This is a genomic window from Halobaculum litoreum, assembly GCF_030127125.1.
In the GTDB taxonomy this organism is placed as follows: domain Archaea; phylum Halobacteriota; class Halobacteria; order Halobacteriales; family Haloferacaceae; genus Halobaculum; species Halobaculum litoreum.
The window spans coordinates 2,042,439-2,152,091 of sequence record NZ_CP126156.1 but is presented as its reverse complement, the minus strand read 5'-3'; the positions used below and the strand labels follow the sequence as shown (position 1 = coordinate 2,152,091).

Genomic DNA, 109,653 nt, shown 5'->3' with positions numbered 1-109,653 from the left:
AGGCGCTCGATCTGGCCAGCGAGGTCGGCGAGATCGCCGGCGACGCCGCGAAGTCGACGACCTACGGCGAGCACCCCGAGCAGTTGGCCGTGAAGACGGACGAACTCGGCGACGCGCTGTTCTCGCTGCTGTCGCTGTGCAACTCGCTGGACGTCGACGCCGACGAGGCGCTCGCCGAGGCCATCGCGAAGTACGAGGCGCGGATCGCCGAGCGCGGCGACCCCGGCTCGGAGCCGTAGCCCGGCGGGGTCGCCCTACAGCGCCTCCTTGTACGCCTCCAGCGTCTCCTCGACGTCCGCGTCGGTGTGGGCGTAGGAGACGAACTGCGACTCGAACTGGTTCGCGGTGAGCCAGATCCCGCGCTCTTTCATCTCCTGCCAGAACACCCGCTCCCAGCGCTCGGTCGCCGCCTTCGCCGTGTCGGCGCCGGTCTTCGGGCAGCTGTCGAAGCGGGGGCACGACTCCCGCTGTGAACAGCCGCCCTCGCAGTGGCCCTCGAACGTCTCGGGGGCCTCGCGCGTGAACACCGTCTTGAACATCGAGTCGGTGCCGACGACGGTGTACTCGGGCGCTTGGTCCTCACAGATGTCCCGGATGCCCGAGCGCAGCGCGTCGCCGAGGGCGTTCACGTGGTCGTACACGTCGTTCTCCGCGGCGAACTTCAGGTACTCGTGGCCGGCGGCCATCGTCACCGGGTGGCCCGAGAACGTGCCCGACTGGAACACGTCGCCGGCGGGCGTGTAGTGCTCGACGATCTCCGCTTTGCCGCCGATGGCGCCGACGGGGAAGCCGCCGCCGATGATCTTCCCGAAGGTGGTGAGGTCGGGGGTGATCCCGAACTTCCCCTGCGCGCACTGGAGGCCGCCGACGCGGAAGCCGGTGATCACCTCGTCGAAGATCAGCAGCGAGCCGTGCGCGTCGCACAGATCCCGGAGCGTCTCGTGGTAGCCGTCGACCGGCTGGACGATGCCGTAGTTGGCGAGGATCGGTTCGGTCATCACCGCCGCGATCTCGTCGCCGTGCTCCTCGAACACCGCCTCGACGGCGGCCGCGTCGTTGAACGGGACGGCGATCGTGTGCTCGGCGAAGGAGTCGGGGATGCCCGGCGAGGACGGGTGGGTGTGGTACGGGTCGTCGCCCGCCTCGACGAGGGTGGACTCCTGGGCGCCGTGGTAGCCGCCCTGCATGATCACGATCTTGTCGCGCCCGGTGTACGCCCGGGCGAGCCGCACCGCCGAGACCGTCGCCTCGGTGCCGGAGTTGACGAAGCGGAGCATCTCCACCGAGGGGACGTGCCGCGCGACGAACTCGGCGTGTTCGACCTCGATCTCGGTGGGGCCGCCGTACATCGGCCCCTGACTGGTGTGGCGCTGGACGGCCGACTGGACGGCGTCGGGCGCGTCGTGGCCGTACAGGAGCGGGCCGTACCCCATCACGTAGTCGAGGTAGCGGTTCCCGTCGGCGTCGATCACGTGGGCGCCGTCGCCGCGCTCGATCACGAACGGGTACGGGCGCGTCGCGCGCACCGAGGAGTTGACCCCGCCGGCCAGCACCGAGAGGGCGCGGTCGTACAGCTCCCGGGAACGGTCGTGGTTCATGCGCTGGCCTTCGAGGGTGACCCGCAAAGGCGTTACTGGGTCGCGGTCGCCGCGGCGGCTTCGCCGGTCCCGTCGGTGCCGTCGGTGTCGGGAGCGAGGAACAGGCCGAGGACGTCGTTGATGGCGTGGACCGCGATCAGCACAGGGAGCGAGCGCCAGTAGAGGTACAACCCGGTGACGAGGAGCGCCGGCTGTGCGATCCGGAGCACGGCCGAGAGACCCCACTGTTCTCCCCAGTGGCCCAGCACGAACGCCGTCGCCGTGACCGCGCCGGCCAGCGGCGGGTTCCCGGTGAGCACCGCGAGTCGTTCGAGCGCGTACCCGTTGAACGCCACCTCCTCGGTCGTCCCTGCGGTGACGCCGACGAACACCTTCCCCGCGGGGCTCGTGTCCGCCAACTCGGCCATCCCCGCCTCCAGCGCCTCGTTCTCGTCGCCGAGCCGTTCGAACAGCGGCGCTGTAAGCACACTCGCGCCCACCAGCACGACGGTCCCGGCGGCGACCCGGCCGAGGAAGCGGAGGGGGGAGCCGACGGTCCACCCGAGGTCCGCGGGGACGAGCCCCTGTGCGGCGGCGACTACGAGCAACGTCCCGGGGACGAGCCACTTGCTCGCGTGCGACCACAGTCCGTCGAGGTCGACGCCGAGCGCGTCGAACACGACGCTCCGAAGTCGGAATCCGGCGAGTGCGACGACGAGTCCGACGCCGAGTAGCGGGTCGACTGCCACGGTGCCGGTCTTTTCGGGCGGTTGTCAAGAAGGTTCCGTCCGATGCCGTCGCTGTCGACGAAGCTGTCGAGGGCAGAAGACGGGCGACGAGTCGCGACGGGCTGTGGGCCGTCGCGGTGTGGCCGGACGCGTCACCCGGTAAGGCGGCTACGGCGGCCGCGGGGGCGGTGACACGGAACGTGGCACGGTGGCGGTCGCGCGGAGGGGTGCACCAGTACCAGTGGGGCCTCCTGCGCGTGCCCCCGACGGCCGCGTCCGCGCCGGCTACGGGGCGGACGTCCGGCGGTCGGCAGTCGGTTCGATCCGATCCGATCGGATCCGAGGCGGCGAGTCGGCGCGCCCTCAGACGGCCGGGCGGCCGGTCTCGCCGGTACGGATCTGGTACGCCTGCTCGACGGGCATGACGAACACCTTGCCGTCGCCCTTCTCGCCGGTGTGGGCGGCGTCGCGGATCGCCTCCGCGACGTCGCCGGCGGGGATCTCGGCGACGACGCACTCGAGCTTCACCTTCTGGTGGAGGTCGACCGTGTACTCCTCGCCGCGCCACTGGCCCTTCTTGGCGGGCTGGCTGCCGCGACCGGAGACGTTCGTCACGGTCAGCGACGGGGCGCCGACCTCCGCGAGGCCCTCCTTCACGGCCGAGAGCTTGTCGGGGCGGATGAACGCCGTCACCATCTTGATGCCGCCGTCGTTGGCCTCGCCGCCGTCGGGGCGGACGATGCCGTTCTCCTCGACGAAGCCGCCGTCGGCGGCGGTGTCGGGACGACCGAACTCTGGGTAGGTGTCGACGCCGTGCTCGGAGGCGTCGAGGCCCGCGAGCTCGTGGTCACGGGTGACGCGGATCTCGCCCATCGCCTTGATGACGCCGAAGACGACGGCGGTCGCGCCGACGGTCCACGCCGCGATGACGGCGACGCCGACGACCTGCGCGACCAGCGAGCCGACCGTGAAGCCGCTCGTCGCGAAGAACGGCAGCAGCACCGCGCCCAGCACACCCGCCGAACCGTGGACGGGGAACACCGCACACACGTCGTCGATCTTGAGGCGCTTCTCGACGAACTCGAAGACGATCGGGAGCTGGGCGCCGGCCAGCAGGCCGATGACCAGGGCGCCGGGCCAGATGATCGCGTCCGTGTTCGAGGTGATGCCGACCAGGCCGGCCAGCAGGCCGTTGGCGACGTACAGCGTGTCGACCTTGCCGGTCTTGTACATCGAGACGGCGGCCGCGCCGATGGCGCCGGCGGCCATCCCGAGGGTGGTGGTCAAGGCGACGCGCCCCACGTAGGAGAACGCGCCGAGGGTGAGTTCGCCGTTCTCGACGGCGAACACCGAGGCGGCGGTGCCGACGTTGAAGCCGTACCAGCCGAACGCGAGCACGAGCGTCCCCAGCACCGCGAACGGCAGCGAGTGGCCGGGGATGACGTTGACCGAGCCGTCGTCGTTGTAGCGGCCGATGCGCGGACCGACGACGTACGCCGCCGTCAGGCCGGCGATACCGCCCATGCCGTGGACGATCATGCCGCCCGCGAAGTCCGCGAAGCCGAGGTTCGCGAGGAAGCCGCCGGCCCACGTCAGGCCGGTGACCACCGGGTAGATGACCGCCGCCAGCAGGATGGTGTAGCTCACGTACGCGCGGAGCTTCATGCGGCCGGCGACCGCCCCGGAGACGATGGTCGCCGCGGTCATGGCGAACACCGCGCCGAACAGCCAGCCGACCCAGTCGGCGGAGTTCTCGGTGGTCAGGACCCCGAAGGAGCCCGCGATGGAGTACCCCCCGCCGCCGGTCAAGCCGCCGACCAGCGTGGAGACCCCGGCGCCGACGAGGAAGAACATCACCACGCCGACCGACCACGTCAGGAGGTTCTTCGTCAGCTGGTTCGCCACGTTCTTCGAGCGCACCTGCCCGGCCTCCAGCATCGCGAAGCCGGCGTGCATGAAGAAGATGAGGAAGGTGACCACGAGCACCCACAGCATGTTGACACCTTCCGCCAGTACGGCGGGGTCGACCTGGAGGAGACTCACGCCCCCACCTCACTCGTCCCGCGTTCGTTCATCGTTACCGCGTATTCCGTGTCGTTCTCGCACATCTGCACGCGAGTCAGCCTGATTCGAAAGCACATAAACCCTTGAGTTGACATTGTCGGATTCTAATGTGCATATTCGGATGACCGTCGAATCTTCAGGTGAATATAGGCCATATAAGGTTGTAACATCGCGACACGCGTGGCAAATGTTGCACGGGATCCCGACGCCCGTAGTGTAGCTCGAGTGGTATATTAACACGCGATCCGGCCGGATCGCGTGGAAATCGCTCGCACGCGCTCGTCGATCGGCCGGGATCGTTGCGGAAGGATCGTGAACGTCGGGCCCGGGACGGCTCCGCGGCGATCAGGCGTCCAACTCGGCGACGACCGCCTCCGCGAGCGTCCGGAACGACGCCTCGCTGGGCACGACGTCGACGGCGACGCCGCGGTCCTCGGCGGTCTCGCGGGTCGGGTGGCCGATACAGCCGACGACGGCGTCGTTCAGGCCGGCGACCGCGTCGTCGCGGACGCCGCGCTCGACGGCCGCGTCGAGGAAGTGGTCGACCGTGAGCGAGGAGGTGAAACACGCGCCAGCGAGGTCGCCGCGGGCGGCCGCCTCGGCCGAGTCGCCGCTCCCCGCCGGCCGCACCAACTCGTAGAGGACGGTCTCGTGCACGCGGGCGCCGGCGTCGCGCAGGCCCTCCAGTAGGACGGGGCTGCCGTGGTCCGAGCGGGCCACCTCGATCCGGGCGCCGTCGACGCCGACCGCGCGGAACGCCGCGACGAGCCCGGTCGAGGAGTACTCGTCGGGGATCAGGTCGACCGTCCAGCCGGCGGCGTCGGCGGCGTCGGCCGTCGCGGGCCCGATGCACGCCAGCGCCGGGCGGGAGCCGGCGTCGCCGGGCCGCGCGTCCGCGGGCGACCAGCCCGCCTCGGCTGCCAACTCGACGCCGGTCTTGGAGGTGAACACGATCCAGTCGGCCGGCTCGGGAACCGCGCCGGTGGGGTCGACCGCCAGCATCGGGTCGGCGACCGCCTCGACGCCCAACTCGTCGAGCGTCGCGACCGCCTCGGTCAGGCGCTCGTCGTCCGGGCGGAACACCGCCACGCGCGGCCGGTCGGCGTCCCGGCTCATTCGTCGGCCCCCGGGCGTCGGCGTCGGCTCCCTCGGGCGCTCCGTCGCCGCCGGCGGTCGCGTCCGCCCCGCCGCGGCCGCGGAGGAACTCGACCACGCGCTCGCGTCCCGCCGCCACCTCGCCGATCACGGTGATGGCTGGCGGCTCGATCCCGGCCTCGTCGCGCACGTCGACGATGTCGGCGAGCGTCCCCGTGGCGACGCGCATCCCGGGCCACGTGCCGCGCTCGACGAGCGCGACGGGCGTCGAGGGGTCCATCCCGGCGTCGAGCAACTCGGCGGTGTACAGCGGGAGCTTCCCGACGCCCATCAGGACGACGACGGTGCCGCCGGTGGCGGCGAGGGCGCCCCAGTCGACGGCGGACTCGTCTTTCGTCGGGTCCTCGTGGCCCGTGACGAACGAGACGGAGGAGGCGTGGTCGCGGTGGGTGACGGGGATGCCCGCGACGCCCGGCGCGGCGATGGGCGAGGTGACGCCCGGGACGACCTCGAACGGGACGCCGTGGGCCGCGAGGTGGTCGGCCTCCTCGCCGCCGCGCCCGAACACGAACGGGTCGCCCCCCTTCAGGCGGACGACGTGGTTGCCCTCGCGCGCGAGTTCGACGAGCCGGTCGTTCGTGTACTCCTGGCTGGTGCGCTCGCCGCCGGCGCGCTTGCCGACGTCCTCGCGCTTCGACTCGGGGATAGAGCCGAGGATCTCCGGGCCCGGGAGCTTGTCGTGGAGCACCACGTCCGCCTCCTCCAGCAGGCGCGCGGCCTTCACCGTGAGCAGGTCGGGGTCGCCGGGGCCGGAGCCGACCAGCGAGACGAAGCCCCCCTCGGGGGTGTCGCGGTCGTCGGTCATCTACTCCCCCCTGTCCGTGGAGCCGACCTCGGGCCAGCCGTCGTCGGCCGCGTCGTCGGCGTCGTCGGTGGTGCCGGCGCCCGCTTCATCCACGTCGTCGGCGTCGTCGTCGGTGGTGCCGGCGCCCGCCTCGTCGGCCGCGTCGTCGGCGCCGTCGGTGGTGCCGGCGCCCGCCTCGTCGGCCGCGTCGTCGGCGTCGTCGGTGGTGCCGGCGCCCGCCTCGTCCGCGTCGTCGGCCGCGGGTCCGCCGTCCGCGGGTTCGTCGTCGCGGGCGGCGTCGCCGTCGCCGGCGGCGCGCTTGGCCGCGGCGATGAGTTCGGCCGCGCCCTGCTCGCGCAGGGAGGCGGCGAACTCGGCGGCGGCCTCGCGGTACGTACGCAGCGGGAGGTCGCGGGTCGCCGACACCTCGGTGTCGCCGTCGGCCGACAGCACCCGGACGCGGGTCTTGACGTGTTCGCCCTGCACGAGCGCGTTGACGCCGATGGGGGCGATACAGCCGCCGCCCAACTCCGCGAGCACGGTGCGCTCGACGCTGGTGGCGACGCGGGTCGGCTCGTGGTCGAGCGCCTTGCGGACGGCCTCGATCACGTCGGGGTCGCTGGCGGTGACGGCGACGGCGCCCTGCCCGGGCGCGGGGACGTGGCTCGCGCGGTCGAGGCGCTCGACCTCGTACTCGTCGCGGTAGAACAGGTCCGAGCGCCGGAGGCCGGCCTCCGCGAGCACGATGGCGTCGTACTCGTGGTCGAGGTCGTGCTCCAGCGCGCGGCGCTGGAACTCCGAGAGGTCGTCGAACCACTCCTCGACGCTGCGCCCCTCCTCGTCGTCGTCGTTGTCCCGGAAACTCGCCTGGCTCTCGTCGCCCTCGGCCTCCTCGAGTTCGAGCCGGCGCTCGTGTTCGGCCTGGAGGGCGGGCGCGATCAGCTTCTGGAGCCGCGTGTCGACGTTCCCCCGCAGCGGCCGCACCTCGAGGTCGGGCCGCTCGGCGAGCACCTGCGCCTTCCGGCGCAGCGACGAGGTGCCGACGACCGCCCCGCGCGGGAGGGCCGAGAGGTCGCCCCCGTCGCGCGTGACGAGCACGTCGCCGGCGGGCGCGCGCTCGCCGACGGCCGCGACGACGAGGTCGTCGGGCGCCTCGGTGGGCATGTCCTTCAGCGAGTGGACCGCGGCGTCGACGTCGCCCGCGAGCACGCGCTCGTCGAGCGCGCGGACGAACGCGCCGGTCCGTCCCAGTCTCGTGATCAGCTCCTCGTCGAGCCGGTCGCCGCGCGTCTCCACCTCGACCAGCTCCACGTCGCGCCGGCGCGAGGAGAGCCGCTCCTGCACGCCGGCCGCCTGTCGGAGCGCGAGGTCGGAGCCGCGGGTGGCGAGCCGCAGCGTCCCGGATGTCATGTCCCGAACTCCGGCACGACCGGGGAAAACGGGTTCGCTTCGCCGACCCGCCGGTGTGTGACGACACGCCACGCGCGCGCAAACGTCGCCGAACCGGTACGGTTTATGTGGATCCGGCCGAACCGTTCGACCGTGACAGCAGACGCCGTCGCTCACGTCCGCTCCTCCGCCGAGCGACGCGTCCGAGGTGCCGCGGCCCGGAGCCGAGTCTCCGCGCCGCGACGACCGGGCCGATAGGCCCACACCACTCCTCTCCCCTCGTCCCGACTCGATCGCTCTTCCTCCGGGTAGCGTGCAGTCCGCGATTAAATTCCATGCCACGAAAACGCCGAATTTATTGGTGTCGACGTTCGAGTGGTGGGTATGACAAAGCGTGTTGCCCTCGCGTTCAGCGGCGGACTCGACACCACGGTGTGCGTCCCGCTCCTCGAGGAGGAGTACGGCTACGACGAAGTCGTCGGCGTCACGGTCGACGTCGGCCAGCCGGCAGAGGAGTTCGCCGAGGCCGAGGAGACCGCCGAGGCGCTCGACCTCGAACACTACGTCGTCGACGCGAAAGCGGAGTTCGCGGAGCTGTGTTTCGACTCCGTGCGCGCCAACGCCACGTACCAGGGGTACCCGCTCGGGACGGCGCTGGCGCGTCCGGTGATCGCGGAGGCCATCCTCGGCGTCGCCGAGGAGCACGACTGCGACGCCCTCGCCCACGGCTGCACGGGGAAGGGGAACGACCAACTCCGCTTCGAGACGGTGTGGCGCGCCTCCGACAAGGAGGTCATCGCGCCCGTGCGCGAACTCGGCCTCACCCGCGAGTGGGAGATCGAGTACGCCGACGAGAAGGACCTGCCCGTCGAGGGCGGCAACGAGGGCGCGTGGTCGATCGACACGAACCTCTGGTCGCGCTCGGTCGAGGGCGACGACCTCGAGGACCCGACGTACGTGCCGCCGGAGGACATCTACGACTGGACGACCACGCCCGGCGCGGTCGACGGCGAGGAGCTGGTCGAGATCGGCTTCGAGATGGGCTACCCCGTCACGCTGAACGGGGAGGCGCTGGACCCCGTCGCGCTCATCGAGGAGCTGAACGAGCTCGCGGGCGCGTACGGCGTCGGCCGCACGGACATGATGGAGGACCGCATGCTCGGGCTGAAGGTGCGCGAGAACTACGAGCACCCCGCGGCGACCGTCCTGCTGACGGCCCACGAGGCGCTCGAACAGCTCGTGTTCACCAAGTCCGAGCGCGACTTCAAACAGCAGGTCGACGACCAGTGGGCCCAGCAGGGGTACAAGGGCCTCGTGAGCTCCCCGCTCGTGGACTCGCTGGAGGGGTACCTCGACGCCGGACAGGAGAAGGTGACCGGGACGGTGACGGTGAAACTGCAGGGCGGCCAGTGCCGCCCCGTCGCGCGCGACTCCGAGTACGGCGTCTACTCCGAGTCGGCCGCCTCGTTCAACACCGAGACCGTCGACGGCATCGAGCAGGCCGACGCGACGGGCGTCGCGAAGTACCACGGCTTCCAGGAGCGCCTCGCCAACCAAGTGCTCGCCGGCGTGAAGGAGCGCCAGGAGACGGACGAGGAGGACGACGAGGGGGAGAAGCTGAAAGCCGACGGCGGCCACGAGACGGAGGAGTAAGCGATGACTGCCGGCGAGGACGCGGCCGACGCGGACGCGGACGCCGACGGCGACGCCGAGACCGTGGTCCGCCGCGACCGCTTCGCCGGCGGCCCGGCCCGCGGGTTCATGTCGAGCCTCGCGGCCGACGAGCGCATCTTCGCCGCCGACCTCGCGGTCGACCGCGCGCACACGGTGATGCTCGCGGAACGGGGCATCGTCGGCGACGACGAGGCCGCCGCGATCCTCGCGGGCCTCGACGAGGTGGAGTCGGCCGGCCACGGCGCGCTCCCCGACGGCGAGGACGTCCACGAGGCCATCGAGTCGGCGGTCGTCGCCGAGGTCGGTCCGGTCGGCGGGAAGATGCACACCGCCCGCTCGCGCAACGACGAGGTGGCGGCGTGCATCCGCTACCGCTACCGCGCGGACCTGCTCGACGCGGCCGAGACGACGCTCGCGCTGCGCGAGGCGCTGCTCGACGCCGCGGCCGCCCACGCCGACACCGTGTTGCCGGGGTTCACCCACCGCCAGTACGCCCAGCCCGTGACGGTCGGGCACTTCCTGTCGTCGTACGCGGGCGCCGTCGAGCGCGACACCGCGCGCCTGCTGGCGGCGTTCGACACGACGAACGTGTCGCCGCTGGGCGGCGCGGCGTTCGGCGGTACCACGTTCGACGTGGACCGCGAGCGCACCGCCGCCCTGCTCGGCTTCGACGGCGTCGTCGAGAACGCGACCGACGCCGCCTCCGCGCGCGACTTCCTCGTCGAGGGGACGGCCGCGCTCGCGAACCTGACGGCGACGCTGTCGGGGCTCGCGACGGACCTCATCGAGCACGCGAAGGACGGCTACTTCGACCCCTCCGACGACTACGCGTCGACGTCGTCGATCATGCCCCAGAAGGTGAACCCGGACACGCTCGAACTCGCCCGCGCGGTCGCGGGCGACGTGTCGGGCGACCTCACGGGGCTGCTCACGACGCTGAAGGGGCTGCCGCGGGCGTACAACCGCGACCTCCAGCGCGCGACGCCGCACGCGTGGGACGCCGTCGACGACGCGACCGAGGCGACCGAGGTCGTCGCCGGCGCGGTCGCGACGGGCGAGTGGGACGCCGACGCGTGTGCCGCCGACGCGGGCGCGGGCTTCTCGACGGCGACCGGCGTCGCGGACGCGCTGGCGGCGGCGGGGATCCCGTTCCGCACCGCCCACGAGGTGGTCGCCGAGGCCGCCGCGGCCGCCCCGGACGACGCGGACGCGGGGACGCTCGCCGCAAATCTTGACTCGGCCGCACAAGAGGTACTTGGGGAGTCCCTGTACGAGTACGTGAGCGAGGAGACCCTCGACACGGCGCTGGACCCGGCGGGGAGCGTCGCCGCGCGCGACTCGCGCGGCGGCCCCGCGCCCGCCGCCGTCGTCGACTCCCTCGCCCGAATGACCGACACGTACGGCGACCACGAGGCCGCCCTCGCCGCCCGCCGCGACGCGCTCGCGACCGCCGAGGCGGGCCTCGCCGACGCGGTCGCCGACTACGTCTGACCGCCCCACACCGACCATGACCGGACACGTCCCTCGACGACGACCGCTCGCCCGGCCGCGAGCGACGGCGCCGCCGCGGGGGCGACGCCCGCGACGACGACCGCGACCGTCGCCGCGTCCGGTCGAGGCCACCGCCCCGCGCCCACGCCCGCCGGCGGCGGTGGCCCCGCCGGCCCCCCCTCGGGGCCCACACTACTCAGATTTCGAACATCGGATTCGAGATCCGCGCCGACCCGTCCGCTGCCGCCCGGTAGCGACGTCTCCGTCTTTATTTTTCGCTGACAATATCGACGGATTAAAGTCTCCCAACGGGGTACTGTGAGGTACATCATGACCGAAGCCGAATGCGTCGAGTGCGGGGGCACGGTGGCCCTGCACGACGACCTGGAGGTCGGAGAGATCGTCGACTGTGAGACGTGCGGTGCCGAGCTGGAAGTCGTCGACGTCTCCCCGCCGGTCCTCGATCGGGCACCCGAGCTCGAAGAGGACTGGGGGGAGTGAGATGAAGCTCGGCCTGCTCTACTCCCGGATCCGGAAAGACGAGAAGCTCCTCCTCTCGGAGCTGCGCGAGCGCGGCCACGAGGTCGTCAAGGTCGACGTGCGCAAGCAGCGGTTCGGCCTGTCGGAGACGACCGCGGACGTGCTCGACTGCGATCTGGTGCTCGACCGCTGTCTCGCCACCTCGCGCTCGCTGTACGCGACGCGGTTCCTCGCGGCGTACGGCGTCCCGACGATCAACGCGCCGGAGACGGCCGCCGTCTGCGCGGACAAGGTGAAGAACAGCCTCGCGCTGGAGGCGGCCGGGGTGCCCACCCCGGCGACGGAGGTCGCGTTCACGAAGGAGGCCGCGATGGACGCCATCGAGGCGTTCGGCTACCCGTGCGTGATCAAGCCCGTCGTGGGCTCGTGGGGCAGGCTGATGGCCAAGATCGACTCCGAGACGGCCGCCGAGGCCATCCTCGAACACAAGGCGACCCTCGGGCACTACGAGCACAAGGTGTTCTACGTGCAGGAGTACGTCGACAAGCCCGGCCGCGACATCCGCGTGCTGGCGTGCGACGGCGAGCCGGTCGCCGCGATGACGCGCTCCTCGGACCACTGGCTCACCAACGCCGCGAAGGGCGGCGAGACGGCCGACTTCGAGTTGGACGAGGAGGCGAGGGACCTCGTCGCGACCGCCAGCGACGCGGTCGGCGGCGGCCTCCTCGGCGTCGACCTGATGGAGACGGCCGACGGGGAGTACACGGTCCACGAGGTGAACCACACGGTCGAGTTCAAGGCGCTGAACGAGGCGAGCGCGGTCGACGTGCCCGCGGCGGTCGTCGACTGGCTCGAACTGAAAGCCGAGGTGGCGGACGAAGCCGTGATGACCGCATGACGGGCGAGGACGAGCGCGGCGAGTCCTCGACGCGAACGGGGAGCGAAGCGACCCGTGAGCACGGCGCAACCCTCACCGCGTCGGTCGTCGGCGCCTCCGGCTTCGCGGGCGGCGAGCTGTGCCGTCTGCTCACCGGCCACCCCGACTTCGACCTCGTGCAGGCGACGAGCCGCGAGTACGAGAACAAGACGCTCGGCTACGTCCACCCGAACCTGCGCGGGGTCGACCTGCGCTTCTCCTCGCCGGAGGAGCTCGACTCCGTGGACGTGCTGTTCGCCTCCACCCCGCACGGCGTCTCGATGGAGCACATCGACACGTTCCGCGACGCCGCGGGCACGGTGGTCGACCTCTCGGCGGACTTCCGCCTGAACGAGGAAGCCGCCTACGACGAGTGGTACGACGGGCACACCGCGCCCGAGCACATCGCCGACGCCGCCTACGCCCTCCCGGAACTGGGGCGCGAGAAGCTCGAAGGCGCGGATCTGATCGCCTCCGGCGGCTGCAACGCGACGGCGACGATGCTGGCGCTCAAGCCGCTCGTCGACTCGGGCGTGATCACGCCCGACGACCGCGTCGTCGCGGACCTCAAGGTCGGCTCCTCGGAGGGCGGCGCGGGCGGCGGGGCGGCGTCGAGCCACCCCGAGCGCTCCGGCGTCGTCCGTCCGTACGCGCCGACGGGGCACCGCCACGAGGCGGAGATCCAGCAGGAGCTGGGCCTGTCGCTCGCGTTCACCGTCCACGCCGTGGACATGACCCGCGGCGCGGCGGCGACGTGTCACGCCTTCCCGGCGGAGCGCGTCACCACGGGCGACCTGTGGGGCGCGTACCGCGAGGCGTACGACGACGAGCCGTTCGTCCGCCTCGTCGCGGGCGGCGGCGGCGTGTACCGCTACCCCGAGCCGAAGGCCGTGGCCGGGACGAACTACGCCGAGGTCGGCTTCGAACTCGACCCGAGCAACGGCCGCGTCGTCGCGTTCTCGGCCATCGACAACGTGATGAAGGGCGCGGCGGGGCAGGCGGTCCACGCCGCCAACGTCGCGCTCGGACTCGACGAGACGGCCGGACTCGAATTCCAGGGGCTCCACCCCGTGGGGGCGCCGTGAGCTGGCCCGGCGCCGCCGCGGTGGCGAACGGCGAGATCCGCTCCGACGGCGGCGACGGCCCGCCCGTCGTCGTGAAGCTCGGCGGCGCCCGCGCCGTCGACCCCGCGGGCGCGGTCGGCGACGTGGCCCACCTCGTCGCCAACGGCCGCGACGTGGTCGTCGTCCACGGCGGCTCCACGGCCGTCGACGACCTGCTCGCCGACCTCGGGAAGGACGCGGAGTACGTCGAGACGCCCTCGGGCGTCACCGGCCGCTTCACCGACGCCGAGACGATGGAGGCGTTCACGATGGCGCTGGCGGGGCAGGTGAACACCGACCTCGTCGCCGCCCTCAAGAACGCCGGCGTCGACGCCGTGGGGCTGTCGGGCGTCGACGGCGGCCTCCTCACCGGCCCGCGCAAGTCGGCGGTCCGCGTCGTCGAGGACGGCAAGAAGAAGATCAAGCGCGGCGACCACTCGGGCACACCGAAGCAGGTGAACGACGGGCTCCTGTCGACCCTGCTCGCGGACGGCTACACCCCGGTCGTGTCGCCGCCGATGTTCGGGATGGAGTCCGACAGCGAGGGCACCCCCGTCAACACGGACGCCGACCGCGCGGCCGCGGCCGTCGCCGGCGCGCTCGGCGCCGAACTGGTGATCCTGACGGACGTCTCCGGCGTGTACGCGGACCCGGACGACCCCGACACGCTCATCGAGTCGGTCGCCACGGGCGCCGAGTACGACGCGCTCGCCGACGCCGCCGAGGGGTTCATGACCCGGAAGGTGATGGCCGCGACCGAGGCGCTCGAATCGGGCGCCACCGCGGTCACCGTCGCCGACGCGAACGTCCGCGACCCCATCGTCGCGGCGCTCGACGGCACCGGCACGCGCATCGAGCGCTCGGCCGTCGTCGAGGAGTCGGCCGCGGACGCCGCCGCCGCGGACGCGGAGGTGGACGGATGAGCGTCTTCGAGGACCTGTCGGACGCGGGCGAGGGGTTCGTCTTCGGCGAGAAACCCATCCCCATCGAGTCGGGCGAGGGCGTCCACCTCACCGCCGAGGACGGCACCGAGTACCTCGACTTCGGCGCGAGCTACGCCTGCACGCCGCTGGGGCACTGCCCGCCCGCCGTCGTCGACGCGGTGCAGGAACAGGCCGCCGAGTTGCTGTACGTGCAGGCGTCGTACCCGAACGCCGCCCGCACGGAACTGTACGAGCGCCTCGGCGCGGTCGCGCCGGGCGACATCTCGAAGGTGTGGCTGTGCAACTCCGGGACCGAGGCGAACGAGGCGGCGATGAAGTTCGCCCGCTCGGCCACGGGCCGCGAGAAGATCGTCGCCACCAAGCGCGGCTTCCACGGTCGCACGCTGGGCGCGCTCGCGATGACGTGGAAGAAGAAGTACCGCGCCCCGTTCGAACCGGTCGCCGGCGGCGTCGAGTTCGTCGACTACGGCGACACCGAGGCGCTCGCGGAGGCCGTCGACGACGAGACGGCCGCGGTGTTCCTCGAACCCGTTCAGGGCGAGGGCGGGATCAACCCCGCAGACCCCGACTACCTGCAGTCGGCGCGCGACCTCACCGAGGACGCGGGCGCGGCGCTGGTGTTCGACGAGATCCAGACCGGGTTGGGCCGCACGGGCGACATCTGGGCGTGCGAGGGCGTCGGCGTCACGCCGGACGTCCTCACCACGGCGAAGGGCGTCGCCTCCGGCCTCCCGCTGGGCGCGACGCTGTGTGCCGACTGGATCGCCGACGGCGCCGCCAGCCACGGCTCGACGTTCTCGGGCAACCCGGTCGTCGCCGCCGCGGCGAACGCGACGCTGGAGGAGCTGGTCGCCAACGACGTGCCCGCCAACGCGGCGAGCGTCGGGAACTACCTCGCCACCGAGTTGGAACAGGCGGTCGCCGACCACGACCTCCCCGTGCGCGAGGTGCGCGGCGAGGGACTGATGATCGGCGTCGAGGTGAAGCGCGGCGCGAACCGCTACCTGCGCGATCTGGCGATCGACCACCAGGTGCTCGCGCTGCCCGCGGGTCGCTCCGTCGTCCGCCTGCTCCCGCCGCTCGTGGTGAACGAGGGCCACGCCCGCGAGGTGGTCGACGCGCTGACGGAGGTGCTGTGATGATGGTCGTCCCGAACCCGATGGAGGCGACCGACGCGCTCGACACGGAGGGCCGGCAACTGCTGTACGACCTCGTGTCGACGCCCTCGGTGTCGGGCGAGGAGGCGGCGGCGGCCGACGTGCTCGTCGAGTTCTTCGAGGCCCACGGCCGCGAGGCGTACACCGACGAGGTGGGGAACGTCCGCGCGCCCGCCGACGACGCCGTCCTGCTCACCTCCCACGTCGACACCGTCCCGGGCGACGTGCCCGTCGACGTCGCCGACGGCGACGAGGACCTCGACGCCGACGGCCCCGTGCTGTGGGGGCGCGGCAGCGTCGACGCGACCGGCCCGCTCGCGGCGATGGCGGTCGCGGCCGTCGAGACGGGCGTGTCGTTCGCCGGCGTCGTCCGCGAGGAGACCGACTCCGGGGGCGCGCGCCACCTCGTCGAGACGCGCGACGCCCCCGGCGCGGTGATCAACGGCGAGCCGTCCGGCTGGGACGCCGTCACCCTCGGGTACCGCGGACTGATCTCCGGCACCTACGTGGCGACGAGCGAGTCGGGCCACACCTCGCGCCCCGACCCCAACGCCGTCGAACACGCGATGCACTGGTGGCGCCGCGTCGAGGACGCGTTCGACTACTACGACTACGGCGCCGTGTTCGAGCAGGTGACGACCAAGCCGGTCGACATCGAGGGCGGCCTCTCCGACGACGGCCTGTCGATGGAGGCGACGATGGACGTGCAGTTCCGCGTCCCGCCGTCGCTCGACCCCGAGGACGTCCGCGAACGCGCCGACGCCGAGTTGGAGGCCGGCACCGTCCACTGGGACGAGCCCATCCCGCCCGTGATGGGGAACCCGCGCGACCCCGTCGCCACCGCGATCCGCGGCGGCATCCGCCGGGCGGGCGGCGAGCCCCGCCTGCTCCGCAAGACCGGCACCGCCGACGTGAACATCTTCGCCGGCGCGTGGGACGTGCCGATGGCGACGTACGGCCCCGGCGACTCCTCGCTGGACCACGCGCCCGACGAACGCCTCCCCCTCGCGGAGTTCGACCGCGCGGTCGAGGTGTTGACCGACGCCGCGGGCCGCCTGCGGGACCGAGCCGACGACTGACCCACGGCGGCCCCGGCGTCCCACGTCGCCCGCTCCGTTCTGCCGCGCCCGCACGACGAGTCCCACACCGACACCCCACACACCACCGACCCGCGACCCAGCATGAGCACGAACACGACACCCACGATGACCGACGACGACACCGACGCGTTCCCGAGCGACTTCCTCGACATCGACGACCTGACCGGCGACCAACTCGCGACGGTCCTCGCGCGCGCCTCCGACCTGAAGGCCGGCAAGGACCTCACCCAGCTCCCGCGGACGACGCTCGCGATGCTGTTCGAGAAGCCCTCGACCCGGACGCGCGCCAGCTTCGAGACGGGCATGACCCAACTCGGCGGCCACGCGATGTTCCTCGGCCCCGACGCGATCCAGTTGGGCCACGGCGAGCCGCTGAAGGACACCGCCCGCGCGCTCGGCGGCTACGCCGACGCGATCATGGTGCGGACGTTCGCCCACGAGAACGCCGAGATCCTCGCGGAGTACGCGGACGTCCCCGTGATCAACGGCCTCACCGACGACGCCCACCCGTGCCAGACGCTCGCGGACCTGCTCACCATCCACGAGGAGGTCGGCGACCTGAGCGACGTGCAGGCGGCGTGGGTCGGCGACGGCAACAACGTCGGACGCTCGTTCGCCGTCGGCGCCGCCCTCGCCGGCCTCGACCTCACGGTCGCCACGCCCGACGGCTACGGACTCGGGGACGACGTGTACGAGCGCTGTGCGGAACTCGGCACCGAGCCGACGGTCGCCGACACGCCCGAGGAGGCCGTCGCCGACGCGGACGTCGTGTACACCGACGTGTGGGTGAGCATGGGCGAGGAGGGTCGCCGCGAGGTGAAGCTCCCCGACTTCGAGGGGTACCAGGTGAACGAGGAGCTGCTGGCGGGCACCGACGCGGCGTTCATGCACTGCCTGCCCGCCCACCGCGGCGAGGAGGTCACCGACGCCGTGCTGGAGTCGGAGCGCTCGCTCGTGTGGGAGCAAGCCGAGAACCGGATGCACGCGCAGAAGGGGCTGCTCGTGGAGTTGCTGACGTAGTCGCCGCGAACGAGCCGGGCGGCTCCGTCGCCGACTGGGCTCGACGGGGCTGACGGCGGCACTCCCCGCCGGACGGGTCCGGACACGCCGTCGGGTTTTTCGGCTCGACCGCTCACGTGTGGACGTGGCTCGATCCCCACCGGACACGACGAGCCGGGGCGGCGTCCCGCGGTGGCTGCGCCGGTGCCGACGGCTGTCGGGCGCGGCGACGGTCGCCGCCGCCGGCTGCCTCGTGGCCCTCACGCTCGGGGCGTCCCCGGACACGCCGTGGTCGTCTCCGTCGCCGCTCGACGCGGCGCTGCTCGCGGCGTTCCTCGCCCCGGCCGCGTTCGCCGCCCTGCACGCGGCCGCCGGCGGACGGCCGCCCGTCCCCTCGCCGCGGGAGCGCTTCCGGCGCTCGCGTGGGGCGCCGCCGTCGCCGTCGCGGCCGTCGTCCCCGCGCTCGGTCCGCCTCCCGGGTCGGCCGACCTCGGACTCGTCGCGGCGTTCGTCGGCCTCGGTGTCGCGACGGCCGCGTTCGGCTTCGCCGCCGGGCGCACGGCGACGACCCTCGGCCGGCGTGTCGCCGTGTGGCTTCGCCGCCGCTGATCCGACGGGACGCCGGTCGGACCACACGTTTTTGATCGCCGGTGTGGAACACGCGACCGATGTCCGTCGCCCCCGCCGACGTCCGCCGCGCCCTCCTCCCGCTGTCGGACCGCCCGCGCTACTGGCGCCCGCTCCTCGCCGGCTACGCCGCGCTCACCGCCGGCTTCGTCCTCGTGACGGTGGCGGTCGCCGCGCTCGGGTTCGCCCCGCTGTCCGGGCGCCTGTACGATCTGGCGCTCCCCGCCGTGCTGTTCCTGCTCCCGCCCGTCGTCGGCGCGGCGGCCGCCCTGCTGGGCGGCGGACTGCTCCCGGCGGCGGCGCTGGGGGCGACGCCGTCGCTCGCGTGGGCCGCGACGGCGCTCGTCGTCGGCTGGGTCCGGCTGCTCGCCGGCGCCGACCTCCCGCCGGCGGACTCCCCGCTGTGGGCGATCACGCTGGCGTTTCTGGTCATCGGGGTGTGTGGCGCGCTCGCCGGGTTCGCGGTCGGTCGGGTCGCGCTCCTCGGGTGGCGCAGGCGCCCCGCACGCGGGGACCGATGACCCCTCCGTCCGCTCCGCGTGCGGGGACTGCGAGCGTCGACGCCGAGCGCGCGTCGCTCGCGGTCGCGGCGGCGGTCGTCACTACGCTCGTCGGCCTCACGCTCGCGTCGGTGCCGTTCGGCGACTCCGGGTGGCTCCGCCCCGCCTACTACGCCGCGATCCCGGCGGCGCTGGTCTCGCCGGCGCTCCCGGCGGCGGCGCGTGGTGCGTGCGGTCGCGGCCCGTTCGTCGCGGTCGCCCTCGGCGTCGGGCCGGGTGTCGCGTGGACGCTCGCCGTCGTCGTCGCCCGCGGCGTCTCGCGGCTGCTCGGGCGGTCGCCGACGCCCGGCGACGCGCCGTTGTGGGCCATCGCGACGTACTTCGGACTCGCCGGCGTCGTCGTCGCCGTCGGCGGCTACCTCCTCGGACGCGCGGGGCGGTCCGCGTCGACGCGACTCGGCGAGTGAGCCGACGGGGCGTCGACACCGACGCCGAGTTGGGTTTTTTCACCGACGCTCGTGTCGGGGGAGCCGTGACCCGAACCGAGCCGGCGATCCCGCTTCGCGGCCGCCCTCGTCGGTTCCGGTGGTTCGTCCTCGCCGACGTGGTCGCGGTGCTCGTGTTGGTCGGACTGACCGTGTCGGTCGTGGCGGGCGACCCGAGGCCGTCGGCCGCGCCGTACGAGGCGGTCCTCGTGGCGGTCGTGTTCGCCGGCCCGCCGGTCGTCGGCGGCTGCTGCGCCCTCTCGGAGGGCGGCCTGCTCCCGGCGGTCGGACTCGGCGTCGTCCCGGCCGCGGGCTGGACGGTCGCGGTTGCCGTCGGCGAGGCGGTCGCGACACTCCGTTCGGCTCCGACGACACCCGCCGACTCCCCGGTGTGGGTGTTCGTTCTCGCGTTCCTCGTGGTCGGGGTCGGCGGCTCGGTCGGCGGGTTCCTGTCGGCGCGCGGCGGGGTGCTCGCGTGGCGCCGCGTCCGGCGGTGACCGCCGGACGGGCCCGACTCCGCGCTCCGACTACGGCTCCGGCGGTGGCCCGTCGTAGGCGTCGTGGTCGGTGTAGAAGTTCAGCATCGCGAACTTCAGCTTCTCCGGGCCGATGTCGATCAACTCTCCGCGTTCCTCGGGCGGGAACGCGTCGCGCACGGAGTACTTCCCCATGTCCGCGGAGGTGTAGCGCTTGTCCAGCAGCGCGCGCACGCCGAAGTCGTCGGGCGCGCGGATCACCCGCCCGAGCGCCTGCCGGGTCTTCCTGATGGTGGGGATCTCGACGGCGTACTCCCAGCCGGCGTCCCGGGAGCGGTCGGCGAACGCGCGGTCGTACGCGTCCTGCACCGCCTCCATGCGCTCGGAGAGGTGCGGGTACGGCACCCCGACCACGGCCACGGTGCGGGCGTCGTCGCCGTCGAAGCTCACCCCCCTCCGCGAGCGTCCCCCACAGCGAGGTGAACAGCGCCGCGTCGTCGCTGTTCACCAGCCGCCTCCGGAGAGCTGCTCGGTGTCGGGCTCGGAGCCGTCGAGCAGCAGCGGCCCGAGGTTCGGGTCGCCGGCGAGGAGTTCGTGGTAGCGCTCGGCCTCCGCGTACGACGGGAAGAAGAGGAGGCTGTTGCCGGGGGTGAACCGGACGACGTCCGACAGCGTCGCCGCGATGGTCTCCTGTGTCGCGGGGTCGTCGCGCTCGGAGGCGAACAGCGCGGGCGTCGCCACCGAGTAGGTGCGCCGGTTCGCCTCGGGGTACTCCATCCCGTACGCGAGCGTCGCGGGGTCCGAGAGCCCGAGCACGTCCTGTGTCACCTCGAACGGCCGGAGGGTCGCGGACATGAGGACGCTCGCGTACACCTCCTCGAACAGCTCCTCGGTCACCTCGCGGGGGATGCAGGTGTACAGCTCCGCGCGGCCGTACACCTCGTCGGTGCCGGCGTCGCGGCGCACGGAGACGACCGGGTGCTGGCCGAGTTCGCCGCCGCCGTCCATCCACGCCGAGACGAACGCCGCGGCCTGGAGGGTCTGACACTCGCGGCGCGTGGTAGTCTCGCCGTCGCGGTACGCCTCCTCGTACTCCTCGTCGAGGCGCTTGCCGAGCTGGAGCGCGAGTTCGCACTCCGCGCGGATGCCGCGCCCCTCGTAGCGGTCGAGGAACGCGAGGGTCAGGTCGTCGCGGCGGTCCTCGTTGGCGACGGACACGTCGTCCCAGTTCTCGCCGACGGACTCGCGCGCGCCGAAGCCGAGCTTCCCGTCGTACGTGTCGCGCAGCGCCTCGGTGAACGCGCCGAGGACGTTCTCGGCGGGCTCGGCGCGGGAGTCGTCGGTCTCCTCCAACTCGTTGAGCGCGGCCTCGAGCGTGTTCTCCGTGAGCGTCTTCGAGGCGTGGTCGCGGGCGGCGTCCTCGATGTTGTGCGCCTCGTCGAACACGGTGATGACGTCCTGCGGGTCGCGGTCGAGCCACCGGAAGAACTGCTCGCGGATCATCGGGTCGAGCAGGTGGTGGTAGTTGCAGACGACCAACTCCACGTCCTCCATCCCCTCCTTCAGCAGCTCGTAGCCGCAGAAGCCGCGGCTGCCGGCGTACTCGTACACCTCTTCGGGCGTGCGGACGTCGGCGAACAGCCACGAGAAGAACTCCCCGGTGTCGCCGGTGAGGTTCTCGTAGTAGTGGTCGCAGGTGTTGGCCGACTCCTCGTCGAGGTCCTCGTCGATGCGCTCCAACTCCTCTTGGACGGCCTGTCTGGCTTCGGCGGCGCTCCCGGCGTCGCCGCCCTCGCCCCCGTCGCGCATCTCGTCGGTGAGGTCGTCGAGCCGGTCCTCCAACTGCTCGCGGTCGGACTCGTCGTCGACGAGCGAGCGCGTGGTGTCGCGCAGCGTCTGACACTCCTGGTAGTCGACGTCGATGTGGCACATCGACGCCTTCCCCTTGAACACCGACGCGCGGATGGGCTCGGCCTCGTTGATGGCGCGGGCGTCCTCCACGAACTGGCGCATCTGCTGGTGGACGTTCGTGGTGATGACTACGGTCCGGTCGTGCTCGCGGGCGTGCTCCAGCGCGGGCACGAGCGCCGAGAGCGTCTTCCCGGTGCCGGGCGCGCCCTCGAACAACACGTCCTGCCCGCGCTCCAGCGAGTTGGCGACGCGGTCCATCGCCTCGCGCTGGTTCGGGTACGGCTCCTCGTACGGGAAGAAGCGCAGGTGACCGTCCGTCGTCGACACGGGCGTACTTCCGCGTCGTCGGATTTGAACCTACGGGTGGCGTGGCGGAAGTGAACGCCGGCGGTCGCCGCGCCCGCCGAACCGGGCGACGGGAGGCGACTGGACGCCGCGGACGCACGACGCACGTACGGCTATCCTCGGGGCGAGCGACCGGACGTATCGCTATGGAGACACGAACACCGACCGCGACGGCGACGGAATCGGAGACGGAGACGGAGACGGAGCACGGCGGCTGGCGCGGCGGCGTCGTCGCGGGCGCGGTCGCGGGCATCGCGATGGGCGTGGTGTTCTCGATCCTCGCCCCGCCCGCGTTGGAGGTCGCGATCCCCTCGCTGTACGGGCTCTCGGGCGGCGTCGCCGGCTGGGTCGTCCACGTGAGCCACGGCGCGGTCCTCGGGGTCGCCTTCGTCGCGCTCGCGAACGCCCTCGACGTCACCGAGGCGCGGCGCTCGACGCTGCTCGGGGCGGGCTACGGGGTCGTCCTCTGGATCGCGCTCGCGGCGTTCCTGATGCCGGCGTGGCTGGCGGCCGTCGGCTCCCCCGCGACCCCGCCGCTGCCGAACCTCGACACGCTCAGCCTCGCGGCCCACGTGCTGTACGGGGCGGTGCTCGGCGCGCTCGTCCCGTCGCTGCGGTCGCTGTGAGCCGCCCGCGACCGCACCCGGCGGCCGCGCCGCGGCCCCGCCGCTGACTTTTTCGCCGCCGGCGTGTTTCCACCGTCCATGAGCGACGACGCGGCCGCCGGCGACGACACCGGCTTCGACAAGGAGGCCGAGCGCGAGAAACTCCGCGAGAAGTTCGCCCGCGACGAGGAGAAACGCGAGTCCACGCGCCGGATGAGCGAACTCCTCCTCAAGGGGGCGACGATGACGAACAGCCACTGCGACGCTTGTGGCTCGCCGATCTTCCGACAGGACGGCCGGGAGTTCTGCCCGGAGTGCGGCGCGGACGGCGACGCGGGCGCCGGCGGGGCGGCCGACAGCGGCGCCGGCGGCGAGACCCCTGCGGGGACGACCGACACGCCGGCCGTGTCGGACGCGCCCGCGCCGGACCCCGGACGCCCGGCGGCGCGCCGGGGGACGAGCCGGCGCCGAACGGGGCGCCGGACGACCTGCCGGGGTCCGGGGCGAACGGTCACGGGTCCGCGGCGACGACGCCGGATCCGGACCCGACGGGCGCCCCGCCGCCGCGGGCGCGACGCCGAGGCCGACGCCCGACGCGGGCGGCGACGACCTGACGGCCGGTCGCGACGCGCTCGCGCGGGCGCTGCGGCGCCACGCCGAGGCCGGCGCGGCGGCGAGCGACCCCGGACGGCGGCCGCCCACCTCGAGGCGGCCCGCGAGGCGGCCGAGGCGCTCGCCGCGTTGCGGCGCTGACCGGCTACGCGTCGTCCCCGTCCGCGGCGTCGCTCCGCTCGGCGTACTCGCTGCCGACCACCTCCCGGATCCGGTCGGCGGTCACCTGTCCGACGCCGCTCACCTCCAAGAGGTCGTCCTCGCGGGCGGTCATCACCCCCTCGACGCTGCCGAAGTGGTCGAGCAGCGCCCGCGAGGTGACGGGCCCGATGTCGGCGATCGACGAGACGACGTACTCCTGCTGCTCGCCGAGCGTCTTCGCTCCCTTCTCGCCGTGGGCGGACACCTCGCGGTCGTTCGTCTCCTGCTCGCGGCGGGCGATCACCTCCAGCAGGTCGGCGGTGTCCTGCTCGTTCTCCGTGCGCAGCACGCTCGCGTCGAAGTCGATGGCGAGCGAGGAGAGCGCCCCGCGGATCGCGTTCGGGTGGACGTTGCGCTCGCCGTACAGGTCCTCCCCCTCGACGATCACGACGGGCCGGGCGTACGCGCGGGCGGTGTCTTTCACCTGCTCGAACATCGAGCGGTCGCCGCCGACGAGCGTGTCGAGGAAGTCCGCCACCGACTTGCGCTCGACGGCGACGCGGTCGGAGAGCACGTAGTCGCCGACCGCGAGCGTCTCCAGCCGCGTCGTGATCCCCTCGCGCGTCGAGAGGTCGCGCGCGATGGTCGACTCCAACTCGCGCTGGTCGATGACGATCTCGACGCCGTCGGTATCGGTGCCGGCGGCGGCGACGACGTCGTCCTCGGCGTCCTCCACCGCGTCGTCGGCCGCAGCGTCGGCGTCCTCCGTTCCACCGTCGTCGGCGTCGACCGTCCCGTCCTCGTCGACCGACTCGTCCTCGTCGGCTGCGCCGTCGTCGGGCTCGAAGTCCGTGAGCCCCGGCTGTCCGCCGCTCGCGCCGGCGCTCGACTGCTCGGGGGTCGCTTCGCTCCCCGTTCGCCCCGGGGGCTCACTTCCCTCGCTCTCGAAGTCGGCGAGCCCCGCCTGGTCGTCGTCCAACTCGCCGGCGATCTCGTCGGCGACGCCCTTCAGCTTCCGCAGCTCCTCCTCCATCTCCTTCTCGCGCCGGCGCGAGATCCAGAAGAACGCCTCGTCGCGCGTGTCGTTCGCGAGGAGCACGACGACCGCACCCTCGTCCTGCCGGCCGGTCCGCCCCTTCCGCTGGATCGACCGGATCGCCGTCGGCACCGGCTCGAAGAAGAGGACCAGGTCGACCTCGGGGACGTCCAGCCCCTCCTCGGCGACGCTGGTGGAGACGAGCACCTCGAACTCGCCGGCGCGGAACGCGTCGAGCGTCTCCTGTTGCTGCGTCTGGGTCATCCCGTCGGAGCCCTCCTTGTCGCCCTGGCCGACGAACCGCCGGGTGTCGAACGACGCCGAGAGGAACTCCGTGAGCGCCTCGGCGGTGTCGCGCGACTCGGTGAACACGATGACGCGCTCGCCGCCGCCGATGCCGAGCGTCTGCGCGAGCAGGACGCGCGTGCGCCGGAACTTCGGGTGGAGGTCGTCGAAGCTCTCGGCCTTCCGCATCGCCTCGCGCACCTTCGGCTCGGCGATCAGCCGCTGGCTCGCCTTCGAGGCGCCCGACGAGCGCGCGGCGTTGCGCTGGCGCTCGAAGTAGCGTCGCAGCGCCTCGACGCTCTGGGTCTCGACGAGTTCGACCGCCCGCCGGAGCTTCATCACCTCCGCGTGGACGGACATCCCCTTGTACGCGTCCGAGTCGCCGCCGTCCATCATGCGCTGGAGCTCCCCGCGCATCCGGTTGAGGTCCTTCTGGGAGACGTCCGGCTGGGTCGTGCGCGAGACGCCGAGCGACTTCAGCATCTCCAGACGGTCGGTGATCACCTCGTTGAGCGCGTCGCGGATCTCGACGATGGGTTCGGGCAGGTCGATCCGCTCCCACTGCACGTCGGTGTCGTGGGTGTACTCCGCGACGTCGGCGTCCTCCTCGGTCATCACCTCCACCTGCCCGATACCGAGGTTCTCGCACACCGCGGTGATCTCCTCGCGGTCGCCGCCGGGCGAGGCCGACATCCCGGTGACGAGCGGGTCGTCGGCGTCGGCGTGGTAGCGCTCGGCGATGTACACGTACGCGTAGTCGCCGCTGGCGCGGTGGCACTCGTCGAAGGTGCAGTGGGTCACGTCCGCCAGCGAGATGCGGTTTCCGACGAGGTCGTTCTCGACGACCTGCGGCGTCGCGATCACGATGCTCGCCGACTCCCACAACTCGGCGCGGTCGTCCGGACGGACCTCGCCCGTGAACACGACGATCTCCTCGTCGGCGACGTCCAGGGCCTCGCGGTAGAAGTCGGCGTGCTGCTGGACGAGCGGCTTCGTCGGCGCGAGGAACAGCGACTTGCCGCCGACCTCGTACAGCCGGTGGGCGGTCACGAGCAGCGAGACGGTCGTCTTCCCGAGGCCGGTCGGCAGACACACGAGCGTGTGCCCGCTCCGGGCGGTCGCCGCCAACTCCGTCTGGTAGCGGCGGTTCTCGATGAACTCCGGCACCAGCAGGGGGTGCTCGACGTACGCGCCCGACTCGGCGGCCTCGGCCATTGCCGATCGTATCGCGTCGTCGGGGGTAAACCTTCGTGAACCGTGGCGGAAGTGAAACGCGGTCGTTCGCGCCCCCTCGGCCCCGATCAGGCGGCGTCCCGGGGGCGGAACTCGAACTGCCGCCGCCCGCGGGCGGTCTCGGGAACCGGCTCGTCGAGGAGCGCGGCCCACTCGCCGATGTGACAGCGCTCGGACTCTGACATCACGCGAGTGGTTTCGGTAATCCCACATAACGGTTCGCCCCGGCTCCCGACGACTCGGATCCGGGGTGACGCTCCTTTAGTGGGCCGTTCACCACACGCCCTGGCGCAGGTCCATCCACGTGACGACGGCGACGTGCGGCAGCGTCATGACGGCGATGGCGACGAGGTACACCGCGAGCAGGCCCTCCGGGCCGGCGGCCGGCCGGGGGACGAACGCCCACACGCCCGCGACGACGAGGAGGCCGCCGGCGGTCGCGGGCGCGGCGTCGCGGGCGAACCGCCGGAGCGTCCCCGCGAGGTCGCCGGCCGCGAGCGTCGCGCGCGCGCCGGGGTCGAGGAGTTCGAGCCGGGCGATGTGGCGCGTCGCGTGCCACAGACAGAAGTACAGCCCGATGCCGACGACCGGCGGGACGAGCAGGAAGTACGCCCACAGCCCGAGCGTCTCGCCGGCGTCGACGAGCCACGGCCGGCGGGCGGCCGCCCCGCGGCGGACCCGTCGCGCGCCGAGCGCCAGCGCGAGGACGGTGACCGCGCCGAACCCGGCGGCGACGCCGAGGCGGGTCGCGGGCGCGAACACCGGGGCCAGCGCCGCGGCGTCGGCGCCGAACAGCCCGACGAGCGCCCCGGCGACCGCGCGGTACTCGGCGGGGTGGCCGACCAGCGGGACCAGCATCGGCAGGCCGCCGCGGACGACGAGCGCGAGCGCCCGCTCGGCGCGCGTCGGGAGGTGCTCCGCGCCCGCGAGGACGAGCAGCGCGTACACGTCGCCTTGGCCCCAGTGCAGGAGGGTGACGGCGATGAACGCGACGAACGCCGACACCGGCGCGGCGGCCCACCAGAGGCCGTAGCCGACGCCGAGGACGCCGTAGACGGCGACGACGACGCCGACCGACCGGGCGAGGCCGGTGCCCGCGAGGCGGTCGGGGACGAGGTGGTCGACCGCGCCGTGCGGGAGGCCGAACAGCAGGACCGACGCGAGGAACGGCGCGTACCGCAGCGTCGGCGACAGCATGGGCGTGATCGACGCGACCGGCACCGCGACCGCGAGGGCGACCCACGAGGCGCGGACGCCCCACCGGTCGAGCGCGCCGCGCAACGGCGCCGGGAGCGACTCGGCGACCGCCATCACTCGACGCTCGGCGCCGGCGGCGCCTCGCGGTCGGCGTCGCGCCCGCCGGCGCGGTCGGTTCGCTCGGAACGGCCGCCCCGGCGGTCGAGCCGGATCACGACCCACTCGAAGAGGATCAGCCCGTAGACGACCAGCGTGCAGGTGACGAGGAAGAACACCGCCTCCTCGACGGGGAGCCCGAGGATCTCGACGCCGGTCGAGGTCGCGTCGGCGACCGTCCACACGCCGAGGCCGATGGCGACCCGGTCGACCGCCCACAGGTACAGGGTCGGCACGCCGACCCCGACGAGCCACGGTCGCGGTCGCCGCAGGAGGAACGCGCCGCCGACGGCCCACTGGAGGGCGATCACGGGGCACGCCCACACGAGGATGGCGCCCAGGTAGAGGAACCGCTCGGGCCCGACGGCGACGAGCCAGCCGCCGACGACGCCGAGCGCGAGCAGCGCCAGCGCGCCGACCGCCCGCGGGAGCGGGGCGGTGTCGCCGTCGGTCGGCGTCGGGTCGAAGTCGACCCGGTAGATCCACAGCCCCGCGATCACGGTCTGGAGCACGAAGAACAGGTACTCGCCCACGGGTGCGAGCCACACGCGCGCGGCGACGGTGCCCTCGCCGTAGAACCACGCGCCCCGCTCGATGAGGTAGTTGTCCCACGGCGTCGTGTACGCGAACGCGACGGTCCCCATCAGGGCGAGGCCGGCGCGCGCGACCCGGAGACGCCGTGCGGGGAGCGCCGGGCGCCGCCACAGCAACAGCGCGACGACCGGGAGCACGAACAGGAGGTGGAACCCGAGGTAGGTGAGCGTCACCGTCGGCGCCCCCCACGGTCCCGGATCGGCCGACAGCGCCGCGCCGATGTCATACCCATCCCGCGTGGGCGACGGCGATAAGCGTAGGGGAGCGACGGGGAATCTGTGGTCTCTGGAACGTCGTTTTATCCGAATATGTTCGTGACGCCATTTGGCGATTCCGGCCGCCGCACGCCGATTTGGGCAAGCCTATAAGGCGATTCCGACCTTACGGTTTTCCGGGTATGGCAACTCCAACACCGGGGCTGGAATCACTCAGCCTGTGGATCGGGACGATAGGCATGACGCTCGGGACCCTGTACTTCATCGCACAGGGTTGGTCGGTGCGCGACCCCGAGCAACAAGAGTACTACATCATCACCATCTTCATCCCGGCCATCGCCGCGGCGTCGTACTTCTCGATGGCCATCGGGTTCGGGCTGATCGAGGTCCCAGTGCAGGGGCTCGGCACCCTCGAGATCTACTGGGCCCGTTACGCGGACTGGTTGTTCACCACTCCGTTGCTCCTGCTCGACCTCGCGTTGCTTGCGGGAGCCGACCGTAACACCATCGCGACGCTCATCGGGCTCGACGTGTTCATGATCGTCACGGGTCTCGTCGGCGCGCTCGCGCGCGAGGGCCAGACGGTCCGCATCGCGTGGTGGGCCATCTCCACCGGCGCGATGATCGTCATGCTGTACTACCTGCTCGGCACGCTGTCGGAGCAGGCCAGCAAGATGTCCGGCGACCGGGCGGCGCTGTTCAGTCGGCTCCGCAACCTCGTGTTGGTCCTGTGGTCGTTCTACCCGATCGTGTGGATCCTCGGGACCGAGTCCGGCTTCGCGATCATCCCGCTGCCCGTCGAGACCGCGGCGTTCGCCGTCCTCGACCTGGCCGCGAAGGTCGGCTTCGGGATCGTGCTGCTGCGCAGTCGTAGCGTCTTCAGCGGTACCGGCGCCTCGACCGCCCAGAGCGCGGACTGAGGCGACCGCGCGACCCACACGACGATCACCGGCCGTCGACCGGCGACGGCTCGGGGGACGGCCCCGTTTTTTCAGCGACCGACCGACGAGCGACGGCGTCGGCGCTCTGGCGGCGGGTGTCGCGGTCGTGTGCAGAAGACGTGCGGCCGGTGGGACCGCTCAGATCAGCTGTTCGCCGTCGTCGTCGTACAGCCGGATCGCGTCGACCGGGCAGGTCCGGGCGGCGAACTTCGCGTCCAGTTCCTCGCCCTCCGGCACCTCCAGCGAGTAGGTGTCCGCGTCGACCTCCTCGCCGCCGACGAGCGTCGCCTTGCCGGCGTCCATGTCCTTCTCGAAGGCGTCCCACTCGGCGACGCACTGGTACATCCCGACGCAGGTGTCGCGGTCGAACTCGACGTGCATGGACGGACGGTCGACGCCCGGCGTAATACCGTCTTCGTCCGCCGGTCGCCCGGCCGGCTCGACCGCCGGCGCGGCGTGCCGTGCCGGGGGAGCCGCCGCCATCACAGCCGAAGGAGCAGGCGCGCGACGGCGCCGCGGACCTCGGGGAACGACGCGTCGTCGGGGACGAACGTCGGCCGGGCGTCGCGGTCGATCCCGTCGGCGCCGGCGCCGTCGGCGTTCCAGTGGACGGTCCGGCCGACGACGCGGCCGTCGGCGGCGCCGCCGGCGGGCACGTACCCGGCCGGCGCGTAGACGACGAGTTCGTCCGCCCCGAGGACCGCGGTTCCCTCGCCGCCGGTCGCCAGCGGCGGCGCCCCGGCGGCGTGGAACGCGGTGACGACGACCGCGCCGGACTCGCGGCGGGCGACCCCGGTGCGGCTGTACTCCACGACGAGCGTGTCCCCCTCGAGCCGGCTCTCCGCCTGCCCCTCGGAACCGTCGAGCGCCGCGTCGACCACCGCGCGGCGGAGCGACGCGTTCCGGAGTTCGTCCGCTCCGTCGAGGAAGCCCAGCCGGGCGACCCGCCGCGTGGAGCCGTCGGCGCGGACGTGGAGGTCGAGGCTGCTGGCGCCCACGGCGACCGCGACGCCGCGCTCGGCGGCGGCGTCCGGGACGGCGCCGTCCGCACAGACGTCGCACACCGGACGCGGCGGCGCGCGGGCGGCGCTGTCGACGGCGGCGACCGAGACGAGGGTGGCGACCGACAGCGCTACGACGAGGAGGGCGAGGACCCGGACCGGCCGGCGACCGGATCCGGAGCGGGGCGACGACACGTGTCAACGTGATCGGTCGATTACCATATACGTTCTGTCGTGCGCTCGGGCAAGCGTTTTGCGCGCCGCGCCGGCAACACCGCGCATGAAGAACACCGCGGGGAGCGAGGCGGCGAAGCGCGCGGCGGGCGAGGCGGCGGCCGCCGCGGTGAGCGACGGCGACCGCGTCGGCCTCGGCACGGGGTCGACGGCGGCCCACGCCGTCCGCCGACTGGGCGAGCGCGTCGCCGACGGCCTCGACGTCGAGGCGGTCGCGACCTCCTACCAGTCGCGGGCGCTGGCCCGCGAGGTCGGGGTGCCGCTGCTCGACCTCGCGGACGTGGCGCGCGTCGACGTCGCCGTCGACGGCGCCGACCAGGTCGCCGCCGGCGCGAACGCGCTCGTGAAGGGCGGCGGCGCGGCCCACGCCCGCGAGAAGGTCGTCGCCGCCACGGCCGACCGCTTCCTCGTCGTCGCCGACGACTCGAAACTGGCCGACGGGCTCGACTACCCGGTGCCCGTGGAGGTGCTGCCGGACGCGCTCGCCCGCGTCGAGCGCGCCGTCGTCGACGCCGGCGGCGACCCGACGCTGCGCGCCGCCGAGCGCAAGGACGGCCCCGTCGTCACCGACAACGGCAACCTCGTCCTCGACTGCGACTTCGGCACCGTCGCGGAGCCCGGGGCGCTGGCGCGGACGCTGTCCGACACCGCGGGCGTCGTCGAACACGGGCTGTTCGTCGGGCTGGCGGACGCGGTGTACGTCGGCGACGCCGACGGCGACGTGTCCGTGCGCGAGCCGTGACCGCGCGTCGACGGCGCCGCCGCTACGGGGCGGGTGAAAGAAGTGGAGGAAAGTCTACCGGGGTTTACAGGTCGCGCGGCTGGACCGTCTTCCGGTCGTTCTCTTCGGCGCGGCGGGCGGCGTCCTCGAGGAGCTCCGCGACTTCCTCGTCGAGCGCGTCGTAGAAGTCGGACGCGACGTTCTTGTCATCGAGGTACTCCTTGACGGCTGCCTTGACGATGAGGTCTGCCATGCAACCGGGTTTTCCCGACGCCTCCTTATAAACGTTCCCAAGTCAAACGGTCAGGAGGCCCCCTCGCGGCCGTTCGCGGGGGTCTACGCCGGTTCGTTTATAAATCCGTGTCGGTCGGAGCCTTCGAGTCGGTGCGCCGCGGAGGGGTGGTATGCGCGAGACGCTCGAATCGCTCGCGGCCGGCGACCTCACGCCCGCACAGGCGGAGGCCCGCCTCCGCGGCTACGCGACGACGGAGGCCGGGCGCTTCGACGCCGCCCGCGAACAGCGCCGGGGGATCCCCGAGGGGATCCTCGCGGAGGAAGACGCCCGCCGAGGTGGCGGCGATGGCCGACGCGGCCGTCCAGTCGACGGGGCGCGCCCTCGTCACCCGTGCGGGCGACGACGTCGCCGAGGAGGTGCGCGCGTACCTCGACAAGGAACACCCGGACGCGACCGTCGAGCGCGACGCCCGCGCCCGGACCGTCGTCGTCCGCGCCGCCGACTACGAGCCGCCCGCCGTCGACGCGGACGTGGTCGTCGTCTCCGGCGGCACCGCCGACGCGCCCGCCGCCCGCGAGGCGGCCGTCGTCGCCCGCGCGGCCGGGCCCCGCGTCGAGACGGTCGAGGACGCCGGCGTCGCCAACCTCACGCGCGTCCTCGACGAGGTGGACACCCTGCGCGCCGCGGACGTCCTCGTCGTCGCCGCCGGCCGGGAGGCGACGCTGCCGACGCTCGTCGCGGGGCTCGTCGACGCCCCGGTGATCGGGCTGCCGACCGCCACCGGGTACGGCGTCGGCGGCGACGGCGTGGCCGCGCTGCTGGCGTTGCTCCAGTCGTGTACCGTCCTCTCAGTGGTGAACGTCGGGGCGGGGTTCGTCGCCGGGACGCAGGCGGCGCTGATCGCCCGCGGGGTCGGAGACGGCGGGGAGTCGTCGGCGGACTGATCGGGCTACGTCCCGGAAATCTGCCGAATACATCCGTGAAAGGGTATATGTGTGCCCGTCTCCTAAGAGACGTACCGGCAGCGGTGGATGCCGGTCGACCACATGCCACGCTGCGACCACTGCGGGTCGCACGTATCAGACCGCTTCGCACGCGTGTTCAGCGACGAACACGGAAACCTCAACGCGTGCCCGTCATGCTCTGCGAACGCGGGCATCGCGGAAGCGGCACGAGAGCGGACCCGCGCCGACGACTGAACCGCTCTGTGACCACCCCACCGCACGCGACGGCCACCACCCCATCCGTATCCCGCTCCCCCGGGGGGACCACGGGACAGGCGGCGCCGCGCCGCACCGGACCCTTTATCGCCGCCGACTCGCTCCCCCGAGCCGTGAGCGAGGAGTCCCCGACCGACGCCGAGCGCGTCGACGGCGTCCGCGTGCCGCCGGCCGACCACTACGTCTACCTCCTCGAGTGCGCCGACGGTTCGCTGTACACCGGCTACACCACCGACGTGACCCGCCGCGTCGCCGAACACGACGCCGGCGACGGCGCCAAGTACACCCGCGGCCGCACGCCCGTCGAGTTGGTGCACGTGGAGGCGTTCGACTCGCGGTCGGCGGCGATGTCCCGCGAGTACGCGATCAAACAGCGGTCGCGGGCGGCGAAGGAGGCGCTGGTCGACTGACGGCGGCGCCGCGGCGTCGCGGCGGGGCCGCCGGCGGCTACTCCGGGACGTCGAGGAACGCGTCCTTGTGCCCCGCGTAGTGGGCGACCCGCCGCCCGAGCTTCAGCGTCCGCTCGCGCAAGGAGTCGTCGACGAACTCGTAGCGCGACCCCGCACCGATCGCGCCCTCGGGGGGCCGCTCGCCGTCGCCCCACGGCTCGAACTTGTTGCGGGCGCCCCGGATCCCGACCTGCAGCGGGGCGACCCACCCGTGGACGCCGCGGATCGTCGCGCGCATGTGTTCGAGCGTGCCGCCGTAGGAGCCGCCGCCGGCGACGGCGAACAGCCCGACGACGGTGTCGTCGTACTCGTCGAAGCTACACCAGTCGTGGAACGAGCGGAACGCCGACGAGTACGAGTCGTGGTACACCGGCGAGCACAGCAACACGCCGTCGGCGCGGCGCATCCGCGCCAGCAGGTCCGGCACGTCGCCGGCGTCGGCGGCGTCCACGTCGGGGTGGTACAGCGGGACGTCGAGCGCCGGGTCCCCCAGGTCGATGAAGTCCGGTTCGGCGCCGTACTCGGCGGCGGCGTCGAGGGCGTACTGCAGCGTCGCGCGGCCGTAGCTCCCGTCGCGCCGCGATCCGTTCACGGCGACGACGGTCGGCGTCTCCGACATGGTCGTCCCTTCCCGAGCGCGAGCAAAAGGCCGTCGGGTTCGCGGGTCCGCCCCCGGCGCCGGCTCCCCGCCTCTGCGGCCCGCGGCGAGCGGCGCGGCTCGGTACGGCCCGGCGACACCGGCCACCCGGGTTTTTGCCCGGCCCCGCCGACGCCCCTCCCATGGACGAGATCACCTTCGGAACCGACGGGTGGCGCGCCACCCTCGACACGTTCACCGACCGCCGGGTCCGCATCGTCGGGCAGGCGGTCGCCGACACGCTCGCCGGGCAGGGCCACGACGGCCCCGTGATCGTCGGCTACGACGCCCGGCCCACCTCCGAGGGGTTCGCCGAGTCGCTCGCCGAGGTGCTGGCGGGCAACGGCTTCGACGCCGTGCTCCCCGAGCGCGACTGCCCCACGCCGGTCGCGGCGTACGCCGTCGTCGACCGCGACGCCGCGGGCGCGCTGATGGTGACGGCCTCCCACAACCCGCCCGAGTACAACGGCGTGAAGTTCATCCCCGACGACGGCGCGCCCGCGCTCCCCGAGGTGACCGAGCGCATCGTCGCCAACCTCCGCGACCCGGCGCTCGACGCCGACGAGCCGGGGGAGATCCGACGGACCGACCTCGTGAGCGCCCACGCCGAGCACGCGCGCGACCTCGTCGGCGGCGCGGGGCTCGACCTCTCGGGGCTGACGGTCGCGTACGACGCCATGCACGGCAGCGGGCGCGGCGTCACCGACGCGCTGCTGGAGGCCGCCGGCGCGGACGTGATCCGCCTGCGCTGCGAGCGCGACGCCGAGTTCGGCGGCGGCTCGCCCGAGCCGTCCGCGGAGAACCTGGAGACGCTCGCCGAGCACGTCGGCCACGGCGACGCGGACCTGGGCATCGCGAACGACGGCGACGCCGACCGCCTCGCGGTCGTCACGCCCGAGCGTGGCCACCTCGACGAGAACCTCTTCTTCGCGGCGACGTACGACCACCTCCTCGACGGCGACTCGGGCCCGGCGATCCGCACCGTCTCGACGACGTTCCTCATCGACCGCATCGCCGAGGCGCACGGCGAGGAGGTGTTCGAGACCGCGGTCGGCTTCAAGTGGGTCGCGCGGGCGATGGGCGAACACGACGCCCTGATCGGCGGCGAGGAGTCCGGCGGCTTCTCCGTGCGCGGCCACATCCGCGAGAAGGACGGCGTGTTGATGTCGCTGCTCGCGGCGGCGGCCGCGAGCGAGGAGTCGTACGACGAGCGCGTCGACCGCCTCGTCGCCGAGCACGGCCGCATCGTCGCCGACAAGGTGAGCGTCCACTGCCCCGACGACGAGAAGGCGCGCGTCGTCGACGACCTCGCGGACCACATCCCCGACGAGGTCGCCGGCGAGGCGGTGGCCGACGTGGTGACGATCGACGGCTTCAAGCTCCTGTTGGCGGACGGCTCGTGGCTGCTCGTACGCCCCTCGGGCACGGAGCCGATGATGCGCGTGTACGGCGAGTCCGGCTCCGAGGAGCACACCGCGGCCATCCTCGACGACGGGCGCGAACTGGTCGAGGCCCTGCTGTAGACCGCGGTCAGCCCCGCTCCGGCGCCCCGTCGAGGCGGCCGTCGAACCGGCCGGTGCCGTCGCCGCGGTCCTCGATCACGAACCCGAGCGCCCCGTAGAACGGCCGCACCTGTCGTCGAAACGTCGCCGTCAGCGGCGCGTCCGTGCGGTCGGCCGCCGCCGCGACGAGCGCGCGCCCGACGCCCGCCGCACGGCGCGACTTGCGGACCGCTACCGCGTCGACGTGGCTCCCGTCGAGGACGAGCGCCCCGACAACGTCGGCGTCGGTCCCTCCCACGCCGGCGTCTGCGGCCGCCACGAGCACGTCGCCGCCGGCGACGCGGTCGGCGAGGCCGTCGGGCACGGTCAACATCGCGGCGTCGAGGAGGCGTCTCACCGCGTCGACCTCCGCGTCGCGGGCGACGCGGATCCGCGGCCCGTCGTCGCCGTCGTCGTCGCGCCCGTCGCTCATCCGCCCTTGATGAGCCTGAGCACCTGCACCTCGGACGCCTCGCAGGGCGCGTCCTCGGGGACGGGCGTGCCGTCGACGAGCACCGTCACCTCGTGGGGGAGTAGCCGACGGCGCGGCACACGTCGGCGTACGCCGCGTCGTCGGCGAGCGCCAGCGTCTCGGTGCCCTCGCCGACGACCTCCGCGGTCACGTCCATGGGGGTTCGTGGAGTGCGCGGCGACTTCCCGCTTTCCACCGCGGGGTCGGCATCTCGGGGCGTTTATCCCCCCGGCCCGCCGACCACCGTCCATGAGCGAGGCCGACGACGCCGGGGCCGACTCCTCCCCCGGGCGGGAGGTCTGGATCGAGAAGTACCGCCCGCAGACGCTGGACGGCGTGTACGGGCACGAGCAGATCGTCTCCCGGCTGGAGAGCTACATCGAGCGGGACGACCTCCCGCACCTCCTGTTCGCGGGGCCGGCGGGCGTCGGGAAGACCACCTGCGCGGTCGCCATCGCCAAGACCATCTACGGCGACGACTGGCGGACGAACTTCCTCGAGTTGAACGCCTCCGACCAGCGCGGCATCGACGTGGTGCGCGACCGGATCAAGAACTTCGCGCGCTCGTCGTTCGGCGGCCACGACTACCGCGTCATCTTCCTCGACGAGGCCGACTCCCTCACCGACGACGCCCAGTCCGCCCTCCGGCGCACGATGGAGCAGTTCTCCGACAACACGCGCTTCATCCTCTCGTGCAACTACTCCTCGAAGATCATCGACCCCATCCAGTCGCGGTGTGCCGTCTTCCGGTTCTCCCCCCTCTCGGACGCCGCCGTCGAGTCGCAGGTGCGCGACATCGCGGCCGACCAGGACATCGAGATCACCGACGAGGGCCTCGACGCGCTGGTGTACGCCGCCAACGGCGACATGCGCCGCGCGATCAACTCCCTGCAGGCGGCCGCGACGACCGGCGAGGTCGTCGACGAGCAGGCCGTCTACGAGATCACCGCGACCGCCCGGCCCGAGGAGATCGAGGCGATGGTCGAGGACGCGCTCGCGGGCGACTTCTCGAAGTCGCGCGCGACGCTCGACAGGCTCCTCACCGAGACGGGGATGGCCGGCGGCGACATCATCGACCAACTCCACCGCTCCGTCTGGGAGTTCGGCCTGTCGGATCGGGAGGCGGTGCGGCTGATGGAGCGTATCGGCGAGGCCGACTTCCGGATCACCGAGGGCGCCAACGAGCAGGTGCAGTTGGAGGCGCTGTTGGCGTCGCTGGCGCTGGCAGAGGAGTAGGCGACAGGTACCCGCGGGAGTGGCGCTGGACTCCCTCGGTGCCGACGCCCCCGCTATCGGCTCCCACACGGACGAAGCACTTACCCACCCGATCGGGGACTTCCGCACGTGCCGTTCGAGACAGTCACGATCGAGGCGGTTGAACCGGTCGGCCCGAGCGACGAGGACGTTCCGCCCGGTGCGGACGCCGACTCCGTCGGCGGGATCCGGGTGCTCTCCGACGAGCTCGACACGGACGGCGTCTCCGTCAACCACTACACACTCGATCCGGGTGAGAGTTTCAGGGTCTCGACCCACAGACACGGCGTCCAAGAGGAGATATTCTACATCGTCTCCGGCGCGGTCACGTTCGGATCGGACGCCGCGGAGACGACCGTCGAAGCGGGCGAACTCGTCCGCATCCCGCCCGGAACGTCCCAGCTGGGGACGAACGACGGCGACACTCCGGCGACGGGGCTCGCTATCGGTGCCCCACGCGAGTACGAAGAGGAAACCGAGTGGCTGGTCGAGTGTCCCGACTGCGACGAACGGACTGTCCACACCTTCGGTGAAGCGGCGACGGAGGGGGAGTACCGATACGAGTGTACCGGTTGCGGCCACGAGACGTATCGCGTCTCGGCGTAGGCTACTTCGGTAGCTTCCCACGGGCGTTCCCCCGCCCCGATCGCGATCCGTCGCTCACACCTCCGGCTCGATGTACACGATCCGGACGCGGTCGTCCAGTCCGCGCAGCCGGTCTTCGATCCGGTCGATGTCGGCGTCGATGTCGCCGGTCTCGAGCTCGCCGTCGAAGCTCACGTCGGCGGTGACGAGCACCTCGCCGGGACCGACGAAGACGGTGCGGAAGCCGTCGATGTGGACGACGCCGTCGTGCTCGCTGATCGCCTTCCGGAGTTCGGTCTCGACGTCCGCCGGCAGCGACTCCCCGAGGATGAGGCGCTTGTTCTCCCACGCGAGCGCGACCGCGAAGAACATCAGCAGCGCGCCGATGAGCACCGACGCGACGGCGTCGAAGATCGGCGCGTCGAGGAACCGCGCCAGCGAGATGCCGACGAGCGCGATGACGGCCCCGCCCAGCGCGATGGCGTCCTCGGTGAAGGCGGTGAGCGTGGTCACGTCGCTGGTCTTCGAGAACGCCTCGCGCAGGCCGGACCAGCCGTAGTTGGCGATCTGACGGTTCAGCTCCGCGCGCGCCTTCGCGAACGCGTAGATCTCGAACAGGATCGCCCCCAGCAGGACGACGACGTTGATCCAGAACGGGTCGACGGGGACGAGTTCGGTGAAGTTGATCCCCGCGAGGATCACGTCGGCGCGCTCGCCGCCGTGGGCGGGGTGCACGATCGCCTCGTACCCGTGTTTCAGCGACTCCCACCCGGCGATGCCGAACAGCAGGACGGAGACGAGGAACGCGTAGAAGAACTGCGCCTTCCCGTAGCCGAACGGGTGCGCGCGGTTGGCGGTCCTCTCCGAGTACCGGATCCCGATCAGCAGGAACACCTGGTTCCCCGTGTCGGAGATGGAGTGGTACGTCTCCGACAGCATCGACGGCGACCCGGTGAGCAGGAAGCCGAAGAACTTCAGCACCGCGATGGAGCCGTTGGCGATGAGCGCGGCGATGACGACCGACCTGCTTCCTCCAGCCATTGGCACGTGTGCTCGGTCGACGGTTATCAAGCCGGCGGCATCCGACCGCCCCGGCGACGCGCCGTCCGGCCGACGCCGACGCTCGACCGGGTGGCCGCGGTCCCGAACCGTTAGTAGCCGTCCGCGCCTCCGCACGGGTGTGCTGGTCCTCATCTCCGACACGCACGGCACCGACGGCCACCGACTCCGCGGCCGCACCCTCGCGGCCGTCCGCGAGGCCGACGCCGTCGTGCACGCGGGCGACTTCTACCGGGAGCCGGTGCTCGACGACCTCCTGCGGGTGACCGACACGCTGTACGGCGTCACCGGCAACAACGACGACGCCGCCCTGCGCGAACGGCTCCCCGCCGAGCGGGTCGTCGGCTACGAGGGGGCGACGCTGGCGGTCCGCCACCGGAGCCGCAGCGGCGCGACGGGGCTCGTCATGTTCGGGCGCGAGCGGGACGCCGACCTCGTCGTGTTCGGCCACAGCCACCGCCCGGAGTTCGACGACTCGGGCGCCGTCCCGCTCGTCAACCCCGGGAGCTACGCCCAGCCCCGGGGCAACCGTCCCGCACACGCCGAGGTGGAGCGGACGGACGCCGGGCTCGCGGGGCGACTGGTCACCCCGGACGGCGAGGTGTTCGGGGAGTTCGCCGTCCCCGTGACGGAGTAAACTGTCGCTGGTCGGGGCGTCGGAGGAGGGGCGGCGTCGTGGAGGGCCGCGGGGACCGTTCGGAGGGGACCGGTCGGGAGGGCCGTCGCGTCACCGGGGACCGGTACCCACCGCTTGCGCCGCTCGTGTCAAGTACTTTCCCTACACTCAAAGACCGCTTTTAGCTATCCGCCTCGGCGAGCCGATCCCCGCGCCGTCGCCCGATCAGCGCGCGCCGCGGCGCCGGGCGTACAGCGCGACGACCGCCAGCGCCAGCAGGCCGCCACAGAGGAACAGGAACCCCGGCGAGGCGGCCAGTTGGTCGACGACCGTCGGCTCGGCGGACGTCGCGACGGTGTAGACGGTCTCGGCGGCCGCCTCCGTCGCGGCCGGCTCCGGCGTCGCCGTCGCCGCCGGGGTCTCGGTCGCCTCGGCGATCCCCATCCCCGAGTCGGTCGCCGTCGCGGTGGCGGTGTCGGCCGCCGCCTCCGTCGCCGTCGCGTCGGCGGCCTCGGCGCTCACGTCCGCGCCGCCGGCGTCCCCGCCCCCGTCGTCGACGCGCTGCGGGCCGCCGGCCGACCCGGTCGCGAACACGCCGGCGGGCGAGAACGGGCCGCCGAGCGCCGTCTCGACGAGCACCGCGCCGAGGGCGACCGCGCCGACGCCGCCGAGGAGCCGGCTGAGCGTCGCGCGGATCCCGGACGCCTGCGACTCGGTGCCGGCGACGAGCACGAGCGGCCCGTCGGCGGGGGCGTACACGTCCATCTCCCGGCCCTTCTGGGAGTAGACGGTGTCGGTCACCTCGACGACGCCCGCCTCGCGCAGGCGCTTGAGGTGGTACTGGGCGTTCTGGAGGGAGGTGTCGACGCGGTCGGCGACGTCGCTGGCGGGGCCGGGCGAGTCGTGGAGGGTCGAGAGGATCGCGCGGGCGGTCTCCGAGGAGAGGGCGGCCAGCACCGCGTCGGCGTCGTCGCCGTCGACGCCGATGACGCGGGGGTCGCGGTCGTCGGCGTCGTCGTCCCCGCGGGACCACGGTCCGCCGATCCCCGGGATGGAGGAGGGGATGTCGGCCATTCGTCGTGGGGGTTTCGCGGTAGGGCGTGTAAGCCTTCCGTGCGAACGGGGCCGCGCACCCGCCGCGGCCGCCGACCGACCCTTCACGAACGACCCGGTAGGATCCCGATACCCATTAGTCGGCGTGTCACTGTGTTCGACGTATGCTCGACTACGTCGGTCTGGAGGCGGACCTCTCCGCGGAGGAGAAGCTGATCCGGGACACCGCCCGGGAGTTCGTCGCCGAGGAGGTCGCCCCGGACATCGCCGACCACTACGAGGCCGGCACGTTCCCCACCGAGCTCGTCCCCGAGATGGGCGACCTCGGCTTCTACGCCCCCAATCTGGAGGGCTACGGCTCTCCCAACGTCTCCGAACGCGCGTACGGCCTGCTGATGCAGGAGTTGGAGGCGTGCGACTCCGGCCTGCGCTCGATGGCGAGCGTGCAGGGCGCGCTCGTGATGTACCCGATCCACGCGTTCGGCAGCGAGGCTCAGAAGGAGGCGTGGCTCCCCGCCCTCGGGCAGGGGGAGGCGGTCGGCTGCTTCGGCCTCACCGAGCCCGCCCACGGCTCGAACCCCTCCGGGATGGAGACCCGGGCGGAGCGCGACGCCGACGGCTTCGTCCTGAACGGCGAGAAGACGTGGATCACGAACGCGCCCATCGCCGATGTAGCCGTCGTGTGGGCGAAGCTGACGAGCGAGGAGGGCTCGCCCGTGCGGGGCTTCCTCGTCGAGACGGACCGCGACGGCGTCGAGACGCCGAAGATCGACGACAAACTGTCGATGCGCGCGTCCGTCACGGGCGGCATCGTCCTCGACGACGCCCGGATCCCCGAGGAGAACGTCCTCCCCGAGGTGTCGGGGATGAAGGGCCCGCTGTCGTGTCTCACGCAGGCGCGCTACGGCATCGCGTGGGGGGCGGTCGGCGCCGCCCGCGACTGCTTCGAGACGGCCCGCGAGTACCAGACCGAGCGCGACCAGTTCGGCGGCCCCATCGCCCGCTTCCAGATCCAACAGGAGAAGCTCGCGGAGATGGCGACGCAGATCACGCTCGCGCAGCTGCTCGCGTACCGCCTCGCGGACCTGAAGGAGCGCGGCGACCTCCGCCCACAGCAGGTGTCGATGGCCAAGCGCAACAACGTCCGGATGGCCCGCGACCAGGCGCGCGTCGCCCGCGAGATGCTCGGCGGCAACGGCATCACGACGGACTACTCGCCGATGCGCCACATGAGCAACCTCGAGACCGTCTACACGTACGAGGGCACCCACGACATCCACTCGCTGATCCTCGGCGAGGACCTGACCGGCATCGCGGCGTTCGAGTAACGCCGACGGCGGGGGCGCGCGAGGACCGGCGGCTCCCCGGAGCCGTGTTCGACGGCCGCCCCCTTCGGTCCGCCGTGGGGACGGAACGCGCCCGCTGGCGCCCGTGGTCGGGCCGTTAGTCACCGCCGACCGGACTCGCCGGCCGCGCGTTGGCCGGCGGCTACCGCGGTCATCGGGGCCATAGCTAAGTAGGTGGGGTCTGAGGCGCCGACCATGGCCGAACCAGTCGAGGGCGGATGGCGGACGCTCGCGTTCTCCCGTGAGGAGGCGTGGGTCGTCCACGCCGCGCTCCTCGACCGGGTCAGGGCGGCCGTCGAGGCGAAGGAGGACTCGGAGGGGTTCCCGGAACTCGACGCGATGACCGCGCTCGAGGCGGGTCGCGAGCGGTTCGACCCGTTCGAGGTCGAGGTGATCCGCGAGGCGCTGGAGCGGTACCTCGCCGGGGCGCCGCCGCGGGACCTGGCGCCCGGTCGCGCCGCCCTCCGTCGCACCGCGAACGCGTAGCCGCCCCTCACTCCGGCAGCGACTCCTCCCGTGCGAGCTTCCCCCACACCGACCGCCGGTCGGCCGCCCAGCGGTACAGCGTCTCCCGCGCGTCCGGGTACTTCGGGAGCCCGCGGGCGGCGGCGGTGAGCCACCAGCCGGCCGCGCCGGTTCGCTTCGCCACCTGTTCGACGGCTTCCCCGCAGGAGTACACCCGCGTGTCGGTGACGAGGTGCATGCAGTCCTCGTAGTCGTCGGGGAGGCGCGCGCGCAGGTCGTCGTCCAACGCCGAGAAGCCGACGGCCTCGAACTCGCCGAGCTTCCAGCGCGTGCGACACGCAGAACGTACAGAACCCGCAGTCGTCGTCGTACACGAGGCGGGGGACGGACATACCTCCGAGTACGGGCGCGACGGATATGTGGCTTCGGGGGCGAGCCCGCCGACGGGGCAGCTCAGTCGGCGGGTCCGCCGACCGCCCGCTCGCTGCCGAAGCGGCCGAGGTACCCCTTCGCGAGCCGCGACTCCGCCTGTCGGAGGCGGTAGGAGACGGTCGAGGCCGGGCGGTCGAGCGCCGCCGCGAGGTCGCGCACGGTTATCTCGCGGGGGGGTCTCGTAGTAGCCGCGCTCGACGGCCGCGAGGAGCGTCTCCCGCTGTTCGGGCGGCAGCGACACCGTCGCCAGCGAGTCGTCGTTCCAGCGGTCGACCGGACCGAGGCGGCCGATTTCCAGCCGGATCCCCTCCCCGAGGTGGGCGGCCGCCTCGCGGCGGAACACCCCGACGTTCGTCGCGGAGCGCAACAACACCCGCCACTGGTGGCGGTGCTCGCGCCGCCGCGACCGGAGGACGAACCCCAGATCGAGCCGGCGGGCCGCCTGTGCGAGCACCGAGTCGCAGCGGTGGAGCCGCGTCACGAACGTGTAGAGGACGAGCGTCGACGGGGTGCGCTCGAGCACCTCGTGTTCGCGGACGGCCCGACACTCCGTGTCGGTCATCTCCTCGTGGGGCGCGTCCGGGTCGAGGCGGTGTCGCTCGATCCGGTCGAGCGCCTCCCCCGGCCCCGCGAACCGCTCCACGCGCCACAGTCGGTCGCGGCGGACGCAGCCGCGATCGCGTCCGCCGACAGCGACGGGTGGTCGACGAACACGTCGGCGACCGGGTCGGCGCCCGGCTCGTACACGAGGTCGAACGTCAGTTCGCGCACCCGCCACCTCGCTGTGGCGCCGCGGTCGGCCCGGCGTCGCCGCGGTCGCTCCCGAGGCGTCCCGGCTGTGTCATGCTTTCGGCAGTTGGGCGGGCGACGGTATTAGCGCCCCCCGACGATCCCCGCGACGTGGCGACGGCGGTTGGCGTGCACCAATTCAGGATATATGGCGGCTGACACCTTCGATCCGGCCCATGAGGATCCACAGACGCGAACTCCTCCGACTGGCCGCCGCCGCGAGCGCCGCGACCGCGACGGCGTTCGCGGGGTGTACGGGCGGCGGGGCGGACGCGGGCGACGACGCCGCGTCGACGACGGCGGCCACGCCGACGGCGACGGCCACCCCCGAGCCGACGCCGACCCCGTCCCCCACGGCCGAGTCGACGCCGACCGCGGGGGCCACGGAGGTCGCGGTCGGCCCGGAGGGTCGCCTCCGGTTCGTCCCCGACCTCGTCGAGATCGGGGTCGACGACACCGTCGTGTGGACGTTCGAGAGCCCCGGCCACAACGTGTCGAGCCTCCCGAGCGCCGACTCCCGCTGTTCGAACCCGGAGGGGGCCGAGCCGTTCGCCTCCTACGAGGGCGAACAGCACTTCGCGATCCTGCCGCCCGGGGCGACGTTCGAACACACCTTCACCGTCCCCGGGGAGTACGTGTACGTCTGCGTACCCCACGCGGGGCAGGGGATGATCGGCACCGTCCGCGTGAGCGAGTAGGCGTCGGTCGCCGCGGCGTCGCGACGCCGCGCCGCCGGCTTGGTGTGGGCCAACCGACACTTCTTGCCCGGATCCGGCGAACCCCGAACCATGTCACGGAGTAGCGAACACGACACCGGCCACGACGACGGCGAGCCGACCGAGTCAGCGGCGTCCGCGCGGGCTCGCTACCTCGAGCGGCGGCGCTTCCTCGCGGCGACGGGGGCGCTGGCGGGCGCGGGCGTGCTCGCCGGCTGTGGCGGGAGCGCCCCGGGGACGGAGACCGGGACGACCGCGGGGACCGCGACCGAGGAGCCGATGGCGACGGAGACGGAGGAGCCGACCGAGACGGAGGAGCCGGCCGAGGAGGGGCCGTCGCTCGCCGAGCGGTACCCCGGCCTCCGGATCCTCTCGCCGGAGCCGGAGAACGCCGAGGCGGCCGCGCGGTCGACGTACGCCGAGTACATCACCTCGCGGGAGGAGCACTACATCCGGAACCACTACCCGACGCCGAGCATCGAGGAGTCGGAGTGGACCGTCTCCCTGACCGGCCTCGTCGACAGCGAGGTCGAGTTGACGATGGAGGAGCTCAAACACTCCTTCGGCACGGCGTCGGTCACCCACACGATGCAGTGTGCGGGCAACGGGCGGTCGTACTTCGACCCGCAGGTCGGGGGGAACCAGTGGACGTACGGCGCCGTCGGCAACACCGTCTGGACCGGCACGCCGATCGCGGCGATCCTCGAGGCGTACGGCGCCGAGACGAGCGAGGAGTACTTCCTCACCGTGATGGGCGGCGAGCACCCGGAGGGCGAGGACGTGTTCACCCGCTCGATCCCGATGTCGAAGGTGCTCGACGACACGATCCTCGCGTACAACATGAACGGGTCGCCGATGTCGGCCGACCACGGCTTCCCGGTGCGCCTGCTCGTCCCCGGCTGGTTCGGCTGTAACAACGTGAAGTGGGTCGACCGGATGCACGTCATGGAGACGATGGTGATCGGCCAGCCGTGGGAGGAGGCGGGCGCCCCCGAGAGCGGCCAGCGCACGTTCACCCACTGGCAGCAGTACTCCTACCGGATCGACCCGGAGGAGGACGCCAGCGCCACCCAGTACGAGCGGCTCCCGACGTACGACACGCGCGAGCAGATGGAGCGCACCGGCGAGATCAGGAACGCGTACATGTACGACCAGGTGGAGAAGTCGCTCGTCGGCTACCCCGGCGAGGGGCAGACGGTGACGCCGTCGCCGTCGGGCACGATCGAGGTGATCGGCGTGGCGTGGGCGGGCGACGACGCCGTCGACACGGTCGAGGTGTCGACCGACGGCGGCGACACGTGGGACGAGGCGGAGTTCTTCGGCCCGGTCGGCGGGACGACCGGCTGGCGGCAGTTCCGCTACGTGTGGGACTCGCCGGCGCCGGGCGAGCACACGATCGCCTCCCGGGCGACCGACGAGCGCGGCTACACCCAGCCCGCGACGGTGTCGGCGCCGGACCAACAGCTCCGGGGGATCGAGAACGACCGGTTCCCGTGGAACCAGGGCGGCTACGGCAACAACGCCTACGAGTCCCACGCGGTGACGTGCACCGTGGCGGAGCGATGACCGCGACCGCCGAACCCGGCCGGATCGCGATCGTCCACCTGACGGGCCGGCTCGCCGACGGCGACGACGCCGGCGCGGTGTTCGAGACGACCGACGTCGACGTCGCGCTCGCGGAGGGCGTGTACCACGACCACCGCGACTTCGCGCCGCTGGAGTTCCGCGTCGGCGAGGGGCACGTCCTCCCCGGCGTCGACGAGGCGGTCAGGGGGATGGCGCCGGGCGAGACGGAGACGGTCGTGCTCGACCCCGCGGACGCGTACGGCGCCCGCGACGACGACGCGGTCGTCGCCGTCGACCGCGACGCACTGGAGGCACGCAGCGACACGACCGCCGCGGTCGACGACCTCGTCCGCAGCGAGCGCGGCGACGTGGGGTGGGTCGTCGCCGTCGACGACGCGGAGGCGGTCGTCGACTTCAACCACGAACTCGCCGGACGGCGCGTCGCGTTCGAGATCCGCGTGCTGGAGGTGCACGCCGCGGACGACACCCACGCCGACACGGGCGACCGGGGAGAGGTCGCCTGAGCGGGGCTACTCCGTCTCGCCGTCCCAGTAGTCCACCGCGTCGTCGCGGCGGAAGTACGCGCTCACGTCGCGCTCGCCGTCGCCGCCGGGCGGGCCGCCGGCAAGCACGCCCACCTTCTCGGAGTCGGGGTACACGAGCACCTCCGGGTCGCGCATCGTCGACAGCGCGAGGTAGCGCAGGGTGTCGTCGGCGTCGTTGACCACGCGGTGTGCGCCCTCGGGGCCGGCCGGGAGGGCCACGTAGTCCCCGGCGCGGAGGCGCGTCTCGCCGTCGGCGTGGCGGAGCGTCCCCTCGCCCGCGAGGACGTACAGCGCCTCGGCGTTCGCGCTGTGGTAGTGGTACGGCCACGCGCGCTTGCCCGCGGGGAGTTCGTACAGCGAGCAGCCGAGGTCGTCGCCCCCGGCGGCCGCGGCCAGTTTCTTGCGCCGCCAGCCCACCCGCTCGCCGCGGTCGGCGTCGTCCCACTCGAGGTCGTCTTCGTTGACGCGGTTCACGTCGGCGACTCGACACCACGCGACCTAACCGTTGCCGTCGCGTGCGAGCGCGCCACGGGCGCGGGGCGGAAGGGGTTTGCACGGGCGGCCCCTGCGGGCGCGTGTGAACGACGCGTCCGTCCGGGTCGCCGCCGCGCTGGTCGCGCTCGTGTGCGTCGCGAGCGCCGCGAGCGTCGGGGCCGGAGCCGTCGTGTCGCCCGCCGGCACCGCGGCCGCCGGGGCGGTCGACGCCGCCGGCGCCGCGACCCACTCGTTCGTCCAGTTCAACGTCTCCGAGGTGCGGACCGACCCGGGCGGCACCGTCGCGGCGCGCGTGACGTTCCACAACGCCTACGGCACGCTCGTCGCGGTGACGGGTCCCGACGGCTTCCGCTACGAGGCGGCGCTGTCGCCCGCCGGCGGCGTCCAGACGGTCGTGCGCTTCGACACCGCGGCCGCCGGTCGGGGAGGCGGACGCGCTGACCGCGGTCGACGGCGCCGTCGAGAACGCGAGCGTCGTCGGCGCGCCGGGCGCGCCGCTGCCCGCGGGCGTGTACAACGTCACCCTGCTGGCGGGCGGGCAGGTGCGCGACGCGATGGCGCTGCGCGTCGGCGACGCCGCGGGGACGCCGCCGGCCGCGATGGCCGCCCGGCCTACCCCGACGCCCGGCGCGGCGGCCGACGCGGACGCCCCCGGCGAGACGACCGCCGCCGCCCCGGGCCTCGGTGTCGTCGCCGTCCTCGCGGCGCTGGCGGCGACGCTGCTCGCGGTCGGCCGCCGTCGTCGCTGACGGGCGCGCTTCGGGGTGCCGGATGCCGGCGTTTTTGTACGTGTCCGGCGAACCCGTCGCCAATGGGAATCGATCCGAACTTCGACGACAACCGCGAGCACGTCGGCGAGGAGAACGGCCTCGACGTGTGGGGCCCCGTCGACCCGCCCGAGAAACTGGGGATCCACGGCGCGCACGTCGCCGTCGACTACGACATCTGCATCGCCGACGGCGCGTGCCTGGAGAACTGCCCGGTCGACGTGTTCGATTGGGTGGACACGCCGGACCACCCCGCCAGCGAGCGGAAGGTCGAGCCGACCCGCGAGGACCAGTGCATCGACTGTATGCTGTGCGTGGACATCTGCCCGGTCGACGCCATCGACGTGGACGCCTCGCGGTCGTAGCCCGTGCGGGAGCCCGAACGCCACGCCGCCGAGCGCGCCGCCAACCGGGCGAACTGGGACGAGCGCGCGGCCGTCCACCCCGAGACCGACCACTACGACGTCGAGGGGTTCCTCGCGGGCGACTCCAGCCTGCACTCGATCGAACGCGAGCGCCTCGACGCGGACGGCGCGTCGGTCTGTCACCTCATGTGCCACATCGGCCTCGACACGCTCTCGTGGGCGCGCGCGGGTGCGACGGTCGTCGGCGTCGACTTCTCGCCGGTCGCGCTGGCGACGGCGCGCGACCTCCGCGACCGCGCCGGCATCGACCCCGACGCGGCGCGGTTCGTCGAGGCGGACGTGTACGACGCCGCCGGGACGCTGGCGGACCGGTTCGACGTCGTCGTCGCCACCTACGGCGTGTTCTGTTGGCTCCCGGACCTGGACGGCTTCTTCGAGACGGTCGACCGCCTGTTGGCGCCCGGCGGGGAGGCGCTGTTCGTCGACGACCACCCGCTGGCGGCGGCGTTCGACGGCGACCCGCCCGCGTACGCCTACCCGTACCTCGACCCCGTCGAGATGGAGGTCACCGACGGCGCGTCGTACGCCGACCCCGACGCCGAGTTCGAGGCGGCGACGACCTACCAGTACCACCGACCGCTCTCGGCGCACGTCACCGCCGCCGCCGACGCGGGCCTCCGGGTGACGGCGCTGGAGGAGTTCCCGGTGTGTGAGTGGCGGCGGTTCGACTGGCTGGAGCGCGACGGGGAGTGGTTCGTCCAGCCGGACGACGACGAGCGCGGCCCGGACCTGCCGCTGTCGTTCGCGCTGTCGGTCGAGAAGCCGGCGTCGGCGTAGCCCGGTCGCGCGCCCGTCCGGTCAGTCGGCCGCCGCCGGCGAGGTGTCGCCGTCCGCGTCCGCGGGTGCGTCGACCGCGACGCCGTCCTTCGTCGCCAGCGCCTCACACAGCAGCTCCGCGATGTCGACGACCTCGATGTCGTCCTCGAAGTCGCCGGTCTTGCGGCCGTCCTCGTACATCGTCCCGCACATCGGACAGGCGACGACGAACTTCTCGACCGCGTCGCCCGCCGCGGTGTCCTCCAGCGCCTCGCGGAGGCGCTCCTCGCTCGGCTTCACGTCCTCGTCTTGGTCCATCCAGAGGCCGCCGCCGCCGCCGCCACAGCAGAACGAGTCCGCGCGGTTGCGCGGCATCTCGGCGAGGTCGACGCCCGTCGCGCGGATCAGCTCCCGGGGCGCCTCGTACACGTCGTTCATGCGGCCGAGGTGACACGGGTCGTGGTACGTGACGGTGTAGTCGAGCTCCGTCCCGTCCAGCCCGAGACGGCCCTGGTCGACGAGGTTCTCGACGACCTGCGTGTAGTGGAACACGGGCGCGTCGAACTCGCTCATCTCGGGGTACTCGTTGCGGAACGTGTTCATCGAGTGGGGGTCGGTCGTCACCACCTTCTCGAAGGTGCAGGCGGCGAACGCCTCGGTGTTGTCCTCGACGAGCATCTCGAACAGCCCCTCCTCGCCGACGCGGCGCACGTCGTTGCCGTCGTGCTGTTCGTCCTCGTAGAGGATGCCGTAGGAGACGTTCGCGCGCTCCAGCAGCGTCGCCAGCGAGCGGGCGACCCGGCGGTTGCGCTCGTCGTAGCTGGGGTACTCGCCGACGTACCAGAGGAACTCCACGTCCTCCTCGCGGGCGTCGGGCACCTCGAAGTCCAGGTCCTCGGTCCACTCGGGGCGCTTGCGGGCGGGGTCGCCGAACGTGTTGCCGTTCTGGAACACGTTCATCATGGCGTCCTGCACCATCTCGTCCATCTGGCCCGTCTCGGTGAGCCGGCGGTTCATCTGCGTGAACTCCGAGACGTGCTCGATGTCGACCGGACAGGCGTCCATGCAGGCCATACAGGACATGCACGACTCCATCGACTCCGCCGCGATGACGGAGTCGCCGCCGTCGGCGACGATCTCGATCTCCTCGGTCCGGCCGGCGTCGAGGTCCTCGCGGTACTGCTTCAGGTCGAGGATCACGTCGCGCGGGTCGAGGTCGCGCCCTGACGCCTTCGCCGGGCACACCGAGGAACAGCGGCCGCACTTCGTGCAGGCGTCGTGGTCGAGGATGTGGCGCCACGAGAAGTCCTCGATGGAGCCGTAGCCGATCTCGTCGGGGCCGGCGTCGGCGGGGACGCCCGGCAGTCGCACGCCGGCCTTCTCGTCGCGGGTGACGACGTTCGCGAACGACGAGATCATGTGGAACGGTTTGGCGTACGGGATCGCGGCGATGAACGCGAACGCCAGCAGGGCGTGGCTCCACCACGTCACCGTGTACAGCGTCTCGGCCATCGGAACAGTCAGGCCGGCCTCGGCGAACACGCCGGCGAGGAAGTAGCCGACGAACGAGACACGCTCGAACTCGGCGAACTGCGCCGACCCGACGATGCGGAACGCCTCCAGCACGTAGCCGCCGACGCCGAGCACGAACAGCGTCCAGACGAACGCGTCGTCCTCCAGCGAGGTGTGCTTGCCCCACAGACGGCCGTCGCGCTCGGTGTAGCGCCGGTAGATCGCCATCCCGACGCCGACGACGAACAGCAGCCCCATCGCGTCCATCACGAACGAGTACGAGAGGTAGAAGTCGCCGACGAAGAACGACTCGCCGGTCACGGGGCGCCAGAAGTCGAGGTCGATGCCGAGGATGGTCGTCCCGATGAGGAGGGTGAGGAAACCCCACAGGATGAACGAGTGCATCACGCCCGCGTACAGGTCGCGGTCGTACTGGTTGCGGTTCGAGGCGACGATCCGGGCGGCGCGCAGCACCCGCCCCGGCAGGTCGTCGAGGCGATCGAACCAGTCGTCCTCGCCGTCGGCGTACCGGGCGAACCGGCGGTAGGTGCCGTACGCGAAGATCGCGAGCGCGACCGCCGCGAAGTAGTAGAACGCGGCCTTCCCGACCGGACCGATGGTCCAGAAGGTCTCCCGCGTCACGTCGGCTTGCATACCCGATCCGACTCGCGTCCGCGGTTAAATCTTCTCACACCATCGTGTGTGATCGATCCGACCGGCCGGCCGCCGGCGGCCGGTTCCGTCCGTCCCGCGCCGCCGGTCCCCGCCCGGCTCCCGCCACCCGGCTCCCGCCGCCCCGTTCCCGCCGCCCCGCCGTCGCCAACACCCTTTTGCCCGCCGACGGCGTTCCTCCCTCTCTATGGACGAGAAGACGGCCGAACTCCGCGACATCTTCGTCGACGCGACCGGGGGCGAGACGGTCACGGAGCGACAGGAGGAGGGGCGCGGCTCGCTGGCGGCCGAGTCGAACGCCGACGAGCGGATCGCCGAACTCGTCGGCCGGATGCGCGAGCGCTACGACTTCGCGTCCGGGCTCGACGACGACGACCTCCGCCGTGTCGTCCGCCTGTTCTTCGAGGACGCCGGCGACGCCGCCGTCGCCGCGGAGCTGGGCGTCGACGAGGCCACCGTCTTCGACGCCCGCATGGACCTCCACCTCGTGCGCGAGGCCGACCGCGACGCGCCGTTCGACCTCGGCGACCTCCGCTCGCTGGTCGTCGAGGACGTGCCGGTCGGCGAGCGCGCGGCCGAACTCGACGCAGACGAGGGGACGGTCGCCCGCTACTCGCAGGTCGTCGCCGCGGACGTGCGCTCGACGCGGGCGAACGACCGCTTCCGCGACGAGTTCGCCGAACTGCTCACCGAGTCGGACCTCAAGACCGGCCTGACGGAGGACGCCCGCGAGGACGGCCTCCGGGAGGCCGCCGAGGACATCGAGACGAACGTCTCCTTCTGAACGACCCGCCTTCGGTGCCAACACGCCGCTCGCTCGGGCTCCGCCCCCGCTCGCGGTAACAGATCCCCCTCGCTTTCGCTCCGCCGAGGCGTCGCGACCTCGCCGCGACGGCGACGTGCCGTCCCGCCGCGAACGTTCAAGTACGAACACGGGACCACGGCCGGTGTGCCCCCGGCGAAGACGACGTTCTCGGATCTCGCGACCGCGGCGTACTGTCCCCGGCAACTGTACTACGACCGCCGCGAGGACGACCGCGAGCCGCCGCCGGCGGCGACCGCGCGGATCGATCTGGCGTTCCGCTACCCGGCGCTCCGCGGGATGGACGACGCAGAATTGCGCGCGGAGCCGATCGACCGCGACCCGGCCGACTACCGGGCGGCCCTCGACCGGGTCACCGAGCGCCCGGACTGGGACGCGCTGACCGACCCCGACGGTACCCGCGTCCTGCTCGACGGGAAGGACGCCCGCGGCGTCGCGCACAAGATACTCGGCGCGACGGGCGCGGCCGCCCGCGACGACGAGGGGGAGCCGAAGGGTGATCCGCCGGTGCCGGTGCTCGTCTCGCCCGGCGCGCCGCCCGAGAGCGGGGTGTGGGAGCCGCAGTCGGTGCGCGCGGTCGCCGCGATGCACGCGCTGTCGTGGGAGGAGGGACGGCGAGTCCGCCGTGCGCTCGTCGAGTACCCCGCCCACGCCGTCGTCCGCGAGGTCCGCCTGTCGGTCAGACGCTCCGGCACCTACCGGCGGGTGCTGCGGACCGTCCGCGGGATCGACGGGCCCCCCGGCCGGCTGTCGGGCAGCGAGAAGTGTCGCGAGTGCCGCCACCGCGATCGGTGTGGGGTGCGGACGCGGAGCCTGCGGAGCCGACTGGGGCTGTGAGGCCGTCGCCGCGGTCGGCGCCTACGGCTGGGTGGCGAGCCACTCGCGGACCTCCTCGACGAGCGGCCCCGCACGGTGGATCACGCCGCGTTCGGGGTCGACGACGGTACTGCCGCGGCCGCCGGGCGTCTCGCCGCCGTCGAGGACCGCGGCGACGCCCTCGCGGATCCGCGGGTCGAGGTCCGCGACGCGGCGGACGCTCCCCGCGCCCGAGCGGTTCGCGCTGGTCGCGGTGATCGGGCCGGCGGCCGCCGCCAGCTCCCGTGCCGTCGGGTGGTCCGGGACGCGGATCCCGACGCGCGAACCGCCGTCGGTGAGTTCGGGCGGGAGCGCGTCGCCGCGGGCGACGACGACCGTCACCGGGCCGGGGAGGAACGCCCGCGCGAAGCGGGTCGCGCGGTCGCCCGCCGGCAGCAGCGACAGCGCCGTCTCCACGTCGCCGAACGCGACCGACAGCGGCTTGTCCCGGGGTCGGTCCTTCAGGTCGTACACGCGGTCGACGGCCGTCGGGGCGGTCGCGTCCGCGCCGAGGCCGTAGACGGTCTCGGTCGGGTAGACGACGAGATCTCCCGCACCGATCGCCGCGGCGGCCGCGGCGACGGCGTCGTCGTCGACGCCGGTCCGTGCGTCGTCGCCGGGTGTGTCGGAGGGCATCGGGCTCGGCTACAGCCGGTCGAGGTGGGCCTCGACCTCGTCGTAGTCCGGGAACTCCGGCCACTCCGAGGCGACCCACGCGTACTCGACGGCGTGGTCGTCGTCCAACAGGAACACCGCCGGCCGGTGCTCGCGGATCCCCGTCATGCCGTCGAGGTCCTGCACCGCGCCGTACAGGTCCCCGACCGCGGCCGACGGGTCCGAGAACAGTTCGTACTCCATCCCGCGCTCCTCGACGAAGCGCTTGTGCTCGTACGGTGTCGAGATCGAGACCCCGACGACGGTGAGGTCGTCGTCGGTGCCCCAGCCGCGGTCGCGGATCTCGTTCCACATGTACGTCGCGGGGAACGCCCCGTCCATGGTGAAGAACACGAGCGCGACCGGGCCGTCGATGTCCGACAGCGCGGCGTCGCGCCAGTACTCGTCGCCGACGAGCGGCCGGGTGAAGTCGGGCGCCTCGTCGCCGACGTCGACGTGGTCGGCCTCGGGCAGCTCGACGACGTCGAAGTCGACCATTCAGGACCCCCCCGCCGCCGCCTCGCCGTACGTGCGGTCGAGGTAGTCGACGATGTTGCCCGACTCCGACATCGTCACGCCGGTGCGCTCGTCGCGGAGCGCCGGCACCGAGCGCTTGCCCGTGAGGCGGGCCACCGCGTTCCGGTCGGAGTGCATCGGCTCGACGAACCGCGACTCGTAGTCGAGTTCGTACTGATCGAGCTTCCGCACGACCCGCTCGCAGTACGGACACGCCTGCAGCCGGTACAGTGTGATCTCGGGATCGGTCATGGGCGCGCCTACGGACGGCTGTCGTGTAATGGCTTCGCCCCCGGCACCGACCGCCGACCGCCCCCGCGCGGGTCGCCGGAGGGGCAGACGGCGGGCCGCCCCGCGGATGTCGGCCGGCCGCGAGGACAACGCTTAATCCCCGGGCAAGGCTAGCTTCCGTATCACATGGGTTTGTCGCCGGTACACGCTCTCGTAGTCTCGCCCGCGCAACTCGGCGGGCTCACGAACGCGGTGCCGATCACGGATACCACCGTCGCGATCGGCGGTGCGATCGCCATCGTCATCCTCATCGCGCTCTCCGGCTTCTTCTCCTCGTCGGAGATCGCGATGTTCTCGCTGGCCAGCCACCGGGTCGACCACCTCGTCGAACAGGGACGCCGCGGCGCCGAGGCGGTCGCGGAGCTGAAGTCCGATCCACACCGCCTGCTCGTCACGATCCTCGTCGGCAACAACCTCGTCAACATCGCGATGTCGTCGATCGCGACGGCGCTGGTCGGCATCTACGTCGACAGCGCCGGGACCGCGGTCCTGATCTCCACGTTCGGGATCACTTCGCTGGTGTTGCTGTTCGGCGAGTCCGCCCCCAAGAGCTACGCCGTCGAGAACACCGAGTCGTGGGCGCTGCGGATCGCCCGCCCGCTGAAGTTCTCCGAGTACGTCCTCCTCCCGCTGGTCGTCACCTTCGACTACCTCACGCGCCTCGTGAACAAGGTCACCGGCGGCCGGTCCGCCATCGAGACCTCCTACGTCACCCGCGACGAGATCCAGAACATGATCCAGACGGGCGAGCGCGAGGGCGTCATCGAGGAGGAGGAGCGCGAGATGCTCGACCGCATCTTCCGCTTCAACAAGACCATCGCCAAGGAGGTGATGACGCCCCGTCTCGACGTCACCGCCGTCCCGAAGGACGCCTCCATCGACGAGGCGATCGAGACGTGCGTGCAGGCCGACCACGAGCGCGTCCCCGTGTACGAGGGGAACCTCGACAACATCATCGGCGTCGTGAACATCCGCGATCTGGTCCGCGCGCGCTACTACGGCGAGGGCGAGTCGGCGCTCGCGAGCGTCGTCCAGCCGACGCTGCACGTCCCCGAGTCGAAGAACGCCGACGAGCTCCTCGAGGAGATGCAGGAGACCCGGATGCAGATGGTCGTCGTCATCGACGAGTTCGGGACGACCGAGGGGATCCTCACGCTGGAGGACATGGTCGAGGAGATCGTCGGCGAGATCCTCGAGGGCGACGAGGAGGAGCCGTTCGAGTTCGTCGACGACAACACGGTGCTCGTGCGCGGCGAGGTGAACATCGACGAGGTGAACGAGGTGCTGGAGATCGAACTCCCCGAGGGACAGGAGTTCGAGACGCTCGCCGGCTTCGTGTTCAACATGGCCGGCCGCCTCGTCGAGGAGGGCGAAGAGATCGAGTACGAGGGCGTGAAGATCCGCATCGAGGAGGTCGACAACACGCGGATCATGCGTGCCCGGGTGACCGTCACCGACGCGTACTTCGAGGGCGACGGCGAGGAGTCCGAGGCGGGGGCGGAAGCCGAGAACTGAGTCCGAACGCCGCGTTCCCCGGCTGTCGGTCGTGGTCGGTCCCGCGGACTACGGCTTCGGGGCCGGGGCCGGGACCGGGCGTACCGACACGTCCCCGTCCGAGTCGACGGTCACGACCGTGTCGAGGTACTCGAACGTCACCGTCCCGGTCGTGTCCCCGAACAGCCCGTCCAGGGCCTCGGAGTCGATGACATCGTACAGCGGGCGTTCCAACGCCGTCGGTTCGATACCCTTCTCGTCGGCGACCGCGCTCACGATCGCCGCTACCATCGTCGGTTGAGAGTTTCGACACATAGTGATACGGTGGATACAGTGGCCGGTCGGCGCGGGACCCGTGGGGGCCGCCCGTCCTGTCGCCCGACCACACATCTTGTGCAACTCCTGCAATGCTTTTGTCCGTAATAACGCCTTTGGGCTGCGCGGACCCTGATAGCTATCTGGCCGTAATCCGAAACGGGCAGCTCTCAACGGTGAATTTCGAACACGGCGTGTGGGCGCTCGGACCGGCGGCCCCGGTCGTGACGGCGTGAGATTGCTGACACTTCACAAGATCGCATCGACGACGCTGAACGCGCCGTAGCCGACGCCGAGCGCGAGCGCGAGCGACCCGACCCACGCGAGGACGGTGTACACCATCTTCCGCGTGCTGACGCCGGCGCCGCCGGCGGCGTACCCCGACCCGATGATCGCCGAGACGATGATCTCGTTGAACGAGACGGGGATGCCGAACGCGACGGCGGTCTGGGCGATGGCGAAACTGGGGATGAGCGCGGCGATGGAGCGGCGCGGCCCCAGCGAGGAGTAGTCCTGCGCGAGCGCCTTGATCATCCGCGGCGCGCCGGTCCACGAGCCGGCGAGCAGGCCGAGCCCCCCGCCGACGAGCACGGCGATCAGCGGGATCTGGACGCTCGCGCCGTCGCCGCCGAGGAGGGGCACGAGCGGCCCGATGGCGAGGCCGACCTGCGACCCGCCGGCGGAGAAGGCGACGAGCCCCCCGAGCGCGAGCAGGAACCGGCGCTGGCCGCGCGCCTCGTCGATCCGCATGTCCCGGTACAGCGCGAGCGCGACGAGGACCGCGACGACGACCGTGACGAGCAGGCGTCCGGAGTCGACGCCGTCGACGACCGGCGCGGGCACCCGGAGCGCGGCCACCCCGGCCAGCGAGCGCTGGACGCCCGGCGGGCCGAGGACGGTGAACCCGATGTTGGCGACGATGGCGGCGACGAGGCCGGCGAGCGTGGGGACGGCGACGCGCTCGGCGACGCGCTCGGAGCGGAGCAAGCGTGCGGTCGCGTACGCGATGGAGCCGCCGACGAACGGGACCGCGACCCACAGCGCCACGATCTCGCGGTACTTCGCCCACGCGGGGTCGCCGCCGAGCGCCAGCCCGACGCCGACGACCGCGCCGGTGACGGTGAACGCGGTCGCGATGGGGTAGCCCGCGAACACGCCGATGGCGACGAGGATCGCGGCGGTGAGCAGGCCGACGATGGCGGCGGCGGCGGTGATCGTCACCCCGTCGATGAGCGAGGTGCCGACGGCCTCCGTGACGTTCGCGCCCTGGAGGACGGCGCCGAGGAAGCCGAGCACGCCGACGACCAGCCCGGCGCGCATCACCGAGATGGCGTTGGCGCCGACGGCGGGGGCGAAGGGGGTGGAGCCGGAGGAGCCGGCGCCGATCGCCCACGCCATGAACAGCGAGGCGAGCGCGGCGACGAGAAGGGTGGCGAGGGTGCCGGCGGCGACCATACTGTGACGGCAGTCGACGGGCGGCCGTAAGTGGGTGTCGGGTTCGGCGGGCCGTTCCGTCGCCGCGACTCAGGTCACTTCCGTCCCTCGTCGTACCCCTGTGCGACGTTGACGACGATCCTCCGGAGGTACAGGTAGCCGCCGAACACCAGCGCCAGCAGCACGACGAGGATCGCGGTCAGGCCGGGGTTCGCCGCGACCGCCGCGACCAGCGTGTCGACTACGCTCATGCCCGCGGATGCGACAGTCGGGGGAATAGGCGTTTCGACCGTCGACGCGGACGCCGGCGCCGGCGCCCAGCCGGCTCAGGCTTCCGCCTCGGCGCCGCCGTCGCCACCGTCGCGGACGCGCCGGCAGTAGGCGGTGAAGTTGTCGAACAGCGTCTTCGCCTCGCAGGCGGCGTCGTAGCGCTCGGGCGAGATGTCCGCCAGCACCGCGTCCACCTTCGCGTCGCCGATGCGCTCGCGCTTCCCCTCGGTCACCTCGCGCGCGGTCTCGACGTCGTACTCGGGGTGGAACTGCACCCCCCAGGTGTGGCCCTTCCGGAACGCGTGGACGCCGAACTCGTTCTCCGCGAGCAGTTCCGCGCCGGGCGGGAGGTCGACCACCGCGTCGCCGTGGGTGGTGAACACGGTGAACTCCTCGCCGACGCCGGCGAACAGTTCGTCGTCACCGCGGTGCCGGACCCGGTTGTAGCCGATCTCGAAGTCGTCCATGCCGCCGACGCGCCCGCCCAGCGCCTCCGCCAGCACCTGGTGGCCGTAGCAGACGCCGAGGATCGGGAGGCCCCGCTCGGCGGCCTCGGCGGTCCACTCGATCAGCGGCGGGATCCACGCCTCGTCCCAGTAGACGGAGGAGCGCGAGCCGGTGATCACGACGCCGTCGAAGTCGAAGTGCTCGGGCAACTGCTGTGCGTTCGCGTCGAACTCCACGAGGTCGGCGTCGAGCTCCCGCCGGAAGTTCCGGGCGGTGTTCGCGCCGTCGTGGGCCGCGTTGAGCAGCGCGAGGCGAAGCCGTGTCATTGCCGGAGGGACGGCGCTGTGGGGGAAAGGGCTTGCGTCACCGCCGACGTTCGCCGGCGACGCCGACGCCGCGAGCGACGCCGCCGGCGCCGACGCGGGTCACGCTCCGTCGAAGAAACCGAGCACGCGGTCGTTCACCTCGCGGCTCGCCGCCACGTTCGCGAGGTGGCCCGCGCCGTCGACGCGGACGAACGACCCGCGCGGGAGCGCCTCGGCCAGCTCCTCGCCTTTCGTGGGCGGGCACACCGTGTCGGCGCCGCCGTGGAGCACGAGCGCCTCGTTCGACACCTCGTACAGGCGGTCGGCGACGTCGAAGCCGCGGACCGCCGCCCGCTGTGCCTCCCACGCGTCGCGACCGGCGTCCTCGGCGGCGCGCCACTCGAGCACCCGCGAGACGGCGTCGGGCTGGCGGTCGACGAAGTCGTCGCCGACGGCGGCCCGCAGCGACGAGCCCAGCGCCTCGGGGTCGCCGGGGTCGGCCCACAGCGGGTCGGGGTTCAGCCCGCCGCCGTACGCCGCGGTGCCGACGAGCGCGAGCTTCCGGAGCCGCGAGGAGTGGAGCGCGGCGTGGAGCGCGACCATCCCGCCGAGGCCGACGCCGACGGCGTGGGCCGAGCGAACCCCGGCGTCGGCGAGCACGGCGTCGAGGTCGGCGGCCAACTGCCCGACGGTGTACGGCCCGGGCGGGGCGTCGGAGTCGCCGGTACCGCGGGTCGCCGGCACGACGACGCGGTACGGCCCGGCGACCGCCGCGTGCTGCCACCCCCACTGCCACGGGCCGTAGCCGACCTCGCCGCAGCAGACGACCGCGTCCACGTCGCGGTCGTCGTCGCCCTCGCCGTCCACCTCGTAGTACAGCTCCACGTCCCCGTTCGATGCGTACGGCACGGCCGGGCGTTCGCCGCCGCGGGCCCTCAATCCCGGGGGTCGGCAGCGAGGATCGCCGACCGCTCGATATTTCCCCCGGCGCGCGGACACTCGCGTATGATCGACTTCCGTTCGGACACCGTCACGCGACCGAGCGACGCGATGCGCGACGCCGCGCGCGACGCCGCCGTCGGCGACGACGTGTACGAGGACGACCCCACCGTCAACGAGTTGGAGGCGCGCGCGGCCGACCTCGCCGGCTTCGAGGACGCGCTCTACGTCCCCTCGGGGACGATGGGCAACCAGATCGCGATCCGCACCCACACCGACCGCGGGCAGGAACTGCTGTGCGACGAGCAGGCCCACGTGTACAAGTGGGAGCTGGGCGGCATCCCGCAGCTGTCGCAGGTACAGCCGCGCATCCTCGACTGCGGCGAGCGCGGCGTCCCCACCGCCGAGCAGGTGCGCGACGGCTACGTCGCCGAGGACCTCCACCGCCCCGGCACGGGCCTGCTGTGTCTGGAGAACACCCACAACTCCCGCGGCGGCGTCGCCGTCCCGAAGGCGCACGTCGACGAGGCCGCGGCGGCCGCCCACGACCTCGACGTGCCGGTCCACCTCGACGGCGCCCGGTTCCTCAACGCCTGCGTCGCGCTCGACACCGAGCCGAGCGAGCTGACAGAACACGTCGACTCGGTGATGTTCTGCCTCTCGAAGGGGTTGGGCGCCCCGGTCGGCTCGGTGCTCGCGGGCGACGCCGCGTTCGTCGAGCGCGCCCGCCGGATCCGGAAGCTGTTCGGCGGCGCGATGCGACAGGTCGGGCTGATCGCCGCGCCCGGCCTGCTCGCGCTGGAGAACGTCGACCGTCTCGCGGACGACCACGCCAACGCCGCCCGGCTCGCCGCGGGGCTGAACGAGATCGAGGGGCTGTCGGCGCCCGAGCCGGACACGAACATCGTGATGGTGGACAGCGAGGCCGCCGGCCTCACCGGCGAGGAGCTGTCCGCGGCGTGTAAGGACGCGGGCGTGACGTTCCACGCCTTCGGCGAGCACACCTGCCGGCTGTGCACCCACCTCGACGTCGACGCGGCCGACGTCGACGAGGCGCTCGACCGCATCGCCGCGGTCGTCGCCGACGCCTGAGTCGGTCCGTCGCCGACCCCGGTCCTCGGATTCCGATCCTCGCGCCCCGGTCCTCGCGCCGTTTTATCACCGTCCGCCGCGTACCGCCGGGTATGACCGACTCCGCGTCCGCCGTCGACCGCGACGGCCCGCTCTCCGGGCTCGACGACCGTCTCGACGGGCTCGTCGGCCTCGTCGTGCTCGTCGTGCTCGTCAACGTCGTCGGCGGCGTCCCGGCCGTCCTCGGCGGTCCGGGCTCCGCGTGGTTCGAGGCGCTCGTCAAGCCCGCCATCTACCCGCCGTCGTGGCTGTTCGGCGTCGTCTGGACGACGCTGTTCACGCTGACGGGCGCGGCCGTCTGGCTGCTCGTCCGCGCGGGCGCCTCCCGCGAGCGCCGGCTCGCGCTCGCGGCGTTCGTCGTCCAGTTCGCGTTCAACGTCGCGTGGACGCCGACGTTCTTCACGTTCCAGCGGATCGACCTCGCGTTGGGGATCATCGTCGTCCTCGCGGCGCTGGTCGCGGGCACCGTCGCCGCGTTCGCCCGCGTCGACCGCCGGGCGGCGGCGCTGCTGGTGCCGTATCTCGCGTGGGTGTGTTTCGCCGCCGTGTTGAACTACCGGTTCCTCGTGGTGAACTGAGGCGCCCCGGGCGCTACGCCGACGCCGTCTCGAACCGGAACCGCGCCCCGCCGTTCTCGCCGTCCTCCAGCGTCACCGACCAGCCGTGCGCCTCGGCGATGCGGCGGACGATGGCGAGCCCGAACCCCGTGCCGTCGTCGGCCGTCGAGACGCCGGCCTCGAACACGTCCTCGCGGCGCGCCGGCGGCACGCCGGGGCCGTCGTCGGCGACGACGAAGCCGCCGTCGGTCGGTTCGACGCGGACGGTGACCCCGTCGCCCGCGTGCTCGATGGCGTTGCGGAACAGGTTCTCGAACAGTTCACAGAGCCGTTCGGGGTCGGCGTCGACCGTGCCGTCGGCGACCGACAGCGTCGCGTCGGCGGTGTCGACGATCCGCCACGCGCGCCGGGCGGTCTCGGCGATGCCGACCGGCTCGGCGTCGCCGACGACGCGCCCCTCGCGGGCGAGCCGCAGCAGGTCGTCGATGAGCGTCCGCATCCGCTCGACGGCGTCGGCGACGGTCGCGAGGTGTTCCTCCTCGCCCGTCTCGCGCGCGAGGTCGAGGTACCCCTCGGCGATCGAGAGGGGGTTGCGGAGGTCGTGGGAGACGACGCTCGCGAACTCGTCGAGGCGCTCGTTCTGTCGCCGGAGCGCCCGCTCGCGCTCGCGGCGCTCGGTGATGTCCGAGTAGATGGCGTAGCCGCCGAGGTTCTCGGCGCCCAACTCCAGCGGCACGACGTACATGAGGAAGTCGCGGACGCCGTCGGCGGTCTCGCGGCGGCACTCCCGGCGGAGGCTCTCCCCGCTGCGCAGCCGGTCGTTCAGCTCCGCGGCCTCGCGTTCGGCGTCCGCGGGGACGATGTAGTCGTCGACCGGCTCGCCGACCATCTCCTCGCCGTAGCCGAACGTCTCGGTGAACGCGGAGTTGATCGCGCGGGCCACCGGCTCGCCGTCGACCAACTCGAAGGAGACCGCCGCGTCCGGGACGTTCTCGAACAGCGCCGACAGGCGGTCGCGCTCGGCCCGCAGGTCCGCCTCGGTGCGGATCCGTTCCAGCGAGACGGCGACGTGGGACATCAGCAGCTCCGCGTTGTTGAGGTCGTCGCGGTCGAACGCGCCCGGCTCGGTGGCGACCGCCTGGAACACGCCGAGGTCGCCGATCGGCACGGACAGCCCCGAGCGGTACTCCGGGCGGACGGGCGCGGCGTCGGCTGCCTCCGTCACGTCGTCGACGAGCGCCGACTCGCCGCTGGTGTACGTCCGGCCGGCCACCCCCTCGTCGAGGTCCATCGGGCGGGAGCTGTCGGGGGGACTGTCGGCCGAGTCCGCCGCCGGGACGAGTTTGTCCCCCCGCCGGAGGGTGATCGTGGACTTGTCGAACGACAGCACGTCGCTGGCGGCGCGCACCGCGCGATCCAGCAGTTCGCCCTCGTCGTCGGCGGCGGCGACCTCGGCGGCGGCGTCGTGGAGCTGTTCGGTGATCCGTCGCGCCTCGCGGAGCGCGGCCTCCGAGCGGATCCGCTCGCGGGTCGCCGTCGCGTACGAGACGAGCAGCTCCGCGAACTCGAGGTCGCGCTCGTCGAACGCGCCGGTCCCGTCGGTCACCGCCTGGAACACCGCGTCGCCCGCGAACGGGACGGAGATGAGCGAGCGCGACTCGCCGTCGTGGGACTCGGCGCGCCCGTCGTCGACGATGTCGTCGGACAGCACCGACTCCCCCTCGGCGTGGCTGTGCTCCAGCGCGCCGAACCCCCGATCGAACGTCGCCGGGAGCGCCGGGTCGGTCGTCGCCCGCCGCTCGAACCGCTCGGGGGTCGCGGTGTAGACGCACGACCGGTCGAACGCGAGCACCCGCTGTGCGATCTCGACGGTGAGATCGAACAGCTCGCCCTCGCTGTCGGCGTCGACGAGCCGCGGGGCGGCCTCGTGCAGCTCCGTCATCACCCGCTCGCGCCGCGTCAGGTCCGCCTCCGCCCGGAGGCGCTCGTACGCCTGCCCGACGTGGGTCGCCAACAGCTCCGCCAGCTCGCGGTCCGTCTCGTCGAACGCGTGCGGGAGCCGCGAGACGGCCTGAAAGACGGCGTCGCCGCCGAACGGCACCGAGATGCCGGACCCCGACTGGTCGTCGTCGGCCGTCTCGTGGTCCTCCACGTCGTCGACGTGGATCGTCTCGCCCCGCCGCACGGCGCGGCCGCCGATCGACTCGTCGGCCGGCACCCGCTCGTGGAGCCAGTCGACGTCGGCCGAGCGCGCCCGCGCGACCATCACGTCGCCCTCCTTGACGACCACCGAGCAGTGGTCGAACGACAGCACGCGCTCGGCGACCTCGACGGCCCGCTCGAACAGTTCGGCCACGCTCTCGGCGCCGGCGATGCGGGCGGTGCCGGCGTGCAGTTCCGTCACGCGGCGCCGTGCCGCGCGCAGTTGGCGTCGCGTCTCCCCGCTGCGGGCGTGGGCGATCTCGTCGGCGAGCCGGCGCGCCGGGCTGCCGGCGGCCACGTAGCCGTCGACGAACGCGTCGCTCGGCTCCTCGTCGGCGTACGCCACGACCGGGATCCGCGTCGCCGCGAGCGCCTCGCGGACGGCGTCCGGGAACGCGGGGGCGCCGACGAGGACGACCGCCTCCGGGCGGCGGCTCCCCTCCAGCCGGTCGCGCACCTCCGCCGGTCCGGTCACGTCGGTCGCCACCCCCTCGACGGACTCGCGGAGCGCCCCCGCGAGCCCGTCCGGAACCGCCACCCCGTCCTCGGCGACGACGAGCACGAGGTGTGACGGCTCCGCCAGAGAATCCGCCATTGGTTACGGGCAGTTGGTGTATCCTAATTTAAGAGTAACGGCGATCCGGACGCGGCCCGGAACCCTTTTGCGCGGCGACGGGGCACAACGTGGTAATGAGCGACCTTACTGCGGAGTACCGCCTCGACTACTTCGAGGAGGAGGGGTTCTCCCGGAAGGAGTGTCCGTCGTGCGGCGCGCACTTCTGGACGCGCGACGACGAGCGCGAGCTGTGCGGCGAGCCGCCCTGCGAGGACTACTCGTTCATCGGCGAGCCCGGGTTCGACGAGCCGTACACGCTCGAGGAGATGCGCGAGGCGTTCCTCTCGTACTTCGAGGCCCACGACCACGAGCGGATCGCGCCGTACCCGGTCGCGGCGAACCGGTGGCGCGACGACGTGCTGTTGACGCAGGCGTCCATCTACGACTTCCAGCCGCTCGTGACCTCGGGGGAGACGCCGCCGCCGGCGAACCCCCTGACGATCAGCCAGCCGTGCATCCGGATGCAGGACATCGACAACGTGGGCAAGACCGGCCGCCACACGATGGCGTTCGAGATGATGGCCCACCACGCGTTCAACGCCAAAGAGGAGGTCGGCGACACGTACGCCTACTCCGGGGAGGTGTACTGGAAGGACGAGACCGTCCGGCTGTGTGACGGGCTGTTCGAGGAACTGGGGGCGAACCTCGACGAGATCACCTACATCGAGGACCCGTGGGTCGGCGGCGGCAACGCCGGGCCCGCCATCGAGGTCATCTACAAGGGCGCCGAGCTGGCGACGCTCGTGTTCATGTCGCTGGAGCAGGACCCCGACGGCGAGTACGAGCTGAAGGACGGCAACACGTACTCCGAGATGGACACGTACATCGTGGACACGGGGTACGGGCTGGAGCGGTGGACCTGGATGAGCCAGGGCACCCCGACCGTGTACGAGGCCGTCTACCCCGAGATGATCGGGTTCCTCAAGCAGAACGCCGGGATCGACCTCACCGACGAGGAGGAGGAGCTCGTCCGGCGCGCGTCCACGCTCGCGGGCCACCTCGACATCGACGAGGCCGAGGACATCGAGGCCGCCCGCGACAACATCGCCGACAAGCTCGGCGTCGACACCGACGAGCTGACGACGCTGCTGGAGCCGCTGGAGAGCATCTACGCCATCGCCGACCACTGCCGCACGCTCGCGTACATGTTCGGCGACGAGATCGTGCCGTCGAACGTCGGGACGGGCTACCTCGCGCGGATGGTGCTGCGGCGGACGAAGCGGCTCGTCGACGAGGTCGGCGTGGACGCCCCGCTCGACGAGTTGGTCGACATGCAGGCCGAGCGCCTCGGCTACCACAACCGCGACACGATCCGGGACATGGTGCGCACCGAGGTGGAGAAGTACCGCGAGACGCTCGAACGCGGCGGCCGCAAGGTCGAGTCGCTGGCCGACGAGTACGCCGGCACCGGCGACCCGATCCCCGTCGAGGACCTGATCGAGCTGTACGACTCCCACGGCATCCAGCCGGACATGGTCGAGGAGATCGCCGCCGAGCGCGGCGCCGAGGTCGCGGTGCCCGACGACTTCTACGGGCTGGTCGCCTCCCGGCACGACTCCGCGCAGGCGTTCGACCGCGACGACGCGGCCGACGACCGCCTCGCGGAGCTCCCGGAGACCGAGCGCCTCTACTACGACGACCAGGAGCGCACGGAGTTCGAGGCGGTCGTCCTCGACGTGTTCGAGCGCGAGGACGGCTACGACGTCGTGCTCGACCAGACGATGTTCTACCCCGAGGGCGGGGGCCAGCCCGCCGACCGCGGCACGCTGTCGACGGCCGACGCCACCGTCGAGGTGACCGACGTCCAGCTGTCGGGCGACGTGGTGCTCCACCGCACCGACGAGGACCCCGGGAAAGGCGAGTTCGTCCGCGGCCAGATCGACGCCGACCGCCGCGGGCGGCTGATGCGCCACCACACCGCCACCCACATCGTCGGCTTCGCCGCCCGACAGGTGCTCGGCGACCACGTCCGGCAGGCGGGCGCCCAGAAGGGCATCCAGTCGTCGCGCCTCGACGTGGCCCACTACGACCGCGTCTCCCGCGACCAGGTGAAAGAGATCGAGCGCGTCGCCAACGACCTCGTCCGCCGCAACCTCCCGGTGCGACAGGAGTGGCCCGACCGCCACGAGGCCGAGTCCGAGCACGGCTTCGACCTGTACCAGGGCGGGATCCCGCCGGGCGAGCAGATCCGCCTGATCCGCGTCGGCGACGACGTGCAGGCGTGCGGCGGCACCCACGTCGCCCGGACCGGCGACATCGGGACGATCAAGCTCCTGAAGGCCGAGCCCGTGCAGGACGGCGTCGAACGGCTCGTGTTCGCCGCCGGCGAGGCGGCGATCGACGCCACCCACCGCACCGAGGACGCGCTGTACGACGCGGCGGACGTGCTCTCCGTGGACCCGCAGGAGGTCCCCGAGACGGCCGAGCGCTTCTTCGTCGAGTGGAAGGAGCGCGGCAAGACGATCGACCGCCTGAAGGAGGAACTCGCGGAGCTTCGCGCCGCCGCGGACGGCGAGGAGGTCGAGATCGGCGACGCCGTCGCGGTCGTCCAGCGGATGGACGCCGACAGCGACGAACTGCGCGCCACCGCCAACGCCCACGTCGAGGACGGCCGCATCGCCGTGCTCGGCTCCGGCGCGGGCGGGGCGGCCACCTTCGTCGTCGGCGTCCCCGACGGCGTCGGCATCAACGCCGGCGAGGTCGTCGGCGGCTTCGCGGGTCGCGTCGGCGGCGGCGGCGGCGGCCCGCCGGACTTCGCGCAGGGCGGCGGTCCCGAGGTGGGTGCGCTCGACGACGCGCTCGACGCCGCGGCGGACGTGCTCCGGCAGAAGCTGGAGGCGTGAGCCGGTGACGCTCGTCGACGCGCTCCCGTACCCGATGGCGGCGGCGGAGGTGCGCGGGCTCACCGAGTCCGACCGGATCGTCGAGGCCCACCACGAGGTGATCGCCAAGCGGTCGGGCACCGAGGTGGTGCCGGCGATGCTGATCACGACCGAGACGAAGTCGTTCGCGGTGGTCGAGGACCGCGAGGCCGAGCGCTACCGCGTGCTCGACGCGGGCGACCGCGACGACCGCGACGACGTGTACGCGACGCTGCGCGAGTGGGCGACCGAGCAGGGGTACGGCGGACCGTAGCGCCCGCCGTCCGCGACCGAACCGTCTTTGTCCCGACGCCGTCCCGGTAGCGGCGTGTCCGACGACCCCGACGGCGGCGACGACCCCTCGATTCGCGAGTACGACAAACTCGTCCGCGACCGGATCCCCGAGACGATCCGCGCGACCGACGAGACGCCCGTCACCCGGCGCGTCGACGGCGAGGAACTGCAGCGGTACCTCCTCGACAAACTCGTCGAGGAGGCGACGGAAGCGCGCGACGCCGGCAGCGACCCGGCGGAGTCGGTCGACGCGGAACTCGCGGACCTCGCGGCGGTGCTGGACACGCTGGTGGAGCGACGTGGTCGCGACCGGGTGGCGCGACTGCGCCGCGAGAAGCGGGGCGAACGAGGCGAGTTCGACGACGGCGTGGTGCTGGAGCGAGTCCGAGAAGACGGCTGAGAAGCCGTCCCCGCCCGGCGACCGAAACCCCTACTCGGCAGCGCGGCAAGCGCCGCACATGGACCCACGCATCCGCGAGCACGCCGAGACCATCGTCGAGCACTCCATCGACCTCGAGGCGGGCGACAACCTCGTCATCCACCTCCCCGCGGAGGCCGAGGACCTGGCCGTCGCGCTCCACGAGTACGCCGGCGACATCGGCGCCAACCCCGTCTACCTCAACAACTCCACCCGCGCCGACCGCGCGTACCTCCGCGCCCGCGAGGAGGACTTCGAGCTGCCCGAGCACAAGCTGGCGCTGTTCGAGGAGACGGACGCGTTCGTCATCGCCCGCGGCGGCGGCAACGTCTCGGAGAAGGTCGACGTCGACCCCGGGACGACCGCCGACTACAACCGCGCGACCCGCCCCGTCCAGCAGGAGCGCCTCTCGAAGACGTGGTGTCTCACCCAGTTCCCCACGGAGGGCCGCGCGCAGTTGGCAGGGATGAGCACCGAGGAGTACGAGAACTTCGTGTACGACGCCGTCAGCCTCGACTGGGAGGCGCAAGCGGAGTTCCAACAGGAGATGGTCGACCGCCTGAACGACGCCGAGGAGGTGCGGATCCGGTCGGGCGAGGAGACGGACGTGACGATGTCCATCGCGGGCAACTCCGCGCTCAACGACGACGGGAAGGCGAACCTCCCCGGCGGCGAGGTGTTCACCGCGCCGGTCAAGGACAGCGTGGACGGCACCGTCCACTTCGACCTCCCGCTGTACCGGCAGGGCCGCGAGATCGAGGACGTGCGCCTCACGTTCGAGGACGGCCGCGTCACCGAGTTCTCCGCCGGGCGCAACGAGGACGTGCTGGAGGGCGTGTTCGACACCGACGAGAACGCCCGCTACCTCGGCGAACTCGGGATCGGGATGAACCGCGCCATCGACCGGTTCACCTACAACATGCTGTTCGACGAGAAGATGGGCGACACCGTCCACATGGCCGTCGGCGCCGCCTACCCCGAGACGGTCGGGGAGGGGAACGAGGTGAACGAGTCCGCCGAACACGTCGACATGATCGTCGACATGAGCGAGGACTCCGTCATCGAACTGGACGGCGAGGTCGTGCAGGAGGACGGGACGTTCGTGTTCGAGGATCGCGAGGCACGAACGGAGTGAGCGCCTCGACAGTACGGCGGCGAGGTCCGGAGGGCCGAGCCGCCCACGACGACCACGAGGCGTGAGCCGACCGGAGTGAGGCGAGCGCCTCGAACCGAGCGGGGAGCGAAGCGACCCGCGAGGCGAGCGCGGCCGGGCGAGCGACGGACCGAAACGACGGACCGGGACCTTGCCGGGCGCGTGGCGCGCACGACCGCTCGGCCCGACACGCCGTCGATCGTCGTCGCTCGTCGTCGACTCGTTCCAGTCGAAACCCGGGGGACGACTCGCCACACGACCCGATCGGTACTGTGTGGAACTGTCACATTCCCCGCCGATGGCGGGGTCCTCGGCCCCGCTCCCGGCCGGTCGGGAACCCTCACGGAAGTGCGTGTACTAAGGTGTTTCTCTCCACCCCCCGGTCCGGGGATTTATGTCGGTGTGGTCGTCGGTCCCATACGTGCCCAAGGTGAACTGTCCCGACTGCGGCCGTCACATCGGCATGCACGAACTCGAGGCGAAGACGACGGCGCAGTCCGGCGGCTTCTCGACCCGGTACCGTTGTCCGTTCTGTCGGACGGACATGGAAGACGTCACCGAGTTCATGGTCTGACTCGACGAGTCGGCTCCCCGTTCCGCCCGGCCTCGCCGCGGGTTACTCCTGGATGTCGAGGTCGAACTGCGCGTTCTCCACGACGGTGTTGAGCACGACCGACGTGTTCGTCTCGCGGATGTCCTGGTCGGCGAGCAGTCCCTTGATCCCCTCGTTCATCTCGTCGGTGTCGTGGAACTTCCCGATCGCGATGACGTCGTAGTCGCCGGTCACCTCGTACACCGAGGTCATCTGCTTTTGCTCCCGGAGGCGGTCGACGATCTCCGGGAGGGCGCTCCCCTCCACCTTCAACTGGACGATCGCGGTGACGTCGTAGCCGAGGCGGTCGTAGTTCACCCGCGGGGTGTACCCCTCGATGACCCCCTCGTCCTCGAGGTCGCGGAGGTGGTTCGAGACGGTCGTCACCGACACGTCGAGGTCCTCGCCCAGCGAGCGGAGGCTGGCGCGGCCGTTACCGAGCAGCGCGTTGACGAGTCTGGCGTCGAGATTTTCGTACGTCATTACACTCGACCACGTCCCCCGGGGTTTAGAATTTGACGGACGTCCAATCACGGCCCCCGCGAGGGGAAATTGCACCGACCGCCAACGTCTATATACACGGAGTGTGACTACCACAACGTCCACAACATGACGGACGGAAACACCAAACCCGACGGCGGGCTGAGCGCGGTGGAGCAGGACGTCCTCGACGAGATCGAGGAGAAGGGGATCGACTTCCTCCGTCTGCAGTTCACCGACATCCTCGGCACGGTGAAGAACGTCTCCGTCCCGGCCACGCAGGCCGAGAAGGCGTTCACCGAGGGTATCTACTTCGACGGCTCCTCCATCGACGGCTTCGTGCGCATCCAGGAGTCGGACATGCGGCTCAAACCCGACCCCGAGACGTTCGCGGTGCTCCCGTGGCGGACCCGCGAGGAGGGCGCCGGCGGCGCCGCACGTCTCATCTGTGACGTCTACGACACGTCGACGGGCGAGCCGTTCGAGGGCGACCCGCGCCGCGTCCTGAAGGACGCGCTCGACCGTGCCGCCGACATGGGCTTCGAGGTGAACGCAGCGCCCGAACCCGAGTTCTTCCTGTTCGAACACGACGAGGAGGGTCGCGCGACGACGAAGACGAACGACGCCGGCGGCTACTTCGACCTCGCGCCGAAGGACCTCGCGTCCGACGTGCGCCGCGACATCATCTACGGCCTCGAGGATATGGGCTTCGAGATCGAGGCGTCCCACCACGAGGTCGCCGAGGGCCAACACGAGATCAACTTCGAGTACGACGACGCCCTCGCGACGGCCGACAACGTCGGCACCTTCCGCACGGTCGTGCGCGCGATCGCCGCCCAGCACGACCTCCACGCGACGTTCATGCCGAAGCCGATCCCGCGGATCAACGGCTCGGGCATGCACACCCACATCTCGCTGTTCACCGAGGACGGGGAGAACGCCTTCCACGACGAGGACGACGAGTTCAACCTCTCGGAGACGGCCAAGCAGTTCACCGCCGGCATCCTCGAGCACGCGCCCGCCATCGCGGCCGTGAGCAACCCGACGGTGAACAGCTACAAGCGGCTCGTCCCCGGCTACGAGGCGCCCGTGTACGTCGCGTGGTCCGACCGCAACCGCTCGGCGCTCATCCGCAAGCCGGCCGCGCGCGTGCCGGACGCCTCGCGCATCGAGGCGCGCTTCCCCGACCCGTCGTGTAACCCGTACCTCGCGTTCGCGGCGCTCGTCCACGCCGGGCTCGACGGCATCGAGAAGGAACTGGAGTGCGACGACCCCGTCCGCGAGAACATCTACGAGTTCGACGAGGCCAAGCGCGAGGAGTACGGCATCGAGACGCTGCCGTCGAACCTCGGCGCCGCCATCGCGGAGCTGGAGGAGGACGAGCTCGTGAAGAACGCGCTCGGCGACCACGTCGCCGAGAAGTTCATCGAGGCGAAGAAGGCCGAGTACGACGAGTACCGGATCGACGTCTCCCAGTGGGAGCTCGACCAGTACCTCGAGACGTTCTGAGCGTCGGCCCACACCCACGACCACCCGTTCTTTCGGCGGCTCGCGTCCCCAGCGGCGGCGCCGTCGTCCCCGACCGTCCGGCACGACGCCCGCGCTCGCCGTCCGTCGCCGGCTATCGCGACTCCTCGCCGTCGTCGGCGACGGGCTCGGCCTCGGTGATGAGGTCGCCGACGGACGCCGACTCCGACTCGCCGCCGCCGTCGTCGCGTCCCCGCGTCGCGCGCGCCCGAGCGACGAGCGTGGGCCACGCGACGATCACCGCCACGCCGACGAACGACAGCGGGAGCACCGCGAGCAGTCGGAACGGCGTCGTGTCGGGGACGACGCCGAACACGTACGGGAGGCCGACGGAGGCGATCCCGTAGGCGGACCCGAACAGGACGCCGATCACGCCGAGCCCGACGACGGTGTCGACGCGGCCGACGGGCGCCGTCTCGGTGCCGCGCACGCGCCAGACGGCGTAGCCGCCGAGGCCGCCCCCGAGCGCGATCCCCGCCTCCAGCACCTCCGCCCCGTGGCCGCCGGCGGCCGCGAGGACGACGGCGCCGAGGCCCAGTCCGGCGGCGAAGAAGAACGCGCGGTCCGGCCGGGGTCGGAACCCCGACCGGGCGACCCGCTGGAACGCCACGAGGCCCGCGACCCCGACGGCGACGCCGGCGACCACGTCGACGAGGTAGTGGACGCCGAGGACGACGCGGGTGAGCGCGACGACGGCGATCAGCACGCCGGCCACGCGGAGTCGGGTGCGTCGGTCCCACACGTCGAGGAACGTCGCGAGCCCGCCGTACACCATCGTCGCGCCGATGGCGTGCCCGGAGGGGAACGAGAAGCCGTCGCCGGTGGCGGCGCCCGCGTAGACGTCGGCGGCGACGGCGGGGATCCAGAGGGGCACGGCCGCCTCCCCGGCGCCGGGCGGGCGCCCGAGCGCGAACAGGCTCTTGAGGCCGACGGTGATCGCGAGCGCGCCGAGGCCGACGGCGATCAGCGTGGCGCCGACGCTGCGCGGGTTGGCCGCCAGCCGGCGGTCGCCGAGCCAGTAGAGGAGCCCGAGCCCGAGGTAGAGGAACCACGCGTCGCCCAGCTGCGTGAGGAGGACGGCGACGACGACGAGCCACTCGGGGAGCGCGAGCGCGGGACCGGTGATCAGGCCGTGGTCGGACACGACGCCACCTCAGCGACGGTCCCGGACGGCGTCGAGCGCCTTCCAGGGGACCTCGACGACGTTCAGCCCGACGCCGACGAGCACGAACAGCGTGTACAGGCCGAGCGTCGAGAGGAACAACACGATCATCGCGCCGATGGCGAACCAGTCGTCGAGCCACCGGAACGCCCCGAGGACCATCACCGTGCCGTACAGGAGGACGAGGTACGGTCCCCAGCCGCGGGCGTGCCCGCGGCGCAGCCGCTTGCGCACGTACCGCTTCAGCTCCGCCTCGAGCGCGGGCTTCTTCACCGTGCGGTCGTCGATGGCGTCGAGGTCCGCCCGGAGCTCGGCGACGCGCTCGTCCAACTCGCCGATGTCGGGCGCGGGTCGGCCGTCGTCCTCGCGCTCGGCGTCCGCCCCGGCGTCCGCGGTGTCGCCGCTCATTCGTCACTCCGCACGCGCGTCCGTCCCTTTACGTTGCCGGTCTTCCACGTCGCGGGCGCCCGGATCGGCCGCGCGACCGCCCTCGTGGCGGTGGCGCCCCGCGAGTACGGCGTTGATCACCGCCCCCACCAACACCAGCGTCGCGCCGAAGTAGAGGAACGTCACGAGGAGCAACACCGCCCCGAGGACGCCGTACAGCGCCGCCTGCCCGCCGCCGCGGGCGTTCTGGAACTCGACGTACGCCTGGAAGGCGGCCTGGAGGACGGCCCAGCCGACGCCGGCGAACACGGCGCCCGGGAGCGCCTCGCGCAGCGTCACGTCCACGCTCGGGAACACGTAGTACATCGGGAGGAACGCGACCGTCAACAGCGCCGGGAGCGCGAGGAGCCCGGCGACCGCCGCGACCGGCCCGACGCCGACGGCGGCGACGACGCTGCCCAACACCACCATCGCCACGAGGCCGCCGCCGACGCTGGCGGCGACGACGAGCGCGTCGCGCAGCTGGTCGAGGAGCCCCTCCGTCTCGACGCCGCCGTACACCTGCGTGAACGCGATGTCGAGGCCGCGCAACACCTTGAGCGCGCCCCACAGCGTCAGCGGCAGGCTGATCAGCGTCACCGACCCCTGTCCGGCGCTCCCGAGGAGGGCGTCGACGAGCACCTGCTGGCCGGTCTCGGTCAACACGCCCGCGCTCGCCTCGATGACGGCGGCCGCGAGCCGTTCGCCGCCGACCGTCACCGCGATCACGAGCGCGAGCACGGCGGCCGGCAGCAGCGAGACGAACGCGTAGTAGGCGACGCTGGCCGCGAGGAACGTCACGTTCCGGTCGGCGGTCAGCGACGCCACCGCGCGCGCGAGGTCGACCGCCCGCGCCGCGGCGCCGCCGTTCGGGGGACCGTCAGTAGCCACACGTGACGGTTCACGCGAGCGCGAGAAAAGCGCACGGGTGCGTTTCCCCCGACGGGAGCGTCGCCGGCGGTCCCTCCGGGGCGCCGGGCCCGGTCGGCTCGGGCTCGACCGGCTCAGGCCCGGCCGGCGAGGACCGCGTTCGTCGCCGCCCCCACGAGCACGAGGAGGTTCGCGGCGTAGAACCACGTCACGAGCACGACCAGCCCGCCGATGGCGCCGTAGATGCCGATCCGGCCGGCGCCGCCGGCGAAGCGGGCCACCACCGCCCCGGTGAGCGTCCACCCGGCGGCGGCGACGACCGTCCCGGGCACGACCTCGGTACGGGTCACCTCGGCGGCCGGGAGCGCGTAGAACAGCGGGAACAGCGCGACCGCCGACAGCGCGAACACCGTCGCGGGGACGGCGACGCGCACCAGCGACTCGTTGGCGTACAGCGAGAGGGCGCCGCCGGCGACGACGACGGCGGCGACGCCGAGCGCGCCGACGCCGAAGGCGAACAGGGTGTCCCGCAGCCGGCTGAGGATCCCCCGCTCGTCCCCGCGGTACACCGCCGCGAACGCGCGGTCGAGGCCGCGGAACAGCTGGACCACCGAGAAGCACACGAGCAGTCCCGCGACGACGGCGATCCCCCGTCGATCGGCGACGTCGCCGAGCGAGCCGCGCAGGAACGTCCGTCCCCGCTCGGTCAGGAGGTCGCCGCCGGCGGCGACCGCGCCCGCCGCGACCGGCCGGCCGCCGACGGCGGCGACGAGCGCGACGGCCAACACGGCGACCGGCAGCACGGCGACGATGCTGTAGTACGCGAGGCTCCCGGCGACGAACGTGGCGTCGGCACGGCGAAGGGCCCGCGCGACGGCGACGACCGTCGCCGCCGCCCCGACGGGCGCCGTCCGGTCGTCCGCCGTGTCGCGGGAGTCGCCGGACACACCAACCGTGTTGCCGGCGAAGGGACAAGAAGCCGGCGGTCGCGCCCCGGCGCCCGTTCCCGCTCGCCCACACTCGACCCCGCCCGACCCCCGGCGGCGGCGAGCGCGGCGTCGTCAGCCGAGGTCGGCGGTGACGTCGCGCATCTCGGCGACGGTCGCGTCGGTCTTGAACGCGGTGCCGGAGTAGTGGGCGCGGGCGGCCGCGAAGCCGGCGTCGCGCAGCGCCGCGACGAACTCCTCCATCCCGATGGCGGGGCGGCTCCACTGCTTGTACAGGCGGTGTTGGTCGTAGTGGGTCGGGCGGTCCGGCTCGCCGGCGACGGTGTCGAGCAGTTTCCGGGCGCGTTTCGCCTCGCCCATGTCGTCGGTGACCGCGTCCGAGACGCGCTCGACGAACGACGGCTCGGCGACGGGGCCCAGCCAGATCGGGCCGGCGGTGACGACCCGCCGCGACCCGCAGTCGGGGCACACCTCCGGCGCGTCGGGGAGCCGGCCGAACTCGTGGTCGCGTTCGAGGCAGTCCTGGCAGTGGTGGACGAACCCCAGTTCCTCCAGCGCGGCGTTCGCCTCCGTCGCGTTCGCCTCCAGTTCGAGGTACGTCCGGGCGTAGTGGCGCGAGACGTGCGAGCAGACCGGGACGGCGGCCTTGTCGCGGCTGGCCGCCCGGCGCACGAGCGCGCCGATCAGCACGCGCAGGCCCATCTCCGGGTGGTACTCGGTGTTGCGCGGGACCGTGTCGTAGCGGCGGACGCCGGACTCGAAGTGGGCGCCACACAGCGGCGCGGTGTCGGTCGCCGTGACGCACAGGAGGTTCCGGGTGCCCGCGACCGCCGCGTCGACGAACGGCATCGGCGAGCCGTACGGGTCGACGTCGACGACGTCGAAGAAGCCCTCGTGGAGCAGCGCGTTCGCGTCGCGCTGGACGGCCTCGCCGCCGTACTCGGCGAGGTTGCGGGCGGCGAGCGCGACCGCCTCGGCGTCGACGCGGCGGCGGTCGCGTCGTACCCCTCGGCGGCCGCCCGCGCGGCGCGGACGCCGGAGGCGGCCATCGCGTCGAGGTACGTCTCCGCGCGCGGCTCGCGCTCGGCGTACGCCCGGAGGACGGCGACGGTGACGTCGCGGTTCAACTCCATCTCCGGGTTGTAGAACACCTCGTCGGCGCGCCCCTCGCTCGCGCCGTCGCGCGCGCCCTCCACCTTGACGGTGACGCCGCCCTCCGTGACCTCCATTTGCTCGTGGTGTGCCGCCCGCGCGGTTAACCCCCGTGGAATCGAGCGCCGCCCGCCGGCCGGCGCGACCCCGAGTCGCCCCGTCCGAAGCGTTTTGCCACGGCCACGCCAACGGCCGTGACGTGACACGCGGCGACGGCGGCGGGGATCCGGAGCCGGCGACCGGGAGCGACGCGGTCGGCGACGGGGACGCCGCCGGCCCCGCGGCGGACGCCGACTCGCTCGCCGCCCTCGCGGCGGACGACTGGCGCGCCGCCCTCGCGGCGGACGACTGGCGCGCCGCCCTCGCGGCCGCGGGCGAACTCCGGCCCCCCGTCGTCCGGGAGATCATCGGCACCCACGGCGACCGCGGTCGCCGCGCCATCGAGGCCGTCGCCGAGGGCCGGGTGAAGGGGTACCGCGACTTCACGGTCGTCGTCGGCTACCGCACCGAGCACATCGTGGAGGGGGGCGGCTGCGACTGTCAGGACGCGACGTACAACCTCGACACCTCCGACCCCGACGAGCGGTGCTGGCACGCGCTCGCCGTCGACATCGCCGAGCGCGTCGACCGCGTCGACGACCACGACATGTGGTACTCCGACGTGGCGGAGTTCCTGTGACGCCCCCGTCGACCGAACGTTGAAATCGGAGACCGCGCCCAGCGTCGCCGATGCGCTGACCGACACGGCGCGCCGGACGGCGGGTGTGCGACCCGACGGCGCGCTCGCGGTGCCGAGAGCGGGGTCGCCTGTCAGCCACGATCGCGAGCGGCCGCACCCTGGCGAAGCGGCCCCCCGTCACTCGAACGAGGCGGTCTCGACGGTGAGTCCGTAGTAGACGGCGGGGGCGAGCGCCAACGCGACGGACGAGAGCACCGCCGCCGTCGACACCGCACCGGCGAGCAGCGCCGCGAACAGGACGCCGACGCCGAGGACGACGCCGACCCCGACGGCGACCAGTCGGCTGTCCTCGGTCGCGTAGAAGCCGGCCACCCGGGCCGCGAGCGCGCCCAGCACCCACACGACGAGCGCCGACGCCGCGCCGAACGGGGTGGCGACGAGCAGGCCGGCGAGCAGCAACGCCGCGCCCGCGACGCCGCCGGCGACGAGGAACGCCCGGCCGTCGGGGAGCCGTCGGGCGGGGGTGTAGACGACGCCGTACGCCCACGTGGGCGCGGCCACGAGGAGGCCGAGGAACGTCCCCCGGAGCACCGCGACCGGCAGCCGGGCGCCGGCCGTCGCGACGGCGTCGCCGACGAGGACGAGGCCGGCCAGCGTCCCCACGACGGCGACGACCCGCGGCGGGAGCACCGTGGTCGGGTCGTCGTCGTGGTAGACGGCGTACAGCGCGAACGGGTAGAGGAGCCCGACGCCGGTGAGCAGCGACGGCGTGACGTCGCCGCTCGCCCACCCGGCGAACGCCGCGATCGGGACCGCGAGGAGGAACCCGGTGAGCAGGGCCAACTCCGGGGCACGACGGTTCACGGCCGCGGTACGGGCGGCCCGGTCAAAACCCCCTCGGCGGGGGGCCGTCCGCGGGGTCGAGCGCCCCAGTCGGCCGATCCGCGGCGATCGGCACAGACGGAAGCGTTTAGGCGGTGCCGGAGGTAGCGTCCGCCATGGCGGACTGTCCACTCGCCGACGATTGCCCCCGGTTCTCCGAACGGATCCAGGGGATGGGCTGTCAACACTACGGCGACCGCGGCGGCGCCGAGTGGTGCAACGAGTACAACATGCCCATCTCGGACCTGAAGCAACAGCCCGTGAAACCCGGCGAGGAGGTCGTCGTGGAGGTCGACGACATCCACGAGAGCGGCGCCGGCGTCGGCCGGACCGAGGACGGCTTCATCGTGATGGTCGACGGACTCCTCCCGCCGGCGCGGGCCATCGTCCGCATCGACCGCGTGAAGCACAACCACGCGAAGGCGAAACACGTCGTCGAGCGCCTCCCCGACGAAGAGGAGCTCGACGGCGACGCCGACGTGGACGCGGAGGAGGCCGACGTCGAGGCCGAGGAGCCGCAGTCGCGTCGCGAACGGTTGGGCTCACGCGACAACTTCTGGGGCTCGTAGGGCTCGCCCGTCCCGGGGGTCGCGGCTGGACAGTCCGTACTATGCTTTTTGTGTGCCCGGGTTCGAGTGGTCGTATGGCAGACGAGGGGAGCCTCGACGCGGTCGACGTCGCCGAACTGCTCGACCGCGCGGGCTTCGACGCCGACCGGAGCGTCCTCACCCGTCGGCAGGCCGAGGTGTTGGCGCTGCGCGAGCGGAACGTGCGGCAGGCCGACATCGCCGAGCTGTTGGGCACGTCCCGCGCGAACGTGTCGAGCGTCGAGTCGTCGGCCCGCGACAACGTCGAGAAGGCGCGCGAGACGGTCGCGTTCGCCGAGGCGCTGTCGGCGCCGGTCCGGATCGAGATCGCCGCCGGCACCGACCTCTACGACGTCCCCGACCGCGTGTACGACGCCTGCGACGCCGCCGAGGTGAAGGTGAACCACACCGCCCCGGACCTGATGAAGCTCGTGAGCGACCACGCCGGCGACGCCGTGCAGGGCCGGGAGGTCGTCGCCCCGATCCTCGTCGGGATCACCGGCACCGGGGCGGTCCGCGTCCGCCGGTCGGAGTAGCGGTCCCCGCTCCCCGGGTCGGTCCCGACGGAGCCGGCTTTTTGTCCCGGTCGCCCGCAGCCGTGGGTATGGACCTGCGACTCGGCGGCGACACGGCGCTGGTGACGGCGAGCTCGAGCGGCCTCGGCTTCGCGGCGGCGGCCTCGCTGGCGGCCGAGGGCGCGAACGTGGTCGTGTGCGGCCGGACGCCCGCCCGCCTCGACGACGCCGAGGCGGCGCTCTCGGACGCCCCCGGCGACGTGCTGGCGGTCGAGGCGGACGTGACCGACCGCGCCGACGTGGCGGCGCTCGTCGCGGCGACCGTCGACGAGTTCGGCGGCCTCGACCACGTCGTCACCAGCGCCGGCGGCGTCCCGCCCGGCACCTTCGACGAGACGACCGACGACCAGTGGCGCGGCGCGTTCGACACGCTCGTGATGAGCGCGGTGTGGACGCTCCGCGAGGCGCGCCCCCACCTCGCGGACAGCGACGCGGGCACCGTCACCTGCATCACCTCCACGTCGGTGCGGGAGGCCATCGACGGGCTCGTGCTCTCGAACGCCGTCCGGCGGACGGTGATCGGGCTCGTGAAGACGATCTCGCGGGAGTGGGCACCCGACGTCCGCGCCAACGCGGTGTTGCCGGGCGCCCACGAGACCGCCCGGATCGAGGAGCTGATCGCGGACGCCATCGACCGCGGCGAGGTCGACGACTACGACGAGGGGCTGGCCGACTGGGCCGCGGACGTCCCGCTGGACCGCATCGGCGACCCGCGCGAACTCGGCGACGTGGTCGCGTTCCTCGCCTCCGAGCGGGCGTCGTTCGTCACGGGCACCGCGCTCCCGGTCGACGGCGGGACGCTCCGCTCGTAACCCGGTCGTCGACGCCGACGCCGACCCGTCGGCCGATCCGGCGACGCCGGATCAGAACCGTCCCTGCTCTTTCAGCGTCGCGACCGCTTCGCGAACCGCCTCCGCCCGCTCGGCCGGGACGACGAGTACGCGGTCGTCGTACGCGACCACACACAGCCCGTCGACGCCGACCAGCGACACGTGGGTGTCGCCGTCGGCCGCGACGACGTTGTCCCCTGCGTCGACGGCCAGCGCCTCGGCCCCCTCGGCGACGACGTTCCCGTCGGCGTCGGCGTCGAGCACCCGCCGCAGGGCGTCCCACGCCCCGAGGTCGTCCCACGCGAACGCGGCGGGCACGACGGCGGCCCGCTCGGCGCGCTCCATCACCGCGTAGTCGACGCTGACGGGGTCGACCGCCTCGAAGCCGGCCGCCGGGTCGGGGTCGTCGCGGTCGAGCGCGTCGACGAGCGGGCCCAGCGGCGTGTCGCGCGCCTCGCGGAACAGCGCCTCGGGCGTCCACGCGAAGATCCCAGCGTTCCACAGGTAGCCGGCGTCGACGTACCCGTCGGCGGCGTCGGCGTCCGGCTTCTCGTGGAAGGCCGCGAGGTCGCGGTACGAGCGGTCGCCGACGCCGCGGGCCGGCCCGGGTTCGATGTAGCCGTAGCCGGTCGCCGGGCGGGTCGGCTCCACGCCGAAGGCGACGAGGCGACCGGTGGCGGCGGCGACGCGGGCGCCGCGGGCCATCGTCCGCTCGAACCCGTCGCCGTCGGGGACGTGGTGGTCCGCCGGGAGGACCACGACCACGGGGTCGCCGTCGACGGCCTCGCGGGCGCGGTGGGTCGCGTACAGCATCGCCGGCCCGGTGTCCTTGCCGGCCGGTTCGACGACCACCGTCGCGTCGGGCGCGTGCTCGGGGACCGCGTCGGCGAACGCGGGCCGGGTGGCGACGAGCGTCGCGTCCGCGAACCCGGTGCGCGCGACGGTCCGCGCGAGGAGGCTCCCTCGGCGCCGTCGGGCGCGAGGAACTGCTTGGGGCGGTCGCTCCGCGAGGCGGGGTACAGCCGGGAGCCGGTGCCGCCGGCGAGGACGACGGCGACGACGGGTCGGTCCATTGCCGTGGGGTGGTCGCGCCGGCGGATAAGGACGGGGGGCGGCCGCCCGCGGCGCGTCGGCGACCCATCGCCGTCCGCTACTCGTCGTCGAGGAGGCGGATCGTGTCGTCGCCGTTCGGGACGACGCAGACGAACGCCCCCGGCTCGTCCCCGTCGTTGCGGTACCAGTGCGGGACACCCGCGGGGATGAGGAGCGCGTCGCCGGCGCTCACCACGTGTTCCTCGCCGTCGATGCCGACCGTGTACTCGCCGGCGAGGACGTACTGCTCGTGTTCGACCTCGTTCGTGTGGGTCGGGACGGTCGCCCCCGGCGCGAGTTCGAACCGGCGCATCGCGAAGTGGGGCGCGCCGTCGGACTCGTCGAGCAGGACCGCCTTCGACATCCCCTCGCCGGCGTCGACGGTCTCGGCCGCCACGTCGCGGCCGCGCTTCACGACCGGGTCCGGTCCCTCCCTCGTCGACTCCGCGGTGTCGCTCATGCCCGGGTGTTCGTGTGCGCGCTGATAAGTCCCGGCGGCCGTCTTTATACCGCGTGGGGAACTACCCCGAGGTATGCGAGGAATCCGTGTCGGGCGGGTCGCCGGGATCCCCATCCAGTTGAACTGGACGTTCCTCCTCGTGCTCCCGCTGTTCGCGTACCTCATCGGGAGCCAGGTCGGGGAGTTCTCGGTACTCGTCGCCGACACCTTCGGCGTCGCCATCCCGGCGGACGCGCTCACGGGCGGCGCGCTCCCGTGGGTGCTCGGGACGGCCGCGGCGCTCGGACTGTTCGTCTCGGTGTTGCTCCACGAGTTCGGCCACTCGCTCACCGCGATGCACTACGGCTACCGGATCAACGCCATCACGCTGTGGCTGTTCGGCGGCGTCGCGCAGTTCGAGGAGATGCCCGAGGACTGGCGCCAGGAGTTCGCCGTCGCGATCATGGGGCCGGCCGTCTCGGTCGCCATCGGCGTCGTCGCCTACGCGGTGTTCGTCACGGTCGCGCTCCCGCCGACGGCCGCGTTCGTCGTCGGCTACCTCGCGTTGATGAACCTCGTGCTCGCGGCGTTCAACCTCCTCCCCGGCTTCCCGATGGACGGCGGGCGGATCCTGCGGGCGCTGCTGGCGCGCAACCGGCCGCACGCCCGGGCGACCCAGATCGCCGCCGAGGTCGGCAAGGTGTTCGCGTTCCTGCTGGGGCTGTTCGGGCTGTTCGGCGGCAACTGGCTCACGGTCGGGCTGGCGTTCTTCATCTACATCGCCGCCTCCAGCGAGTCCCAGCAGACGACGATGCGGGCGGCGTTCCAGGGCGTCACCGTCCGCGACATCATGACCCCCCGCGACCACCTGCAGACGGTCGAGCCGCGCACGAGCGTGGCACAGCTCATGGAACGGATGTTCCGCGAGCGCCACACGGGCTACCCGGTGTTGAAGAGCGGCCGGCTCGTCGGCATGGTGACGCTGGAGGACGCGCAGGCCGTCCGCGAGGTGGAGCGCGACGCCTACACCGTCTCGGACGTGATGGCGCGCGACATCACGAGCGTCACGCCGGAGGCGGACGCGCTCGCGGCGCTGGAGGCGATGCAGCGCAACAGCGTCGGCCGCCTCGCCGTCATCGACGCGGAGGGCGACCTCGTGGGGCTCATCTCCCGGAGCGACCTCATGACGGCGTTCAACATCATCCAGCAGGGCGGCCGGGAGTCGCTCGGCCTCGGCGGCGAGGCGAGCGTCCTCCCCGGCGTCGGCGGCCGCGGCGTCTGAACGGACGGCGCGGCGGCTCGCGGGGCGGCCGTCGGAGAAGGTCCAGGTGCGAGAATTGAACCCGCGTCTCAGCCTCCACAAGGCTGAAGGATAGTCCACTACCCCAACCCGGACACGCAGACGACAGTAGCCCGGTGTGCCTGAAATACGTTACGACTCCCCCGATCCCGTGCGTGCGAGGCTCTCGCACGCCCCGCGGCGCCGCCGGTCGCCCGCGCGGCCGTCCGCCCGCGCGGCCCCGTCGACCGTCGCGCTTTTGACGCGCGCTCGGCTACTGTGGGCAAGGCTGTGGCCATCACGGACAAGATCTACCTGAAGAACCACCGGCAGATCGCCTCTCAGCTCGACGCCAACATCCCGAAGGGCGCGTTCAAGGGGGCGACGCTTGATCTCGTGTTCTCGGGCGACGGGCTCGCCGAGTTGGACGAGGCGACCCGGGACCGCGTGCTGGAGTTCGCCGAGGACTTCCTCGACTGCGGCTGCGACGACGCGCCGTACTGCGGCCACCCCGAGCGGAAGTTCGTGCGCTACCTGCTGGAACTGCGGGCACAGGGGCTCGGTCCGGACGCCATCGTCGACGTGATGGGCGACGACTACATGCTGTACGCGTACCCCGGCGACGTGCTCTCGTTCCTCGACGGCGCCGTGCGGACGCTGGAGGCCACGGAGTCGCTCGCGGCCGTCGAGGGCGACGACGAGGCGCGCGACAGGGCCCGCGAGGCGCGGGACGCGCTGGCGCGGTAACCGGCACCTACCGCCCTACACACGGGCGAACTCGCGTTAATCGGGGTTGATCGCGGTTCGCGACGCTCGGTGTTCATGTCCGTGTCGAACGACGATCGGGTCGTGATCGAACTGATGGCACCCTCCCGAACGGACACCGGCCGCCCCGTGAGCGAGCGCGTCGTCGAGCGCGTCGCCGCCGCCGAGGACCGCGCCCCGGACGAACTCGTCGCCCGCCTCCACGACGCCGTCGACCCCGACGCGCTCGACCGGATCGTCGCCGGCGGCACCGCCGACACGACGGTGGAGTTCCGCTTTCACGGGTACGCCGTGACCGTCGCCGGCGACCGGACCGTCGAGGTCGCCGCCGCCGACGGCGAGTGACGCGGCGCGGCTACCCGAGCTGGTACGGCTCGTCGTCGTCGCGGCCGCCGTCCAACTCCTCCAGAAACACGACCTCCTCGCCGTCCTCCGTCTCCTCCAGTTTGTCCTGGAGGAACGTGACGAACGCCTTGTACTCGTCCAACTGCTCGCGGAGGTGTTCGGCCTCCAGCTCCAGCCGCTCGTGTTCGCGCACGAAGCTCTTGGGCACCTCGACGGTCGGCGGGAACGACTCCCCGTCGGCGTCGGTCTCCTCGACGCGGTGTTCGGGGACGACCTCCACCTGCCCGTCGTGGGCGACCAGCGTGTCGACGTAGTCGCGGAACACCGCCGACAGCGACAGGTCCCGCTCGTCGGCGATGTCCCGCAGCGCCTCGAACGCGTCCTCGTTGACGCGGAAGGAGACGGTCTTGTTCTTGCTGCCCATCTGCCGGCTAGTCGCGGTCGGCGCCACTTAACCGTTCGTCAGACGGTCACACGCGCGGCTCGCGGGAACGGGAAGAACGGAGGGGTGGGGAAATCGGGGGATCGGGGGTCGTGCGCGGAACGTGACGGCGGTGGGGCGGCCTACGCGGGCGCCTCGCCCTCGAGTTCGTCGCTGTCGTCGAGCGACTGGAGCGCGGCGACGGCCGCGTCGCGGTACTCCTCGACGGGCAGGTCGTACTGGTCGCGGGCCATCCGCGCGTACTCGTTGCCCTCGTCGTCGAACGCCTCGATGCGGTCGAGCGTTCGCGACGCGGTCTCGGCGACCCAGCGGTCGCGCGTGGCGGCGTCGACAGTCGTGATGGACTCCGGCCGGACGGAGACGTTCACGTTGCCGTCGTCCGTCTCGTAGGTGCGCGGCTTGCCGACCACGGCGACGTAGGCGGGCGGCTCCAGTTCCCGGAGCGCGCTCGCCGCCTCGGGCTGGTACTGCCCGGCGTAGGTGAAGAACGTCCCCGTCGGGTCGACGATGCGGCCGCGCCAGTACTCGCTGTCCTCGCCGACGTCCTCCTTCTCGGTGAGGGTGCCGACGATGAACACGCGGTTGGCGCGCTCGCCGGTCGGGAGCAGCAGGTACAGCGGCGCCCGCTCGTCGTCGGACTCCTTGAACGTGTAGCTGGCGTCGTTGTACTCGGACGCGAAGACGCGTCGGGCGACCTCTCGGGATGGAACGGACTGGCTCATTACAGGGACCTCGCGCGGATCAGCAGCGACTCGGCGTCGACGGTGTCGTCGGTGCCGGACAGTTCCTCGAACTCGTCGGCGAGCACGTACCGGCCCAGCGTGGGGCCGCGGACGCGGTAGTAGCGCCCGACGATGCGGTCGGCCATCTCCTCGCCCACCACCGTGGTGTCGAGGGCGTCCTGGGCCATCTGCTTGGCCTCGTCGAGGCCGATACCGGTCAACTCGGCGGTCGCCTCCTCGTTGAAGATGACCTCCTGGACGGCGTCGCCGTCGTCGAGCACCGCCTTGATGCGGAGGTCGAACTCGCCGTCGACCTGGCCGTGCTCGTTACACCGACCGTTCTGGAGGACGCGCGTGCAGTCGTCCTCCGGGCAGCGTTTGATGAGGCCCGAGCCGGACTGGATGTCGACGAGGGCGCCCTCGACCTCGTCGCTGTCGTCGCCGACCTCGATCTCCTCGTCGAGTTCGGTGATCGTCGTCGTCCGGTTGAGCTTCACCGAGTAGTTGCCCTGGTACTCGTCGGTGACGACGTTCGAGAGGGCGTAGCTGGCGCCCTCCTCCAGTTCCTCCAACTCGCTCGTCGCGAAGGAGACGAACTTGATCGTGCCGGACTCGTCGCCCAGCAGGCCGACCTGGGCGATCGACTCGTGGTTGGGGTCCCACAGTTGGGCGACCTTGACGCGCAGGTCGACCCACTGCTCGTCCTCGTCGATGTCGCCGACCAGCGCCTGCTCGGCGCCGCCGGGGCCCAGCTCGTCGCGCTCCAGCCCCGCCTCGTCGAGGTAGGAGTTGACGACGCTGCGCCGTGCCTCGTCGACCGGGACGCTGTACTCGTTCACCAGCGAGGCGAGGCGCTCCTCGATCTCCTCGACGGTGAGGTCCAAGTGGTCCGAAAACTGCTCGTGTATCTCGTCCGCGTGGGTTTGCAAGTCTGCCATGGTTCTCCTGCCTCCGGGTATGTGTTCGGTGGGAGGCGTACGACGGTTGGTGCCCGATCCTATTTAGTATTCCGTGACCGCGGCGGAAGTGAAATCGCCCGACACCGGCCGCGCGTCGTGCGTCCGTCGGACGTGCGCGGTCGGGCCGGGCGGTCGGTCGGGACCCGCTCGCCGGCAACGGACTGATGGTGGGCGCGCCCCGAGGGGCGGCTATGGGACTGGGCGACAAGCTCCGACGCGTCCTCCACCAACAGGCCCGGAAGGCGGGTCGCGAGTACGCGCGGAGCAAGCGGGCCTACCGCGACGGGCGCGACTGGGGCGACGACCGCGCCGCCGAGTTCGACCTCCCGACCGACGCGGAGGACCGCGCCCGGATCGTCTGTCGCCGCCACGCCGAGAGGCGCCGCGTCGCCGTGAACCGCGACGGCGAACCGGCGTGTTTCGAGGCCGACCACCCCGACTGCGAGGGGTGTGCCGAGGACGTACGCGAGGGCCGGATCCAGACGTGGTGAGTGCCGGCGGCGGCCCGTGCCCCGATCCGGCGGGCCGATCCCGTCGACCGGACCCGGCCGCCCCCGCCGGGCCGTAGCGAAGCCGAATCCCTGAAATACCGCATCCGCGTACCCGACGCCAAGCGATCACCGTGTCCGAACAACTCCCGCAGGTCGAGACGCTGTTCCTCCACGAGCGCGACGAGGAGTTCACCGTCGTCGTCGAGCGCGACGGCTCCCGGGTGCTGCGGGGCGTCCTCGAACTGAAACAGACGGACGCCGGCGCGCGCCCGCGGCGCTTCCGCGTCAAACGCAAGGGCGGGGAGGACCCGCGCCGGCCCGACCAGTTCGTCGACCTCGCGCGCAACGCGCGGCGCATCCGCATCTCCGAGCAGACGAGCGCGAGCGCCCGCGACCGCCTGCAGGAGATGCTCGCGGCGTACCAACTCGACGCCAAGCAGGTGCGGACGTGCCGCTACTGCGCCAACGCCGGCCGCTACTCGCCGATCACCTCCGACACGGCCGTCAAGGCGGACCGCGACTGGATCTGCCCCGACTGCGCCAAACGCGAGTTGGACCGCGAACTCTCCTACAAGGGCCAGTTCACCGGCAACGCACAGGAGCGGCTGGAGGACCTCCTGTTCGAGGTGCAGGACCTGGAGCGCATCACGAACCTCCTGCAGGGGAACCTCGACCCCGACCTCACGAAGTTCGACACCATCTCCGCGACGACCGACGAGATCGACCCCGTCCCCACGGACTCGCTCAACCTCCACCCCGGGCTGCAGGAGCGCGTCGCGGGGCGCTTCGACGAACTCCTGCCGGTGCAGAGCCTCTCGGTCCGGAACGGCCTGTTCGACGGCGACGACCAGCTCGTCGTGAGCGCGACGGCGACCGGGAAGACCCTCGTCGGCGAACTCGCGGGGGTCAACAACGCGCTGAACGGGAACGGGAAGATGCTGTTCCTCGTCCCGCTCGTCGCCCTCGCCAACCAGAAACACGAGGACTTCGAGGAGCGCTACGGCGACGTCCTCGACGTGACGATCCGCGTGGGCGCCTCCCGCATCAACGACGACGGCAACCGATTCGACCCCAACGCCGACATCATCGTCGGCACCTACGAGGGGATCGACCACGCGCTCCGGACGGGCAAGGACATGGGCGACATCGGCACCGTCGTCATCGACGAGGTCCACACCCTGAAGGAGGAGGGGCGGGGCCACCGCCTCGACGGGATGATCTCGCGGCTCAAACACTACTCCGAGAACCGCGGCTCCTCCGCGCAGTGGGTGTACCTCTCGGCGACCGTCGGCAACCCCGAGTTCCTCGCCGAGCGCCTGCGCGCGACGCTCATCGAGTTCGAGGAGCGCCCGGTGCCCATCGAGCGCCACGTCACGTTCGCCGACGGGCGCGAGAAGGTGAACATCGAGAACAAACTCGTCCGCCGGGAGTTCGACACGAAGTCCTCGAAGGGGTACCGCGGGCAGACGATCGTCTTCACTAATTCCCGCAGACGCTGTCACGAGATCTCGCGGAAACTGGAGTACGACTCCGCGCCGTACCACGCGGGGCTCGACTACAAACGCCGCAAGACGGTCGAACGGAAGTTCGGCAACCAGGACCTCGCGGCCGTCGTCACCACCGCCGCGCTCGCGGCCGGCGTCGACTTCCCCGCCTCGCAGGTCATCTTCGACACGCTGGCGATGGGGATCGAGTGGCTCTCCGTCCAGGAGTTCGAGCAGATGCTCGGCCGCGCGGGCCGGCCGGACTACCACGACGAGGGGAAGGTGTACGTCCTCGTCGAGCCGGACGCCAGCTACCACTCCTCGATGGAGGGCACCGAGGACGAGGCCGCGTTCCGCCTGCTGAAAGGGGAGATGGAGGACGTCAAGACGGTGTACGACACCTCCTCGGCGGCCGAGGAGACGCTCGCGAACGTCGTCGTCGCGGGCAAGGGCGCCAAGACGCTGAACGACCGGATGATCGGCGAGGTGCCGACGACCCACGCCGTCGGGAAGCTGCTGGAGTGGGAGTTCATCGACGGCCTGTCGCCGACGCCGCTGGGCCGGGCGGTGTGTCGCCACTTCCTCGCGCCCGACGACGCGTTCCGCATCCTCGACGGGATCCGCAAGGACCACCACCCGTACGAGATCGTCGCGGACATGGAACTGGCCGACGAGGAGCTGTAGGCGCCCCGTGCGGCCGGCGTCCGGCGCGCCGCCGACGGCGTCGGATCGGCACCACGTTGATTGTCGCCGAGGCGGTAGGTAGGGGATGGACGAAGCAGACCGGCAACTCGTACACGAAGTCCGTTCCCAGCTCGACGCGTGGACGACCGGCGCCCGCGACGAGGCGTACACCGACCTGTTCGAGGGGGACGATCCGATCCTCTCGACGGAGGAACTCCGGCTGCTCGACGCGGTCGACTCCCTGTTGGAACGCCACGGCGGCGACGGCGTCTGGGGCACCGACCAGTACGGCGTGTTCACCGACGCCGGCGGCTCGGCGGCGGACTCGCTGGGCGTCGTCTGCGTCTACCACCCGCAGGTGACGAGGGACTCGGTGCTGCGCGGCGTCGACGACCTCGACGACGACACCGAAGAGCGGATCAACGCGGCGCTGTGGACCTACGCCGAGCGCGTCACGGACCTCATCGAGCGGGAACTCGACGCGTACCTCGGGCGCGAGTAGCGCCGGCGGGACCGACGCCCCGGCCGTGGGCGCCGTCGCCGCGACGCCGCCCCCCGTCGGGTCACACCCCGAGCCACTCGTCGTCGCGCACCTCGTACCCGTTGGCCCGGCAGAACGCCGCCGCCTCCCTGCGGACCGCCCGCGAGGCCGGGAGGGCGCCCTTCTCGCGGACCCGCTCGACGACCCAGTCGGCGACCGCCCGGACCCCCTCGTCCTCGTCGACGGCGTCGATCGCCACCAGCTCCCGGAGCGTCCGCTCGTACCCCTCGCGCTGTGCGCCGTCGAGCGACGCGTCGGGGAGGGTGTCGACGGCCTCGACGATCCGCTTCATCGCCGAGGCGACGGTCGGCCGCCGGACGTAGACGCCGACGGCCGCGGCCGACTCGAACGTCCGGCGGTCCGTCTCCGGGACCAACGCCGCGACGGTGTAGGTCTCCTCGGCCGTCACCACCTCGCGGTCGCCGACGGCCGCGACGACCTCCGCGCCCGTCGCCGGGAACGCGACCGACGCCAGGTCGGCGACGATCGCCTCGACGTCGCCGTGCTCGACCGGCGGTTCCGGCTCGTCCCCTCGTCGAAGCTCCGTTTCGATCTCGCGGGCCCGGCGCCTGTTCTCCGCGTCCCGAGCCTGCTTCTCGCGCCCTCGTTTGTCGTCTGCCATCCCTACACGTTGCGGCTCCGACGGGATAACCCTGCGGAGGGGTGCGACGCCGACCCGGCCCGGCCGAGCGCGGACGCGGCGGCGGGCCGTCGGTGCCGTCGGCGCCGTCGGCGTTCCCGGACCCTTTTTCCCGGCGCCGGGCGTCGAATCGGCCGTGCTCGCGCCCGAGGTCCTCACGCCGGAGATCCTGTTCGTCTTCGCGGTGATCCTCGCGGCGCTCGTGTTGTTCGTCACCGAGCCGGTCCCGGTCGACATCACCGCGATCGGCGTGCTCGTCGCGCTGTTGCTGGCCGACCCCCTCTCGGCGCTCCTCGCGGACGCCGGGTTCCTCGCGTCGCCGTTCGAGTTGGTAACGGTCGAGCAGGGGCTGTCCGGGTTCGCCAACCCCGCGACGCTCACCGTCCTCGCGATGTTCGTCCTCTCGGAGGGCGTCCGGATGACGGGCATCGTCCAGCGGCTCGGCGCGGTCATCTCCCGGATCACGAAGGGCGACGAAACCAAGCAGTTGGGCGCGACGATCGGGGTCGTCGGTCCGATCTCCGGGCTGATCAACAACACCGCGGCGGTCGCCATCCTGCTGCCGATGGTGACCGACCTCGCCGAGCGGAGCCGCACCTCCCCCTCCAAGCTGCTCCTCCCGTTGAGCTACGCGTCGATGTTCGGCGGGACGCTCACGCTCATCGGCACCTCGACGAACATCCTCGCGTCGGACCTGTACGCGACGCTGGCGCCCCCCGACGTCGCCCGCCAGTTCGGGATGTTCGAGTTCCTCCCGCTGGGGGCGGTCCTGCTCGTCGTCGGCTCGGCGTACCTCCTCACCGTCGGGCGGTGGCTCACGCCGGCGCGGATCAAACCCCGCGTCGACCTCACCGAGGAGTTCGAGATGGCCGACTACCTCACCGAGGTCGTCGTCCGCGAGGACTCCCCGCTGGTCGGCCAGCGCGTCGAGGCCGCGCTCGTCGAGACCGACTTCGACGTGGACATCGTCCAGTTGGTGCGCGGCGAGCAGGTGTTCCTCGAACCGCTCGGGCAAAAGGAGATCAAAGCCGGCGACCTGTTCGCGGTGCGCACCGACCGCACGACGCTGGTGGAACTGCTCGACGTCGAGGGGCTGGACCTGATCCCGGAGGTCGTCGACGAGGCCGAGTTGGAGGCGGCGGACGCCGGGCAGAACCTCGTCGAGGTCGTCGTCGCGCCCGGCTCGTCGCTCGTCGGCGAGTCGCTCGCCTCGGCGAGCTTCCGCCAGCGCTACGACGCGACCGTGCTCGCGCTGCGGCGCGGGGGCGAGCTCGTCCGCCAGCGGATGGACCGCATCCCGCTGCGGGTGGGCGACACCCTGCTCGTGCAGGCCAGCGAGGCCTCCATCGAGCGCCTCGACGCCAACCGCAACCTGATCCTCGCCCAGGAGATCGAACGCCACGACTACCGCCGGTCGAAGACGGGCGTCGCCGTCGGCATCGTCGCGCTCGCGGTCGGCGCCGCCGCCGTCGACTTCGTCCCCATCGTCGTCTCCGCGCTCGCCGGCGCGCTCGCGATGGTGGTCACCGGCTGTCTCAAGCCGACCGAGGTGTACGAGGCCGTCGAGTGGGACGTGATCTTCCTGCTCGCCGGCGTCATCCCGCTGGGGATCGCGATGCAGACCTCCGGCACCGCCACGCTCCTCGCGGACGCCGTCGTCGCCGGGGCGGGCGTCCTCCCGCCGCTGGCGCTGTTGGGGGCGTTCTACGTCGTGACGGCGCTGCTCACGAACGTCATCTCCAACAACGCCAGCGTCGTGCTCATGATCCCGGTCGCCCTGCAGGTGGCGGCGACGCTCGGGGCGAACCCGCTGGCGTTCGCGATGGCGGTGACGTTCGCGGCGTCGACGGCGTTCATGACGCCCGTCGGCTACCAGACGAACCTGTTCGTGTACGGCCCCGGCGGCTACCGCTTCACCGACTACGTCCGCGTCGGCGCGCCGCTACAGGCGCTGTTCGCCGTGGTGACGACGCTCGGCATCCCCGTCGTGTTCGGCCTCGGGCTGTGACCCCGGCGCCGCCGAACGGAACGGTTTAGTTCGGCCGGGCGGGAGTCGTCACTACGGGACCGTGGGTTAGCCTGGTATACTTCGGGCCTTGGGTGCCCGTGACCCCGGTTCGAATCCGGGCGGTCCCATCCGGTTCTCCGACGACTCCGGCCCGAGCGACCGCGCCTCAGCGCCACACGGCCGCGTCCTCCCGGCCGCCGCCGCCCACGCCGAGCGCGCGCCCCTCGACGACGCGCTCCCACAGGACCAGCACCGAGGGCGTCAGGAACACCGCGGTGAGGTACGAGTAGAAGATCGACAGCGCCGTCAGCACGCCGAACTGCCCGAGGACGGGGGTGACCGCGAACACCAGCACGCCGATGCCGGAGGTGGTGGTGAGCATGCTCCCGGCGAGCGCGCTCCCGGTCCCCCGGACCGCGCCGTCGAGGGCGGCGTCGGCCCCGGCGTCGGGGTCGTACTCGTCGGCGAACCGGTGGACGATGTGCGCGGAGTAGTCGGTGCCGAGCCCGATCGTGATCGAGAGGATCGTCGCGGTGAGCGCGTTCACCGGCAGCCCCAGCGCGCGCATCGACCCGACGAGGAGACAGATCGCCACGAGGATCGGCACGAGGTTGACGACCCCCAGCGAGGGGCGCCCCTCCAACAGCGTGTACACGAGCACGAGGAACACCGCGGTGGCGCCGAGCGCGACCGCGAGGCTGGTCACGGCCGACGCGAGGATCACGTCCGACACCGCTTGGAAGACGATCGTCTCCCCCGTGGCGGTCGCCTCGAACCGGTAGCGGTCCTCCAGCGTCCGGCCGGCGGCGGTCACCTCGGCCTGCGGGGTGTCGGCCTCCAGCCGGTAGACGACGCGGGCCGCGCGGCGGTCCTCGGTGACGAACCGGAGCGTTCGCTCCCGGGCCGGCGAGTCCAACAACGCCGCGTAGATCCGGTCGAGGTTGTCGTCCGGCACCCCGTCGCCGTCGACGTCGTTGCGCGCGACGAGTCGCCGGAACGAGGGGGACGCCGCCGACCGCGACTCGATCACGTCGAGGACGCTCTCCGTCTCGGCGGTCCGGTTCGCCGCGACGACGCCCGGCGGGGGGTTCTCGGCGGCCCGGGCGAACGACTCCAGCGCGTACCCCCGTTCGAGGTTCCCCTCGAGGTAGATCGTGACGGTGTCCCCCTGCGACTGCTCGAAGTTCTCCTCGAGGAAGTTGATCGTCCCCGTGACGGTGTACTCGTTGGGGCGGAACGGCTCCGGGAGGTCCGCGAGGAACGCCGGCGTCTCCTCGGGCGGGAGGAAGTCGTCCTGCGAGAACGACGTGTCGACGCCGAGCCCGTAGTACCCCGACCCGAGGGCGAGCAGGAGGACGACGACGACGAACGCGCGGGGCGCCCGGCGCGCGACGAACAGCCCGCTCGCGGAGACCCGGCCCAGCAGCGACCCCTCCGCCCCGAGCGGCCGATCGCCGAAGCTGGGGAGGTTCCGGCGCTCGCGGGCGCGGTCGGCGAGCACCTTCAGCGCGGGGAGGAACACGCCGAAGATGAGGAACGTGAACGTGATGCCGACGGCGGCGACGACGCCGAACTCCCGGATCGGGCCGAGGTCGCTGGTGACGTTCGCGGCGAACCCCAGCGCGGTGGTGCCGGTGACGATGAAGAAGGCGACGAGCAGCTGTCTCGCGGCGACGGTCATCGACGACTCGATGTCGTTGCCCGCGACGCGCTCCTCGCGGTAGCGGTTGACGCTGTGGATCCCGAAGTCGATGCCGACCGCGAGCAACAGCGGCGGGATCGCGATCAACAGTTGGGAGAAGGCGATCCCCGCGAGCCCGAGGAAGCCGAACGTCCACACGAGGGTGACGCCGAGCGCGACCAGCCCGAGGAGGAGGTCGACGGGGTCGCGGTACGCGACGACGAGGAACACGAAGATGAGCGCCAGCGACGCGGGCAACACGAGGATCAGCGAGTCGAACACGACGCTGGAGAACTCCGCGGAGACGAGACCGGCGCCGAACACGGTGATGTCGCCGCCGACGGTCGCGACGACGTTGCGGGCGCGCTGTTGGATCGCCGTCAGCGGGCTGTCGGTGCCGGCGCCCGCCGCCCCGTCGCTCCCGCCGATGGGCGAGTGGACGACGACGGCGACGGTGGCGCCGGCGGTGGCGCCGCGTCGGTTGAAGTCGTCGCCGAGCCGGTCGGTGAACGACTCGTCGACGGCGGCGGTCCGCACCGCCGCGTCGATCTCCCGGGGCGTGGCGGCCTCCACGGCGCGGATCTGTGCCTCGGGTGTCCGCGCGTCCGGGTCGAGCGTGGTCGCGACGGTCGACGCCGCGCTCGACGTCGAGGCGACCCGCAGGCTCGGCGTGTCCGCGAGGCGACGCTGCGCCTCCAGCATCCGCAACAGCGCCGGCTTCGCGAGGACGTTCCGGTCGCGCTGGATCAGTTGGGTCGTGCCGGAGTTCTCGGCGAACGTCGGCGAGAACTCCTCGTTGACCGCCTCGAACGCGCGCTGGGCCGGGAGGTCCTCAGTGAACTGGCTGGTCCCGGCGTCCGTGGAGACGCCCCCCAGCCCGACCGCGAACCCGGCCGTGAGCACGAGGAACGCCGCGACGATCGCGCCGGGCCGCTCCACCGTGAGGCGGGCGACGGTCTCGACGGCGCGCTCGTCGGCGCTCATCGGCCGGCGCTCGCGCCCCCGCCTCCGCTCCCGTCCCCGCCGCCGCCCTCGTCGCGGTCGGTGCTCCCGCCGTCGTCGCCGGCGGCGTCCCCGTCGCCGACGAACCAGTCGGGCTCTTTGGGCGCGTCGACCTCGGCGGCCGCCGACTCGGGGTCCTCGTCGACGCCGCCGTCCTCGACGGACAGCGGGCCGGGCGTGTCGACGCCGCCGTCGCCGGCCGCCGGCGGCACGTCCTCGCGCGGTGCGGGCGTGGTGCGCCCGCCCAGCCGCCGCCGGAGCAGCAGCGCGGCCGCGATGAGGATCACGAACCCGACGAGCACGGGCACCAGCCAGTCGGGGAGCTGCTGTGGCGGCGGCTGCTCGACGCGCACGCCGACGTTGACCGGGTCGGACAGTTCGGAGTCGCCGTCGGGGAGCGTGTACAGGAAGTCGACCGACATGCGGTACGCCTTCTCGCTGGCCCCGCCCGCCGCGGAGACGGTGAACTGGATCGTCGCCGACTCCCCCGGCGCGAGCGACGCGACGAACGCCTGGTCGTCGTCGATCGACAGGGGGTCGTCGGCGAACGCCTTCGCCTGCACGTCGGTGATCGTGACGCCGCGGTTGTTCGTCACCGTCAGTTCGACGACGCCGCTGTCGCCGGCGGTCACCGCGGGCGAGGCGGGCTTGACGACGACCGCGTCGCGTGCGGGCGCGACCCGGACGTCGGTCGTGAGCCGGTCGCTGCGCCGGCGGTCGCCGTCGTCGTCGGTGTAGGCGACGCGGTAGGCCAGTTGCCTGGTGCCGGCGGCGGCGTTCTCGGTGACCTCGATCGGGAGCGCGAACACGACCATCTCGCCGGCGGCGAGGTCGCCGACGGCGGCCTCGGTCTCGACGGGGGCGACGGTCGGCGCGTCGGTGACGAGCGTGACGCCGACGGCGGTCACGGTCGCGGGCCCGGTGTTCGTGAGCGCGACCCGGACGCGCCCTCCTCGCCGACGCGGAGCGTGCTCTCGAGGGTCTCGGCCGCGAACGTCTGTTCGGGCGCGGGCGTCGCCCCGAACGCCAGCGCGTCCGAGCCCCGCGGCTGGCCCGCCTCGTCCTCGAAGGCGACGGTCGCCTCGAACGCGAACGTCTGTCCGGCGGTGTCGTTGTCCGCGCCGACGCGGTACGCGACGACCCGGCGGTCGCCCGGCGGCCACCGCCCGACGAACCGCGTGTCGTTGCGGCCGCCGCCGACGCGGAGGGCCCGCTGCGCGACGCCAGCGAGACGGTCGCGTCGGCGAGCGTCTCGTCGCCGCGGTTCACCACCGTCAGCAGGACCGTCCCGTCGTCGCCCGCTTGGAGGGCGGCGTCGACGGCGACGAGTTCGAACCGGGGGGTCTCGCTGGCGGCGTCGACGATCACGGGGATCGGGTCGCTCTCGCGCCGCTCGCCGTCCTCGGTGACGTACTCGACGGCGACGAGGAGGCGCCGCTCCCCGGGCTGGGCGGTGTCGAGCACCGACACCGGGAGCGAGAACTCCGCCTCGTCGTCGTCCTCGATGTCGCCGAGCACGACGGTCCGCTCGCGCGTCCGGACGTTGTCGTCCGTCTCGACCACCCGGAGTACTGCGGTCTCGACGTCGCCCGGCCCCTCGTTCACGACGACGCCGTCGACGCGTCCCTCCTCGCCGACGCGGAGCGTGCTCGTGACGTCCGCGACGGCGAACGACTGTTCGCCCTCGGGCTCCACCGTCGCGACCAGCGTCGTCGACGTCACTCGGTCGCCGTTCTCGTCGGTGTACCGCACGGTGAGCTCGAGTGGGTAGCGCTGCTCGGCGGCGTCGGCCGCCAGCGTCGCGTCCACCGCGATCGTCTCGCGGTCGCCGTCGTCCCAGTCGCCGACCGAGCGGGTCGCCTCGGCGCTGTCCCCGCCGAGTCGGAGGTCGGCGTTCGGCGAGCGCACCGTCACGGTCGCGTCGCGCAGGTCCGCCTCGCCGACGTTCCGCAACTCGATCTCGACGGGGCCGGTCTCGCCCGCCCGCAGGTCGGCGTCCACGTCGGTCACGCGGAAGCGACCGTCCTCGGTCACCACCAACTCCACGTCGAACGTGTCGCGCTCGAACTCCCGGTCGCTGTCGTCGTCGGTGATCTCCTCGGTGTAGTCGTACTCGACGGTCACCTCGAGGTCGTACACGCCGGGGTCGGCGTCCTCGTCGACCCGCACGTCGAAGCCGGCCTCCGCCACCGTCCCGGCCGCGAGGTCGCCGAGGGCCGTCTCCGCCGTGTCCACCGTGACGGGGGCGTCGCCGTCCTCCAACTCGACCCGGACGTCTCGCGCCGTCGTCACGGCGTCTTGACCCTCCGGGGGCGTGTCGAGCCCCTCGTCGTCGACGGTGCCGCCGTTGGCGACCTGGACGACGAGGCGGCGGTCCTCGCCCGGGGCGACGGTGTTGTCGGGGAGGTACACGTCGACGTCGGGCTCCCCCTCGACGGTGACCGGTTCCGGCGTCGCGGTGGGCGTCGCCCCCCCGTCCGATCCGTCCGGTCCGTCCGACCCGCCGGGGTCCTCGGTGGGCGTCCCATCGTCGCACGAGTCCATCGGCTCCTCGGGCGTCGGCGTGGCGCCACAGTCGTCGCCGCCGCCGCTGCCGTCGTCGCCGCCGCCCGCCGCCGCCGTGGGCACGCCGTGGACGACGCCGCCGACCGCGCCGCAGACGAGCAGGAGCGCGACGAGGACGGCACGGAGCCGACGGCCGCGTCGCTCGCGGCTCATCGGGCACACCGCGTCCGCGGGTCGGTCGGTCCGCACGGCACGCGACCCGCCTGCCGAGGCTGCACGAGGTCGGCTATCGCCCACCGCGCTGTTTGTAGTGCCCCCGCTAACCGACGGTCACCGGCGAGACGCGGGCGTAAGGCTCCCGTAACGGTCGTCGGGCGCGAGACGCGCTCGGGGTCCGACCGACGGCCCGGACCTCGCCCGCGGCGGGCCGTCCCGCGGGATCCACTTCCGCCCGGAGGCGACACTTCTTACCCGATGAGGGCTGAACCTCTCTCCAATGAGTCAGGCCGCCGAGGGACAGGACGTCGACGCGTTCCTCAGTTTCTATCGGACCTACTACAGCGACGACGTCGCCCGCCTCGCCCAGAACTACCCGAAGGAACAGCGATCCCTCTACGTCGACTACAACGACCTCTACACGTACGACCCCGACCTCGCCGAGCGTTACCTCAACCGCCCCGGCGAGATGCAGGAGGTCGCCGAGGAGGCGCTGCGCACGTACGACCTCCCGGTCGACATCTCGCTGGGACAGGCACACGTCCGCCTGCGCGAACTCCCGCGCGAGAACACGATCGACATCCGCGGCATCCGCGTCAGCGACGACCACATCGGCGCGCTGGTCGCCGTGCAGGGGATCGTCCGCAAGGCGACGGACGTCCGCCCGAAGATCGTCGAGGCCGCCTTCGAGTGCCAGCGCTGCGGGACGATGACGTACATCCCGCAGAACGACTCGGGGTTCCAGGAGCCCCACGAGTGTCAGGGCTGCGAGCGACAGGGGCCGTTCCGCGTCAACAACAACGAGTCGAAGTTCATCGACTCCCAGCAACTCCGGGTGCAGGAGTCGCCCGAGGGGCTGCGCGGCGGCGAGACGCCCCAGAGCATCGACGTGAACCTCGAGGACGACGTCTGCGGGAAGGTCACGCCGGGGGACCACGTCACCGTCGTCGGCCGCCTGGAGATGGAGCAGGTCACGAGCGGGCAGGAGAAGACGACCGTGTTCGACCCGTACATGGAGGGGGTGTCGGTCGTCATCGAGGACGAGGAGTTCGAGGACATGGACATCACCGACGAGGACAAACAGGAGATCCTCGAACTGTCCACCCACGAGGACATCTACGAGGAGATGGTCGCCTCGGTCGCGCCGTCCATCTACGGCTACGAGCAGGAGAAGCTCTCGATGATCCTCCAGCTGTTCTCGGGCGTGACGAAGCACCTCCCGGACGGGTCGCGCATCCGCGGCGACCTCCACATGCTGCTCATCGGCGACCCCGGGACCGGGAAGTCGCAGATGCTGTCGTACATCCGCAACATCGCCCCGCGCTCCGTCTACACCTCCGGGAAGGGCTCCTCCAGCGCGGGGCTCACCGCGGCCGCCGTCCGCGACGACTTCGGCGACGGCCAGCAGTGGACGCTGGAGGCGGGGGCGCTCGTCCTCGCGGACAAGGGGATCGCGGCGGTCGACGAGCTGGACAAGATGCGCTCGGAGGACCGCTCGGCGATGCACGAGGCGCTCGAACAACAGCAGATCTCCGTGTCGAAGGCCGGGATCAACGCGACGCTGAAGTCGCGGTGCTCCCTCCTCGGCGCGGCGAACCCGAAGTACGGCCGCTTCGACCAGTACGAACCGATCGGCGAGCAGATCGACCTCGAGCCCGCGCTCATCTCGCGGTTCGACCTCATCTTCACCGTCACCGACAGCCCCGACCCCGACCACGACGCGAAGCTCGCGGACCACATCCTCACGACCAACTACGCGGGGGAGCTGAACACCCAGCGGGAGCGGATGGCCACCTCGAACTTCACCCAAGAACAGGTCGACGAGGTGACCCAGGAGGTCGCGCCCGTCATCGACGCGGAGCTGCTCCGCAAGTACATCGCCTACTCGAAGCGCAACTGCTTCCCGACGATGACCGACGAGGCGCGGGCGGCGATCCGGGAGTTCTACGTCGACCTCCGCTCGAAGGGCGCCGACGAGGACGCCCCCGTCCCCGTGACCGCCCGGAAGCTGGAGGCGCTCGTGCGCCTCTCGGAGGCCAGCGCCCGCGTCCGCCTGTCGGACACCGTCGAGGAGGAGGACGCCACCCGGGTCATCGACATCGTCCGCTCGTGTCTGCAGGACATCGGGGTCGACCCCGAGACCGGGCAGTTCGACGCGGACGTCGTCGAGACGGGCACCTCGAAGAGCCAGCGCGACCGCATCAAGAACATCAAGGAGCTGATCGGCACCATCGCCGACGAGTACGACGACGAGCCCGGCGCGCCCGTCGACACGATCCTCGAACGGGCCGACGAGGTCGGGATGGACGCGGGCAAAGCCGAGAAGGAGTTGGAGAAGCTCCGGACGCGCGGCGAGATCTACGAGCCGCAGTCCGGCTACGTCCGCACCACGTAACCGATGGACCGCATCTCCGCGCTCCGGAACGTCGAGGACGCCATCCGCGCGTTCGAGGACGGCGACGCCGACCTCGCGGCCACCGAGCGCCGCGTCGCCACCGTCCTCCGGACGTACGCGACGGAGTTCGAGACCCCCGAGCGGCGAACGTACCGCGTCGTCGACGGGCCGGGCGAGGGGCGCGTCGTCGTCGCGGCCGACCCGACCGAGGCGCGCGAGCGGGCGGCGACCCTCGCGACCGCGGCCGACGACGACGGCGCCGGGCCCGCGCCGAGCGACCTGACGGTCGAACCGCTGTAGGCTCGCCCGCCGACCCGTCGCCCGCTCCGCCACAATTATATTCGTCTACGAGCAGGCGCAACTATGTTGCTCGTCGCGACCTACTCCCGCGGGGCGCGGACGACGCTCCGCAACGTCTGTCGCAGCCACGAGGAGACCGTCGTCCGGCGGTTCGGGCGCGCGGCGCTGCTCGCGGAGACGGAGTTGGGGGCGTTCCTCGCGTGCCGGCTCCGGGCGAAACACGGCGCCGACGTACAGGTCGAGCGAACCGAGCCGTTCAACGAGTACGCCGCCGTCCGGTCCGCGGTGCGGGAGGCGGCCGCCGCCTACGAGGACCGCGACGCGCGCAGCACCCCGTACACGAAGTTCGCGGCGGGGACCGACCACCCGGACCCGGCGACGATGTCCGGGACGGAGCTGTGAGCCCGCGGGTCGCCGCGGCGGGCGAGGGCGACTCCGTCGACCGCCGGGGGACGGACGCGACCGTCGAGAGCGCCCTCTCCGCGCTCGGACTCGACCCGGCGGACCCGCTGGCGACCGTCACGGCGGACCCGCCGTCGCTGGCGCGGTCGCTCGCGGCCGCCGCGCGCCGCAGGGGACACGACCACCCGAACGACGCCGAGGTCGCCCGGCTCCGCGACGAACTGGCGACGCTCGACGACGACCGCGGGAGCGAGGGCGCGGACGGAGACGAGGACGGCGCCGGGGTCGCGGCCGCCCTCGAGCGGGCCCGCGAGCGAGCGGCCGAGGCGGCGCGCGACGTCGACCGGCTCCGCGAGCGCGTGGCGACGCTCCGCGGTCGGCTCCGGGAACGACGCGACCGCGACGGCGACTCGACCGACGGCGCCACCGAGCCGCCGGCCGACCTCGAGGCGGCGTTCGAGTCGGCCACCCGGGAGCTGACCGAGGCGGAGACCGAACGGGTCGCCGCCGAGCAGGCGCTCTCGCGGGCCGCCGACCGCGCGCGGCGGCTCCGCGACGCGCGGGACCGGCGCCGCTCGCTCCGCGACGCCCTCGCCAACCGTCGACGGGAGGCGCGGTCGGCGCTCGCACGACGGATGGGTCCGCCGTTCGCCGACGCGCTGGCCTCGCCCCCGGCGGCCCGAGCGGCGTCGCCCGACCTCCGCGAGGAGCCGACGGCGTTCGACGGCGACCCGGTCGTCGGCCACCTCGCGGCCGTCGAGACGGCGGACCGGGACGAGCCCGTGGTCGTGTCGGCCGCGGCGCTCCCCGCCGACCCCGCACCGGCGACGGTCGCCGAGCGACTGTGCGCCCCGGTCGTCCTCGTGGACTGACGCCCCGCCGTCCGGACGTTTATCGCCGATACCGCGACCACGGACGCCATGCCAGTCACGCTCGACGCGACGGTCTCGGTCGAGGCGGGGGTCGCGCTCGTGTGCGTCCGGGTTCGGAACACCGAGCCGGTCGACAGACACGTCCGCGTCGTCGACCGCCTCGACGGCGACCTGCTCCCGCCGCGGCGACACGGCCGCCCCGCCCCCGGCTGGTCGGCCGACGGCTACGCCGGCGTCGTCTCAGGCGACGACGAGCGCGCGCTCGGGTACGCCTGCGACCTCGACGACCCCGAGGCGACGCCGGACGGCGGGCCCGAACTCGTCGCCGTGACCGACCCGGGGTCGGTCGCCGCCGACCCGGTCGACACCGCCCGGTCGACCCTCGCCGACGCGAGACCCCCGGCGGACGCGGTCGCGCCGGCGCCCGACGAGTCCGCCGGCGGAGACCCACCGCCAGAGCGCGACCCGGGTGAGGGCGGGGCCCCGTCGTCACCGACAGACCGAACGCCGCCGTCGGCTGGCGAGTCGACGCCGGCCGCGGAGCCGACGCCGGCCGACGCGCCGACGCACGCTACCGACGACGGGGTGCCGACCGTCCCGCCGGGCGTCCGCCGCTCGCTCGACGCGGTCGAACGCCGCGTGGAGCGCGCCGAGACGCTCGCCGACGGCTCCGTAGCCGACGCGACCGCGGTCGTCGCCGACACCGACCCGGCGGCGCTGGCCGCGCTCGTCGACGCGGACGCGGCCGTCGCGGCACGCGTCGCCGACCGGGCCCGCGCGCTCGCCGACCGTGCGGCGGCGGTGTCGGTGCCGACCGACGAACTGGAGCGGCTGGCGTGATCCTCGCCGTCGGCGGCGGGAAGGGCGGCGTGGGGAAGTCGACGCTGGCGTACAACGTCGCGGCGGCGCTGGACGCGCTCGTCGTGGACGCCGACCTCGCGATGGCGGACCTGCCCGGGGGTCGCGAGCGCGGACCCGACCTCCACGACGTGCTCGCCGGGCGGGCGGCGCCCCACGAGGCGGTCCGGCCGGGTTCCGTCGACGTGCTCCCGTGCGGGCGGTCGTTGGCGGGCGCGCGCCTCGCGGACCCGCGCCGGCTCCGGGAGGCGGTCGCGGTGGACGGCTACGACCACGTCGTCGTCGACTCGCCGGCCGGCCTCCGCGTCGACGCCGGCGCGCCGCTGGCGCTCGCGGACGCTTGCCTCCTCGTCGCGTCGCCGACGCGGTGGGCGCTCGCGGACGCGATGGCCGCGCGGGAACTCGCCCGGGGCTCGACTGCGGGCTGGCGGCCGTCGCGCTGAACCGGGTCGTCGAGGCGCCGCCCACGGCGGCCGTCGGGCGCGCGCTCGGCGCCCCCGCGACGGCGGTGCCGGCGTCGCCCGCGCTCGGGGCGTCCATCGAGCGGGAACGCCCCGTCGTCGACGCCGCCGCGGGGACGCCGGCGGCACGGGCCGTCGCGGCGCTTGCCGCCGCTGTCCGTCGGTGTCCGGCCGACGACTGACGGGGCGCGGCCGCCGCCGCGGGCGTCAGTCCTCGCGCAGTTCCGTGTAGGAGGAGCGGAGCGTCACCGGCGTCACGTCGGCCACGTCGGCGGCCTCGGCCTGCGTGCAGTCGACGCCGGCGTCGCGCGCGGCGGCGTACAGGCAGGCGGCGGCGACGCCGCTTGGGTTGCGACCGTTGGTGAGCCCCCGGTCCTCGGCGACGTCGCGGTACGACCGGGCCGCGCACTCGACGTCGGGGCCGAGGCCGAGTTCGCTCGCGAACCGCGGGAGGTACTCAACGGGATCGATGGGGCCGACCGGCAGCCCCAACTCGCGGTTCATCGCGTCGAAGGCGGCGGCCAGCTCGTCCGCGTCGGCCTTCGCGTCCGCCACCAGCTCCTCGCGGGTCCGCGCGACGCCGCCGACCCGACACGCGACGTACACCGCCGCGACCGCGAACCCCTCGATCGACCGGCCGCGCAGGAGGTTCTCGTCTTGGGCGGACTCGAACAGGGTACACGCCCGGTCGCGCAGCGAGTCCGGGAGCCCCGCGACCGACACCAGCCGCCGGATCTCGGTGAAGCCGTACACCCGGTTGCGGTCGCGCTTCGAGGAGATCCGCGCCCGCGTGTGCTGTCTGCGCATCCGGGCCCACTGGCGCCGCTTGCGCCCCTTCACGCGTGTGTGACCGATCTCGGTGGAGAGCCCGCGGTCGTGGCGCGACCGCGTCAGCGGCGCGCCGGTCCGGCGCGGGTCGGTGTCGTCGTCGTCGAAACTGCGCCACTCGGGGCCGCGGTCGATCCGGTCCTCCGCGAGGACCAGCCCGCAGTCGCTGCACACCGTCTCGTCGCCGTTCGTCCGCACTCGACCGTCGCACTCCGGGCACGCTGTGGTGCTCGTCGCCATACGTGAAGCTCGGTCCCGAAGGCATACTTATGTGTGGGGGGATCGCCACCCCCGGACCCGAACCAGCGGGCTCGAACGTACCGATAACCGGTACGTTGCTTCGATAGCGGGCGATAGTATTGTCGATTAATAGGTGAATTTTATTGCCGATGCGACGCGACCGTACGTATGGCGCTGTCGGACATCGCCGCGGGGCTCGAGGTGACCGCTTCCCAGCAGGACCGCGGCGTCACGGCCGTCGACGACACCGACGGCGACCTCGCGACCCGGCTGGCTCGCCGCGAGGACGCGCTCCCGTGCACGGCCGCGGCGGCCGCGGTCGTCCTCCGCCACCACGCGCGCGGCGTCGCCGTCGGCGAGAGCGCCGGCGAGGCGGGCGTGTCGCCCGTGACCGCGGCGAAGGTGCTCCACCGCTGCGGCGTCCAGGGCGTGTCGCCGCTGGGGCCGACCGGTCGTCGCGCGGTCCGCGACTGGCTCGCCGGCGACCTCTCGCGTGCGGACGCGCTCGAACTCGCCGGCGGCGACGCCGCCGAGTTCGCCCTCGCGGGGTACATCGAGTCACACGATCCGGTTCCGGACCTGGCCGACGCCGCCCGCGGGGCGCTCGAGTCCGGCGGGAACGCGAGCGTGGCGAAGCGCGACGCGCTCGGCGAGACGATGAGTTCCGTCGGCGACCTCCGGTGACGGCGTCGCCGCCCGTCCGGGGCGACCCGACCGACGACCTCAGCCGCCGTTCCTGACCCGGTCGACGCCGGCGACGACGCGGTCGACGACGCCGCCCGCCTCGAACTCGACGCCGAGGTCGACCCCGAACAGCGTCTCGCTCGCCCCGACCACGCCCGCGGCGAACCCGTCGTCGCCGAGACACGCCGGCGCGGCCGCGACCGCCGCCGGCCCGTCGGGGACGGCGGCGTCGGCGTCGCCGTCGTCACCGCCCACGGCGACGACGGTCGGTGCCGCGTCGGGCGCGTCGGCGTCGCGGAGCACGTCCCGCTGTCGCCGGGCGGCGTCGCGCCCGTGCGCGGTGGGCGGCCGGACGAGCGCGACGCGGTCGACCGCGTGGACGGCCGCGACCGCCTGGTTCGCGGCGACCGGCGGCGTGTCGACCACGACGTGGTCGAACGACGCGGCCGCCTCCTCGACTCGCGCCTCCAGCGCCCGCGCGGGCTCGGCGGCCTTCGCACGGGCGACGCGCTCGAACGGCGCACGGGCCGGTGCCACCGCGACCCGCCCGTCGGTTCCCGCGTCGAGGTCGGTCACTCCGTCCGCGAGCGGGCGGTCCGGGTCGAGACACAGTTCCGTGAGGTCCGGATCGATGCGCCCGGCGACGTACTCGCTCAGCCCCTGCGTCGCGTACGCGGCGTCGAGGACGGCCACGTCCCGCCCGTCGCGGGCGAGGGCGGCGGCACACTCGACGGCGGTTCTGGTCGTCCCCGCCCCGCCGACGGCGCCGACGAGCGCGAGCGAACTGATCCCTGTCACACGCTCGCTGTGGCCTCCTCGGTGAAATATTTCGTGGACGATACCTCGGAAGTATCGGTGTGGGTTCGCAAGCGCGTACTCGAACGCGTAGCGCCGGGTGGCCCTCCCGGCGGCCACGGCGCCGGACAGGGCCGCCGTCGGTCGCCCTCGGAGCGACGAGCGCCCGCGCCGCCGGGGCGGGCCGGGCGCCCGCTATTAGTAGCCGCGCCGCGTCCCGCCCGGTATGCACGCGGCCGTACTCCTCGAACCGGGACGCTTCGAGATCCGGGACCGACCGCGCCCCTCGCCGGGCGCCGACGAGGTGCTCGTCGCGATCCGCGAGGTGGGGATCTGCGGCTCCGACGTCCACTACTACGAACACGGCCGGATCGGCGACTACGTCGTCGAGGAGCCGCTCGTGCTCGGCCACGAGAGCGCCGGCGAGGTGGTCGCCGTCGGCGACGCCGTCGACTCGCACGCCGTCGGCGACCGCGTCGCGCTCGAACCGGGCGTCCCCTGTCGCCGCTGTGCCCGCTGCTCGCGCGGCGAGTACCACCTCTGCCCCGACGTGCGCTTCATGGCGACGCCGCCCCACGACGGCGCCCTCGCCGAGTACGTCGCGTGGCCCGCGGACTTCGCGTACGCCCTCCCCGACGCGGTGTCGACGACCGCGGGCGCGCTGTGTGAGCCGCTGTCGGTCGGGATCCACGTCGCCCGGCGCGGCGCGGTCTCGACGGGCGACACCGTGCTCGTCGCGGGCGCGGGCCCCATCGGCCTGCTGGCGATGGCGGCCGCCCGCGCGGCGGGCGCGACCGACGTGATCGTGGCGGACGTCGTCGCCGAGAAGCTCGCGTTCGCCCGCGAGCGCGGCGCCGACCGCGCGGTCGACGTGACCGAGACCGACCTCGCGACCGCGGTCGCGGAGTCCACCGACGGCGTCGGCGTCGACGTGGCGATCGAGGCGTCGGGCGCGGCGGCGTCGATCGAGTCGATGCCGGCCGTCGTCCGCCGCGGCGGGACGGTCGTGCTCGTCGGCCTCGCGGACGAGGCGACGGTGTCGCTCGACGCGCTCGCGCTCGTCGACGCCGAGATCGACGTCCGGGGGTCGTTCCGCTACAGCAACACCTACCCCGCGGCGATCGACCTCCTCGCCGACGGCGCCGTCGACGTCGAGGGGCTCGTCGACTTCGCGGCGCCGCTGACGGACGTCGCCGACGCGTTCGAGCGCGCGGGCGACCCCGACGTGATCAAGGGGATGGTCTCGATCGCGGAGTGAGCGGTCGGTCGCGGGGCGCGTGCGGCCGGGCGAGCGGCGGGCGCCCGAGCCGGTGCGCGACCGTCGGTCGGCCGAGTGCCCCGGGCGTCCCGTCGCGCGTCGGCGCCGCCGGCCGGCCGTTCGCTGGCCCGGCGACTCCTGTCGCCGTTTTTTCACCCGCCGGGGACTGGTGGCGAACGTGGCCGACGGAGCCTCCCCCGCCGACGTGTTCGCCCTCCTCGACGACGAGTACGCGCGGTCGCTCCTCGCGGCCACCAGTCACCAACCCATGACCGCAGCAGAACTCAGCGACCAGTGCGAGATGTCCGTCTCGACGGTGTACCGCCGCCTCGACGCGCTCGAGTCGTGCGACCTCGTCGCGTCCCGCGTCAGACCGGACGCCGACGGCGACCACACGACGGAGTACGAGTCACACCTCGACCGACTGTCCGTCCGGCTCGACGACGGCAGCTTCGAGGTCCGCATCGAGACGCGCTCGGCGACGCAGTCGTTCGTCGACGCGTTCACCGACCTCTGGGAGGGACTGTGACGACGATCCCGCCGTTCGCCCCGGAGACGTGGCGGCTCCTCGGCACGATCGCGTGGTGGACCGCCGCCGCCGTCGGCCTCGTCGTGGTCGCGCTCGCGGCGTACGGCTACCGTCGCAACCGCAGCCGACCGATGCTGTTCCTCGCCCTCGGCATCGCCTCGTTCACCGTCGTCGACTTCGTCGCGACCGTCCTCGCGGCGTGGCTCGTCGGGCCGGTCGTCCTCCCCCTCGTCGGCAACGGGGTCGAGCTGGTCGGGATGGTGTCGATCCTCTACGCGGTCGTCCTCGCCCGGCGCGAGTAGCCGCGCGCGGATCGTCGCGGTCCGGCCGCCGGGCGCGACCGCGGCTACTCGGCGACCGCCGCGGCGATCTCGTCCAACTCCTCGTCGCTCACGTCGGGGCGCTCGCCGGCGGCGACGTGGATCGGCCCGCCGCCGTCGCCCTCGAACCGCGGGATGATGTGGACGTGGGCGTGGGGCACCTCCTGCCCCGCGTCGGGGCCGTCGTTGATCCCGACGGTGTGGGCGTCGGCGTCGACGGCGGCCTCGATCCGCGGCGTCAGTTCGTGGACCAGGTCGAACACGGCGCGCGACTCCGCCCGGGAGAGGTCGGCGACGCGCTCGCGGTGGGCCTTCGGGATCACGAGGGTGTGGCCGCGGCTCATCGGGTTCGCGTCGAGGAACGCGACGGCGTCGTCGGTCTCGGCGACGATCCGGCCGGGGATGTCGCCCGCGATGATGCTACAGAAGATACAGTCGTCGCTCATACCCGACCGATCTGCGTGCGGCCGCTTCAATCTGCGGGCGGCCGCTTCCATCTGTGGGGGCACGGGAGCGTCCCGCTCCGGGAGCGGTCGCCTCCGTCCGGTTCGACCCGATCGTCCGGTGATGTCGGTTTCGCTCCGAACGAAAGGGTTTCAATCGACGGTCGTCGCTCTCGGGGTATGTCAGGGATGTTCGACGCCGCGTGGGCGGTCGCCGAGTACGCGTTCGTCGCGCTCGCGTCGCTCGTGTTGACGGGGATCGGGGTGCATTTCGAGCGAGCCGCGGCGGTGGCGATACAAACTGCGCCGGAGGCGGCGGCCGTCGACTTCGTCATCGGCGCGCTCGCGCTGTTCTGGGGGCTGTATCTGGTCGGCTACCGGCAGTTCCTCCCGCGGACGCGACGGCTGATCGCCGGGGAGTAGCGTCCCGGATCGGGGCCGTCCGGCGCGCCGTTCGGCGGGCGACCGCTACAACACCACTGTTTCGACGTCGACCGCGCCGGTCTCGTCGATCCTGACGGTCACGTGCTCGGACCCGGAGACGGACGTCTCGTACAGCGTCTCCCCGTCGGCCGCCACCGTCACCGCACACTCCTCGCCGTCCTCCTCGCGGACGACCTCGTGGTAGCGACCGGGGTCGACCGTCACCGGCTCGGACCGACAGCCGAGCCGTAGCGTCACCGCGCGCTCGTAGTCGACGCTGAGGAACAGTTCGAGCAGCGTCGAGCCCTCGCACATGGTGGGCCAGCCGCACGCCTCGGTCGTCGTGCGCGGCGTCGGGGAAGCCGTCGGCGTCGGGGAGGCCGCGGGTGGCGACGTCTCGGTGTCGGCTTCGGACCTGACGGTCGTAGGCCCACCGTCGCCGGTATCGGACGGAGAGCCGACACAGCCGGCGGTGGGCAGGAGGGTGGCGGAGAGGGCGGCGAGGACGTGGCGTCTGCGCACACCGGCCGTGGACCGACGGCCGCGAAGTGTCTTGTGGTGTAGTTGACGGGTCGCCGCGCCGGCTACAGCGCGTCGGCGACAAGCGGCGCGACCGACACCGCGCTGGCGGCGCGTTCGATGGTGTCGCTGGCGACGACGCGCTCGACGCCCGCGGCCGCCAACTTCGTGCGGGCGTTGGCCGCGAGCATCCCGTGGACGCAGGCGGTGTAGACGGCATCGCAGTCGCGCTCGTGGAGCGCGGCGACCGCCTCGCTCATCGTCGACCCGGTGGCGATGATGTCGTCGACGACGACGACGTCCCGGCCGGCCACGGCCGCGTCGCTCGGCGTCACGGTCACCTCGCCGGTGTCGTAGTCGCGCTCCTTCTCGAAGAAGTCCGTCTCGCCCGCGCCGTAGGCGTCGCGCACGGCGACGGCCAGCGACTCGGCGGATTCGTCGGGGCCGAGGAACAGCGGTTCGGTCAGGTCCGCGGGCAGCGCCTCGGCGAGCAGCGGCGAGGCGTCGAGCACGTCGACGGGGACGTCGAAGAACTCGGCGACGTCGGCCTCGTGGGGCGTCACGAGCACGACGCGGTCGGTGCCGGTGGAGACGGCGCGGGCGACGGCGCGGGCGGAGACCGGCTGGCCCGCCTCGAACGCGCGGTCCTGCCGGGCGTACCCCATGTACGGGAGCACGGTCGTGACCCGGTCGGCGCCGGCCTCGCGGACGGCGTCCTGCAGTTGGAGCAGTTCGACGAACGCGTCGTTCGAGTCGGTCGTGGCGACGACGACGGCCTCGTCGCCGGCGAAGTCGGGGACGGCGGCGCGCTCCTCGCCGTCGGGGAACCAGTGGTACTCCGGCGTGGCGAGCGACCGGCCGGTCTCGGCGGCCAGCGCTGCCGACAGCGCCTGCGAGGCGGACCCGGGGACGATCATACACGTCGTTCCCGCGGCCGCATACAAACGCGTTCCTACTCGGGCGACGCGTGGGGCGGCGTCGCAGACGCCGGGCGGGCGGCGCCGCGACACCGGCCGGCTCCCCCCGTCGCGGTGTGTCGAGAGAGACGTTCAATACCGTAGCTGACGTGTCTCTACCCGTATGATTCGACGTATTCGCTCGTTCGACAGGCGCACCCGTATCCAGTACGGCCTCATGCTCACGTTCGGCCTCGTGTGTCTGGTCGCGGCGGTCGCGCCGGTGGCCGACTCGATCCGGGTCGCGGCGGTCGCGACGACGTTCGGGCTCACGGCGGGCCTGTGGATCGCCCACCTCGTGCAGGTCCTCGACGGCGCCGCCCGGAGAGCGGCCGCCCGATGAGCGCCGCCGACGAGTCGGCAGCGACCGCCGGCGACCGCCGGTCCCCGCCGGCCCCGGTCGCGGCGACCGAGCGGGCGGGTCCCGACCCGGCGGCCGTCGAGCCCGAACTCGGCGCGTTCCTGCTCACCGTCGCCGGCGTGACGGTGATGTTCATCGCCGTGTTCCAGTTCACGCTGTCGGCGGCGGTCGCCCAACTGCTGACCATCGCCGTCCTCGCGGTGACGGTGATCAGCGTCGCCATCGGGTTCACGCTCGACCTCCTGGGCTACTTCGACGAGCCCCGGCCGACCCCCGCGGTTCGCCGCGCCGCCGGCCCCGCGCCGTGGGTGCCGACGGCGGGCGTCCGTCGCCCGCTCCCGCCGCTGTTGGACTTCGACGAGGACCTGGCGGCGTTGCAGGCCGCCTTCGGCGGGGAGTTCCCCCCGCAGATGGAGCCGTTCCTCGACGGCTACCGCCGGCTGAAGACCACCTCGGTCAACCGCCGGGTCGTCGCGAGCGACCTCCGGGCGGCGCTCAACCCCGTCACGGTGCTCGCGCCCGACGAGGAGGCCGAGGCGATCGTCGAGGACATCGGCGCCCGGCTGTTCCGGTACATCGACCGCGACACGACCGACCACCTCCGCGTGACCGACCTCGCGTTCCACGACAGCGCCGGCGTCGCCGCGGACGTGCTCTCGCTGCGGGGGAGCGACGCCCGCGTCCGGGGGTACGTCACGAACGACGGCGAGGCCGTCGCCGCCGGCTCGCGGTCCGCTTCCGCGGCGCCGACGGCGGCCGGATCGACCGCACGTACGTCCCGCTCGGGACGTTCGTCCCGGCCGCGTCCCGGTCGTTCGGCGTCTCGGTACACGTCCCGGCCGCCGCGACCGCCGCCGACGTGACGGTCGTCGGGACACCCGCGCCGGCCCGCGACTCGACCGAGCGGCCCCCGCGCCGCGGGCCGACGCGAGCGCCCCGGACCGGCA

Annotated in this window: 108 protein-coding genes, 2 tRNA genes and 10 pseudogenes (1 of these 120 cut by a window edge); 68 read left to right on the top strand and 52 right to left on the bottom strand. The window is 72.6% G+C overall.

Annotated elements, in window-relative coordinates:
• A protein-coding gene (locus P0R35_RS11740; RefSeq protein ID WP_284012645.1) for a MazG nucleotide pyrophosphohydrolase domain-containing protein crosses the window boundary here: on the top strand, positions 1 to 239 show its 3' portion. Its footprint begins 67 nt before the window's first position; the window shows 239 of its 306 coding nt (coding positions 68-306); its start codon lies beyond the left edge, outside the window; its stop codon occupies positions 237 to 239.
• Between the two features lie 15 nt (positions 240 to 254).
• Here the strand turns inward: P0R35_RS11740 and hemL are convergent, their stop codons facing one another.
• From hemL to hemC, 6 genes and pseudogenes are all read right to left on the bottom strand, one after another.
• Positions 255 to 1,598, bottom strand: coding sequence for a glutamate-1-semialdehyde 2,1-aminomutase (hemL, locus tag P0R35_RS11735; protein ID WP_284012644.1), 1,344 nt, complete (start codon positions 1,596 to 1,598; stop codon positions 255 to 257).
• A 32-nt stretch (positions 1,599 to 1,630) separates the two neighbouring features.
• A complete protein-coding gene (locus P0R35_RS11730; RefSeq protein WP_284012643.1) occupies positions 1,631 to 2,326 on the bottom strand; it encodes a CPBP family glutamic-type intramembrane protease in 696 nt (231 codons plus the stop codon).
• A gap of 342 nt (positions 2,327 to 2,668) precedes the next feature.
• Positions 2,669 to 4,300 (bottom strand): ammonium transporter, encoded by a 1,632-nt coding sequence (locus P0R35_RS11725; RefSeq protein ID WP_284014621.1) that lies wholly within the window; start codon positions 4,298 to 4,300, stop codon positions 2,669 to 2,671.
• 414 nt (positions 4,301 to 4,714) lie between these two features.
• The gene (locus tag P0R35_RS11720; RefSeq protein WP_284012642.1) at positions 4,715 to 5,485 is read right to left on the bottom strand and encodes a uroporphyrinogen-III synthase; all 771 of its coding nucleotides are present in this window, start codon (positions 5,483 to 5,485) and stop codon (positions 4,715 to 4,717) included.
• Between the two features lie 31 nt (positions 5,486 to 5,516).
• Positions 5,517 to 6,329 (bottom strand): annotated as a pseudogene (gene cobA / locus P0R35_RS11715) (uroporphyrinogen-III C-methyltransferase); the annotation flags it as partial.
• A gap of 258 nt (positions 6,330 to 6,587) precedes the next feature.
• A pseudogene (hemC, locus tag P0R35_RS11710) lies at positions 6,588 to 7,718 on the bottom strand (hydroxymethylbilane synthase); the annotation flags it as partial.
• A 363-nt stretch (positions 7,719 to 8,081) separates the two neighbouring features.
• On the opposite strand from hemC, the gene P0R35_RS11705 reads away from it, so the two are divergent.
• The 12 genes from P0R35_RS11705 to P0R35_RS11650 all read left to right on the top strand — a co-directional run bounded on the left by P0R35_RS11705 (position 8,082) and on the right by P0R35_RS11650 (position 19,670).
• The gene (locus P0R35_RS11705) at positions 8,082 to 9,350 is read left to right on the top strand and encodes an argininosuccinate synthase (RefSeq protein ID WP_284012641.1); all 1,269 of its coding nucleotides are present in this window, start codon (positions 8,082 to 8,084) and stop codon (positions 9,348 to 9,350) included.
• A 3-nt stretch (positions 9,351 to 9,353) separates the two neighbouring features.
• Positions 9,354 to 10,862, top strand: a complete 1,509-nt coding sequence (argH, locus tag P0R35_RS11700; protein WP_284012640.1) for an argininosuccinate lyase — start codon at positions 9,354 to 9,356, stop codon at positions 10,860 to 10,862.
• Positions 10,863 to 11,192: 330 nt separating this feature from the next.
• A complete protein-coding gene (lysW, locus tag P0R35_RS11695) occupies positions 11,193 to 11,363 on the top strand; it encodes a lysine biosynthesis protein LysW (RefSeq protein WP_284012638.1) in 171 nt (56 codons plus the stop codon).
• Between the two features lies 1 nt (position 11,364).
• On the top strand, positions 11,365 to 12,240 hold the full coding sequence (gene lysX, locus P0R35_RS11690) for a lysine biosynthesis protein LysX (protein WP_284012637.1): 876 nt from the start codon (positions 11,365 to 11,367) through the stop codon (positions 12,238 to 12,240).
• Positions 12,237 to 13,343, top strand: coding sequence for an N-acetyl-gamma-glutamyl-phosphate reductase (gene argC / locus P0R35_RS11685; protein WP_284012635.1), 1,107 nt, complete (start codon positions 12,237 to 12,239; stop codon positions 13,341 to 13,343). Before lysX ends, argC begins: the two co-directional genes overlap by 4 nt.
• Complete coding sequence (locus tag P0R35_RS11680) at positions 13,340 to 14,284, top strand: acetylglutamate/acetylaminoadipate kinase (protein ID WP_432765006.1); 945 nt, start codon at positions 13,340 to 13,342, stop codon at positions 14,282 to 14,284. The genes argC and P0R35_RS11680 overlap by 4 nt, the downstream gene beginning before the upstream one ends.
• Positions 14,281 to 15,444 (top strand): aspartate aminotransferase family protein, encoded by a 1,164-nt coding sequence (locus tag P0R35_RS11675; RefSeq protein ID WP_284012634.1) that lies wholly within the window; start codon positions 14,281 to 14,283, stop codon positions 15,442 to 15,444. Before P0R35_RS11680 ends, P0R35_RS11675 begins: the two co-directional genes overlap by 4 nt.
• Positions 15,444 to 16,541, top strand: a complete 1,098-nt coding sequence (locus tag P0R35_RS11670; RefSeq protein WP_284012632.1) for a [LysW]-lysine hydrolase — start codon at positions 15,444 to 15,446, stop codon at positions 16,539 to 16,541. Before P0R35_RS11675 ends, P0R35_RS11670 begins: the two co-directional genes overlap by 1 nt.
• A 102-nt stretch (positions 16,542 to 16,643) precedes the next feature.
• A complete protein-coding gene (gene argF / locus P0R35_RS11665) occupies positions 16,644 to 17,582 on the top strand; it encodes an ornithine carbamoyltransferase (protein ID WP_284012631.1) in 939 nt (312 codons plus the stop codon).
• 647 nt (positions 17,583 to 18,229) lie between these two features.
• Positions 18,230 to 18,709 carry a hypothetical protein gene (locus P0R35_RS11660; protein WP_284012629.1) on the top strand — a complete coding sequence of 160 codons (480 nt, stop codon included), beginning with the start codon at positions 18,230 to 18,232 and terminating at the stop codon, positions 18,707 to 18,709.
• Positions 18,706 to 19,155: a hypothetical protein gene (locus P0R35_RS11655; protein ID WP_284012628.1), complete on the top strand. Its 450-nt coding sequence runs from the start codon at positions 18,706 to 18,708 to the stop codon at positions 19,153 to 19,155. The genes P0R35_RS11660 and P0R35_RS11655 overlap by 4 nt, the downstream gene beginning before the upstream one ends.
• Positions 19,156 to 19,220: 65 nt before the next feature.
• The gene (locus tag P0R35_RS11650) at positions 19,221 to 19,670 is read left to right on the top strand and encodes a hypothetical protein (protein WP_284012627.1); all 450 of its coding nucleotides are present in this window, start codon (positions 19,221 to 19,223) and stop codon (positions 19,668 to 19,670) included.
• 30 nt (positions 19,671 to 19,700) lie between these two features.
• On the opposite strand, the pseudogene P0R35_RS11645 reads toward P0R35_RS11650, so the two are convergent.
• Positions 19,701 to 21,818 (bottom strand): annotated as a pseudogene (locus tag P0R35_RS11645) (ATP-dependent DNA helicase).
• A gap of 233 nt (positions 21,819 to 22,051) precedes the next feature.
• Between P0R35_RS11645 and P0R35_RS11640 the strand changes: the two are divergent.
• Both P0R35_RS11640 and P0R35_RS11635 read left to right on the top strand, forming a co-directional pair.
• Complete coding sequence (locus P0R35_RS11640; protein WP_284012626.1) at positions 22,052 to 22,531, top strand: histidine kinase; 480 nt, start codon at positions 22,052 to 22,054, stop codon at positions 22,529 to 22,531.
• A gap of 78 nt (positions 22,532 to 22,609) precedes the next feature.
• Positions 22,610 to 23,263, top strand: coding sequence for an Sjogren's syndrome/scleroderma autoantigen 1 family protein (locus tag P0R35_RS11635; RefSeq protein WP_284012625.1), 654 nt, complete (start codon positions 22,610 to 22,612; stop codon positions 23,261 to 23,263).
• Between the two features lie 4 nt (positions 23,264 to 23,267).
• Here P0R35_RS11635 and P0R35_RS11630 read toward each other — a convergent pair whose 3' ends face one another.
• From P0R35_RS11630 to P0R35_RS11620, 3 genes are all read right to left on the bottom strand, one after another.
• Positions 23,268 to 25,799 (bottom strand): DEAD/DEAH box helicase, encoded by a 2,532-nt coding sequence (locus P0R35_RS11630; protein ID WP_284012624.1) that lies wholly within the window; start codon positions 25,797 to 25,799, stop codon positions 23,268 to 23,270.
• Positions 25,800 to 26,090: 291 nt separating this feature from the next.
• Positions 26,091 to 27,128, bottom strand: a complete 1,038-nt coding sequence (locus tag P0R35_RS11625; protein WP_284012623.1) for a Brp/Blh family beta-carotene 15,15'-dioxygenase — start codon at positions 27,126 to 27,128, stop codon at positions 26,091 to 26,093.
• Positions 27,128 to 27,937, bottom strand: coding sequence for a lycopene cyclase domain-containing protein (locus P0R35_RS11620; protein WP_284012622.1), 810 nt, complete (start codon positions 27,935 to 27,937; stop codon positions 27,128 to 27,130). Before P0R35_RS11620 ends, P0R35_RS11625 begins: the two co-directional genes overlap by 1 nt.
• 281 nt (positions 27,938 to 28,218) lie before the next feature.
• On the opposite strand from P0R35_RS11620, the gene P0R35_RS11615 reads away from it, so the two are divergent.
• Entirely contained in the window at positions 28,219 to 28,899 is a 681-nt protein-coding gene (locus P0R35_RS11615; RefSeq protein ID WP_284014619.1) for a bacteriorhodopsin, read from the top strand.
• 159 nt (positions 28,900 to 29,058) lie between these two features.
• Here P0R35_RS11615 and P0R35_RS11610 read toward each other — a convergent pair whose 3' ends face one another.
• Together P0R35_RS11610 and P0R35_RS11605 are read right to left on the bottom strand one after the other, a co-directional pair.
• Entirely contained in the window at positions 29,059 to 29,301 is a 243-nt protein-coding gene (locus tag P0R35_RS11610; protein ID WP_284012621.1) for a ferredoxin, read from the bottom strand.
• A gap of 101 nt (positions 29,302 to 29,402) precedes the next feature.
• Positions 29,403 to 30,116 (bottom strand): hypothetical protein, encoded by a 714-nt coding sequence (locus tag P0R35_RS11605; protein WP_284012620.1) that lies wholly within the window; start codon positions 30,114 to 30,116, stop codon positions 29,403 to 29,405.
• Between the two features lie 85 nt (positions 30,117 to 30,201).
• On the opposite strand from P0R35_RS11605, the gene rpiA reads away from it, so the two are divergent.
• A complete protein-coding gene (rpiA, locus tag P0R35_RS11600; RefSeq protein WP_284012619.1) occupies positions 30,202 to 30,897 on the top strand; it encodes a ribose-5-phosphate isomerase RpiA in 696 nt (231 codons plus the stop codon).
• A gap of 64 nt (positions 30,898 to 30,961) precedes the next feature.
• On the opposite strand, the gene P0R35_RS11595 is transcribed toward rpiA, so the two are convergent.
• Positions 30,962 to 31,129, bottom strand: coding sequence for a DUF1931 family protein (locus tag P0R35_RS11595; RefSeq protein ID WP_284012617.1), 168 nt, complete (start codon positions 31,127 to 31,129; stop codon positions 30,962 to 30,964).
• Positions 31,130 to 31,280: 151 nt separating this feature from the next.
• Between P0R35_RS11595 and larB the strand changes: the two are divergent.
• The 3 genes and pseudogenes from larB (at position 31,281) to P0R35_RS11585 (ending at position 32,741) form a co-directional block, all read left to right on the top strand.
• A pseudogene (gene larB, locus P0R35_RS11590) lies at positions 31,281 to 32,055 on the top strand (nickel pincer cofactor biosynthesis protein LarB).
• A gap of 102 nt (positions 32,056 to 32,157) precedes the next feature.
• On the top strand, positions 32,158 to 32,310 hold the full coding sequence (locus P0R35_RS16705) for a DUF7563 family protein (protein WP_432765005.1): 153 nt from the start codon (positions 32,158 to 32,160) through the stop codon (positions 32,308 to 32,310).
• Positions 32,311 to 32,492: 182 nt separating this feature from the next.
• Positions 32,493 to 32,741, top strand: a complete 249-nt coding sequence (locus P0R35_RS11585; protein ID WP_321170458.1) for a GIY-YIG nuclease family protein — start codon at positions 32,493 to 32,495, stop codon at positions 32,739 to 32,741.
• Between the two features lie 37 nt (positions 32,742 to 32,778).
• Here P0R35_RS11585 and P0R35_RS11580 read toward each other — a convergent pair whose 3' ends face one another.
• Complete coding sequence (locus P0R35_RS11580; protein ID WP_284012616.1) at positions 32,779 to 33,399, bottom strand: NADPH-dependent FMN reductase; 621 nt, start codon at positions 33,397 to 33,399, stop codon at positions 32,779 to 32,781.
• A gap of 161 nt (positions 33,400 to 33,560) precedes the next feature.
• On the opposite strand from P0R35_RS11580, the gene P0R35_RS11575 reads away from it, so the two are divergent.
• Positions 33,561 to 34,940, top strand: a complete 1,380-nt coding sequence (locus P0R35_RS11575) for a phosphoglucomutase/phosphomannomutase family protein (protein WP_284012615.1) — start codon at positions 33,561 to 33,563, stop codon at positions 34,938 to 34,940.
• Positions 34,941 to 34,947: 7 nt separating this feature from the next.
• Here P0R35_RS11575 and P0R35_RS11570 read toward each other — a convergent pair whose 3' ends face one another.
• Positions 34,948 to 35,391, bottom strand: a complete 444-nt coding sequence (locus tag P0R35_RS11570; RefSeq protein ID WP_284012614.1) for a GNAT family N-acetyltransferase — start codon at positions 35,389 to 35,391, stop codon at positions 34,948 to 34,950.
• A pseudogene (gene samp2 / locus P0R35_RS11565) lies at positions 35,388 to 35,587 on the bottom strand (ubiquitin-like small modifier protein SAMP2). Before samp2 ends, P0R35_RS11570 begins: the two are co-directional and overlap by 4 nt.
• A gap of 92 nt (positions 35,588 to 35,679) precedes the next feature.
• Here samp2 and P0R35_RS11560 point away from each other — a divergent pair.
• Both P0R35_RS11560 and P0R35_RS11555 read left to right on the top strand, forming a co-directional pair.
• Entirely contained in the window at positions 35,680 to 36,666 is a 987-nt protein-coding gene (locus P0R35_RS11560) for a replication factor C small subunit (protein WP_284012613.1), read from the top strand.
• Between the two features lie 210 nt (positions 36,667 to 36,876).
• Entirely contained in the window at positions 36,877 to 37,290 is a 414-nt protein-coding gene (locus tag P0R35_RS11555; protein WP_284012612.1) for a cupin domain-containing protein, read from the top strand.
• 54 nt (positions 37,291 to 37,344) lie between these two features.
• Here the strand turns inward: P0R35_RS11555 and P0R35_RS11550 are convergent, their stop codons facing one another.
• Complete coding sequence (locus tag P0R35_RS11550) at positions 37,345 to 38,310, bottom strand: cation diffusion facilitator family transporter (protein WP_284012611.1); 966 nt, start codon at positions 38,308 to 38,310, stop codon at positions 37,345 to 37,347.
• Between the two features lie 139 nt (positions 38,311 to 38,449).
• Here P0R35_RS11550 and P0R35_RS11545 point away from each other — a divergent pair, with 139 nt between their 5' ends.
• A complete protein-coding gene (locus P0R35_RS11545) occupies positions 38,450 to 38,965 on the top strand; it encodes a metallophosphoesterase (RefSeq protein WP_284012610.1) in 516 nt (171 codons plus the stop codon).
• Between the two features lie 204 nt (positions 38,966 to 39,169).
• Here P0R35_RS11545 and P0R35_RS11540 read toward each other — a convergent pair whose 3' ends face one another.
• Positions 39,170 to 40,018: an ArsR/SmtB family transcription factor gene (locus tag P0R35_RS11540; RefSeq protein WP_284012609.1), complete on the bottom strand. Its 849-nt coding sequence runs from the start codon at positions 40,016 to 40,018 to the stop codon at positions 39,170 to 39,172.
• Positions 40,019 to 40,161: 143 nt separating this feature from the next.
• Here P0R35_RS11540 and P0R35_RS11535 point away from each other — a divergent pair, with 143 nt between their 5' ends.
• Positions 40,162 to 41,325: an acyl-CoA dehydrogenase family protein gene (locus P0R35_RS11535; protein WP_284012607.1), complete on the top strand. Its 1,164-nt coding sequence runs from the start codon at positions 40,162 to 40,164 to the stop codon at positions 41,323 to 41,325.
• Positions 41,326 to 41,538: 213 nt separating this feature from the next.
• On the top strand, positions 41,539 to 41,829 hold the full coding sequence (locus P0R35_RS11530) for a DUF7853 family protein (RefSeq protein WP_284012606.1): 291 nt from the start codon (positions 41,539 to 41,541) through the stop codon (positions 41,827 to 41,829).
• 7 nt (positions 41,830 to 41,836) lie between these two features.
• Here the strand turns inward: P0R35_RS11530 and P0R35_RS16700 are convergent, their stop codons facing one another.
• From P0R35_RS16700 to P0R35_RS16690, 3 genes and pseudogenes are all read right to left on the bottom strand, one after another.
• A complete protein-coding gene (locus P0R35_RS16700) occupies positions 41,837 to 42,094 on the bottom strand; it encodes a DCC1-like thiol-disulfide oxidoreductase family protein (RefSeq protein WP_432765050.1) in 258 nt (85 codons plus the stop codon).
• 167 nt (positions 42,095 to 42,261) lie between these two features.
• Positions 42,262 to 42,399 (bottom strand): hypothetical protein, encoded by a 138-nt coding sequence (locus P0R35_RS16695; RefSeq protein WP_432765049.1) that lies wholly within the window; start codon positions 42,397 to 42,399, stop codon positions 42,262 to 42,264.
• Between the two features lie 163 nt (positions 42,400 to 42,562).
• Positions 42,563 to 42,954 (bottom strand): annotated as a pseudogene (locus P0R35_RS16690) (helix-turn-helix domain-containing protein); the annotation flags it as partial.
• Positions 42,955 to 43,205: 251 nt separating this feature from the next.
• On the opposite strand from P0R35_RS16690, the gene P0R35_RS11520 reads away from it, so the two are divergent.
• The 3 genes from P0R35_RS11520 (at position 43,206) to P0R35_RS11510 (ending at position 45,835) form a co-directional block, all read left to right on the top strand.
• Entirely contained in the window at positions 43,206 to 43,727 is a 522-nt protein-coding gene (locus P0R35_RS11520) for a plastocyanin/azurin family copper-binding protein (protein ID WP_284012604.1), read from the top strand.
• A gap of 90 nt (positions 43,728 to 43,817) precedes the next feature.
• A complete protein-coding gene (locus tag P0R35_RS11515; RefSeq protein ID WP_284012603.1) occupies positions 43,818 to 45,311 on the top strand; it encodes a sulfite oxidase in 1,494 nt (497 codons plus the stop codon).
• Positions 45,308 to 45,835: an FKBP-type peptidyl-prolyl cis-trans isomerase gene (locus P0R35_RS11510; protein ID WP_284012602.1), complete on the top strand. Its 528-nt coding sequence runs from the start codon at positions 45,308 to 45,310 to the stop codon at positions 45,833 to 45,835. Before P0R35_RS11515 ends, P0R35_RS11510 begins: the two co-directional genes overlap by 4 nt.
• Before the next feature lie 6 nt (positions 45,836 to 45,841).
• Here P0R35_RS11510 and P0R35_RS11505 read toward each other — a convergent pair whose 3' ends face one another.
• On the bottom strand, positions 45,842 to 46,330 hold the full coding sequence (locus P0R35_RS11505; RefSeq protein ID WP_284012601.1) for a cupin domain-containing protein: 489 nt from the start codon (positions 46,328 to 46,330) through the stop codon (positions 45,842 to 45,844).
• 530 nt (positions 46,331 to 46,860) lie between these two features.
• On the opposite strand from P0R35_RS11505, the gene P0R35_RS11500 reads away from it, so the two are divergent.
• The 3 genes from P0R35_RS11500 (at position 46,861) to P0R35_RS11490 (ending at position 48,320) form a co-directional block, all read left to right on the top strand.
• On the top strand, positions 46,861 to 47,100 hold the full coding sequence (locus tag P0R35_RS11500; RefSeq protein ID WP_284012600.1) for a hypothetical protein: 240 nt from the start codon (positions 46,861 to 46,863) through the stop codon (positions 47,098 to 47,100).
• Between the two features lie 62 nt (positions 47,101 to 47,162).
• Positions 47,163 to 47,483 (top strand): 4Fe-4S dicluster domain-containing protein, encoded by a 321-nt coding sequence (locus tag P0R35_RS11495; RefSeq protein ID WP_284012599.1) that lies wholly within the window; start codon positions 47,163 to 47,165, stop codon positions 47,481 to 47,483.
• 3 nt (positions 47,484 to 47,486) lie between these two features.
• Positions 47,487 to 48,320, top strand: a complete 834-nt coding sequence (locus P0R35_RS11490; protein WP_284012598.1) for a class I SAM-dependent methyltransferase — start codon at positions 47,487 to 47,489, stop codon at positions 48,318 to 48,320.
• A gap of 21 nt (positions 48,321 to 48,341) precedes the next feature.
• On the opposite strand, the gene P0R35_RS11485 is transcribed toward P0R35_RS11490, so the two are convergent.
• Entirely contained in the window at positions 48,342 to 50,465 is a 2,124-nt protein-coding gene (locus P0R35_RS11485; protein WP_284012597.1) for a (Fe-S)-binding protein, read from the bottom strand.
• 205 nt (positions 50,466 to 50,670) lie between these two features.
• On the opposite strand from P0R35_RS11485, the gene P0R35_RS11480 reads away from it, so the two are divergent.
• A complete protein-coding gene (locus tag P0R35_RS11480) occupies positions 50,671 to 51,267 on the top strand; it encodes a conditioned medium-induced protein 4 (RefSeq protein ID WP_284012595.1) in 597 nt (198 codons plus the stop codon).
• Positions 51,268 to 51,432: 165 nt separating this feature from the next.
• Complete coding sequence (locus tag P0R35_RS11475) at positions 51,433 to 52,143, top strand: CRISPR-associated protein Cas4 (protein ID WP_284012594.1); 711 nt, start codon at positions 51,433 to 51,435, stop codon at positions 52,141 to 52,143.
• 21 nt (positions 52,144 to 52,164) lie between these two features.
• On the opposite strand, the gene P0R35_RS11470 is transcribed toward P0R35_RS11475, so the two are convergent.
• From P0R35_RS11470 to P0R35_RS11460, 3 genes are read right to left on the bottom strand one after another with little or no spacing between them, the layout of a single operon-like run.
• Positions 52,165 to 52,797 carry an L-threonylcarbamoyladenylate synthase gene (locus P0R35_RS11470; RefSeq protein WP_284012593.1) on the bottom strand — a complete coding sequence of 211 codons (633 nt, stop codon included), beginning with the start codon at positions 52,795 to 52,797 and terminating at the stop codon, positions 52,165 to 52,167.
• A gap of 9 nt (positions 52,798 to 52,806) precedes the next feature.
• A complete protein-coding gene (locus tag P0R35_RS11465; RefSeq protein WP_284012592.1) occupies positions 52,807 to 53,313 on the bottom strand; it encodes a redoxin domain-containing protein in 507 nt (168 codons plus the stop codon).
• Positions 53,314 to 53,583: a glutaredoxin family protein gene (locus P0R35_RS11460; protein WP_284012590.1), complete on the bottom strand. Its 270-nt coding sequence runs from the start codon at positions 53,581 to 53,583 to the stop codon at positions 53,314 to 53,316.
• A 165-nt stretch (positions 53,584 to 53,748) separates the two neighbouring features.
• On the opposite strand from P0R35_RS11460, the gene P0R35_RS11455 reads away from it, so the two are divergent.
• Positions 53,749 to 55,137: a hemolysin family protein gene (locus P0R35_RS11455; RefSeq protein ID WP_284012589.1), complete on the top strand. Its 1,389-nt coding sequence runs from the start codon at positions 53,749 to 53,751 to the stop codon at positions 55,135 to 55,137.
• A gap of 48 nt (positions 55,138 to 55,185) precedes the next feature.
• Here P0R35_RS11455 and P0R35_RS11450 read toward each other — a convergent pair whose 3' ends face one another.
• The 5 genes from P0R35_RS11450 to P0R35_RS11430 all read right to left on the bottom strand — a co-directional run bounded on the left by P0R35_RS11450 (position 55,186) and on the right by P0R35_RS11430 (position 58,796).
• A complete protein-coding gene (locus P0R35_RS11450) occupies positions 55,186 to 55,407 on the bottom strand; it encodes a HalOD1 output domain-containing protein (RefSeq protein ID WP_284012588.1) in 222 nt (73 codons plus the stop codon).
• A 273-nt stretch (positions 55,408 to 55,680) separates the two neighbouring features.
• Positions 55,681 to 56,886, bottom strand: coding sequence for an inorganic phosphate transporter (locus tag P0R35_RS11445; RefSeq protein WP_284012587.1), 1,206 nt, complete (start codon positions 56,884 to 56,886; stop codon positions 55,681 to 55,683).
• Between the two features lie 74 nt (positions 56,887 to 56,960).
• The gene (locus tag P0R35_RS11440) at positions 56,961 to 57,116 is read right to left on the bottom strand and encodes a DUF7859 family protein (protein WP_284012586.1); all 156 of its coding nucleotides are present in this window, start codon (positions 57,114 to 57,116) and stop codon (positions 56,961 to 56,963) included.
• A gap of 75 nt (positions 57,117 to 57,191) precedes the next feature.
• Positions 57,192 to 57,908: a type 1 glutamine amidotransferase gene (locus tag P0R35_RS11435; RefSeq protein WP_284012585.1), complete on the bottom strand. Its 717-nt coding sequence runs from the start codon at positions 57,906 to 57,908 to the stop codon at positions 57,192 to 57,194.
• A 99-nt stretch (positions 57,909 to 58,007) separates the two neighbouring features.
• Complete coding sequence (locus P0R35_RS11430) at positions 58,008 to 58,796, bottom strand: alpha/beta fold hydrolase (protein ID WP_284012584.1); 789 nt, start codon at positions 58,794 to 58,796, stop codon at positions 58,008 to 58,010.
• Positions 58,797 to 58,892: 96 nt separating this feature from the next.
• On the opposite strand from P0R35_RS11430, the gene P0R35_RS11425 reads away from it, so the two are divergent.
• Positions 58,893 to 59,918 carry a threonine aldolase family protein gene (locus tag P0R35_RS11425; RefSeq protein WP_284012583.1) on the top strand — a complete coding sequence of 342 codons (1,026 nt, stop codon included), beginning with the start codon at positions 58,893 to 58,895 and terminating at the stop codon, positions 59,916 to 59,918.
• A 92-nt stretch (positions 59,919 to 60,010) separates the two neighbouring features.
• Entirely contained in the window at positions 60,011 to 60,535 is a 525-nt protein-coding gene (locus tag P0R35_RS11420; RefSeq protein WP_284012582.1) for a TspO/MBR family protein, read from the top strand.
• Between the two features lie 13 nt (positions 60,536 to 60,548).
• Here the strand turns inward: P0R35_RS11420 and P0R35_RS11415 are convergent, their stop codons facing one another.
• The gene (locus P0R35_RS11415; protein WP_284012581.1) at positions 60,549 to 63,311 is read right to left on the bottom strand and encodes a GAF domain-containing protein; all 2,763 of its coding nucleotides are present in this window, start codon (positions 63,309 to 63,311) and stop codon (positions 60,549 to 60,551) included.
• Positions 63,312 to 63,406: 95 nt separating this feature from the next.
• On the opposite strand from P0R35_RS11415, the gene alaS reads away from it, so the two are divergent.
• The 5 genes from alaS to P0R35_RS11390 all read left to right on the top strand — a co-directional run bounded on the left by alaS (position 63,407) and on the right by P0R35_RS11390 (position 68,632).
• Positions 63,407 to 66,175, top strand: coding sequence for an alanine--tRNA ligase (gene alaS / locus P0R35_RS11410; RefSeq protein ID WP_284012580.1), 2,769 nt, complete (start codon positions 63,407 to 63,409; stop codon positions 66,173 to 66,175).
• Positions 66,176 to 66,179: 4 nt separating this feature from the next.
• Positions 66,180 to 66,467, top strand: coding sequence for a DUF7964 domain-containing protein (locus P0R35_RS11405; RefSeq protein ID WP_284012579.1), 288 nt, complete (start codon positions 66,180 to 66,182; stop codon positions 66,465 to 66,467).
• Positions 66,468 to 66,521: 54 nt separating this feature from the next.
• Complete coding sequence (locus P0R35_RS11400) at positions 66,522 to 66,887, top strand: nucleoside triphosphate pyrophosphohydrolase (protein WP_284012578.1); 366 nt, start codon at positions 66,522 to 66,524, stop codon at positions 66,885 to 66,887.
• A 58-nt stretch (positions 66,888 to 66,945) separates the two neighbouring features.
• On the top strand, positions 66,946 to 68,040 hold the full coding sequence (locus P0R35_RS11395) for an aminopeptidase (protein WP_284012577.1): 1,095 nt from the start codon (positions 66,946 to 66,948) through the stop codon (positions 68,038 to 68,040).
• Between the two features lie 439 nt (positions 68,041 to 68,479).
• Entirely contained in the window at positions 68,480 to 68,632 is a 153-nt protein-coding gene (locus P0R35_RS11390; protein WP_284012576.1) for a hypothetical protein, read from the top strand.
• Between the two features lie 42 nt (positions 68,633 to 68,674).
• Here the strand turns inward: P0R35_RS11390 and lrp are convergent, their stop codons facing one another.
• On the bottom strand, positions 68,675 to 69,133 hold the full coding sequence (lrp, locus tag P0R35_RS11385) for an HTH-type transcriptional regulator Lrp (protein WP_284012575.1): 459 nt from the start codon (positions 69,131 to 69,133) through the stop codon (positions 68,675 to 68,677).
• A 126-nt stretch (positions 69,134 to 69,259) separates the two neighbouring features.
• Here lrp and glnA point away from each other — a divergent pair, with 126 nt between their 5' ends.
• Positions 69,260 to 70,639: a type I glutamate--ammonia ligase gene (gene glnA / locus P0R35_RS11380; protein WP_284012574.1), complete on the top strand. Its 1,380-nt coding sequence runs from the start codon at positions 69,260 to 69,262 to the stop codon at positions 70,637 to 70,639.
• Positions 70,640 to 70,751: 112 nt separating this feature from the next.
• Here the strand turns inward: glnA and P0R35_RS11375 are convergent, their stop codons facing one another.
• The 4 genes and pseudogenes from P0R35_RS11375 to P0R35_RS11360 all read right to left on the bottom strand — a co-directional run bounded on the left by P0R35_RS11375 (position 70,752) and on the right by P0R35_RS11360 (position 75,291).
• The gene (locus P0R35_RS11375; RefSeq protein WP_284012573.1) at positions 70,752 to 71,801 is read right to left on the bottom strand and encodes a phosphatase PAP2 family protein; all 1,050 of its coding nucleotides are present in this window, start codon (positions 71,799 to 71,801) and stop codon (positions 70,752 to 70,754) included.
• A 9-nt stretch (positions 71,802 to 71,810) separates the two neighbouring features.
• Positions 71,811 to 73,136 (bottom strand): annotated as a pseudogene (locus tag P0R35_RS16295) (YihY/virulence factor BrkB family protein).
• 113 nt (positions 73,137 to 73,249) lie between these two features.
• The gene (locus tag P0R35_RS11365) at positions 73,250 to 74,062 is read right to left on the bottom strand and encodes a YihY/virulence factor BrkB family protein (RefSeq protein WP_284012572.1); all 813 of its coding nucleotides are present in this window, start codon (positions 74,060 to 74,062) and stop codon (positions 73,250 to 73,252) included.
• A 114-nt stretch (positions 74,063 to 74,176) separates the two neighbouring features.
• Positions 74,177 to 75,291 (bottom strand): annotated as a pseudogene (locus tag P0R35_RS11360) (tRNA (guanine(26)-N(2))-dimethyltransferase).
• Between the two features lie 122 nt (positions 75,292 to 75,413).
• Between P0R35_RS11360 and P0R35_RS11355 the strand changes: the two are divergent.
• Positions 75,414 to 75,893, top strand: a complete 480-nt coding sequence (locus P0R35_RS11355) for a hypothetical protein (RefSeq protein WP_284012571.1) — start codon at positions 75,414 to 75,416, stop codon at positions 75,891 to 75,893.
• A gap of 177 nt (positions 75,894 to 76,070) precedes the next feature.
• Here the strand turns inward: P0R35_RS11355 and P0R35_RS11350 are convergent, their stop codons facing one another.
• Complete coding sequence (locus P0R35_RS11350) at positions 76,071 to 76,757, bottom strand: hypothetical protein (RefSeq protein ID WP_284012570.1); 687 nt, start codon at positions 76,755 to 76,757, stop codon at positions 76,071 to 76,073.
• 134 nt (positions 76,758 to 76,891) lie between these two features.
• On the opposite strand from P0R35_RS11350, the gene P0R35_RS11345 reads away from it, so the two are divergent.
• The 3 genes from P0R35_RS11345 to P0R35_RS11335 all read left to right on the top strand — a co-directional run bounded on the left by P0R35_RS11345 (position 76,892) and on the right by P0R35_RS11335 (position 78,749).
• Positions 76,892 to 77,344 (top strand): TRAM domain-containing protein, encoded by a 453-nt coding sequence (locus P0R35_RS11345; protein ID WP_284012569.1) that lies wholly within the window; start codon positions 76,892 to 76,894, stop codon positions 77,342 to 77,344.
• A gap of 74 nt (positions 77,345 to 77,418) precedes the next feature.
• Positions 77,419 to 77,898, top strand: a complete 480-nt coding sequence (locus P0R35_RS11340; protein WP_284012568.1) for a Tfx family DNA-binding protein — start codon at positions 77,419 to 77,421, stop codon at positions 77,896 to 77,898.
• Positions 77,899 to 77,966: 68 nt separating this feature from the next.
• Positions 77,967 to 78,749, top strand: coding sequence for an SDR family oxidoreductase (locus P0R35_RS11335; RefSeq protein WP_284012567.1), 783 nt, complete (start codon positions 77,967 to 77,969; stop codon positions 78,747 to 78,749).
• Positions 78,750 to 78,800: 51 nt separating this feature from the next.
• Here P0R35_RS11335 and P0R35_RS11330 read toward each other — a convergent pair.
• Together P0R35_RS11330 and P0R35_RS11325 are read right to left on the bottom strand one after the other, a co-directional pair.
• Positions 78,801 to 79,840: pseudogene (locus tag P0R35_RS11330) on the bottom strand (mannose-1-phosphate guanylyltransferase).
• A 77-nt stretch (positions 79,841 to 79,917) separates the two neighbouring features.
• Positions 79,918 to 80,319, bottom strand: coding sequence for a cupin domain-containing protein (locus tag P0R35_RS11325; RefSeq protein ID WP_284012566.1), 402 nt, complete (start codon positions 80,317 to 80,319; stop codon positions 79,918 to 79,920).
• 73 nt (positions 80,320 to 80,392) lie between these two features.
• On the opposite strand from P0R35_RS11325, the gene P0R35_RS11320 reads away from it, so the two are divergent.
• Positions 80,393 to 81,580, top strand: coding sequence for a CBS domain-containing protein (locus P0R35_RS11320; RefSeq protein WP_284012565.1), 1,188 nt, complete (start codon positions 80,393 to 80,395; stop codon positions 81,578 to 81,580).
• 40 nt (positions 81,581 to 81,620) lie between these two features.
• Here P0R35_RS11320 and P0R35_RS11315 read toward each other — a convergent pair.
• Positions 81,621 to 81,693, bottom strand: a tRNA-His gene (locus tag P0R35_RS11315).
• Positions 81,694 to 81,868: 175 nt separating this feature from the next.
• On the opposite strand from P0R35_RS11315, the gene P0R35_RS11310 reads away from it, so the two are divergent.
• Both P0R35_RS11310 and P0R35_RS11305 read left to right on the top strand, forming a co-directional pair.
• Positions 81,869 to 82,324, top strand: a complete 456-nt coding sequence (locus tag P0R35_RS11310; protein WP_284012564.1) for a DUF5814 domain-containing protein — start codon at positions 81,869 to 81,871, stop codon at positions 82,322 to 82,324.
• Positions 82,325 to 82,399: 75 nt separating this feature from the next.
• Entirely contained in the window at positions 82,400 to 82,687 is a 288-nt protein-coding gene (locus tag P0R35_RS11305) for a HalOD1 output domain-containing protein (RefSeq protein WP_284012563.1), read from the top strand.
• Positions 82,688 to 82,697: 10 nt separating this feature from the next.
• Here P0R35_RS11305 and P0R35_RS11300 read toward each other — a convergent pair whose 3' ends face one another.
• The 3 genes from P0R35_RS11300 to P0R35_RS11290 all read right to left on the bottom strand — a co-directional run bounded on the left by P0R35_RS11300 (position 82,698) and on the right by P0R35_RS11290 (position 84,789).
• Positions 82,698 to 83,111 (bottom strand): DUF8146 domain-containing protein, encoded by a 414-nt coding sequence (locus P0R35_RS11300; protein WP_284012562.1) that lies wholly within the window; start codon positions 83,109 to 83,111, stop codon positions 82,698 to 82,700.
• Positions 83,112 to 83,251: 140 nt separating this feature from the next.
• Positions 83,252 to 83,851 (bottom strand): RPA family protein, encoded by a 600-nt coding sequence (locus tag P0R35_RS11295; protein WP_284012561.1) that lies wholly within the window; start codon positions 83,849 to 83,851, stop codon positions 83,252 to 83,254.
• Positions 83,851 to 84,789 carry a replication factor A gene (locus P0R35_RS11290; protein ID WP_284012560.1) on the bottom strand — a complete coding sequence of 313 codons (939 nt, stop codon included), beginning with the start codon at positions 84,787 to 84,789 and terminating at the stop codon, positions 83,851 to 83,853. The genes P0R35_RS11295 and P0R35_RS11290 overlap by 1 nt, the downstream gene beginning before the upstream one ends.
• Positions 84,790 to 85,007: 218 nt before the next feature.
• Between P0R35_RS11290 and P0R35_RS11285 the strand changes: the two genes are divergently transcribed.
• The 3 genes from P0R35_RS11285 (at position 85,008) to P0R35_RS11275 (ending at position 87,971) form a co-directional block, all read left to right on the top strand.
• Entirely contained in the window at positions 85,008 to 85,301 is a 294-nt protein-coding gene (locus P0R35_RS11285) for a DUF7091 family protein (protein WP_284014617.1), read from the top strand.
• 131 nt (positions 85,302 to 85,432) lie between these two features.
• A complete protein-coding gene (locus P0R35_RS11280) occupies positions 85,433 to 87,469 on the top strand; it encodes a DEAD/DEAH box helicase (RefSeq protein ID WP_284012559.1) in 2,037 nt (678 codons plus the stop codon).
• Between the two features lie 85 nt (positions 87,470 to 87,554).
• Positions 87,555 to 87,971 (top strand): DUF7539 family protein, encoded by a 417-nt coding sequence (locus P0R35_RS11275; RefSeq protein WP_284012558.1) that lies wholly within the window; start codon positions 87,555 to 87,557, stop codon positions 87,969 to 87,971.
• Between the two features lie 61 nt (positions 87,972 to 88,032).
• Here P0R35_RS11275 and P0R35_RS11270 read toward each other — a convergent pair whose 3' ends face one another.
• On the bottom strand, positions 88,033 to 88,632 hold the full coding sequence (locus P0R35_RS11270; protein WP_284012557.1) for a DUF5789 family protein: 600 nt from the start codon (positions 88,630 to 88,632) through the stop codon (positions 88,033 to 88,035).
• 154 nt (positions 88,633 to 88,786) lie between these two features.
• Here P0R35_RS11270 and P0R35_RS11265 point away from each other — a divergent pair, with 154 nt between their 5' ends.
• Together P0R35_RS11265 and P0R35_RS11260 are read left to right on the top strand one after the other, a co-directional pair.
• Entirely contained in the window at positions 88,787 to 90,658 is a 1,872-nt protein-coding gene (locus P0R35_RS11265) for an SLC13 family permease (protein ID WP_284012556.1), read from the top strand.
• A 55-nt stretch (positions 90,659 to 90,713) separates the two neighbouring features.
• Positions 90,714 to 90,786 (top strand) — tRNA-Pro (locus P0R35_RS11260).
• A gap of 38 nt (positions 90,787 to 90,824) precedes the next feature.
• Here P0R35_RS11260 and P0R35_RS11255 read toward each other — a convergent pair.
• Both P0R35_RS11255 and P0R35_RS11250 read right to left on the bottom strand, forming a co-directional pair.
• The gene (locus P0R35_RS11255; RefSeq protein WP_284012555.1) at positions 90,825 to 93,323 is read right to left on the bottom strand and encodes an efflux RND transporter permease subunit; all 2,499 of its coding nucleotides are present in this window, start codon (positions 93,321 to 93,323) and stop codon (positions 90,825 to 90,827) included.
• On the bottom strand, positions 93,320 to 94,249 hold the full coding sequence (locus P0R35_RS11250; RefSeq protein ID WP_284012554.1) for a COG1361 S-layer family protein: 930 nt from the start codon (positions 94,247 to 94,249) through the stop codon (positions 93,320 to 93,322). Before P0R35_RS11250 ends, P0R35_RS11255 begins: the two co-directional genes overlap by 4 nt.
• Before the next feature lie 2,093 nt (positions 94,250 to 96,342).
• Here P0R35_RS11250 and P0R35_RS11245 point away from each other — a divergent pair.
• The 6 genes and pseudogenes from P0R35_RS11245 (at position 96,343) to P0R35_RS11220 (ending at position 101,532) form a co-directional block, all read left to right on the top strand.
• Complete coding sequence (locus P0R35_RS11245; protein ID WP_284012553.1) at positions 96,343 to 98,457, top strand: minichromosome maintenance protein MCM; 2,115 nt, start codon at positions 96,343 to 96,345, stop codon at positions 98,455 to 98,457.
• Between the two features lie 3 nt (positions 98,458 to 98,460).
• Positions 98,461 to 98,757 (top strand): DUF7854 family protein, encoded by a 297-nt coding sequence (locus P0R35_RS11240; RefSeq protein WP_284012552.1) that lies wholly within the window; start codon positions 98,461 to 98,463, stop codon positions 98,755 to 98,757.
• A gap of 63 nt (positions 98,758 to 98,820) precedes the next feature.
• Positions 98,821 to 99,159: a DUF7855 family protein gene (locus P0R35_RS11235; RefSeq protein ID WP_284012551.1), complete on the top strand. Its 339-nt coding sequence runs from the start codon at positions 98,821 to 98,823 to the stop codon at positions 99,157 to 99,159.
• Positions 99,156 to 100,031 carry a DUF7856 family protein gene (locus P0R35_RS11230; RefSeq protein WP_284012550.1) on the top strand — a complete coding sequence of 292 codons (876 nt, stop codon included), beginning with the start codon at positions 99,156 to 99,158 and terminating at the stop codon, positions 100,029 to 100,031. Before P0R35_RS11235 ends, P0R35_RS11230 begins: the two co-directional genes overlap by 4 nt.
• A 48-nt stretch (positions 100,032 to 100,079) precedes the next feature.
• Positions 100,080 to 100,871 carry a DUF7857 domain-containing protein gene (locus P0R35_RS11225; protein ID WP_284012549.1) on the top strand — a complete coding sequence of 264 codons (792 nt, stop codon included), beginning with the start codon at positions 100,080 to 100,082 and terminating at the stop codon, positions 100,869 to 100,871.
• A pseudogene (locus tag P0R35_RS11220) lies at positions 100,868 to 101,532 on the top strand (nucleotide-binding protein). Before P0R35_RS11225 ends, P0R35_RS11220 begins: the two are co-directional and overlap by 4 nt.
• 25 nt (positions 101,533 to 101,557) lie before the next feature.
• Here the strand turns inward: P0R35_RS11220 and P0R35_RS11215 are convergent.
• Positions 101,558 to 102,418 carry a transcription initiation factor IIB gene (locus P0R35_RS11215; RefSeq protein ID WP_284012548.1) on the bottom strand — a complete coding sequence of 287 codons (861 nt, stop codon included), beginning with the start codon at positions 102,416 to 102,418 and terminating at the stop codon, positions 101,558 to 101,560.
• 168 nt (positions 102,419 to 102,586) lie between these two features.
• On the opposite strand from P0R35_RS11215, the gene P0R35_RS11210 reads away from it, so the two are divergent.
• Positions 102,587 to 103,102 (top strand): DUF7858 family protein, encoded by a 516-nt coding sequence (locus P0R35_RS11210; protein WP_284012547.1) that lies wholly within the window; start codon positions 102,587 to 102,589, stop codon positions 103,100 to 103,102.
• A gap of 39 nt (positions 103,103 to 103,141) precedes the next feature.
• Here P0R35_RS11210 and P0R35_RS11205 read toward each other — a convergent pair whose 3' ends face one another.
• On the bottom strand, positions 103,142 to 103,900 hold the full coding sequence (locus tag P0R35_RS11205) for a P-loop NTPase family protein (protein ID WP_284012546.1): 759 nt from the start codon (positions 103,898 to 103,900) through the stop codon (positions 103,142 to 103,144).
• 223 nt (positions 103,901 to 104,123) lie between these two features.
• Here P0R35_RS11205 and P0R35_RS11200 point away from each other — a divergent pair, with 223 nt between their 5' ends.
• The 3 genes from P0R35_RS11200 (at position 104,124) to P0R35_RS11190 (ending at position 105,986) form a co-directional block, all read left to right on the top strand.
• Positions 104,124 to 105,155: an NAD(P)-dependent alcohol dehydrogenase gene (locus P0R35_RS11200; RefSeq protein ID WP_284012545.1), complete on the top strand. Its 1,032-nt coding sequence runs from the start codon at positions 104,124 to 104,126 to the stop codon at positions 105,153 to 105,155.
• 178 nt (positions 105,156 to 105,333) lie between these two features.
• On the top strand, positions 105,334 to 105,684 hold the full coding sequence (locus tag P0R35_RS11195) for a helix-turn-helix domain-containing protein (RefSeq protein WP_284012544.1): 351 nt from the start codon (positions 105,334 to 105,336) through the stop codon (positions 105,682 to 105,684).
• Positions 105,681 to 105,986, top strand: a complete 306-nt coding sequence (locus tag P0R35_RS11190; protein WP_284012543.1) for a DUF7521 family protein — start codon at positions 105,681 to 105,683, stop codon at positions 105,984 to 105,986. The genes P0R35_RS11195 and P0R35_RS11190 overlap by 4 nt, the downstream gene beginning before the upstream one ends.
• Before the next feature lie 44 nt (positions 105,987 to 106,030).
• Here P0R35_RS11190 and P0R35_RS11185 read toward each other — a convergent pair whose 3' ends face one another.
• Entirely contained in the window at positions 106,031 to 106,450 is a 420-nt protein-coding gene (locus tag P0R35_RS11185) for an HIT family protein (RefSeq protein ID WP_284012542.1), read from the bottom strand.
• A gap of 177 nt (positions 106,451 to 106,627) precedes the next feature.
• Between P0R35_RS11185 and P0R35_RS11180 the strand changes: the two genes are divergently transcribed.
• Complete coding sequence (locus tag P0R35_RS11180; protein WP_284012541.1) at positions 106,628 to 106,870, top strand: DUF8151 family protein; 243 nt, start codon at positions 106,628 to 106,630, stop codon at positions 106,868 to 106,870.
• Between the two features lie 45 nt (positions 106,871 to 106,915).
• Here P0R35_RS11180 and P0R35_RS11175 read toward each other — a convergent pair whose 3' ends face one another.
• Positions 106,916 to 107,392, bottom strand: coding sequence for a hypothetical protein (locus tag P0R35_RS11175; protein WP_284012540.1), 477 nt, complete (start codon positions 107,390 to 107,392; stop codon positions 106,916 to 106,918).
• Positions 107,393 to 107,454: 62 nt separating this feature from the next.
• Entirely contained in the window at positions 107,455 to 108,306 is an 852-nt protein-coding gene (gene prs, locus P0R35_RS11170) for a ribose-phosphate diphosphokinase (protein ID WP_284012539.1), read from the bottom strand.
• Between the two features lie 163 nt (positions 108,307 to 108,469).
• Between prs and P0R35_RS11165 the strand changes: the two genes are divergently transcribed.
• The gene (locus P0R35_RS11165; protein WP_284012538.1) at positions 108,470 to 108,688 is read left to right on the top strand and encodes a hypothetical protein; all 219 of its coding nucleotides are present in this window, start codon (positions 108,470 to 108,472) and stop codon (positions 108,686 to 108,688) included.
• Entirely contained in the window at positions 108,685 to 109,569 is an 885-nt protein-coding gene (locus P0R35_RS11160; RefSeq protein WP_284012537.1) for a hypothetical protein, read from the top strand. The genes P0R35_RS11165 and P0R35_RS11160 overlap by 4 nt, the downstream gene beginning before the upstream one ends.
• The last annotated feature ends 84 nt before the right edge of the window (positions 109,570 to 109,653 follow it).

What these genes read in the sequence shown, in the direction of transcription:
- P0R35_RS11295 (WP_284012561.1), bottom strand. Translation starts at nt 83,851, where the DNA reads ATGAGCCAGTCCGTTCCATCCCGAGAGGTCGCCCGACGCGTCTTCGCG.
- P0R35_RS11440 (WP_284012586.1), bottom strand. Translation starts at nt 57,116, where the DNA reads ATGAGCGTAGTCGACACGCTGGTCGCGGCGGTCGCGGCGAACCCCGGC.
- P0R35_RS11520 (WP_284012604.1), top strand. Translation starts at nt 43,206, where the DNA reads ATGAGGATCCACAGACGCGAACTCCTCCGACTGGCCGCCGCCGCGAGC.
- alaS (WP_284012580.1), top strand. Translation starts at nt 63,407, where the DNA reads ATGAGCGACCTTACTGCGGAGTACCGCCTCGACTACTTCGAGGAGGAG.
- P0R35_RS11340 (WP_284012568.1), top strand. Translation starts at nt 77,419, where the DNA reads ATGGCAGACGAGGGGAGCCTCGACGCGGTCGACGTCGCCGAACTGCTC.
- P0R35_RS11305 (WP_284012563.1), top strand. Translation starts at nt 82,400, where the DNA reads ATGTCCGTGTCGAACGACGATCGGGTCGTGATCGAACTGATGGCACCC.
- P0R35_RS11640 (WP_284012626.1), top strand. Translation starts at nt 22,052, where the DNA reads ATGGAGACACGAACACCGACCGCGACGGCGACGGAATCGGAGACGGAG.
- P0R35_RS11225 (WP_284012549.1), top strand. Translation starts at nt 100,080, where the DNA reads ATGCCAGTCACGCTCGACGCGACGGTCTCGGTCGAGGCGGGGGTCGCG.
- P0R35_RS11615 (WP_284014619.1), top strand. Translation starts at nt 28,219, where the DNA reads ATGACGCTCGGGACCCTGTACTTCATCGCACAGGGTTGGTCGGTGCGC.
- P0R35_RS11210 (WP_284012547.1), top strand. Translation starts at nt 102,587, where the DNA reads ATGGCGCTGTCGGACATCGCCGCGGGGCTCGAGGTGACCGCTTCCCAG.
- P0R35_RS11580 (WP_284012616.1), bottom strand. Translation starts at nt 33,399, where the DNA reads ATGTCGGAGACGCCGACCGTCGTCGCCGTGAACGGATCGCGGCGCGAC.
- P0R35_RS11725 (WP_284014621.1), bottom strand. Translation starts at nt 4,300, where the DNA reads ATGCTGTGGGTGCTCGTGGTCACCTTCCTCATCTTCTTCATGCACGCC.
- P0R35_RS11255 (WP_284012555.1), bottom strand. Translation starts at nt 93,323, where the DNA reads ATGAGCGCCGACGAGCGCGCCGTCGAGACCGTCGCCCGCCTCACGGTG.
- P0R35_RS11550 (WP_284012611.1), bottom strand. Translation starts at nt 38,310, where the DNA reads ATGGCTGGAGGAAGCAGGTCGGTCGTCATCGCCGCGCTCATCGCCAAC.
- P0R35_RS11180 (WP_284012541.1), top strand. Translation starts at nt 106,628, where the DNA reads ATGTCAGGGATGTTCGACGCCGCGTGGGCGGTCGCCGAGTACGCGTTC.
- P0R35_RS11510 (WP_284012602.1), top strand. Translation starts at nt 45,308, where the DNA reads ATGACCGCGACCGCCGAACCCGGCCGGATCGCGATCGTCCACCTGACG.
- P0R35_RS11470 (WP_284012593.1), bottom strand. Translation starts at nt 52,797, where the DNA reads ATGCCCTCCGACACACCCGGCGACGACGCACGGACCGGCGTCGACGAC.
- P0R35_RS11290 (WP_284012560.1), bottom strand. Translation starts at nt 84,789, where the DNA reads ATGGCAGACTTGCAAACCCACGCGGACGAGATACACGAGCAGTTTTCG.
- P0R35_RS11720 (WP_284012642.1), bottom strand. Translation starts at nt 5,485, where the DNA reads ATGAGCCGGGACGCCGACCGGCCGCGCGTGGCGGTGTTCCGCCCGGAC.
- lysX (WP_284012637.1), top strand. Translation starts at nt 11,365, where the DNA reads ATGAAGCTCGGCCTGCTCTACTCCCGGATCCGGAAAGACGAGAAGCTC.
- P0R35_RS11540 (WP_284012609.1), bottom strand. Translation starts at nt 40,018, where the DNA reads ATGGCCGACATCCCCTCCTCCATCCCGGGGATCGGCGGACCGTGGTCC.
- P0R35_RS11320 (WP_284012565.1), top strand. Translation starts at nt 80,393, where the DNA reads ATGCGAGGAATCCGTGTCGGGCGGGTCGCCGGGATCCCCATCCAGTTG.
- lysW (WP_284012638.1), top strand. Translation starts at nt 11,193, where the DNA reads ATGACCGAAGCCGAATGCGTCGAGTGCGGGGGCACGGTGGCCCTGCAC.
- P0R35_RS16705 (WP_432765005.1), top strand. Translation starts at nt 32,158, where the DNA reads ATGCCACGCTGCGACCACTGCGGGTCGCACGTATCAGACCGCTTCGCA.
- rpiA (WP_284012619.1), top strand. Translation starts at nt 30,202, where the DNA reads ATGAAGAACACCGCGGGGAGCGAGGCGGCGAAGCGCGCGGCGGGCGAG.
- P0R35_RS11460 (WP_284012590.1), bottom strand. Translation starts at nt 53,583, where the DNA reads ATGACCGATCCCGAGATCACACTGTACCGGCTGCAGGCGTGTCCGTAC.
- P0R35_RS11445 (WP_284012587.1), bottom strand. Translation starts at nt 56,886, where the DNA reads ATGGTCGCCGCCGGCACCCTCGCCACCCTTCTCGTCGCCGCGCTCGCC.
- P0R35_RS11240 (WP_284012552.1), top strand. Translation starts at nt 98,461, where the DNA reads ATGGACCGCATCTCCGCGCTCCGGAACGTCGAGGACGCCATCCGCGCG.
- P0R35_RS11165 (WP_284012538.1), top strand. Translation starts at nt 108,470, where the DNA reads ATGATTCGACGTATTCGCTCGTTCGACAGGCGCACCCGTATCCAGTAC.
- P0R35_RS11420 (WP_284012582.1), top strand. Translation starts at nt 60,011, where the DNA reads ATGACCGACTCCGCGTCCGCCGTCGACCGCGACGGCCCGCTCTCCGGG.
- P0R35_RS11570 (WP_284012614.1), bottom strand. Translation starts at nt 35,391, where the DNA reads ATGAGCGACGGGCGCGACGACGACGGCGACGACGGGCCGCGGATCCGC.
- P0R35_RS11560 (WP_284012613.1), top strand. Translation starts at nt 35,680, where the DNA reads ATGAGCGAGGCCGACGACGCCGGGGCCGACTCCTCCCCCGGGCGGGAG.
- P0R35_RS11595 (WP_284012617.1), bottom strand. Translation starts at nt 31,129, where the DNA reads ATGGCAGACCTCATCGTCAAGGCAGCCGTCAAGGAGTACCTCGATGAC.
- hemL (WP_284012644.1), bottom strand. Translation starts at nt 1,598, where the DNA reads ATGAACCACGACCGTTCCCGGGAGCTGTACGACCGCGCCCTCTCGGTG.
- P0R35_RS11670 (WP_284012632.1), top strand. Translation starts at nt 15,444, where the DNA reads ATGATGGTCGTCCCGAACCCGATGGAGGCGACCGACGCGCTCGACACG.
- P0R35_RS11435 (WP_284012585.1), bottom strand. Translation starts at nt 57,908, where the DNA reads ATGACACGGCTTCGCCTCGCGCTGCTCAACGCGGCCCACGACGGCGCG.
- argH (WP_284012640.1), top strand. Translation starts at nt 9,354, where the DNA reads ATGACTGCCGGCGAGGACGCGGCCGACGCGGACGCGGACGCCGACGGC.
- P0R35_RS11480 (WP_284012595.1), top strand. Translation starts at nt 50,671, where the DNA reads ATGGACGAGAAGACGGCCGAACTCCGCGACATCTTCGTCGACGCGACC.
- P0R35_RS11635 (WP_284012625.1), top strand. Translation starts at nt 22,610, where the DNA reads ATGAGCGACGACGCGGCCGCCGGCGACGACACCGGCTTCGACAAGGAG.
- P0R35_RS11185 (WP_284012542.1), bottom strand. Translation starts at nt 106,450, where the DNA reads ATGAGCGACGACTGTATCTTCTGTAGCATCATCGCGGGCGACATCCCC.
- P0R35_RS11235 (WP_284012551.1), top strand. Translation starts at nt 98,821, where the DNA reads ATGTTGCTCGTCGCGACCTACTCCCGCGGGGCGCGGACGACGCTCCGC.
- P0R35_RS11395 (WP_284012577.1), top strand. Translation starts at nt 66,946, where the DNA reads ATGGACCCACGCATCCGCGAGCACGCCGAGACCATCGTCGAGCACTCC.
- P0R35_RS11335 (WP_284012567.1), top strand. Translation starts at nt 77,967, where the DNA reads ATGGACCTGCGACTCGGCGGCGACACGGCGCTGGTGACGGCGAGCTCG.
- argF (WP_284012631.1), top strand. Translation starts at nt 16,644, where the DNA reads ATGAGCACGAACACGACACCCACGATGACCGACGACGACACCGACGCG.
- P0R35_RS11575 (WP_284012615.1), top strand. Translation starts at nt 33,561, where the DNA reads ATGGACGAGATCACCTTCGGAACCGACGGGTGGCGCGCCACCCTCGAC.
- P0R35_RS11625 (WP_284012623.1), bottom strand. Translation starts at nt 27,128, where the DNA reads ATGGCGGTCGCCGAGTCGCTCCCGGCGCCGTTGCGCGGCGCGCTCGAC.
- P0R35_RS11325 (WP_284012566.1), bottom strand. Translation starts at nt 80,319, where the DNA reads ATGAGCGACACCGCGGAGTCGACGAGGGAGGGACCGGACCCGGTCGTG.
- P0R35_RS11535 (WP_284012607.1), top strand. Translation starts at nt 40,162, where the DNA reads ATGCTCGACTACGTCGGTCTGGAGGCGGACCTCTCCGCGGAGGAGAAG.
- P0R35_RS11200 (WP_284012545.1), top strand. Translation starts at nt 104,124, where the DNA reads ATGCACGCGGCCGTACTCCTCGAACCGGGACGCTTCGAGATCCGGGAC.
- P0R35_RS11300 (WP_284012562.1), bottom strand. Translation starts at nt 83,111, where the DNA reads ATGGGCAGCAAGAACAAGACCGTCTCCTTCCGCGTCAACGAGGACGCG.
- P0R35_RS11455 (WP_284012589.1), top strand. Translation starts at nt 53,749, where the DNA reads ATGGGTTTGTCGCCGGTACACGCTCTCGTAGTCTCGCCCGCGCAACTC.
- P0R35_RS11415 (WP_284012581.1), bottom strand. Translation starts at nt 63,311, where the DNA reads ATGGCGGATTCTCTGGCGGAGCCGTCACACCTCGTGCTCGTCGTCGCC.
- P0R35_RS11465 (WP_284012592.1), bottom strand. Translation starts at nt 53,313, where the DNA reads ATGGTCGACTTCGACGTCGTCGAGCTGCCCGAGGCCGACCACGTCGAC.
- P0R35_RS11245 (WP_284012553.1), top strand. Translation starts at nt 96,343, where the DNA reads ATGAGTCAGGCCGCCGAGGGACAGGACGTCGACGCGTTCCTCAGTTTC.
- prs (WP_284012539.1), bottom strand. Translation starts at nt 108,306, where the DNA reads ATGATCGTCCCCGGGTCCGCCTCGCAGGCGCTGTCGGCAGCGCTGGCC.
- P0R35_RS11515 (WP_284012603.1), top strand. Translation starts at nt 43,818, where the DNA reads ATGTCACGGAGTAGCGAACACGACACCGGCCACGACGACGGCGAGCCG.
- P0R35_RS11270 (WP_284012557.1), bottom strand. Translation starts at nt 88,632, where the DNA reads ATGGCAGACGACAAACGAGGGCGCGAGAAGCAGGCTCGGGACGCGGAG.
- P0R35_RS11485 (WP_284012597.1), bottom strand. Translation starts at nt 50,465, where the DNA reads ATGCAAGCCGACGTGACGCGGGAGACCTTCTGGACCATCGGTCCGGTC.
- P0R35_RS11660 (WP_284012629.1), top strand. Translation starts at nt 18,230, where the DNA reads ATGTCCGTCGCCCCCGCCGACGTCCGCCGCGCCCTCCTCCCGCTGTCG.
- P0R35_RS11215 (WP_284012548.1), bottom strand. Translation starts at nt 102,418, where the DNA reads ATGGCGACGAGCACCACAGCGTGCCCGGAGTGCGACGGTCGAGTGCGG.
- lrp (WP_284012575.1), bottom strand. Translation starts at nt 69,133, where the DNA reads ATGACGTACGAAAATCTCGACGCCAGACTCGTCAACGCGCTGCTCGGT.
- P0R35_RS11495 (WP_284012599.1), top strand. Translation starts at nt 47,163, where the DNA reads ATGGGAATCGATCCGAACTTCGACGACAACCGCGAGCACGTCGGCGAG.
- P0R35_RS11160 (WP_284012537.1), top strand. Translation starts at nt 108,685, where the DNA reads ATGAGCGCCGCCGACGAGTCGGCAGCGACCGCCGGCGACCGCCGGTCC.
- argC (WP_284012635.1), top strand. Translation starts at nt 12,237, where the DNA reads ATGACGGGCGAGGACGAGCGCGGCGAGTCCTCGACGCGAACGGGGAGC.
- P0R35_RS11345 (WP_284012569.1), top strand. Translation starts at nt 76,892, where the DNA reads ATGGCGGACTGTCCACTCGCCGACGATTGCCCCCGGTTCTCCGAACGG.
- P0R35_RS11675 (WP_284012634.1), top strand. Translation starts at nt 14,281, where the DNA reads ATGAGCGTCTTCGAGGACCTGTCGGACGCGGGCGAGGGGTTCGTCTTC.
- P0R35_RS11425 (WP_284012583.1), top strand. Translation starts at nt 58,893, where the DNA reads ATGATCGACTTCCGTTCGGACACCGTCACGCGACCGAGCGACGCGATG.
- P0R35_RS11530 (WP_284012606.1), top strand. Translation starts at nt 41,539, where the DNA reads ATGGCCGAACCAGTCGAGGGCGGATGGCGGACGCTCGCGTTCTCCCGT.
- P0R35_RS11630 (WP_284012624.1), bottom strand. Translation starts at nt 25,799, where the DNA reads ATGGCCGAGGCCGCCGAGTCGGGCGCGTACGTCGAGCACCCCCTGCTG.
- P0R35_RS11610 (WP_284012621.1), bottom strand. Translation starts at nt 29,301, where the DNA reads ATGCACGTCGAGTTCGACCGCGACACCTGCGTCGGGATGTACCAGTGC.
- P0R35_RS11450 (WP_284012588.1), bottom strand. Translation starts at nt 55,407, where the DNA reads ATGGTAGCGGCGATCGTGAGCGCGGTCGCCGACGAGAAGGGTATCGAA.
- P0R35_RS11275 (WP_284012558.1), top strand. Translation starts at nt 87,555, where the DNA reads ATGGACGAAGCAGACCGGCAACTCGTACACGAAGTCCGTTCCCAGCTC.
- P0R35_RS11705 (WP_284012641.1), top strand. Translation starts at nt 8,082, where the DNA reads ATGACAAAGCGTGTTGCCCTCGCGTTCAGCGGCGGACTCGACACCACG.
- glnA (WP_284012574.1), top strand. Translation starts at nt 69,260, where the DNA reads ATGACGGACGGAAACACCAAACCCGACGGCGGGCTGAGCGCGGTGGAG.
- P0R35_RS11655 (WP_284012628.1), top strand. Translation starts at nt 18,706, where the DNA reads ATGACCCCTCCGTCCGCTCCGCGTGCGGGGACTGCGAGCGTCGACGCC.